The sequence below is a fragment of the Stenotrophomonas sp. STK16_22 genome, from assembly GCF_051984505.1.
GTDB lineage: Bacteria > Pseudomonadota > Gammaproteobacteria > Xanthomonadales > Xanthomonadaceae > Stenotrophomonas > Stenotrophomonas maltophilia_A.
Map to the genome: position 1 here is coordinate 4372161 of NZ_CP196972.1, position 111057 is coordinate 4483217.

The 111057-nt window shown below is 65.4% G+C and carries 104 protein-coding genes, 2 tRNA genes and 3 pseudogenes (2 of these 109 running past the window's edge); 53 read left to right on the forward strand and 56 right to left on the reverse strand.

Annotated features, from left to right (window positions below; genetic code table 11):
* Both ACSYAO_RS20190 and ACSYAO_RS20195 read right to left on the reverse strand, forming a co-directional pair.
* Nucleotides 1-443 carry the 5' portion of a bactofilin family protein gene (locus ACSYAO_RS20190; protein WP_006398829.1) on the reverse strand. Its footprint begins 22 nt before the window's first position, so only the first 443 of its 465 coding nucleotides appear in the window; it begins with the start codon at nucleotides 441-443; its stop codon lies beyond the left edge, outside the window.
* Between the two features lie 4 nt (nucleotides 444-447).
* Nucleotides 448-1191 (reverse strand): DUF6776 family protein, encoded by a 744-nt coding sequence (locus tag ACSYAO_RS20195; RefSeq protein WP_019336613.1) that lies wholly within the window; start codon nucleotides 1189-1191, stop codon nucleotides 448-450.
* Nucleotides 1192-1370: 179 nt separating this feature from the next.
* On the opposite strand from ACSYAO_RS20195, the gene ACSYAO_RS20200 reads away from it, so the two are divergent.
* Genes ACSYAO_RS20200 through ACSYAO_RS20210 form a run of 3 tightly spaced genes read left to right on the forward strand, consistent with a single transcriptional unit; the run spans nucleotide 1371 to nucleotide 6119 of the window.
* Nucleotides 1371-1988: a DUF4126 domain-containing protein gene (locus ACSYAO_RS20200; RefSeq protein ID WP_149908980.1), complete on the forward strand. Its 618-nt coding sequence runs from the start codon at nucleotides 1371-1373 to the stop codon at nucleotides 1986-1988.
* 44 nt (nucleotides 1989-2032) lie between these two features.
* Entirely contained in the window at nucleotides 2033-3919 is a 1887-nt protein-coding gene (locus ACSYAO_RS20205; RefSeq protein ID WP_149908979.1) for an EAL domain-containing protein, read from the forward strand.
* 1 nt (nucleotide 3920) lies between these two features.
* On the forward strand, nucleotides 3921-6119 hold the full coding sequence (locus ACSYAO_RS20210) for an ATP-binding protein (protein ID WP_149908978.1): 2199 nt from the start codon (nucleotides 3921-3923) through the stop codon (nucleotides 6117-6119).
* 58 nt (nucleotides 6120-6177) lie between these two features.
* Here ACSYAO_RS20210 and bfr read toward each other — a convergent pair whose 3' ends face one another.
* The 3 genes from bfr to ACSYAO_RS20225 form a co-directional block, all read right to left on the reverse strand.
* Nucleotides 6178-6648 carry a bacterioferritin gene (gene bfr, locus ACSYAO_RS20215; protein WP_005419804.1) on the reverse strand — a complete coding sequence of 157 codons (471 nt, stop codon included), beginning with the start codon at nucleotides 6646-6648 and terminating at the stop codon, nucleotides 6178-6180.
* A 143-nt stretch (nucleotides 6649-6791) separates the two neighbouring features.
* Nucleotides 6792-7001: a (2Fe-2S)-binding protein gene (locus ACSYAO_RS20220; RefSeq protein WP_005411309.1), complete on the reverse strand. Its 210-nt coding sequence runs from the start codon at nucleotides 6999-7001 to the stop codon at nucleotides 6792-6794.
* Between the two features lie 108 nt (nucleotides 7002-7109).
* Nucleotides 7110-7730, reverse strand: a complete 621-nt coding sequence (locus tag ACSYAO_RS20225; protein WP_032127170.1) for an RNA pyrophosphohydrolase — start codon at nucleotides 7728-7730, stop codon at nucleotides 7110-7112.
* 120 nt (nucleotides 7731-7850) lie between these two features.
* On the opposite strand from ACSYAO_RS20225, the gene ACSYAO_RS20230 reads away from it, so the two are divergent.
* Both ACSYAO_RS20230 and ACSYAO_RS20235 read left to right on the forward strand, forming a co-directional pair.
* Nucleotides 7851-7927: transfer RNA gene (locus ACSYAO_RS20230), tRNA-Met, on the forward strand.
* Between the two features lie 55 nt (nucleotides 7928-7982).
* Nucleotides 7983-8057, forward strand: a tRNA-Gln gene (locus ACSYAO_RS20235).
* Between the two features lie 280 nt (nucleotides 8058-8337).
* Here ACSYAO_RS20235 and rpsI read toward each other — a convergent pair.
* Both rpsI and rplM read right to left on the reverse strand, forming a co-directional pair.
* Nucleotides 8338-8730 (reverse strand): 30S ribosomal protein S9, encoded by a 393-nt coding sequence (gene rpsI / locus ACSYAO_RS20240; protein WP_005411311.1) that lies wholly within the window; start codon nucleotides 8728-8730, stop codon nucleotides 8338-8340.
* Between the two features lie 2 nt (nucleotides 8731-8732).
* Complete coding sequence (gene rplM / locus ACSYAO_RS20245) at nucleotides 8733-9161, reverse strand: 50S ribosomal protein L13 (RefSeq protein WP_005414692.1); 429 nt, start codon at nucleotides 9159-9161, stop codon at nucleotides 8733-8735.
* Between the two features lie 197 nt (nucleotides 9162-9358).
* Between rplM and coq7 the strand changes: the two genes are divergently transcribed.
* Nucleotides 9359-10003 carry a 2-polyprenyl-3-methyl-6-methoxy-1,4-benzoquinone monooxygenase gene (gene coq7 / locus ACSYAO_RS20250; RefSeq protein WP_049401665.1) on the forward strand — a complete coding sequence of 215 codons (645 nt, stop codon included), beginning with the start codon at nucleotides 9359-9361 and terminating at the stop codon, nucleotides 10001-10003.
* Between the two features lie 87 nt (nucleotides 10004-10090).
* Here coq7 and ACSYAO_RS20255 read toward each other — a convergent pair whose 3' ends face one another.
* The gene (locus tag ACSYAO_RS20255) at nucleotides 10091-10411 is read right to left on the reverse strand and encodes a DMT family transporter (protein ID WP_005411314.1); all 321 of its coding nucleotides are present in this window, start codon (nucleotides 10409-10411) and stop codon (nucleotides 10091-10093) included.
* 168 nt (nucleotides 10412-10579) lie between these two features.
* Nucleotides 10580-11374, reverse strand: a complete 795-nt coding sequence (gene speD, locus ACSYAO_RS20260; RefSeq protein WP_006473908.1) for an adenosylmethionine decarboxylase — start codon at nucleotides 11372-11374, stop codon at nucleotides 10580-10582.
* Between the two features lie 149 nt (nucleotides 11375-11523).
* Here speD and crp point away from each other — a divergent pair, with 149 nt between their 5' ends.
* Nucleotides 11524-12213, forward strand: coding sequence for a cAMP-activated global transcriptional regulator CRP (crp, locus tag ACSYAO_RS20265; protein ID WP_010482649.1), 690 nt, complete (start codon nucleotides 11524-11526; stop codon nucleotides 12211-12213).
* A 62-nt stretch (nucleotides 12214-12275) separates the two neighbouring features.
* Nucleotides 12276-13037, forward strand: coding sequence for a sulfite exporter TauE/SafE family protein (locus ACSYAO_RS20270; protein WP_014038735.1), 762 nt, complete (start codon nucleotides 12276-12278; stop codon nucleotides 13035-13037).
* 106 nt (nucleotides 13038-13143) lie between these two features.
* On the opposite strand, the gene ACSYAO_RS20275 is transcribed toward ACSYAO_RS20270, so the two are convergent.
* The 7 genes from ACSYAO_RS20275 to ACSYAO_RS20305 all read right to left on the reverse strand — a co-directional run bounded on the left by ACSYAO_RS20275 (nucleotide 13144) and on the right by ACSYAO_RS20305 (nucleotide 21219).
* A complete protein-coding gene (locus tag ACSYAO_RS20275; RefSeq protein ID WP_032127168.1) occupies nucleotides 13144-13860 on the reverse strand; it encodes a haloacid dehalogenase-like hydrolase in 717 nt (238 codons plus the stop codon).
* Entirely contained in the window at nucleotides 13857-14651 is a 795-nt protein-coding gene (gene trpC / locus ACSYAO_RS20280) for an indole-3-glycerol phosphate synthase TrpC (RefSeq protein ID WP_049401666.1), read from the reverse strand. Before trpC ends, ACSYAO_RS20275 begins: the two co-directional genes overlap by 4 nt.
* Before the next feature lie 71 nt (nucleotides 14652-14722).
* Nucleotides 14723-15754 carry an anthranilate phosphoribosyltransferase gene (trpD, locus tag ACSYAO_RS20285; RefSeq protein ID WP_049461248.1) on the reverse strand — a complete coding sequence of 344 codons (1032 nt, stop codon included), beginning with the start codon at nucleotides 15752-15754 and terminating at the stop codon, nucleotides 14723-14725.
* Nucleotides 15755-15770: 16 nt separating this feature from the next.
* Nucleotides 15771-16358, reverse strand: a complete 588-nt coding sequence (locus ACSYAO_RS20290) for an anthranilate synthase component II (RefSeq protein ID WP_049424046.1) — start codon at nucleotides 16356-16358, stop codon at nucleotides 15771-15773.
* Between the two features lie 2 nt (nucleotides 16359-16360).
* On the reverse strand, nucleotides 16361-17140 hold the full coding sequence (locus ACSYAO_RS20295) for an SIMPL domain-containing protein (RefSeq protein ID WP_049461246.1): 780 nt from the start codon (nucleotides 17138-17140) through the stop codon (nucleotides 16361-16363).
* A gap of 67 nt (nucleotides 17141-17207) precedes the next feature.
* The gene (gene trpE, locus ACSYAO_RS20300; RefSeq protein ID WP_049424043.1) at nucleotides 17208-18683 is read right to left on the reverse strand and encodes an anthranilate synthase component I; all 1476 of its coding nucleotides are present in this window, start codon (nucleotides 18681-18683) and stop codon (nucleotides 17208-17210) included.
* A gap of 178 nt (nucleotides 18684-18861) precedes the next feature.
* Complete coding sequence (locus ACSYAO_RS20305; RefSeq protein ID WP_149908977.1) at nucleotides 18862-21219, reverse strand: XVIPCD domain-containing protein; 2358 nt, start codon at nucleotides 21217-21219, stop codon at nucleotides 18862-18864.
* A 105-nt stretch (nucleotides 21220-21324) separates the two neighbouring features.
* Here ACSYAO_RS20305 and ACSYAO_RS20310 point away from each other — a divergent pair, with 105 nt between their 5' ends.
* On the forward strand, nucleotides 21325-22188 hold the full coding sequence (locus ACSYAO_RS20310; RefSeq protein WP_223224700.1) for an ankyrin repeat domain-containing protein: 864 nt from the start codon (nucleotides 21325-21327) through the stop codon (nucleotides 22186-22188).
* Between the two features lie 15 nt (nucleotides 22189-22203).
* Here ACSYAO_RS20310 and yegS read toward each other — a convergent pair whose 3' ends face one another.
* The 4 genes from yegS to ACSYAO_RS20330 all read right to left on the reverse strand — a co-directional run bounded on the left by yegS (nucleotide 22204) and on the right by ACSYAO_RS20330 (nucleotide 25038).
* Nucleotides 22204-23139: a lipid kinase YegS gene (gene yegS, locus ACSYAO_RS20315; protein ID WP_032127162.1), complete on the reverse strand. Its 936-nt coding sequence runs from the start codon at nucleotides 23137-23139 to the stop codon at nucleotides 22204-22206.
* Nucleotides 23140-23461: 322 nt separating this feature from the next.
* Complete coding sequence (locus tag ACSYAO_RS20320; RefSeq protein ID WP_049461236.1) at nucleotides 23462-23944, reverse strand: GNAT family N-acetyltransferase; 483 nt, start codon at nucleotides 23942-23944, stop codon at nucleotides 23462-23464.
* A 59-nt stretch (nucleotides 23945-24003) separates the two neighbouring features.
* Nucleotides 24004-24678: a ribulose-phosphate 3-epimerase gene (gene rpe, locus ACSYAO_RS20325; protein ID WP_032127160.1), complete on the reverse strand. Its 675-nt coding sequence runs from the start codon at nucleotides 24676-24678 to the stop codon at nucleotides 24004-24006.
* A gap of 30 nt (nucleotides 24679-24708) precedes the next feature.
* Nucleotides 24709-25038, reverse strand: coding sequence for a J domain-containing protein (locus ACSYAO_RS20330; RefSeq protein WP_005411327.1), 330 nt, complete (start codon nucleotides 25036-25038; stop codon nucleotides 24709-24711).
* 141 nt (nucleotides 25039-25179) lie between these two features.
* Between ACSYAO_RS20330 and ACSYAO_RS20335 the strand changes: the two genes are divergently transcribed.
* From ACSYAO_RS20335 to ACSYAO_RS20370, 8 genes are all read left to right on the forward strand, one after another.
* On the forward strand, nucleotides 25180-26106 hold the full coding sequence (locus ACSYAO_RS20335) for a phosphoribosylaminoimidazolesuccinocarboxamide synthase (protein WP_188348082.1): 927 nt from the start codon (nucleotides 25180-25182) through the stop codon (nucleotides 26104-26106).
* 523 nt (nucleotides 26107-26629) lie between these two features.
* Nucleotides 26630-27115, forward strand: coding sequence for an Mpo1 family 2-hydroxy fatty acid dioxygenase (locus ACSYAO_RS20340; protein WP_032127158.1), 486 nt, complete (start codon nucleotides 26630-26632; stop codon nucleotides 27113-27115).
* Nucleotides 27116-27448: 333 nt separating this feature from the next.
* Entirely contained in the window at nucleotides 27449-30280 is a 2832-nt protein-coding gene (locus ACSYAO_RS20345) for a monovalent cation/H+ antiporter subunit A (RefSeq protein WP_149908974.1), read from the forward strand.
* Nucleotides 30280-30672, forward strand: coding sequence for a Na+/H+ antiporter subunit C (locus tag ACSYAO_RS20350; RefSeq protein ID WP_049401674.1), 393 nt, complete (start codon nucleotides 30280-30282; stop codon nucleotides 30670-30672). The genes ACSYAO_RS20345 and ACSYAO_RS20350 overlap by 1 nt, the downstream gene beginning before the upstream one ends.
* Nucleotides 30669-32204 (forward strand): monovalent cation/H+ antiporter subunit D, encoded by a 1536-nt coding sequence (locus ACSYAO_RS20355; RefSeq protein ID WP_049461234.1) that lies wholly within the window; start codon nucleotides 30669-30671, stop codon nucleotides 32202-32204. Before ACSYAO_RS20350 ends, ACSYAO_RS20355 begins: the two co-directional genes overlap by 4 nt.
* The gene (locus tag ACSYAO_RS20360; protein WP_049401676.1) at nucleotides 32201-32707 is read left to right on the forward strand and encodes a Na+/H+ antiporter subunit E; all 507 of its coding nucleotides are present in this window, start codon (nucleotides 32201-32203) and stop codon (nucleotides 32705-32707) included. The genes ACSYAO_RS20355 and ACSYAO_RS20360 overlap by 4 nt, the downstream gene beginning before the upstream one ends.
* Nucleotides 32704-32988, forward strand: a complete 285-nt coding sequence (locus ACSYAO_RS20365; RefSeq protein WP_005411334.1) for a K+/H+ antiporter subunit F — start codon at nucleotides 32704-32706, stop codon at nucleotides 32986-32988. Before ACSYAO_RS20360 ends, ACSYAO_RS20365 begins: the two co-directional genes overlap by 4 nt.
* Nucleotides 32985-33374 (forward strand): Na+/H+ antiporter subunit G, encoded by a 390-nt coding sequence (locus tag ACSYAO_RS20370; RefSeq protein WP_049401677.1) that lies wholly within the window; start codon nucleotides 32985-32987, stop codon nucleotides 33372-33374. Before ACSYAO_RS20365 ends, ACSYAO_RS20370 begins: the two co-directional genes overlap by 4 nt.
* A 449-nt stretch (nucleotides 33375-33823) precedes the next feature.
* Here the strand turns inward: ACSYAO_RS20370 and ACSYAO_RS20375 are convergent, their stop codons facing one another.
* Nucleotides 33824-34789, reverse strand: a complete 966-nt coding sequence (locus ACSYAO_RS20375) for a sodium:calcium antiporter (protein ID WP_049461231.1) — start codon at nucleotides 34787-34789, stop codon at nucleotides 33824-33826.
* Between the two features lie 73 nt (nucleotides 34790-34862).
* Entirely contained in the window at nucleotides 34863-35519 is a 657-nt protein-coding gene (locus ACSYAO_RS20380) for a hypothetical protein (RefSeq protein WP_049461229.1), read from the reverse strand.
* Nucleotides 35520-35644: 125 nt separating this feature from the next.
* On the opposite strand from ACSYAO_RS20380, the gene ACSYAO_RS20385 reads away from it, so the two are divergent.
* Nucleotides 35645-36178 carry a hypothetical protein gene (locus ACSYAO_RS20385; protein ID WP_049461227.1) on the forward strand — a complete coding sequence of 178 codons (534 nt, stop codon included), beginning with the start codon at nucleotides 35645-35647 and terminating at the stop codon, nucleotides 36176-36178.
* An 81-nt stretch (nucleotides 36179-36259) separates the two neighbouring features.
* Here the strand turns inward: ACSYAO_RS20385 and hmgA are convergent, their stop codons facing one another.
* Both hmgA and hppD read right to left on the reverse strand, forming a co-directional pair.
* The gene (gene hmgA, locus ACSYAO_RS20390) at nucleotides 36260-37567 is read right to left on the reverse strand and encodes a homogentisate 1,2-dioxygenase (RefSeq protein WP_149908973.1); all 1308 of its coding nucleotides are present in this window, start codon (nucleotides 37565-37567) and stop codon (nucleotides 36260-36262) included.
* Nucleotides 37568-37652: 85 nt separating this feature from the next.
* The gene (hppD, locus tag ACSYAO_RS20395; RefSeq protein ID WP_005411340.1) at nucleotides 37653-38765 is read right to left on the reverse strand and encodes a 4-hydroxyphenylpyruvate dioxygenase; all 1113 of its coding nucleotides are present in this window, start codon (nucleotides 38763-38765) and stop codon (nucleotides 37653-37655) included.
* Nucleotides 38766-38831: 66 nt separating this feature from the next.
* Here hppD and ACSYAO_RS20400 point away from each other — a divergent pair, with 66 nt between their 5' ends.
* A complete protein-coding gene (locus ACSYAO_RS20400) occupies nucleotides 38832-39389 on the forward strand; it encodes a MarR family winged helix-turn-helix transcriptional regulator (RefSeq protein WP_080047716.1) in 558 nt (185 codons plus the stop codon).
* Between the two features lie 82 nt (nucleotides 39390-39471).
* Here the strand turns inward: ACSYAO_RS20400 and ACSYAO_RS20405 are convergent, their stop codons facing one another.
* The 4 genes from ACSYAO_RS20405 to ACSYAO_RS20420 all read right to left on the reverse strand — a co-directional run bounded on the left by ACSYAO_RS20405 (nucleotide 39472) and on the right by ACSYAO_RS20420 (nucleotide 44019).
* The gene (locus tag ACSYAO_RS20405) at nucleotides 39472-40611 is read right to left on the reverse strand and encodes a hypothetical protein (RefSeq protein WP_149908972.1); all 1140 of its coding nucleotides are present in this window, start codon (nucleotides 40609-40611) and stop codon (nucleotides 39472-39474) included.
* Nucleotides 40612-40837: 226 nt separating this feature from the next.
* Nucleotides 40838-41443, reverse strand: a complete 606-nt coding sequence (locus ACSYAO_RS20410) for a thioredoxin family protein (protein ID WP_149908971.1) — start codon at nucleotides 41441-41443, stop codon at nucleotides 40838-40840.
* Nucleotides 41444-41462: 19 nt separating this feature from the next.
* Complete coding sequence (locus tag ACSYAO_RS20415; RefSeq protein ID WP_149908970.1) at nucleotides 41463-42962, reverse strand: peptide MFS transporter; 1500 nt, start codon at nucleotides 42960-42962, stop codon at nucleotides 41463-41465.
* A 181-nt stretch (nucleotides 42963-43143) separates the two neighbouring features.
* Entirely contained in the window at nucleotides 43144-44019 is an 876-nt protein-coding gene (locus ACSYAO_RS20420) for a tryptophan 2,3-dioxygenase (RefSeq protein WP_149908969.1), read from the reverse strand.
* A 335-nt stretch (nucleotides 44020-44354) separates the two neighbouring features.
* Here ACSYAO_RS20420 and pdhA point away from each other — a divergent pair, with 335 nt between their 5' ends.
* From pdhA to ACSYAO_RS20440, 4 genes are read left to right on the forward strand one after another with little or no spacing between them, the layout of a single operon-like run.
* Nucleotides 44355-45437: a pyruvate dehydrogenase (acetyl-transferring) E1 component subunit alpha gene (gene pdhA / locus ACSYAO_RS20425; RefSeq protein WP_149908968.1), complete on the forward strand. Its 1083-nt coding sequence runs from the start codon at nucleotides 44355-44357 to the stop codon at nucleotides 45435-45437.
* The gene (locus tag ACSYAO_RS20430; protein WP_149908967.1) at nucleotides 45430-46497 is read left to right on the forward strand and encodes an alpha-ketoacid dehydrogenase subunit beta; all 1068 of its coding nucleotides are present in this window, start codon (nucleotides 45430-45432) and stop codon (nucleotides 46495-46497) included. The genes pdhA and ACSYAO_RS20430 overlap by 8 nt, the downstream gene beginning before the upstream one ends.
* A 1-nt stretch (nucleotide 46498) precedes the next feature.
* A complete protein-coding gene (locus tag ACSYAO_RS20435; protein ID WP_005411349.1) occupies nucleotides 46499-46852 on the forward strand; it encodes an SH3 domain-containing protein in 354 nt (117 codons plus the stop codon).
* Nucleotides 46849-48237 (forward strand): dihydrolipoamide acetyltransferase family protein, encoded by a 1389-nt coding sequence (locus tag ACSYAO_RS20440; RefSeq protein ID WP_049401687.1) that lies wholly within the window; start codon nucleotides 46849-46851, stop codon nucleotides 48235-48237. Before ACSYAO_RS20435 ends, ACSYAO_RS20440 begins: the two co-directional genes overlap by 4 nt.
* 160 nt (nucleotides 48238-48397) lie before the next feature.
* Here ACSYAO_RS20440 and ACSYAO_RS20445 read toward each other — a convergent pair whose 3' ends face one another.
* From ACSYAO_RS20445 to ACSYAO_RS20455, 3 genes are all read right to left on the reverse strand, one after another.
* On the reverse strand, nucleotides 48398-48784 hold the full coding sequence (locus ACSYAO_RS20445; protein WP_049461214.1) for a VOC family protein: 387 nt from the start codon (nucleotides 48782-48784) through the stop codon (nucleotides 48398-48400).
* A gap of 365 nt (nucleotides 48785-49149) precedes the next feature.
* A complete protein-coding gene (locus ACSYAO_RS20450; RefSeq protein WP_049460856.1) occupies nucleotides 49150-49857 on the reverse strand; it encodes a helix-turn-helix transcriptional regulator in 708 nt (235 codons plus the stop codon).
* Nucleotides 49857-50492, reverse strand: a complete 636-nt coding sequence (locus tag ACSYAO_RS20455; RefSeq protein ID WP_049401697.1) for an NAD-dependent epimerase/dehydratase family protein — start codon at nucleotides 50490-50492, stop codon at nucleotides 49857-49859. Before ACSYAO_RS20455 ends, ACSYAO_RS20450 begins: the two co-directional genes overlap by 1 nt.
* Nucleotides 50493-50597: 105 nt before the next feature.
* Here ACSYAO_RS20455 and ACSYAO_RS20460 point away from each other — a divergent pair, with 105 nt between their 5' ends.
* The gene (locus tag ACSYAO_RS20460) at nucleotides 50598-52136 is read left to right on the forward strand and encodes a GGDEF domain-containing protein (protein WP_049401690.1); all 1539 of its coding nucleotides are present in this window, start codon (nucleotides 50598-50600) and stop codon (nucleotides 52134-52136) included.
* 770 nt (nucleotides 52137-52906) lie between these two features.
* Here the strand turns inward: ACSYAO_RS20460 and ACSYAO_RS20465 are convergent.
* Nucleotides 52907-53833, reverse strand: a complete 927-nt coding sequence (locus tag ACSYAO_RS20465) for a DUF808 domain-containing protein (RefSeq protein ID WP_149908966.1) — start codon at nucleotides 53831-53833, stop codon at nucleotides 52907-52909.
* Between the two features lie 208 nt (nucleotides 53834-54041).
* Between ACSYAO_RS20465 and ACSYAO_RS20470 the strand changes: the two are divergent.
* Together ACSYAO_RS20470 and ACSYAO_RS20475 are read left to right on the forward strand one after the other, a co-directional pair.
* Nucleotides 54042-55688, forward strand: a pseudogene (locus tag ACSYAO_RS20470) (ABC1 kinase family protein); the annotation flags it as partial.
* Between the two features lie 244 nt (nucleotides 55689-55932).
* Nucleotides 55933-58038, forward strand: a complete 2106-nt coding sequence (locus tag ACSYAO_RS20475; protein ID WP_049463102.1) for a phosphoglycerol transferase I — start codon at nucleotides 55933-55935, stop codon at nucleotides 58036-58038.
* Nucleotides 58039-58582: 544 nt separating this feature from the next.
* Here ACSYAO_RS20475 and ACSYAO_RS20480 read toward each other — a convergent pair.
* The gene (locus tag ACSYAO_RS20480; RefSeq protein ID WP_149908963.1) at nucleotides 58583-60952 is read right to left on the reverse strand and encodes a DUF3772 domain-containing protein; all 2370 of its coding nucleotides are present in this window, start codon (nucleotides 60950-60952) and stop codon (nucleotides 58583-58585) included.
* Nucleotides 60953-61099: 147 nt separating this feature from the next.
* Complete coding sequence (locus ACSYAO_RS20485; protein ID WP_006399378.1) at nucleotides 61100-61348, reverse strand: hypothetical protein; 249 nt, start codon at nucleotides 61346-61348, stop codon at nucleotides 61100-61102.
* 182 nt (nucleotides 61349-61530) lie between these two features.
* On the opposite strand from ACSYAO_RS20485, the gene ACSYAO_RS20490 reads away from it, so the two are divergent.
* The 3 genes from ACSYAO_RS20490 to ACSYAO_RS20500 all read left to right on the forward strand — a co-directional run bounded on the left by ACSYAO_RS20490 (nucleotide 61531) and on the right by ACSYAO_RS20500 (nucleotide 63856).
* Nucleotides 61531-62025, forward strand: coding sequence for a lipocalin family protein (locus tag ACSYAO_RS20490; RefSeq protein WP_012512342.1), 495 nt, complete (start codon nucleotides 61531-61533; stop codon nucleotides 62023-62025).
* A 13-nt stretch (nucleotides 62026-62038) separates the two neighbouring features.
* A complete protein-coding gene (locus ACSYAO_RS20495; RefSeq protein ID WP_149908962.1) occupies nucleotides 62039-63247 on the forward strand; it encodes an NAD(P)/FAD-dependent oxidoreductase in 1209 nt (402 codons plus the stop codon).
* A gap of 126 nt (nucleotides 63248-63373) precedes the next feature.
* Complete coding sequence (locus tag ACSYAO_RS20500; protein WP_049400799.1) at nucleotides 63374-63856, forward strand: hypothetical protein; 483 nt, start codon at nucleotides 63374-63376, stop codon at nucleotides 63854-63856.
* Between the two features lie 123 nt (nucleotides 63857-63979).
* Here the strand turns inward: ACSYAO_RS20500 and ACSYAO_RS20505 are convergent, their stop codons facing one another.
* Nucleotides 63980-64414, reverse strand: coding sequence for a PepSY domain-containing protein (locus ACSYAO_RS20505; RefSeq protein WP_049461647.1), 435 nt, complete (start codon nucleotides 64412-64414; stop codon nucleotides 63980-63982).
* A 151-nt stretch (nucleotides 64415-64565) separates the two neighbouring features.
* Between ACSYAO_RS20505 and ACSYAO_RS20510 the strand changes: the two genes are divergently transcribed.
* Genes ACSYAO_RS20510 through ACSYAO_RS20520 form a run of 3 tightly spaced genes read left to right on the forward strand, consistent with a single transcriptional unit; the run spans nucleotide 64566 to nucleotide 66831 of the window.
* Nucleotides 64566-64856 (forward strand): PepSY domain-containing protein, encoded by a 291-nt coding sequence (locus ACSYAO_RS20510; protein ID WP_005411366.1) that lies wholly within the window; start codon nucleotides 64566-64568, stop codon nucleotides 64854-64856.
* A complete protein-coding gene (locus ACSYAO_RS20515) occupies nucleotides 64856-65515 on the forward strand; it encodes a response regulator transcription factor (protein WP_049461646.1) in 660 nt (219 codons plus the stop codon). The genes ACSYAO_RS20510 and ACSYAO_RS20515 overlap by 1 nt, the downstream gene beginning before the upstream one ends.
* Nucleotides 65512-66831: a sensor histidine kinase gene (locus tag ACSYAO_RS20520; protein WP_049461651.1), complete on the forward strand. Its 1320-nt coding sequence runs from the start codon at nucleotides 65512-65514 to the stop codon at nucleotides 66829-66831. Before ACSYAO_RS20515 ends, ACSYAO_RS20520 begins: the two co-directional genes overlap by 4 nt.
* 402 nt (nucleotides 66832-67233) lie before the next feature.
* Here the strand turns inward: ACSYAO_RS20520 and ACSYAO_RS20525 are convergent, their stop codons facing one another.
* Together ACSYAO_RS20525 and speA are read right to left on the reverse strand one after the other, a co-directional pair.
* On the reverse strand, nucleotides 67234-67554 hold the full coding sequence (locus ACSYAO_RS20525) for a DUF6122 family protein (protein ID WP_005411369.1): 321 nt from the start codon (nucleotides 67552-67554) through the stop codon (nucleotides 67234-67236).
* 43 nt (nucleotides 67555-67597) lie between these two features.
* Entirely contained in the window at nucleotides 67598-69487 is a 1890-nt protein-coding gene (gene speA, locus ACSYAO_RS20530; RefSeq protein ID WP_012512349.1) for an arginine decarboxylase, read from the reverse strand.
* Nucleotides 69488-69677: 190 nt separating this feature from the next.
* On the opposite strand from speA, the gene speE reads away from it, so the two are divergent.
* Entirely contained in the window at nucleotides 69678-70529 is an 852-nt protein-coding gene (gene speE, locus ACSYAO_RS20535; RefSeq protein ID WP_032127130.1) for a polyamine aminopropyltransferase, read from the forward strand.
* Nucleotides 70530-70647: 118 nt separating this feature from the next.
* On the opposite strand, the gene ACSYAO_RS20540 is transcribed toward speE, so the two are convergent.
* The gene (locus ACSYAO_RS20540; protein ID WP_029550749.1) at nucleotides 70648-71553 is read right to left on the reverse strand and encodes an aspartyl/asparaginyl beta-hydroxylase domain-containing protein; all 906 of its coding nucleotides are present in this window, start codon (nucleotides 71551-71553) and stop codon (nucleotides 70648-70650) included.
* Nucleotides 71554-71989: 436 nt separating this feature from the next.
* On the opposite strand from ACSYAO_RS20540, the gene ACSYAO_RS20545 reads away from it, so the two are divergent.
* The gene (locus tag ACSYAO_RS20545) at nucleotides 71990-72649 is read left to right on the forward strand and encodes an RIO1 family regulatory kinase/ATPase domain-containing protein (protein WP_049400803.1); all 660 of its coding nucleotides are present in this window, start codon (nucleotides 71990-71992) and stop codon (nucleotides 72647-72649) included.
* A 140-nt stretch (nucleotides 72650-72789) separates the two neighbouring features.
* On the opposite strand, the gene ACSYAO_RS20550 is transcribed toward ACSYAO_RS20545, so the two are convergent.
* A complete protein-coding gene (locus ACSYAO_RS20550; RefSeq protein WP_005411374.1) occupies nucleotides 72790-73128 on the reverse strand; it encodes a P-II family nitrogen regulator in 339 nt (112 codons plus the stop codon).
* Between the two features lie 156 nt (nucleotides 73129-73284).
* Between ACSYAO_RS20550 and ubiK the strand changes: the two genes are divergently transcribed.
* Entirely contained in the window at nucleotides 73285-73536 is a 252-nt protein-coding gene (ubiK, locus tag ACSYAO_RS20555; protein ID WP_005419983.1) for a ubiquinone biosynthesis accessory factor UbiK, read from the forward strand.
* Between the two features lie 125 nt (nucleotides 73537-73661).
* Entirely contained in the window at nucleotides 73662-74096 is a 435-nt protein-coding gene (arr, locus tag ACSYAO_RS20560) for an NAD(+)--rifampin ADP-ribosyltransferase (protein WP_049462535.1), read from the forward strand.
* On the opposite strand, the gene ACSYAO_RS20565 is transcribed toward arr, so the two are convergent.
* The 4 genes from ACSYAO_RS20565 to ACSYAO_RS20580 form a co-directional block, all read right to left on the reverse strand.
* A complete protein-coding gene (locus tag ACSYAO_RS20565) occupies nucleotides 74089-74535 on the reverse strand; it encodes a DUF4279 domain-containing protein (RefSeq protein ID WP_049462536.1) in 447 nt (148 codons plus the stop codon). The two genes, arr and ACSYAO_RS20565, sit on opposite strands and share 8 nt — an antisense overlap.
* Nucleotides 74536-74868: 333 nt before the next feature.
* Complete coding sequence (locus tag ACSYAO_RS20570) at nucleotides 74869-75846, reverse strand: hypothetical protein (RefSeq protein ID WP_049462537.1); 978 nt, start codon at nucleotides 75844-75846, stop codon at nucleotides 74869-74871.
* Between the two features lie 229 nt (nucleotides 75847-76075).
* Entirely contained in the window at nucleotides 76076-76399 is a 324-nt protein-coding gene (locus ACSYAO_RS20575; RefSeq protein ID WP_149908961.1) for a hypothetical protein, read from the reverse strand.
* A 70-nt stretch (nucleotides 76400-76469) separates the two neighbouring features.
* Nucleotides 76470-76787, reverse strand: a complete 318-nt coding sequence (locus ACSYAO_RS20580) for a DUF1889 family protein (RefSeq protein WP_157805912.1) — start codon at nucleotides 76785-76787, stop codon at nucleotides 76470-76472.
* A gap of 564 nt (nucleotides 76788-77351) precedes the next feature.
* Between ACSYAO_RS20580 and ACSYAO_RS20585 the strand changes: the two genes are divergently transcribed.
* Nucleotides 77352-78506: a hypothetical protein gene (locus ACSYAO_RS20585; RefSeq protein ID WP_049462540.1), complete on the forward strand. Its 1155-nt coding sequence runs from the start codon at nucleotides 77352-77354 to the stop codon at nucleotides 78504-78506.
* A gap of 97 nt (nucleotides 78507-78603) precedes the next feature.
* Here the strand turns inward: ACSYAO_RS20585 and ACSYAO_RS20590 are convergent, their stop codons facing one another.
* Nucleotides 78604-79206 carry a DUF998 domain-containing protein gene (locus ACSYAO_RS20590; RefSeq protein WP_049462541.1) on the reverse strand — a complete coding sequence of 201 codons (603 nt, stop codon included), beginning with the start codon at nucleotides 79204-79206 and terminating at the stop codon, nucleotides 78604-78606.
* Nucleotides 79207-79854: 648 nt separating this feature from the next.
* Between ACSYAO_RS20590 and ACSYAO_RS20595 the strand changes: the two genes are divergently transcribed.
* Nucleotides 79855-80211 carry a hypothetical protein gene (locus ACSYAO_RS20595; RefSeq protein WP_049462542.1) on the forward strand — a complete coding sequence of 119 codons (357 nt, stop codon included), beginning with the start codon at nucleotides 79855-79857 and terminating at the stop codon, nucleotides 80209-80211.
* A gap of 47 nt (nucleotides 80212-80258) precedes the next feature.
* Nucleotides 80259-80759: a hypothetical protein gene (locus tag ACSYAO_RS20600; protein ID WP_049462543.1), complete on the forward strand. Its 501-nt coding sequence runs from the start codon at nucleotides 80259-80261 to the stop codon at nucleotides 80757-80759.
* A gap of 558 nt (nucleotides 80760-81317) precedes the next feature.
* On the opposite strand, the gene ACSYAO_RS20605 is transcribed toward ACSYAO_RS20600, so the two are convergent.
* A complete protein-coding gene (locus ACSYAO_RS20605; RefSeq protein ID WP_157805913.1) occupies nucleotides 81318-82679 on the reverse strand; it encodes a TonB family protein in 1362 nt (453 codons plus the stop codon).
* Between the two features lie 479 nt (nucleotides 82680-83158).
* On the opposite strand from ACSYAO_RS20605, the pseudogene ACSYAO_RS20610 reads away from it, so the two are divergent.
* The 6 genes and pseudogenes from ACSYAO_RS20610 to ACSYAO_RS20635 form a co-directional block, all read left to right on the forward strand.
* A pseudogene (locus ACSYAO_RS20610) lies at nucleotides 83159-84187 on the forward strand (YifB family Mg chelatase-like AAA ATPase); the annotation flags it as partial.
* A 480-nt stretch (nucleotides 84188-84667) separates the two neighbouring features.
* Nucleotides 84668-85759, forward strand: a complete 1092-nt coding sequence (locus ACSYAO_RS20615; protein ID WP_197655820.1) for a tyrosine-type recombinase/integrase — start codon at nucleotides 84668-84670, stop codon at nucleotides 85757-85759.
* Nucleotides 85760-85839: 80 nt separating this feature from the next.
* Nucleotides 85840-87459 (forward strand): hypothetical protein, encoded by a 1620-nt coding sequence (locus tag ACSYAO_RS20620; RefSeq protein WP_223224699.1) that lies wholly within the window; start codon nucleotides 85840-85842, stop codon nucleotides 87457-87459.
* Entirely contained in the window at nucleotides 87456-89333 is a 1878-nt protein-coding gene (locus tag ACSYAO_RS20625; protein WP_149908955.1) for an integrase, read from the forward strand. The genes ACSYAO_RS20620 and ACSYAO_RS20625 overlap by 4 nt, the downstream gene beginning before the upstream one ends.
* Entirely contained in the window at nucleotides 89330-89740 is a 411-nt protein-coding gene (locus ACSYAO_RS20630) for a TetR family transcriptional regulator (RefSeq protein ID WP_149908954.1), read from the forward strand. The genes ACSYAO_RS20625 and ACSYAO_RS20630 overlap by 4 nt, the downstream gene beginning before the upstream one ends.
* A gap of 93 nt (nucleotides 89741-89833) precedes the next feature.
* A pseudogene (locus tag ACSYAO_RS20635) lies at nucleotides 89834-90307 on the forward strand (ATP-binding protein); the annotation flags it as partial.
* Between the two features lie 124 nt (nucleotides 90308-90431).
* On the opposite strand, the gene ACSYAO_RS20640 reads toward ACSYAO_RS20635, so the two are convergent.
* The 3 genes from ACSYAO_RS20640 to yidA all read right to left on the reverse strand — a co-directional run bounded on the left by ACSYAO_RS20640 (nucleotide 90432) and on the right by yidA (nucleotide 94588).
* Complete coding sequence (locus ACSYAO_RS20640; protein ID WP_049462567.1) at nucleotides 90432-90818, reverse strand: hypothetical protein; 387 nt, start codon at nucleotides 90816-90818, stop codon at nucleotides 90432-90434.
* Between the two features lie 119 nt (nucleotides 90819-90937).
* Complete coding sequence (locus ACSYAO_RS20645) at nucleotides 90938-93256, reverse strand: TonB-dependent receptor (protein WP_049462568.1); 2319 nt, start codon at nucleotides 93254-93256, stop codon at nucleotides 90938-90940.
* A gap of 498 nt (nucleotides 93257-93754) precedes the next feature.
* Entirely contained in the window at nucleotides 93755-94588 is an 834-nt protein-coding gene (gene yidA / locus ACSYAO_RS20650) for a sugar-phosphatase (protein WP_049462569.1), read from the reverse strand.
* Nucleotides 94589-94737: 149 nt separating this feature from the next.
* On the opposite strand from yidA, the gene ACSYAO_RS20655 reads away from it, so the two are divergent.
* Both ACSYAO_RS20655 and ACSYAO_RS20660 read left to right on the forward strand, forming a co-directional pair.
* On the forward strand, nucleotides 94738-95400 hold the full coding sequence (locus ACSYAO_RS20655; RefSeq protein ID WP_049462570.1) for an exopolysaccharide biosynthesis protein: 663 nt from the start codon (nucleotides 94738-94740) through the stop codon (nucleotides 95398-95400).
* Nucleotides 95401-95734: 334 nt separating this feature from the next.
* Entirely contained in the window at nucleotides 95735-96673 is a 939-nt protein-coding gene (locus ACSYAO_RS20660) for an IS110 family transposase (protein ID WP_440565794.1), read from the forward strand.
* 71 nt (nucleotides 96674-96744) lie between these two features.
* On the opposite strand, the gene ACSYAO_RS20665 is transcribed toward ACSYAO_RS20660, so the two are convergent.
* Both ACSYAO_RS20665 and ACSYAO_RS20670 read right to left on the reverse strand, forming a co-directional pair.
* Complete coding sequence (locus ACSYAO_RS20665; RefSeq protein ID WP_149908930.1) at nucleotides 96745-98055, reverse strand: PQQ-dependent sugar dehydrogenase; 1311 nt, start codon at nucleotides 98053-98055, stop codon at nucleotides 96745-96747.
* Nucleotides 98048-98488: a DUF2231 domain-containing protein gene (locus ACSYAO_RS20670; RefSeq protein WP_049461715.1), complete on the reverse strand. Its 441-nt coding sequence runs from the start codon at nucleotides 98486-98488 to the stop codon at nucleotides 98048-98050. Before ACSYAO_RS20670 ends, ACSYAO_RS20665 begins: the two co-directional genes overlap by 8 nt.
* A gap of 310 nt (nucleotides 98489-98798) precedes the next feature.
* Here ACSYAO_RS20670 and ACSYAO_RS20675 point away from each other — a divergent pair, with 310 nt between their 5' ends.
* Together ACSYAO_RS20675 and ACSYAO_RS20680 are read left to right on the forward strand one after the other, a co-directional pair.
* Nucleotides 98799-100565: a S8 family serine peptidase gene (locus ACSYAO_RS20675; RefSeq protein ID WP_049400824.1), complete on the forward strand. Its 1767-nt coding sequence runs from the start codon at nucleotides 98799-98801 to the stop codon at nucleotides 100563-100565.
* Nucleotides 100565-101158 carry a S8 family serine peptidase gene (locus tag ACSYAO_RS20680; protein ID WP_006399785.1) on the forward strand — a complete coding sequence of 198 codons (594 nt, stop codon included), beginning with the start codon at nucleotides 100565-100567 and terminating at the stop codon, nucleotides 101156-101158. The genes ACSYAO_RS20675 and ACSYAO_RS20680 overlap by 1 nt, the downstream gene beginning before the upstream one ends.
* Before the next feature lie 181 nt (nucleotides 101159-101339).
* Here ACSYAO_RS20680 and ACSYAO_RS20685 read toward each other — a convergent pair whose 3' ends face one another.
* The 5 genes from ACSYAO_RS20685 to cyoA all read right to left on the reverse strand — a co-directional run bounded on the left by ACSYAO_RS20685 (nucleotide 101340) and on the right by cyoA (nucleotide 106007).
* A complete protein-coding gene (locus tag ACSYAO_RS20685; RefSeq protein WP_049461714.1) occupies nucleotides 101340-102011 on the reverse strand; it encodes an SCO family protein in 672 nt (223 codons plus the stop codon).
* A 142-nt stretch (nucleotides 102012-102153) separates the two neighbouring features.
* Nucleotides 102154-102486 carry a cytochrome o ubiquinol oxidase subunit IV gene (gene cyoD, locus ACSYAO_RS20690; RefSeq protein WP_006399830.1) on the reverse strand — a complete coding sequence of 111 codons (333 nt, stop codon included), beginning with the start codon at nucleotides 102484-102486 and terminating at the stop codon, nucleotides 102154-102156.
* 1 nt (nucleotide 102487) lies between these two features.
* A complete protein-coding gene (cyoC, locus tag ACSYAO_RS20695) occupies nucleotides 102488-103123 on the reverse strand; it encodes a cytochrome o ubiquinol oxidase subunit III (protein ID WP_440566239.1) in 636 nt (211 codons plus the stop codon).
* Nucleotides 103120-105096: a cytochrome o ubiquinol oxidase subunit I gene (gene cyoB / locus ACSYAO_RS20700; RefSeq protein ID WP_006474876.1), complete on the reverse strand. Its 1977-nt coding sequence runs from the start codon at nucleotides 105094-105096 to the stop codon at nucleotides 103120-103122. Before cyoB ends, cyoC begins: the two co-directional genes overlap by 4 nt.
* A gap of 5 nt (nucleotides 105097-105101) precedes the next feature.
* Entirely contained in the window at nucleotides 105102-106007 is a 906-nt protein-coding gene (gene cyoA, locus ACSYAO_RS20705; RefSeq protein ID WP_032127101.1) for a ubiquinol oxidase subunit II, read from the reverse strand.
* 183 nt (nucleotides 106008-106190) lie between these two features.
* On the opposite strand from cyoA, the gene ACSYAO_RS20710 reads away from it, so the two are divergent.
* The 4 genes from ACSYAO_RS20710 to ACSYAO_RS20725 are packed head-to-tail and all read left to right on the forward strand — an operon-like array spanning nucleotide 106191 to nucleotide 110063.
* Nucleotides 106191-107606 (forward strand): aminotransferase-like domain-containing protein, encoded by a 1416-nt coding sequence (locus ACSYAO_RS20710; protein WP_149908931.1) that lies wholly within the window; start codon nucleotides 106191-106193, stop codon nucleotides 107604-107606.
* A 55-nt stretch (nucleotides 107607-107661) separates the two neighbouring features.
* The gene (locus tag ACSYAO_RS20715) at nucleotides 107662-107940 is read left to right on the forward strand and encodes a hypothetical protein (protein ID WP_019336318.1); all 279 of its coding nucleotides are present in this window, start codon (nucleotides 107662-107664) and stop codon (nucleotides 107938-107940) included.
* Nucleotides 107940-108539 (forward strand): DUF6436 domain-containing protein, encoded by a 600-nt coding sequence (locus tag ACSYAO_RS20720; RefSeq protein ID WP_012481503.1) that lies wholly within the window; start codon nucleotides 107940-107942, stop codon nucleotides 108537-108539. Before ACSYAO_RS20715 ends, ACSYAO_RS20720 begins: the two co-directional genes overlap by 1 nt.
* A gap of 9 nt (nucleotides 108540-108548) precedes the next feature.
* Nucleotides 108549-110063: an aminotransferase-like domain-containing protein gene (locus tag ACSYAO_RS20725; RefSeq protein ID WP_049461711.1), complete on the forward strand. Its 1515-nt coding sequence runs from the start codon at nucleotides 108549-108551 to the stop codon at nucleotides 110061-110063.
* A gap of 87 nt (nucleotides 110064-110150) precedes the next feature.
* Here the strand turns inward: ACSYAO_RS20725 and ACSYAO_RS20730 are convergent, their stop codons facing one another.
* Nucleotides 110151-111057, reverse strand: partial view of an aminotransferase class V-fold PLP-dependent enzyme gene (locus ACSYAO_RS20730; RefSeq protein ID WP_049461710.1) — the 3' portion only. It continues 395 nt past the right edge of the window; the window shows 907 of its 1302 coding nt (coding positions 396-1302); its start codon lies beyond the right edge, outside the window — the gene reads right to left on this strand; it ends in the stop codon at nucleotides 110151-110153.

Genomic DNA, 111057 nt, shown 5'->3' on the forward strand with positions numbered 1-111057 from the left:
TTGCGGCGTGCGGCGGTGTCACCCTTGCCGCCATTGGCCTCATCACCTTCCGGGGCCGGCAGGGCCGCCATCGGGGCGCTGGCATGGATCAGGCGGCCGTTCAGCTGGGCACCCGCATTCATCTCCACCACCTGGTAATGGACGTTGCCATTGACCCGCGCGCTCGGGGTCAGTTCGACCTTCTCGGTGGCATGCACGTCGCCGTCCAGGCGGCCACTGATGACCACCACCTGGGCACGGATCTCACCTTCGATCACGCCATGCTCGGCGACCGTCAGGGTCGCGCCGCTGGCGCCTTCGGCGGCGATCACCTTGCCGTGGATGCGGCCTTCTACATACAGGCCACCACTGAATTCCACATCACCGCGGATCACCACCTGGTTGCCGATCAGGGCATCCACCACCAGCTGGCCTTCACGGTTGGATTTGCTGCTTCCGAACATCTGCCTACTCCCCTTTGGCGGCCGGCGCACCGGCCTGTTTCCAGTCGAATACCTGGGTGGTACCCCCCGTACCACTCCCCAATGTCACCCGCACGCGTTGCGGGGTGAAGTCAGCCGGCAGCATCACGCTGCCGGTGAGCTGCTGGAAGTACCGGAACGAGTAATCCTGTCCCGGTACCTTGCTGCGCTGGTGCAGATCATCCCAGCTGATCGTGGCCAGCTTGCCGTTCTTGACGCCTTCCACGGTGAAACGCATCTGCCCCTGGCTGATGGCGCCGCGGTTGAGGTTCTGTGTCAGCACGGCGGTGTACTGCCAGGTGCCGGCCGCTTCCGGGCTGAACTCGATCGAATGGGTGTTCAGGCCCTTGCGCTGGCTGGTCGAACCCACCAGGCGCTCATAGAAGGCAACGTCGGCACGCAGGCCGGCGATTTCCTCATCGCGTTCGGCCAGCGAGGACTGCACCTCGGTGTTGGCGGCGCGGCTGATGCGGTCGGAGGCTTCCAGCGTGGCCTGCTTCTGGCGCAGTTCGGTCAGCTGCGCCTGCAACGTCTCGGCGCGCTTCTCGGCGGCCTGCAGGCGCTGGCCCTGTGCATCGCGCGGCGTGGCCATCCAGCAGCCACCCAGCACGGCCAGCACCAGGCTGAGCAGCCAGATGCCGCCGATCACCAGCAGGCGGCGACGGTCGGCCGGCGGTTGCGGCGCGCCGGGCAGGCGCACCTGCACGCGCATGGGAGGACGGTTGGTCATGGGTGGATTCCGGGGCATCGCGAGGGCGACACCGGTACGGCCCCTGTGGCAAACGACGGGCTAGTGTATGACAGGACGGGTGGGTTTCCTGCGCAGTGGCGAGCCACCGTCTGTGGCGTTCAGGCATGCCATCGTCGATAGTGTGGTCCCCTGCACAGTTCCGTCGCCGGAGCATCGCCATGACCGAAGCCCACCTGTTCGTGATCGGCATCCTGCTGGCCTGGCTGGCCGGCATCCGCGTCTACCTCACCGTGTTCGGTGTCGGCCTGGCCGGCCTGCTCGGCTGGGTCGACCTGCCGCCGGCCCTGCAGGCCACGGAATCGTGGTGGGTGCTGGGCACCTCGGCAGCGCTGGCGGTGACCGAATTCTTCGCCGACAAGATTCCCGGCGTCGACTCGGCGTGGGATCTGGTGCAGACCCTGGCACGCGTACCCGCAGGGGCCTTCCTTGCCGCAGCCACGCTGTCGCCGGATGGGCAGCTGGGCACCGGCGCACTTGCTGCCGGTGCCGGTGTCGCGCTGGCCAGCCATGGCCTGAAGGCCGGCACCCGCGCCCTGCTCAATACATCGCCCGAGCCTGCCAGCAACTGGGTGGCCTCCGCCGCCGAGGACACCGTGGTGGTCGGTGGCCTGGCCATGGCCCTGGCACACCCGTGGATCGCGCTGATCGTGGTGCTGGCCTGCAGCCTGGCCGGCGCGCTGCTGGTGTGGCTGGTCTGGCGCACCTTGTGGAAGGGCGTGCGCTGGCTGGCACGCAGTGCGTCGCCCGACAGTCCACGCCAGCCCGGTACCGGTTGATCGCCGGGCTTGTCGCATAATGGACGCGAACACCAGGAGCACCGATGGCCGCAAACGAATCCCCCGCGGGCGCCCGCCCGGGACGCGCTGAAACCCCTCCGGCCGATCATTGGCAACGCTGGACCGCTGAACCGGCGAGCGCGGTCGCCGCAGCGCCGGCCGCGGTTCCGCCGCTGGCCGCCTCCGACGCACCCGCATCGATCGGCAGCGCACCGCCGCCGTTGCCGGCCCCGGCCGTGCTGGCCGAGGCTGGCAACAACGACCAGGCGCCGCCGCCCTCCGATTCGCCCTACCGCGTGCTGATCGTCGAGGACGACCGCGCGCAGGCCCTGTTCGCACAGAGCGTGCTGCATGGCGCCGGCATGCAGGCGATCGTGCACAGCGATGCCGACGGCGCGCTGCAGGCGATCAAGGAGCATCGGCCCGACCTGATCCTGATGGACCTGCACCTGCCCGGCCTGGACGGCATGCGCCTGACCGCGCTGATCCGCCAGCAGCCTGGCCTGCAGTTGCTGCCGATCGTGTTCCTGAGCGGCGATCCGGACCCGGAACGCCAGTTCGAGGTGCTCGACAGCGGCGCCGACGATTATCTGAGCAAGCCGATCCGCCCCCGCCACCTGATCGCCGCCGTGGCCAACCGCATCCGCCGCGCACGTGCGCAGGCAGCGACCCTGCCTGGTGCTACCGGCGCACCGGCCACCAGCAATCCGGAAACCGGCCTGCCGACACGTCACCACGTGCTGCAGCAACTCAACGCCACCCTCACCCATCGCGACCGGGGCGGCGTGTTCTTCATTGAAGTGGCCAGCGCGCTGGGCCTGCGCGAACGCTATGGCTACGCCGCCTTCGAGCGCCTGATGGTGCAGGCCGGGCAGCGCCTGGCCGAGGCCGGCCATCCGCACCTGCTGGCACGCCTGAACGACAACAGCTTCCTGCTGCTGGCCCGCAATACCGATGAAGACAGCCTGGAAAGCATCGCCGCGACCCTGCGTGAGCAGCTCTCGGCACGCGCCTTCGTGATCCGTGATGATGAATCGGTGCATCTGCGCGGCGTGGTGGGTTACGCGCCGCTGTCGCCGGGCTTCGACGATGCCAACGCTGCACTGGAAGCGGTCGAGCGCACCACCCTGCAGGCACGCCTGCTCAGCGCCGGCGTGGCGGGCCACGTGCATCGCCAGGCCGTCACCGAACAGGAACACCTGGCACTGCTGGAAGGCCAGCTGGAGCTGGCCTATCAGCCGATCGTCGCCGTCGCCGGTGGCAACACCGCGCAGTACCAGCTGCTGCTGCGCCTGCGCCAGGCCGACGGCACGGTGCTGGCGGCCGGCCAGGTGATTCCCGCCGCCGAAGCGGCAGGCCGCATCGCCGACCTCGACCAGCAGGTGATGGACCATGCGCTGGGCCTGCTGGACCTGTACCGGCACGCAACGCAACCGCTGAACCTGTTCGTTTCGCAGTCGCTGCGCACCCTGCAGCGCGATGCCTTTGGCGACTGGCTGCTGGAATCGCTGCAGCAGCGTGACCTGCCCGGCAGTGCGCTGGTGATCGACGTGCGCCTGCCCGACGCGCTGATCCACACCGTGCCGCTGCAGCAGTTCTGCCAGCGCATGGCCGGCGCCGGCGTGCGCTTCTGCCTGAGCCAGTTCGAACCCAGTGGCGAAGCCGATGCACTGCTGACCTACCTGCCGCTGTCGTTCGTGCGCATGGCCGCGCGGTTCTCCAGCAGCCATTCCAACCCGGCCACGCGCGAGGAACTGCGCAAGGCGATCGAACAGGCGCATGCCGCCGGGCTGCAGATCATCGGCCAGCAGATCGAGGACCCGCAGGCCGCGGCAGCGATGTGGGTCGGCGGCGTCGATTACATCCAGGGCAACATGGTGCAGTCGGCCGGCAGTGACCTGAACTTCGACTTCCACAACGCGGTGCTCTGAGGTGCCGCTGTGGGGCGTGCTGCTGGTTGCCCTTGCTGCGGCCGTCGCACTGCTGCTGTTGGGCCTGCGCCTGCGCGCGCGCAGCCGGGCACTGGCCCAGCTGCAGCGCGAGCACAGCGCGCTGGCCGCCGAGCGCGACCAGCTGCGCCATACCACCGAACGCCAGGGCCAGCTGGAACAGCAGCTGCTGCAGGCCAAGCAGGCCGCCGAAGCGGCCGTGCTGGCCAAGGGCGAGTTCCTGGCCACGATGAGCCACGAGATCCGCACGCCGCTCAACGGCATCCTGCCGATGCTGGAGCTGATCGCGCGCGGGCCGCTGGGTGAAGACCAGCGGCAGATGCTGGCCACCGCTTCGGCCAGTTCACAGCAGCTGCTGCGCATCGTCGACGACATCCTCGACTACTCCCGGCTGGAAGCGCAGGCGCTGGAACTGGAGATCACCAGCTTCAACCTGCGCGACCTGCTCGATGGCGTGGTGCAGCTGATGCAGCGCGCCGCCGATGCCAAGGGCCTGTCCCTGGCCCTGCAGCTTGACCCATCGGTGCGCCTGCCGGTGCGCGGCGACCCGGTACGCCTGCGCCAGGTGCTGAGCAACCTGCTGGCCAATGCCATCAAGTTCACCGCCCGCGGCCAGGTGCAGCTGCGCGTGCAGCGCCTGGGCGAAGGTGCGGCCCAGCACCAGCTGCGCTTCGAGATCATCGACACCGGCATCGGCATCGATGAGGCACTGCAGGCACGCCTGTTCCAGTCCTTCAGCCAGGCCGACGCATCCACCACCCGCATCTATGGCGGCACCGGCCTGGGCCTGGCCATCTGCAAGCGCATCATCGACCTGATGCACGGGCACATCGGCGTGCAGTCCACGCCGGGCCAGGGCGCAACGTTCTGGTTCGAGATCCCGCTGCTGAAAGTACCCGGCGACCTGCCTGCGATGGCGCGCGCCCCCGCAGCGCTACTGTTGTTCAGCGCCGATGCAACGCTGCAGGCACGCATCGAGCGCATCGCCGCCCACCATGGGCTGCAGGTGCAGGTGCTGGCACAGCTGGATGCCGTGGTCGAGCGCCTGCGCGCTCCCGCGCGGCCCGGACAACCAGCACCGGCATGGCTGATTGTCGATTCCCGCACCCGCCGCAACGGCGAGGTCACGCTGCAGCAGGCGCTGGCCGAGCGCGGCGACGATGATGCACTGCAGGTGCTGTGGCTGCAGGAAGACACGCCTGCACAACGCCCGCGCCAACGCCAGCTGCTCCCGCATTTCGATGATGCAGCCCTGCATGCACTACTAGCGGCGCCTGCCACGCCTGCCCGCCCTGCCGCCCTGCTGGCCAATGCCGAAGAAGGCTTGCCCGCACCGACGCTGCCGCCACTGCACCTGCGCGTGCTGCTGGTGGAAGACAACACGGTCAACCGGATGGTGGCCGAGCATCTGCTGCGCGTGTTCCAGTGCGAGGTGCGCAACGCCGCCGACGGCGAGCAGGCACTGGCCGCCCTGCGCGAGGGCGGCGTGGACGTGGTGCTGATGGATTGCCAGATGCCGGTGCTGGACGGCTACGCCGCCACGCGCCGCTGGCGTGCGGAAGAAACGGAAACAGGGCGCTCGCGGTTGCCGATCATCGCGATGACGGCCAACGCCATGGCCGGTGACCGCGAACGCTGCCTGCAGGCCGGCATGGACGATTACCTGTCCAAGCCGATCGCACGCGCCACCTTGCATGCGCTGTTGAGGCGCTGGGGGCAGCGATCACGCGATGTCGTAGCGTCGAGCTTGCTCGACGGCGATGCATCCGGGGCCAGTGGGATCCCGCCAGCCGAGCATGGCCCGGCTCTACAAGAGACGAAAAGCCAAGCGGTGACGCAACCGGTGCTGGACCGTGATGTGCTGGACGAACTGCACGCGGTGATCGGCGATACCGCCCTCCAGATCGTCTCGGTGTTCCTGGAGGATGCGCCGGCGATGGTGCAGCAGCTGCAGCAGGCCGCGCAGAGCAGCGACGAGCCGCGACTGCAGGCAATCGCCCACAGCCTTAAATCATCGAGTGCGAACGTGGGGGCGTTGTCGCTGTCGGCAATCGCGCAGCGGATCGAGCACGAAGCCCGTAGTGGCAGCCTGCAGCGCCCCGCAGTGGCGGTGGCGCTGCTGGTTGCCGAATTCGCCCGGGCGCGCGTGGCGCTGACGGGCTACCTGGCACAGCATCGGTAGCGTCGAGCTTGCTCGACCATCGCCATGCTGATCACAGTCGAGCAAGCTCGACGCTACGTCACTCTTCCAGCTTGCTGAGCAGGTACTTCGGCTCGCCGATACGCTCGATCAGGTCGAGCTGGGTTTCCAGCCAGTCGATGTGCTCTTCTTCCGAGTCGAGGATCTTCACGAACAGCTGGCGGCTGACGTAGTCGCCCACCGAATCGGAGTAGGCCACGGCCTCGCGCAGGGTCACTACGCCGTCGCGCTCCAGCGACAGGTCGCACTGCAGGATCTCGGTCGGGTTCTCGCCGATGCGCAGCTTGCCCAGCGCCTGGAAATTCGGCAGGCCTTCGAGGAACAGGATGCGGTCGGCAAGCATGTCGGCATGCTTCATCTCGTCGATCGATTCCTTGTACTCGTGTTCGGCCAGCTCCTTGATGCCCCAGTTCTTCAGCATCTTGGCGTGCAGGAAGTACTGGTTGATCGCGGTCAGCTCGTTGTAGAGGACCTTGTTGAGGAATTCGATGACCTTGGTGTCGCCCTTCATGGGGGTGCTCCTGCACGCTGAAAACGCAGGCACTTTAACGCCTTGCGCGCGGCCGTGAAGGAACGCGAATCGTGCGCATTGGCCTGTGCGGCCGCACGTGAAGGATGCGAAAGCGCGGCGTCAACGCGCCGCGAAAGAGACGATCAGGCGACCTGGGCCAGACCGAGGACCGGCAGCGGCAGATCGTGGGTGGCACGCGCCTTGGCCAGCAGATCGCCGGCCATGTCCAGGCAGGAACCGCAGGTGGCACCACAACCGGTACGCATGGTCAGTTCGGCCACCGTGCTGACGCCATGGCTGGCGGCTTCGCGGATCTGGTGGTCGGTGACTCCGTTGCAGATGCAGACGTACACAGGCGTGAACCGGGCTGACAGGCCAAGAGTGGCCTGTTGGCTATTCCAATGGAAACGAGAATGGTTGTCAATCAGAGACCTGAACCATTCTCGATACGGTTCAGCCGGTCACGTAGCCGGACCATCGCCGGTGGCCTTCTTCGGCCAGTAGCCGCGGGTCCGTGGGCGCTTGCGTGGGCGGTCATGCCCGGCGGTATGGCCCGGCATCCAGGCCTCCGCAGCGCTCTTGGGCATGGCGGTCACGCCCTGCCCGGCCACCCCGCGCGCCAACGGCGCCAGATGTCGCAAGGCGCGCGCATAGACGCCACGCTTGAACATCACCACGTGCTCCACCGGGTACCAGAAGTCCACCCAGCGCCAGTGGTCAAACTCGGGGGAGTCGGTGTGGTCCAGCTTCACGTGGGATTCGTCGCCGGTCAGGCGCAGCAGGAACCAGACCTGCTTCTGGCCGATGCAGACCTGCCGCTCGTTGCGGCGGATCGCCCGCGCCGGCAGCTTGTAGCGCAGCCAGCCGGGCGTTGCCCCGAGCACTTCCACGTGCTCAGGCAGCAGGCCGGTCTCTTCCTGCAGTTCACGATACATGGCCTCGACAGGCGTCTCGTCGGTATTCATGCCACCCTGCGGGAACTGCCAGCCGTCCCGGCGCACACGTCGTGCCCAGAACACCTGGCCGTCCTGCCGCATCAGCACAATGCCGACGTTCGGTCGATAGCCGTCCGGATCGATCACGATGCGGACTCCTAAAAAATCTACTGGTCGGGACTATCCCATGCCGCCTGTCGGCCCACAAGCACGATACAAAAGTGTTGACAGGGGCGATACACATCCGCAGAATAGCGGGCTCACCAAGGCTATGTAGCTCAGCCGGTTAGAGCACAGCACTCATAATGCTGGGGTCGGTGGTTCGAGTCCACCCATAGCCACCACACTGAAAATCAAGTTGTTTTTCAGCGTGAAAAGTGAGAAAATAGTTGCACGTTTTGCCCCGTCGCCAAGCGGTAAGGCACCTGACTCTGACTCAGGCATTCGGTGGTTCGAATCCATCCGGGGCAGCCAAATTAAAAGCAAAAGGCCAGATCGAAAGATCTGGCCTTTTGCTTTTAATTTGGTCGCGCATTCCACCTTATCCCCGCGCCTGTCGGCGCACCCCCTTGAACAACAAGGGGGCCCTTCTCCAGACAGAGACCGGGGTCAGGCATGCGGACCACGGGTAGTGCCGGCCGCTGGCCGGCAACCAGGAAATCCACGACCCCAGAACGACAAAAGCCCGGCCGAAGCCGGGCTTTTGCTTGTCCAACCAGCGGGCTCCCGAAGGAGCCCAACCAGGCGCGGTAGATCAGCGCTTGGAGAACTGGGTGGCGCGGCGGGCCTTGTGCAGACCGACCTTCTTACGCTCGACTTCACGGGCGTCACGGGTCATGAAGCCAGCCTTGCGCAGCTCGGACTTCAGGGTTTCGTCGTACTCGACCAGAGCACGGGCGATGCCCAGACGGATCGCACCGGCCTGGCCGGTGGTGCCGCCGCCAGCGGCGGTGACCAGGATGTCGAAGCTTTCGGTGTTCTTGGTCAGCTCGAGCGGCTGGCGCACGATCATGCGCGCGGTCTCACGACCGAAGAACTCGTCCAGCGGACGGCCATTGACGGTGATGTTGCCCGAACCCTTGCGCAGGAACACGCGAGCGGTGGAGGACTTGCGGCGGCCAGTGCCGTAGTTTTGAGTGATAGCCATGATTAGATATCCAGAACCTGCGGCTGCTGTGCGGCGTGCGGATGCTCAGTGCCGGCGTAGACCTTGAGCTTGCGGTACATCTGGCGACCCAGCGGGCCCTTCGGCAGCATGCCCTTCACGGCGATCTCGATCACGCGCTCCGGGTGGCGCTCCAGCGCCTGTGCCAGGGATTCGGTCTTCAGGTTGCCGATGTAACCGGTGAAACGGTGATACATCTTGTCCTGCAGCTTCTTGCCGGTGACGGCAATCTTTTCTGCATTGATGACGACCAGGTAGTCGCCGGTATCAACGTGCGGGGTGTAGACCGGCTTGTGCTTGCCACGCAGACGGCGGGCCAGCTCGGTGGCGAGACGGCCCAGGGTCTTGCCCTCGGCGTCGACGAGGTACCAGTCGCGCTGGACGGTCTCGTTCTTGGCAGTGAAAGTGCTCATGAAGAACTCTAGGTTAGGTCGGGCTCATTGCGGCGAAAGGCTCGCCGGAACTCTGCCACGCGTTGTGAAAAGGTGAAGCGTAAGAGGCGGGATTGTACGCAGGTCAGCCCCCCGTTGCAAGCCGGCCCTTGACCGGGTTGGCAGGGGGACGGGGTCGGGCGAGAATCGCGGGGTCTTCCGCCCCACCGTGTACCGCCATGACCGTGCTCCGCCAGATCACCCCGCTGGACCACCTGCTGACCGAGGCGCAGCGCGCCCTGGACACGGTGTTCGGCAACCCGCCGGCGGCCCGCCCCTATCCGGCTGCGGACACCGACGAGCCGGGCATGGACAGCACCGAACGCCGCCACGCGGCCGGCCTGATGCGGATCAACCACGTCGGCGAGGTCTGCGCACAGGGCCTTTACTTCGGCCAGGCGGCCGTGGCCCGCGACCCGGCCACGCGTGAACACCTGCTGGAAGCGGCCCAGGAAGAAACCGACCACCTGGCCTGGTGCGCCACCCGCCTGGGCGAACTGGACAGCCGTCCGAGCCTGTTCAACCCGCTCTGGTACGCCGGCAGCTACACCATCGGCACCCTGGCCGGGCTGCGCGGCGACGGCTGGAACCTGGGCTTCGTGGTCGAGACCGAGCGCCAGGTGGAAGCCCATCTGGACGAGCACCTGGTCGACCTGCCGGCCGGCGACCTGCGCAGCCGCGCGGTCATCGCCGTGATGAAGGAAGACGAGGCCCGCCATGCGGACCACGCCGAACAGGCCGGCGCACGCCGCCTGCCGTTCCCGATCCCGGGCGCGATGGCGCTGGCTTCCAAGGTCATGAAGACCATCGCCTACCGGCTGTGACCGCCAGGTAGTGCCGGCCGCTGGCCGGCAACCACGCAGACGCCGCAGAAGATCCGGAGGTTGCCGGCCAGCGGCCGGCACTACCAGTTAATTGGGCGAGACCAGCTTCAGGCCGATCACACCGGCCACGATCAGGCCCACGCAGGCCAGGCGGGCCGGCGATGCGCTGTCGTTGAACAGGTAGATGCCCAGCACCGCCACGCCCATGGCGCCGATACCGGTCCAGATCGCGTAGGCGGTACCGACCGGGATGCTCTTCATCGCCTGGCTCATCAGGTACAGGCTGATCAGCGCGGACACGACCGTGGCAGCGGTGGGAAGGGGTTTGCTGAAGCCTTCGGAGTACTTCATTCCGAGGGCGAAACCGATCTCGAACAGGCCGGCCAGCAGCAGGTAGATCCAGGGCATGGGTGGGGGCTCCTTACCTTTTTTGAGAAAAACGAAACGGCCCGGTGTTTTCACACCGGGCCGTGGGTCGGTACATCACCGTGGAACTGTAACGCGTGCGGGGCACTGGTTCCACGGGGCGGGTCGTCCCGCCTGGGCGGCGATGCCTGCGGGCATCGCACATGGGGCTTACTCGGACAGGTTCCGGCCGTGGAACAGCTCTTCGATCTCGCGCTTGAGCAGCGCTTCGATCTTCATGCGTTCCTTGAACGACAGGTTCTTGGCCTTTTCCTCGAACAGGTACTGGTCCAGGTCGAAGTCCTTCAGGTGCATCTTCGTGTGGAAGATGTTTTCCTGGTAGACGTTGACGTCGAACATCTCGTAACGCGACTTGATGTTCTTGGCCAGGAAGTTCTGGATCGAGTTGATCTTGTGATCGATGTAGTGCTTCTTGCCCTTCACATCGCGGGTGAAGCCACGGACGCGGTAGTCCATGATCACGATGTCCGACTCGAGGCTTTCGATCAGGTAGTTCAACGCCTTCAACGGCGAAATGACGCCGCAGGTGGCCACGTCGATGTCGGCGCGGAAGGTGGCGATACCTTCCTGCGGGTGCGTTTCCGGATAGGTGTGCACGGTGATGTGCGACTTGTCCATGTGCGCGACCACGGCATCGGAGATCAGCTCCTTGCCGGCCTGCTTCTTGTCGATCACCGGTTCTTCGGAGATCAGGATGGTCACCGAGGCACCCTGCGGATCGTAGTCCTGGCGGGCCACGTTCAGGATGTTGGCGCCGATGATCTCGGCGACATCGGTCAAGATTTGAGTCAGCCTGTCGGCGTTGTACTCTTCATCGATGTATTCAATGTAACGCTGACGCTCCTCTTCGGTGCGCGCGTAACACACGTCATAGATGTTGAAGCTCAGCGCCTTGGTGAGGTTGTTGAAACCCTGCAGCCTCAGGCGAGGCAACGGCTTGACCACGGCGGTCGATTCCTGTGTAAGAAGGGAAAGGGGGAATTATGGGGCAAACTGTCCCCGGGGGGAACGTGAAGAGCGCTCACATCTGGCACACTGTTTGCCCTTAACAATTGCGCTGGTTAAGCTCCGCTATCGACCCCGTGAATCCGTTCATGCGCAGAGGGAGCGCTCCTATCGTGTCAACCGTGCGCCTAGCTAGCAGTCCACTGGCCCTGGATATCGCCACAATCGATCGTTTCCTGGCGCACAGCCACAGGCGGCGATACCCCACCCGTACCGACGTCTTCCGACCCGGTGACCCGGCGGGAACCCTGTATTACGTCATCAGCGGCTCGGTTTCGATCATGGCCGAGGAAGATGACGATCGCGAGCTGGTGCTGGGCTACTTCGGTGCCGGCGAGTTCGTCGGCGAGATGGGCCTGTTCGTTGAATCGGACCGCCGCGAGGTGATCCTGAGGACCCGTACCGCCTGCGAGCTGGCCGAAATCAGCTACGAGCGCCTGCACCAGCTGTTCCTCGGCCCGCTGTCGGCCGATGCCCCGCGCCTGCTCTACGCGCTGGGCCAGCAGATCTCCAAGCGCCTGCTCGACACCAGCCGCAAGGCCAGCCGCCTGGCATTCCTGGACGTTACCGACCGGATCGTGCGCACCCTGCACGACCTGGCGCAGGAGCCGGAGGCGATGAGCCATCCGCAGGGCAGCCAGCTGCGCGTCTCGCGCCAGGAACTGGCCCGCCTGGTCGGCTGCTCGCGCGAAATGGCCGGCCGCGTGCTGAAGAAGCTGCAGACCGATGGCCTGTTGCACGCCCGCGGCAAGACCGTGGTGCTGTACGGCACCCGTTGATCGTTGAGCACCCGGTGGGTGCGGACCTTGGTCCGCACTCTTTCACGCGCTAGGCTCGGTGCATGGAACTGAGCAGCGCATTCTGGTGGTTCATCCTCATCGGCCTGGGCGCCCAGCTGGTGGACGGCGCGCTGGGCATGGCGTTCGGCCTCGTGTCGTCGTCGGTGATGCTGGCCATGGGCATTCCGCCCGCGCAGGCCAGTGCAGCCATCCACACCGCCGAGGTGTTCACTACTGGCGCCTCCGGCGTGTCGCATCTGGTCGCCGGCAATGTCGATAAGCGCCTGTTCCTGCGCCTGGCGCTGCCCGGCGCCGTAGGCGGCGCCGTGGGTGCCTACGGCCTGACCCAGCTGCCCGGCGAGGTGATCCGCCCGCTCATCTACCTGTACCTGCTGGTGCTGGCCATCATCATCCTGGCACGTGCCGCCGGCCGCCTGATGCCCAAGGGCGAGGTCAAGCGGGTGCCCGTGCTGGGCTTCGTGGCCGGCTTCCTGGATGCCAGCGGCGGGGGCGGCTGGGGGCCGGTGGCCACCTCCACCCTGCTGGCCCGCGGCGGCCAGGCACGCACCACCATCGGCACGGTGAACGCGGCCGAGTTTGTGGTCACCCTGACAGTTTCAGCAACGTTCCTGCTGTCGATGGGGCTGCATCACCTGCAGATCGTGGCCGGCCTGCTGATCGGCGGCATGATGGCCGCGCCGGTGGCCGCACTGCTGGTGAAGCGCCTGAAGGAGCGCTGGGTGCTGGTGGCCGTGGGCGTGTTGGTGCTGGGCATCAGCCTGTTCCAGATCGGGCATGCGCTGACCGGGTATCTGGCGCGCTGACTGCTCACCGGGCGCAGGACCATTTGCCGGCCAGCGGCCGGCACTACCGGGACGGAGAAGGGTAGTGCCGGCCGCTGGCCGGCAGATCCGTCACCGTGCGGCGAGGTCAGGCCTTGTCACCGCCGCGGTCCACGCAGCCCCAGTTGAGGATGCGGGTGCCGGCCGGCAGCACGCGGCGGAAGAAGTCCACCCTGCCCGGCTTCGGGTTCACCACCACCGGCGCCTTGGCGGCCAGCAACAACGGCAGGTCGGCGGTGCTGTCTGAGTAGGCGATATCGATGTCGCCGTAGCCGCGCTCGCGCAGCATGCGCATCTTCTCTTCGTTGTGGCAGTGGCGGGTCGGGCCGACGCCACCCAGCCGTGGGCCGACCTCGGTGCCGATCACCGGTACGTCCTGGTGGGCGACGAAGGCCAGGATCGCGCGTGCCAGCTCTGGTGGCGCGCCCGTGGCAACCACCACGCGGTCACCCTTGGCCCGGTGCGCGGCGAACACCTCCAGCGCCTGTGGCAGCAGCTTGGCGCGCATCTGCGCCTCGTTGCGCAGCACATAGGCGTCGATGACCTTGTTGAAATCGCGCGCACGGTGCAGGCCGAAGCTGCCGATCCACACATAGACCGAAATGCCGGTACGGCGGGTCGGCAGCAGCGCCACCATCGGCCCGGCGATCGGCGTGACCAGCAGCGCCGCCAGCATGCGCAGCGGGTTGCGCTTGATCAGCGAAGCGAACAGGTGAGTACCCGAATCGCCGTCGTAGAGGGTGTGGTCGAAATCGAAGACCACCAGCGGCGCATCGTCGCGCGGCGTCGGATAGTGCGTTTTCATGCCGCGAAGAATAACTGACGCAGGCCCTCGCCCGGCTCTTCCACGCGCATGAAGGCTTCACCCACCAGGAACGAGTGGATGCCGGCATCGCGCATCAGCGCCACGTCCTGCGGACCGAGGATGCCGCTCTCGGTGACCAGCAGGCGATCGCGCGGCACCGCCTTCTGCATGTCCAGCGTGGTCTGCAGCGACACCTCGAAGGTGCGCAGGTTGCGGTTGTTGATGCCGATCATCGGTGCCGGTACCTGCAGCGCACGCTCCAGCTCGTCGATGTCGTGCACTTCCACCAGTACGTCCATGCCCAGCGACATCGCCAGTTCGGACAGCGTGGCCAACTGCGTGTCGTCCAGCGCAGCGACGATCAGCAGGATGCAGTCGGCACCCAGTACGCGCGCCTCGTACACCTGGTAGGCGTCGATCACGAAGTCCTTGCGCAGCACCGGCAGCGTGCAGGCCTCACGGGCCTGCTGCAGGTAGGCATCAGCACCCTGGAAGAAGTCCACATCGGTCAGCACCGACAGGCAGCTGGCGCCGCCGAACTCATAGCTGACGGCGATGTCGGCCGGGCGGAAATCCGGGCGGATCACACCCTTGGAGGGGCTGGCCTTCTTCACCTCGGCGATCACCGCCGGATCGCCGTTGGCCACTGCCGCCTGCAGCGCGCGCACGAAGCCACGTACCGGCGGGGCGCTGGCCACGGCGGCCTGCAGGTCCTCGAGGGGACGCTGGGCACGGCGCTGGGCCACTTCTTCGGCCTTGCGGGCCAGGATCGTCTGCAGGATGTCGCTCATCGTCTTCGATTCGGTGCGGGGGCGGTGAGGACGGCCATTATCGGCCATCAGGGTCAGGCTGAACCGCGCGCTCAGGCAACCAGCGCGCGGGTGGTCTCCACATACTGCTGCAGGCGCTGGCGGGCGCTGCCGTTGGCGATGGCGGCACGGGCACGGGCCAGGCCGTCGCCGATGTCGCTGGCCACGCCGGCCACGTACAGCGCGGCGCCGGCGTTCAGGGCCACGATGTCCAGCGCCGGGCCGGGGGTGTTGTCCAGCACCGCACGCAGCATGGCAATGGACTGCTCCGGGCCGTCCACGCGCAGGTTGCGGCTGGCCGACATCGCGATGCCGAAGTCCTCCGGGTGAATCTCGTACTCGCGCACCTTGCCGTCGCGCAGCTCGCCGACCAGGGTGCCGGCGCCCAGCGAGATCTCGTCCATGTTGTCGCGGCCCCAGACCACCATGGCGCGCTCGGTGCCCAGCTCGCGCAGCACCCGCGCCTGGATACCCACTAAATCCGGGTGAAACACGCCCATCAGCACCGACGGTGCGCTGGCCGGGTTGGTCAGCGGGCCAAGGATGTTGAAGATGGTACGCACGCCCATCTCGCGGCGGACCGGCGCGACCACCTTCATCGACGGGTGATGGATCGGCGCGAACATGAAACCGATGCCGGTCTGTTCGATCGCAGCGGCGACCTGCGCCGGCTGCAGCTCGATGGCCGCACCCAGTGCTTCGACTGCATCGGCGCTGCCGGACTTGGACGACACGCTGCGGTTGCCATGCTTGGCCACGCGCGCACCGGCCGCAGCGGCGACGAACATCGCGCAGGTGGAGATGTTGAAGGTGTGCGAGCCATCGCCGCCGGTGCCGACGATGTCGACCAGGTGGGTGGTATCGGCCACCGGCACCGCCAGCGCGAATTCGCGCATCACCGTGGCCGCAGCGGCGATCTCGTCGATGGTTTCCTTCTTCACGCGCAGGCCGGTGAGGATGGCGGCAGTCATCATCGGCGACACGTCGCCGCGCATGATCTGCCGCATCAGGTCGACCATTTCGTCGAAGAAGATTTCGCGGTGCTCGATGGTGCGTTGCAGGGCTTCCTGGGGGGAGAAGCTCATGGGAATGCTCCTGGGATCAGGCGGCCGGACGCTGCAGGAAATTGCGCAGCAGGGCATGGCCGTGTTCGGTGAGGATGGATTCGGGATGGAACTGAACGCCTTCCACCGGGAACTGGCGGTGGCGCAGGCCCATGATCTCTTCGATCGAGCCGTCGTCGTTCTCGGTCCAGGCGGTCACTTCCAGCACATCGGGCAGGCTGTTCTTGTCCACCACCAGCGAGTGGTAGCGGGTGGCCTGGTAACGGTCCGGCAGGCCGGCGAACACGCCCTTGCCTTGATGGCGGATGGGCGAGGTCTTGCCATGCATGATGTTGCCGGCGCGGATGACCGTACCGCCGTAGACCTGGCCGATGCCCTGGTGGCCCAGGCACACGCCGAGGATCGGCGTGGTCGGGCCCAGGCGCTGGATGAGTTCCAGCGACACGCCCGCTTCGTTGGGCGTGCACGGGCCGGGCGAGATGACGATGCGCTCAGGCTTCTGCGCGGCGATCTCGTCCACGCTCATCGCATCGTTGCGCACCACCTTGACCTCGGCGCCCAGCGTCTGCAGGTACTGCACGAGGTTGTAGGTGAAGCTGTCGTAGTTGTCGATCATCCACAACATGGTCAGGTTCCGTCGCTTATCAGGAAAATGGCGTATACGTTTTCGGTGTAGGTGATGGGGCCGGCTTCGATGGATTCGCGCAGGCGTGAGCCAGTGGTCTCGATCATGTCCATCTGCGCCGCAGGTGACGGCGGCGATGGCGGTGTCACCATGTCGTCGCTTCTGGGCCAATTGCCCGCCTGCACGCCATAGGCGAAGTTCGGCGCCACATCGGAGATGCTGTACAGCCCGCGCAGCTTCGTGCCGTAGGCATTGGCAAGGCCCTGCGCGGATTGGCGCGTCGACGCGGCGGCCTCACCCTTGAGTTCGCGCCGCAGCGCCACTTCGCCCGAGTAGGTCGGGGCCACGCTGCTGACCTGCAGGTTCTCGTTGGCCTTCAGTGCACCCAGCACGTCCTGCATCGCCTTCACGCTGGCGAAGCTGGCACGCAGCTGGCGCGACACGCGGGTGCCGACGAAGACCTGCCGGTTCTGCTCATAGCGCGTGGCCGGGCCGATCCGCAGATTGTCCGCACGCACGCTGCCCTCCACCGCCTTGTGCTGCTTGAACAGCGCCAGCACGCGCGCGACGTTGTCCTGCACGCGGCGGCGCGCGGCGTCGGCATCCATGTCGGTCTCTTCGATGTTCAACTGCAGGCCGAACCGGTCCGGCATCACCTCGCGGCGCGCCTCGCCCTTCACCAGCAGGTGCGGCTGCGAGGGAATGGTATTGGCCTGCGCCCACGCAGACGGGGCCATCGTGGCCAGCAGTGACGACCACAGCAATGCGCTCAGCAGCTTCATGCGGTACTCCTTGTCTTGAACGGGAACGGCGGAACGACCACGGCGCAGCGACCGTGGTGAGGCAGGCTTACAGGCCCTTGGCGGCCTGGGCGACGGCGCGGAACAGCGCGCGGCCCTTGTTCATCGTCTCGTCCCATTCCTTGTCCGGGTCCGAGTCGTAGACGATGCCGGCGCCGGCCTGCACATACAGGCGGCCGTCCTTGATCACGGCGGTGCGGATCGCGATCGCGGTATCGGCATCGCCGTGCCAGCCGATGTAGCCGATGCTGCCGGCGTAGACATTACGCTTGATCGGTTCCAGCTCGCGGATCACTTCCAGCGCGCGGATCTTCGGCGCACCGCTGACCGTACCGGCCGGGAAGGTGGCTCGCAGCACGTCGGCATAGCTCAGGCCCGGCTGCAGCTGCCCGGTCACTTCGCTGACGATGTGCATGACGTGGCTGTAGCGTTCGATCACGAACTGCTCGCCCACTTCCACGGTGCCGGCCTTGGACACGCGACCGGCATCGTTGCGGCCGAGGTCGATCAGCATCAGGTGCTCGGCGCGTTCCTTGGGATCTGCCAGCAGCTCGGCTTCCAGTGCCAGATCCTGCTCGACGGTGGCGCCGCGCGGCCGGGTGCCAGCGATCGGGCGCACCGTCACTTCGCCATCCTGCAAACGCACCAGGATTTCCGGCGAGGAACCGACCACCTGCAGGTCGCCGACATCAAGGAAATACATGTAGGGCGACGGGTTCAGTGCACGCAGCGCACGGTACACATCCACCGGGCGCGCTTTGAACGGCACGCTCAGGCGCTGGCTCAGCACCACCTGGAAGATGTCGCCGGCACGGATGTATTCCTTGCTGCGCTGGACCGCATCGACGAAGCCTTCGCGGGTGAAACCGGAGACGAAATCGGACTCGTCCAGCACATCGCTGTTGAGCGGTGCGGGATAACCGGCCCCCGGTGCGCGCAGCTTGGCGGTCAATGCATCCAGGCGTGCCTGGGCCTGCTCGAACGCACCCTCGACACGCGGGTCGGCATGCACGATCAGGTACAGCCGGCCCTTGAGGTTGTCGAACACCGCCAGCTCGTTGGAGTCCAGCAGCAGGATGTCCGGCGTGCCCAGCTCGTCGCGGCCTGCCGGCGGAGCCAGGCGCGGTTCGATGTAGCCGATGCACTCGAAACCGAACCAGCCGACCAGGCCGCCGGTGAAGCCCGGCAGGCCTTCCAGCTTGGGCACCGAGTGGGCGCTGCGCAGCGCCTCGACTTCGGCGAACGGGTCGGCCACCTCGCGGGTGTCCACCACCTGGCCGTCTTCGCGCACGGTCAGCGTGTGGCCATGGAAGGCATACACGCGGCGCGCCGGCAGGCCGATGATCGAGTAACGACCAAAGCGCTCGCCGCCTTCGACGGATTCAAACAGGTAGGTATTGGGGCCGTCGGCGAGCTTCAGATAGACCGAAAGCGGCGTGTCCAGGTCGGACAGCACTTCACGGACGACGGGAATATGGGTGTGGCCTTCAGCGGCCTGCAGCTGAAACTGAGCGTGCGAGTTCAAGACGACTTTCCTTCCGGGACACAGCGTTATGGGGGCGGACGACGGCAACGGGCCACCATCGCCACCAACGGCGTGCGGAAGAAAGGGTATGCGGGGTCGTCAGGCTGGACACCCCTTGACTGTATCGCAGCCGGGGCGGGAGGGGAACCCCGTCGCGGCGTCGCGGTTCATTCGGCCATTAGCCCATCCGCCGGGCGTTCTCCTGGGCCTCCAGCCCCTGTTGCTGGGCCAGTCCGGCTGCCGTCGCCTGTTCGCGACCGGTGTTCAGGGCGTCAACCTGCGCCGTACTCACGGCCAGCGGCTGGGCCATGCCGGCCGCCACGTCCACATGCGCATGTCGGCGGTGGGCCGCCTGCAGATCCGGGGTGTCGACCGCGAATGCCCGCGTGCGGTCGTCACTGAGCAGCACATGGGAGATGGCCTGCAACCCTTCGCGCTTGGCCTGCGCAGCCAACGCCCCGGCCAGCTGATCGCTATGCAGGTTCGGGATGCGGCCATGTGCCACATCGAGGCCGTGCACGCCGGTCTGCGCGCCCTTGAACAGATGGAAATCGATGTGCCCCGGATCGTTCAGCGCGGGCATCTTCGCGCCCCCCTCCTGCAGCTGCGCATGCGGCCACCCAAGCAGCTTGCGCGCGGCCGCCTCCTGGCTCGCGATTGCCGCGTCGAGACTGGGGTTCATCGTCTCGCTCATGCCATGCCGGTCCACCGACTCCCCCATGGTGGCACTGCCGCGCCCGATCACCCACGACGTCTTGGCCAGGTTGACCAGGTTCTGCGGCAGTGCCGGCGTGGGCAGGTGCGTGGCAATGCCCTTGTTGGCCATCGCGCCCAGCCCGACGGTGCCGGCCAGCACGGCCGGCGCCTGCGAGGTCAGCCCGGTGATCTGATGGCTGCTCCAGTTCATGCCCATGTGGAAAGTCGCGCCGTACACGGCATAGCCGTTGCGCAGCCCATTGGCCACGCCATGCACGCCCTGCTGCAGCTGGCCGCCCAGATGATGGCCGCCGGCACGGATGCGGCCGGCATCCGCCGTCGCTTCACGGGTGGCTTCACGGGCCTTGGTTTCGTGTTGATTGCGCGCCGCATCACCGTGTTCACGCATCTGTCTGGCCATGTCGTCGGCACCGAGCGCACCCAGCACGCTGGCCCCGATGTTCCAGCCGTAACTGCCCTTGGCCTGCACGCGGTGGCTGACCGATTCGACCAGACCCTGCAGCTCGCGACCCTTGGCAATGACCGTCGCACCGCCTTCGATGCCCACCCGCATGCTCTTGCCACCGTAGTCGACCACGGTGCCGATCGCATTTCCCTGCAGGGTCGACGCACGCTCGACGGCCACGCCGGACAAGCTCATGCCCCGGCCCGCCAGCGCGCTGACCTGCTCGACATGTTCACCGGCAACCCGTCCGGCACGCATGCCGCGCGCACCTGCGATCAACACCTCGGCCAGCGGGCCACCGTATTCGGCAAGCTGGCTTGGCGCTTCTCGATGGCGGCGGTCCACCACCTTTCCGTTCACTTCGGTCTTCGCGTCCAGCAACAGTTCCATCCTGCCCGCGGCCACCGGAACATTGCGCAATGCCTCTGCCCCGGATTTCGACGCCAGCTGGTCAACCAGCTGGGCCGTGGCCGTCTGCGCACCCGCCGGCATCATCTCCTGCAGCTTGCGGGTAACCATCTGCTGCACGCCGGGCTGACGCAGCAGCTGGCTGGTCTCGCTGGCCAACAGGCCAAAGCCCTGCCGGTGATGCTCGTTGAGCCGCTTCAATCCGTTCTGCACATCGTTGAGCACTTCACCCGACGTCTGGTAGGTGTGCACCGTGTCGCGCGTGTTGAACACCGGCAATCCGTGGGATTTCGCGTAGCGATCGGCGGTGGCCGGATGCAGCCCCGCCGAATTGAAGGTGGTCGCACGTACACCGGTAACCGCCGAAGCGGCAGAGGCCATGCCGCCACCAAGCGAATGACCGGCGAGTTCAAAGTGGGTACCAGAGGTCTTCAAGCGACTCGCCAGTGCCATGGCCCGATCGTAGTAGTCGCTCTGCATGCCCACGCCCTGGCGTCCATTGTTGAGGAAATCCTCGCCTCCGGACTCACGCCGCCCGCCTTTCGCCCGGGGATCGATGATTTCGCCCGTTGATCCCTTGAACACCAGCACCGGCTTGGCGTCATCACCGAACACCCTTTTGTCCGGAATGTAGATCTCTGCGCGGAAGCCCGAGTCGTTCGGCCGCATCAGCTTCTTCAGGTCGGCCGCTCCCAGGCTGATGCCCGCCGCTTTGAGCGTGTCCGGGTCGGTCACGGCACTGGCTCGCGTCCACCCGACCGGCGGCTCACCTTTGCCCTTTGCCGAGGCATACACATCACCAGCAAGCGAACCCAGCTCGCGGGCGTGATAGGTCTCGCGCAAGCGCGCCGCCTCGGTGGCATGTCCACCTCCCTGCAGTTGCTCGACCAGGTGCTGCTGCGCCTGGACGCTCTTGGCGCGGGCCTGCAACAGGCGTTCCTGCTGCTCGGGATCGTGACCGCTCATGGCAGACTCCATTGCTCATCAGTGAAGACACGGTCATCCAGGACCTGCTGGAATGACCACGGCCAACGCTATCATCCCCCGAACGCGTCCATGTCAAGGGATCACATGCACCGTCACCCTCACAGTTCCTTTACGCCATTTTCCTGCCTGGCGCTGATGCTGCTGATGCTGCTGAGCGCCTGCGCGCGCACGTCTTCACATGGCGCGGAGCGCTATTTCGAGGGCAAGGCACTTGAACTGGCCATCGCCGCCGAACAGGGGGATGCAGCGACGATCACGCGCCTGATCAAGACCGAAGGCGTGAACCCCGACAAGGAGTTCTCGGAGCAGGATGGCATTCCGCTCATCGCGTGGCCGTTGCGCGCACAGAACCTGGAAGGCCTGCGCGCGATGCTCGACAACGGCGCCGACCCGAATGCACGGCGTATTGAAACGCTGGACGGCGAGACGTTCCGCCACAACAACGCCATGGTCTATGCCGCGAAGATGGACGATCCGCGCTACCTGGCCCTGCTGCTGGATCATGGCGGCGACCCGGACACGCGCACCTCCAACACCGAAACGCTGCTGTTCCAGGCTTTCATTTCCGGCAACCTGTGGAAGAACATCCAGCTGCTGGTGGAGCGAGGCGCGCACGTCAACGAATCCAACATCGGCCAGGCCGATACCGTTCTCAGCTGGTACACCGGCCGTGGCGGCTTCGAGCAGGCTTACTGGCTGCTTGAGCATGGTGCGGACCCCACGATTGCATCGCCGTCATCGGCGCAACCGGGCGCGCCCGATCGGATGGCCATGGTCGAAGCCATCTACTGGGAAATCACCACACCGGACCTGCTGCCCTGGCAGAAGAAGTGCCAGCAGTGGCTGATCGATCACGGCATTGCCCGGCCGCCGCTGCCGCAGTACATCCGCGAGAAGCGTGAAGCATTCGGGTTCCCGGCGAAGGAGCAGGACATCCCCCCGTTGTAGGACTTCCGGTCCGGCTCAGCGCGGCTCGGACAACAGGGCACAGCCCACGGGCAGGTGCATCCGCACCCTGCCCGGCACGCACGCGATGCGGAACTGGCGCGCCTGTACCGGTTCGCCGTCCAGGTTGAGCGTCAACGGACGCTCGGATTCCACCTGCAGCCACGGCAGGCGCGCGCGCGTCGCCAGTTGTTCCAGCGCGGCCTGGGTGCCGGACTTCAGCATCTGGCCAAGCGTGGCGGTGACTTCACCTTCCAGCTCCGGAAGCACCGTCACGTCCAGCTGCCCATCATCGATCAGCGCCTGCGGGCACAATTGCTGGCCACCACCGGCCTGGCGGCCATTGCCGATGCCGAGCGCGATGAAGTCGCCTTCCCACGCGAAATCCGGGCCCGACAGGCGCGCATGGATCGGCTCGATCCGCCCCAGCTTGGCAATGCCGGTGATCACGTAGGCCAGCCCGCCCAGCATCTTCTTCAGGCCGGCATCGGTCTCCACCGTCACCTGCGTGCCGAAGCCACCGCTGGCGAGGTTGGCGCACCACCATTGCGTGCCATCGGCGTCCACGCGCAGCAGATCGATGGCATGCGGCGTGGCCTGCCCGATCAAGGCCAAGGCCGCCTTCGGCTCGGTCGGGATGCCGGCCGCAGTCGCGAAGTCGTTGGCGGTCCCCATCGGGATCAGCGCCAGCGAGGGCAACGCATCTGCCGGCTCCTCACGATGCGCCAGTGTCTCGGCCACCGCGCTGAGCGTGCCGTCGCCACCGGCGGCCACGATCACGTCCACGCCATGATCGATCGCCTCGGCCACGTAGCGTTCGGCGTCACCGTCTTCCCAGGTCACCCGCACTTCCAGCTGCACGCCCTGCCCACGCCAATGACCGACCGCGTCGCGCAGCTCGTCATTGCCTGCGGATTTTCCGTTGAGGATCAGGCGCCAGCGCGGGGTGGTCATGCGGTGCTTCCAGGACGGGGGTGGCACAGGCTAGCAATGCGCCGTTTGTCCGCAGTGAATGTCACGCAGGTGTCATTCAGCTGCTGGAGAATGGAAGGCCATAGCAGGGACGACGGATGGAGGCAGGATCAGCCTCCCACGCATGCAGCGAGGCCACGCCAGTGATTGGCGTGGCTTTTTTTTGGTGCGTAGGGAGTGCGAACCAAGGTTCGCACCCACCGGGTTGCGGTTCGCGCACACCAGGCTGCGGTTCGCACCCACCAGGCTGCGGTTCGCGCACACCGGGTGGGTAGATCCACGCCATGCGCGGATGCACTTCGCCTCAACCGTTGGCGAAATCGTGCAATGCCTGGCCCTGCAGCCGGTACACGGTCCACTCGTCCTGCGGCGTGGCGCCAGCGGCGGTGTAGAACTCGATGGCCGGGGTATTCCAGTCCAGCACCGACCATTCGAAACGACCGCAACCTTCGGCCACGGCCTGGCGTGCGATGTACTTCAGCAGCGCCTTGCCGGCACCGGCGCCGCGCTTTTCCTGGCTGACATACAGGTCTTCCAGGTAGATGCCCTTGCGGCCGAGCCAGGTGGAATAGTTGTAGAAATACACCGCATAACCGATCGCTTCACCGTCGGCTTCGCAGATCAGCGCGCGGGCCGTTGCGTCGGCGCCGAACAGGCTTTCGGCGATGCCGATCTCATCGGTCTGCACCGAATGCTCGGCCTTCTCGTAGATGGCCAGTTCGCGGATGAAATGCAGGATCAGGCCGGCATCGGCCACAGTGGCCGGACGGATGTTCAACAGAGCCATGGGCGGAAAAGGGAGACGGAGGGAATCAGGCGAGCTTAATCCCCTCCGTCCCTTTTTTGTCAGCGTGCCGCAGCGACGTTCGCGCGCATCTGCGCGATCACGTCCTGGTAGCTGGTCTTGGCGTTGAAGATGGCCGAACCGGCGACGAAGGTGTCGGCACCGGCCGCAGCGATCTCGCCGATGTTGTCGGCCTTCACGCCGCCGTCGATCTCCAGGCGGATGTCCTTGCCGCTGGCATCGATCATCTTGCGCACCACGCGCAGCTTGTCCAGCGCCGAGGGAATGAAGGCCTGGCCGCCAAAGCCCGGGTTGACCGACATCAGCAGCACCAGATCCAGGTCGTCCAGTACCCAGTCGAGGATGTCCACCGGGGTGGCCGGATTGAGCACGATGCCCGGCTTGCAGCCCAGCGAGCGGATCAGCTGGATGGTGCGGTGCACGTGGCGGCTCGCTTCCGGGTGGAAGCTGATGTAGGTGGCACCGGCTTCGGCGAAGTCCGGGATGATGCGGTCCACCGGCTCGACCATAAGGTGCACGTCGATCGGCGCGGTCACGCCGTGCTTGCGCAGCGCCTGGCAGACCATCGGGCCGATGGTCAGGTTCGGCACGTAGTGGTTGTCCATCACGTCGAAGTGGACCCAGTCCGCGCCGGCGGCGAGGACGTTGTCGACTTCCTCGCCGAGGCGGGCGAAGTTGGCGGACAGGATGGAGGGGGCGATGAGGCAGTTGGACATGGCCGGGCCTTGCAACGGTAGGAAAGAGGGTCAGCGCTTGCGCAGGGTCTTGATGCGGTCGTAGGCGGCGTTGATCCGCCGCGACTTCTGCTCGGCCTGCTGCTGCAGCTCGGGGGCGGCGCCGCCGAGCTTGTCGGGGTGGTACTGGGAAATCAGCTTGCGGTAGGCGCGCTCGACCTCGGCATCGGTGGCCTCGGAGGTCAGCCCCAGCTCCCGGTACGGGTTCTCCTTGTTCAGGCGGAACCAGTCCGAATCGAAGGCATGGCCGATCAACAGGCCGACCACCGCGCCAAACAGCGGATTGGGCCGGAACAGCAGGGCGCCGGCGATGAATCCGAGCAGTTTTCCGTACCAGCGCATGGCGCTCCGGGGTCGGCCGACGAAATGGACGCTCATTTTACGTCACAGCGGGCCCGGACGGCTTTACACTAGGCCGCCCGCTGGTCAGCGGGCCCGCCGGGTCCGCTGGGCAGCCGTATCGACAACGCCCCAGGAGTGCCCGTGCCAACCACGCTGTTGCAATCCGATCTCCCCGGCCTGCCCTTGCGCCATCGCGGCAAGGTGCGTGATGTGTTCGATATCCCGCGCGAGCGGCTGCCAGCAGGGACCCCGCCGGGCGACTACCTGCTGATGGTGGCCACCGATCGCCTGTCGGCGTTCGACGTGGTCCTGCCCGACCCGATTCCGGGCAAGGGCGAGATGCTCTGCCAGGTCTCCAACTTCTGGTTCGCCAAGACCGCGCACCTGATGCCCAACCACCTGACCGGCATCGACGTGGCCAGCGTGCTGCCCGAAGGCGTGGACCCGGCCCTGTACGCCAAGCGCGCGGTGGTCACCCGCAAGCTGAAGCCGGTGCCGGTGGAAGCGATCGCCCGCGGCTACCTGATCGGCAGCGGCTGGAAGGACTACCAGCGCACCGGCAAGGTCAGCGGCATCGACCTGCCCGACGGCCTGCGCCAGGCCGAGCAGCTGCCCGAGCCGATCTTCACCCCCTCGACCAAGGCCGCCGTGGGCGACCATGACGAGAACATCGATTTCGATGCGATGGTGAAGCAGGTCGGTGCCGAGATGGCCGAGCGCGTGCGCGATGCCACCTTGCGCATCTACAAGTTCGCCGCCGAGTACGCCCGCGAGCGCGGCATCATCCTGGCCGATACCAAGTTCGAGTTCGGTACCGACGCCGATGGTCGCCTGTACATCATGGACGAGATGCTGACGCCGGATTCCTCGCGTTACTGGCCGGCCGACGAGTACGAAGTGGGCACCAGCCCGCCGAGTTACGACAAGCAGTTCGTGCGCGATTACCTGGAGACGCTGGACTGGGGCAAGACCGCCCCGGGCCCGAGCATCCCGGCCGAGATCATCGAGCGCACCCGCGCCAAGTACGCCGAGGCGCTGCAGCGCCTGGCCGGGATCAGCGTCGACTGATCCGCCTGCGCCCCCGGCCGGAAAGGCGGGGGCGTTCTGAATGCGGTAGTGCCGGCCGCTGGCCGGCAACCTCGCGAACCTGCAGCCAGGCATGGCCTGGCTCTACTGCCGGTTGCCTGGGGTAGTGCCGGCCGCTGGCCGGCAGCCTCGCGAACCTGCAGCCAGGCATGGCCTGGCTCTACTGCCGGTTGCCTGGGGTAGTGCCGGCCGCTGGCCGGCAACCTCGCGAACCTGCAGCCAGGCATGGCCTGGCTCTACTGACGGTTGCCTGGGGTAGTGCCGGCCGCTGGCCGGCAACCTCGCGAACCTGCAGCCAGGCATGGCCTGGCTCTACTGACGGTTGCCTGGGGTAGTGCCGGCCGCTGGCCGGCAACCTCGCGAACCTGCAGCCAGGCATGGCCTGGCTCTACTGACGGTTGCCTGAGGTAGTGCCGGCCGCTGGCCGGCAGCCTCGCGAACTCGGCTATGCTCTGGATTGCCGGCCAGCGGCCGGCACCACCGTTGTCCGAGGAAGCAACGCAGCATGCAGACATCCACCGAGCTTGCGCGGCCGATCGACCGCTATTTCGCCAGCTACTCCGACGACCACCGCAATCTGATCAACCAGCGCATCCACGTGGTGGCGGTGCCGGCGATCCTGTGGTCGGTGGTGGCCCTGCTGTGGTGCCTGCCGCCGCTGATCACCTGGTTCCAGTACGGCATCTGGTCGGCGTTCGCGATGTTCAGCGCCTGGTGCTTCTACAACAAGCTGTCGCGCCCGCTGGGCATCGGCATGCTCATCCAGTTCTTCGTATTCGGCTGCCTGTGCAGGCTGCTGGAGGCCGAGATCGGCCTGCACAACCTGTTCTGGCTGGCGGTGGGTGTATTCGTGGTGGCCTGGATCGCGCAGTTCATCGGTCACAAGTTCGAGGGCCGCAAGCCCAGCTTCCTGACCGACCTGACCTACCTGCTGATCGGCCCGGCCTGGGTGATGGCCAAGTTCTACCGCAAGCTCGACTGGCGCTACTGACCTGCCCGTGGCCGACGCTGCCCCTCGTTTCCTGAACGGGCAGATTCCGTCACCCGCACTCCACGACGGCCCTGCCAGCCTGCACCGGTGATCCGTTCCCCATCGCCCGCCCGTCGACGGCAGCCCCTGTGCGACAGGGCCTGCGGTCTCCCTGCGTCGGCGTAGGGTGTCCCCCGAGAGCAACCGGGGAGGGACCGCAGCAACGTGATGCTGCGCTGCAGAAAAAATGAATCAGCGGACGTTACATGCAATTGATCGCTGTTCGATGGGTTTCGGCGACATTTCGCAGCCTGTTATCCTCCCTGACCTGCTCGTGAATCATGGATTCCCTGCATGCTCCCCAGCCTGCCCCTGCTGCTGGCCCTGCCGTTCCTGATGGCAGCGGCTGTTGCGGCCTTCCCCCGTAGTTCGCGCTCGACTGCTGCCTGGCTGGCGGCGCTGGCGCCGTTGGGCGGACTGGCCATCCTCGGCTGGCTGACTCCGTCGGTGCTCGACGGCCAGGTCGTGCAGACGATGGTCCCTTGGCTGCCGCAGATCGGTCTGGACTTCACCCTGCGCCTGGACGGGCTGGCCTGGATGTTCGCCGGGCTGGTGCTCGGCATCGGCGCGCTGGTGGTGCTGTATGCGCGCTACTACCTGAGCCAGCAGGACAACGCCCACCGCTTCTACTGCTACCTGCTGCTGTTCATGGGCGCCATGCTGGGCATGGTGCTGTCGGGCAACCTGCTGTTGCTGATGATTTTCTGGGAAATGACCAGCATCAGCTCGTTCCTGCTGATCGGCTTCTGGTCGCACCGCCAGGACGCCCGCGAAGGCGCACGCATGGCGCTGGTGATCACCGGCGGCGGTGGCCTGGCCCTGCTCGGTGGCGTGCTGCTGATCGGCCGCATCGTCGGCAGCTTCGACCTGGATGTGGTGCTGGCCGCCGGCGAGCAGATCCGCGCCAGCGCGCTGTACCCGTACGCACTGTTCCTGGTGCTGGCCGGCATCTTCACCAAGAGCGCGCAGTTCCCGTTCCACTTCTGGCTGCCGCACGCGATGGCGGCGCCGACCCCGGTCTCTGCCTACCTGCACTCGGCCACCATGGTGAAGGCCGGTGTGTTCCTGCTGGCGCGGCTGCACCCGGCACTGGCCGGCAGCGACCTGTTCTTCTACACGGTCAGCGGCATCGGCGCGCTGACCCTGCTGATCGGTGCCTGGAATGCGATCTTCCAGCACGATCTGAAAGGCCTGCTGGCGTACTCGACCATTTCCCACCTGGGCCTGATCACCCTGCTGTTCGGCCTGTCCACGCCGATGGCGGTGGTGGCCGGCGTGTTCCACATCCTCAACCACGCCACCTTCAAGGCCTCGCTGTTCATGGCCGCCGGCATCATCGACCACGAAACCGGCACCCGTGACATGCGCAAGCTGGGTGGCCTGCGCAAACTGATGCCATTCACCAGCGCGCTGGCGATCATCGCCTCGCTGGCGATGGCCGGCATCCCGTTGCTCAACGGCTTCCTGTCCAAGGAAATGCTGTTCGCCGAAGCGCTGACCGCCGGTGGCGGCCCGGGCGCGATGCGCACGGCCGTATCGATCGCGGCGCTGCTGGCCGGTGTGTTCGGCGTGGCCTACAGCCTGCGCTTCGTGCACGACACCTTCTTCGGCCCCGGCCCGCACGACCTCGACCGCGTGCCGCATGAGCCGCCGCGCTGGATGAAGGTGCCGGTGGAACTGCTGGTGGTGATCTGCGTGGCGGTGGGCATCGCCCCGGCACTGACCGTGGCGCCAGTGCTGCATGCCGCTGCGGCCTCGATCCTCGGCAACGCCATGCCCGAGTACAGCCTGGCCGTATGGCACGGCTTCAACCTGCCGCTGGCGATGAGCGCGATCGGCGTGGTCGGTGGCGTGGCGCTGTACTTCGGCCTGCGCAAGCTGATCAACCTGCACGGGGTGGAAACCCGCACCACCGGCCGCAACGTGTTCCATGCGCAGCTGGATGCCCTTTCCGCGCTGGCCATGCGCCTGACCAACGGCATCGCCAATGGCAGCCTGCAGCGCATGCTGCTGGGCCTGGTGCTGGTGGCGATCGCGGTCGCCGCCGCGCCGTTCGTGGCCAACCCGGCCTCGCCGAACTGGACCGCGCCGCAGCCGATCCCGCTGCTGGGCTGGGTGCTGTGGCTGGTGATGATGGCCTGCGCCGTTGCCACCCTCCGTGTCTACAAGCAGCGCCTGCTGGCGGTGCTGCTGGTCGGCGGCGTCGGCCTGATGGTGGCGCTGACCTTCGTGTTCCTGTCCGCACCGGACCTGGCGCTGACCCAGCTGCTGGTGGAGATGGTGACCCTGGTGCTGATGCTGCTGGGCATGAACTACCTGCCCGCGCAGTCCGGGCCGGAGCGGCCGCGCTGGCGCAAGCGCCGCGATGCGGTGATCGCGATCATCGCCGGCGCCGGCCTGGGTGCACTGGCCTATTCGGCGATGACGCTGCCGCCGAACACCATGGCCGGCGAGCTGCTCGCCCGTGCCCTGCCCGAGGCCTACGGCCAGAATGTGGTCAACGTGATCCTGGTCGACTTCCGCGGCTTCGATACCTTCGGCGAGATCACCGTGTTCGGCATCGCCGCACTGGTGGTGCATGCGCTGCTGCGTCGCACGCGGATGGCGCCGGAGCAGATCATGCCCGGCCCGCCGATCAAGCTGCCGGTGCCGGCCGACCTGGCGCAGATCATGTTCCCGCTGACGCTTACCGTATCGATCTTCCTGTTCCTGCGCGGCCACAATGCCCCGGGCGGTGGCTTCATCGCCGGCCTGGTGCTGGCGGTACCGCTGCTGATCCAGTACGTGATCCAGGGCACTGCATCGGTGGAATCGCGCTTCGGCTTCGACTACATCCGCTGCATCGGCATGGGCCTGTTGATCGCCCTGCTCAGCGGCAGCGCGTCGATGCTGTTCGGCGTGCCGTTCCTGACCAGCGGCCACCTCGACCTGCACCTGCCGCTGATCGGCGACGTGCCGCTGGCCAGCGCGATCGGCTTCGACATCGGCGTCTATCTGGTGGTGTTCGGTGGCGCCATGCTGATGCTGTCGATGATGGGCACGATCAAGCCGTCGCGTACCCGCACTGCCCGCAAGGGTGAGATCGACCTGCAACGCCGTTCGGCACGCACCGGGGAGATGCACTGATGGAACTGGCCCTGGCTACCGCGATCGGCGTACTGACCGCCATCGGCATCTACCTGCTGCTGCGTGCGCGCAGCTTCGATGTGATCCTCGGCATGACCTTCCTGTCCTACGCCACCAACCTGCTGATCTTCGCCGGTGGCCGCGTGGTGCTGGGCAAGGCACCGGTGCTGCAGGAAGGCGTGGACAGTCACCTGGGCAACTACACCGATCCGCTGCCACAGGCGCTGGTGCTGACAGCGATCGTGATCGCCTTCGCGATGACCGCGGTCAGCATCGTGCTGGCCATGCGCAGCCGCAGCGACAACCACAGCGACCACGTGGACGCCCACGAGCCGGATGACGACCTGCAGGATGAGCGCATGCCGCCGCGCCAGGGCGAGGACCGCGCATGAACCACCTGGTGATCCTGCCCATCCTGATTCCGCTGCTGGGTGCTGCACTGTCGCTGTTCGTCGAACACCGCCGCTATGGCCCCAAGGTGCAGCGCGCGGTGGCCTGGACTGCGCTGTCGGCGCTGGCGCTGGCGGTGGGCCTGCTGTTTGCCACCACCCCCACTGGTGAGATCAACGTCTACCTGCTCGGCGACTGGCCGTCGCGTCTGGGCATCGCGCTGGTGGCCGACCGGCTGTCGGCGTGGATGCTGCTGACCACCCTGCTGCTGGCCATTCCCTGCCTGCTGCATGCCTGCTCGGGCTGGGACCGTCGTGCACCACACTTCCATGCACTGTTCCAGTTCCAGCTGGTCGGCCTGAATGGCGCATTCCTGACCGGCGACATCTTCAACCTGTTCGTGTTCTTCGAGGTGATGCTGATCGCCTCCTACGGCCTGCTGCTCAGTGGCGGCCGCGGCCTGCGCATGCGCATCGGCCTGCACTACGTGGTGTTCAACGTCACCGCCTCGACCCTGTTCCTGATCGCACTGGGCCTGCTGTACGCCTCGCTGGGCTCGCTGAACATGGCCGAGCTGTCGCAGCGCATTGCCGAGGTGCCGCCGGCGCAGCTGACCCTGGTAAAGGCCACGATGGGCCTGTTGCTGCTGGTGTTCTGCGCCAAGGCTGCACTGATGCCGCTGTACCTGTGGCTGCCGGAAGCCTATTCGCGCGCACCGGCCGCCGTGGCCGCCCTGTTCGCGATCATGACCAAGGTCGGCCTGTACTCGGTGCTGCGCATCCAGATGCTGTGGTTCGGCGACGATGCCGGTGCGATGGCCGGCTATGGCCGCGACTGGCTGCTGTGGGCCGGCGTGGCAACGCTGGTGCTTGGCGGCCTCGGTGCGCTGGCCGCGACCCGCCTGCGCGTGCTGATCTCGTATCTGGTGATCGTCTCGGCAGCCACGCTGTTCATCGCCTTCTCGGTAGGCACGCCGCAGGTGCTGTCCGCCGGCCTGTACTACCTGCCGCACAGCAGCTTCGTCGCCGCCGCACTGTTCCTGATTGCCGACCTGATCCGCCGCCGCCGCGGTGGCGCCAGCGACCGCAAGGAAGTGGTCGCGCCGATGCCGGGCAAGGAAACGCCGGCGGTGCTGTTCCTGATCGGCGCGGTGTCCGTGGCCGGCCTGCCGCCGCTGTCCGGCTTCCTGGCCAAGGCTGCACTGCTGGCCGGAATGCCGGCGCAGTACACCGCGCCGGTGTGGACGGCGGTGCTGGTGAGCAGCCTGCTGGTGATCATGGGCCTGACCCGTGGCGGCATCCGCCTGTTCTGGCGCGTGCCGCCGGTCGAGGCCGATGCACCGAAGCCGCGCAAGGCACGCCTGCGCCGGGTCGAGCTGTACGCGGCCTGCATCCTGCTGGCCTACGGCATCGGCATGACCCTGGCCGCTGCACCGCTGATGCGCTACACCGACGCCACCGCCGCACAGCTGCTGCAACCCAGCGAGTACGTGCAGCAGTTGCGTGCGACCACGCCGGAGATCCGCCAGCCATGACCGCCCAGCGCTCCCTGTTCCGTCGCGTCATTCCCTCGCCGATGCTCAGCATCATGGTGGTGGCGTTCTGGCTGCTGATGTCCGACAGCTTCACCCTCGGCCAGTTCGTGCTGGGGCTGGTGCTTGGCGTGGTGGTGCCGCTGTTCGCCGCGCGCCTGGACCGCGAGTTCGCCCGCATCGGTACCCTGCGACCGCTGCCCAAGCTGCTGTGCGTGACCCTGTGGGACATCCTGATGTCCAACATCCGCGTTGCCGTGCAGGTGCTGGGCCCGGAGAAGAACATCCATCCGGGCTTCATCTGGCTGCCGCTGGACATCGCCAACATCCACGGCATCGCCGCGCTGACCAGCATGATCACGCTGACCCCGGGCACGGTCTCGGCCGCGCTCAGTGACGACCGCAAGTTCCTGCTGGTGCACGTGCTGCACCTGGAGGACCCGCAGGACCTGATCGATACGATCAAGCGCCGTTACGAGGCGCCGTTGATGGAGATCTTCCCATGACCGGTTTTGAAGTCATCCAGACCACCCTGGTGGTGTGCATGCACGTGGTCGGCCTGGCCATGCTGCTGGCCACCTGGCGCCTGCTGCGCGGGCCGACCGTGCCCGACCGCATCCTCGCGCTGGACACGTTGTCGGTGACCGCGATTGCCGAGCTGATGCTGTTCGGCATGTACCTCAACTCGCCGATCTACTTCGAGGCGGCGCTGATCATCGCCATGCTCGGCTTCGGCAGCACCGTGGTGCTGAGCAAGTTCGTGCTGCGCCGGGACATCGTCGAATGATCACCGCGATCCAGATCGGCCTGTCGATCCTGCTGCTGTTCGGCTGCTTCTTCATCCTGGTCGGTGCACTGGGCCTGGTGAAGCTGTCCACGTTCTTCAAGCGGCTGCACGCACCGACCAAGGCCAGCACGCTGGGCGTGGGCTGCGTGCTGGTGTGCTCGGTGTGCTACCACATCTTTCTCGGCCAGGACCCGCAGCCGCGCGAGCTGCTGATCACCGTGTTCCTGTTCATCACCGCACCGATCAGCGCGCACATGATGGCCAAGGCCGCGCTGTCGCTGCTGATGGAAACCCGCCCCAGCCTGCCCGGCAACGAGCCGGCTGCTGAAGAGCAGCTGCCGCCGCCGGAACCGGTGCGGGAAGAAGAAACCACGCAGAACCGGTGAATCCGGTAGCGGCCGACCTTGGTCAGCGCTTTGTTTCCCTGAGTGCCAACCAAGGTTGGCACCCACCGGGTGATCGGTGGTGGGTGCCGACCGTTGGTCGGCACGGAACCAACCACATCCACGCATGGCGTGGATCTACCGACTGCAATGCCCGGTAGAGGCCGACCTTGGTCGGCGCTTTGTTTCCCTGAGTGCCAACCAAGGTTGGCAGCTACCGCATCATCGGCGAGGTGACCGGTAGGTGCCGACCTTGGTCGGCACGGAACCAACCGCATCCACGCATGGCGTGGATCTACCGACCGCAATGCCCGGTAGAGGCCGACCTTGGTCGGCGCTCTGTTTCCCCGAGTGCCAACCAAGGTTGGCAGCTACCGCATCATCGGTGGGTGGACCGGTGGGTGCCGACCTTGGTCGGCACGGAACCAACCGCATCCACGCAGAGCGTGGATCTACAACGCCGGTGCGCCCACCAGCAGCAGCTCCAGCACGAACCAGCCCGCGAACGCGACCAGCAGGATCGCGCCTTCGCCGCGGCTGATCTTCAGGTCGCCGCGCAGCATGGGGTACAGCACCAGTGCGAAGGCCAGCAGCGCCGGCAATTCCAGGCGCACGAACGAGGCCGGCAGGGCCAGCGGCTGCAGTACGGCCATCGCACCAATCACCAGCAACAGGTTGACCACGCTGGAACCCAGCACGTGGCCCAGCACCATGTCGCCATGACCACGGCGTGCGGCAGCAATCGCGGTTGCCACCTCCGGCAGCGCGGTACCGATCGCGACCGGCAGCAGACCGACCAGTAGCGGTGTCCAACCCAGTGCAGTACCGAAGTCCGCTGCGGCCCCCACCACCAGGCGTGCGCCCCAGTACAGGGCCAGCGCGGCGATCAGCACCCGCAGTACATTCAACGGCAGGCTGGTGCGGCTCAGTGCGGACTCGGCGATGGCTGCCTGCACCTCCGCACTCTCGCTGCGACCACGGCGCAGCAGCAGCACCTGCACCACGATGAAGCCGGCCAGCAGCACGCCGCCCTCCCAGCGCGCCAGGCCACCATCAAGACCGAACAGGATCAGCAGCACGCCGGCCACCAGCAGCGACCACCACAGCACCGTCTGCAGGCGCGCGCGCAGCAGCAGTGGCGCAGCCATGGCCGCCACGGCCAGGGTCAGGCCCAGGTTGACGATGCTGCTGCCCACCGCGTTGCCCAGCGCCAGCTCCGGCTGACCGACCGCCAGCGCGCGCGCGTTGACCGCCAGTTCCGGCAGCGAAGTGGTCACGCCGAGCAGCAACAGGCCAGCCGTGAACGGACTGGCCCCGAAGCGTTGCGCCAGGCCGGACACGGCCTTGACGATGGAGTCCCCGCCCAGCGCCAGCAGCAGCAGGCCGAGCAGGAACCAGGCAATGGCAATGGCGATCATCGAGCACTCCCCCAGCGGTCGTGGCGCGATTCTACGCTGGCCCCGCGCGCATGGCTGGGCCGTGGATCAAGGATCAGCCACAACCTTCCACATAATCGACCTGCGGGGTCTGCCCGACCCGCCACGCGCCGACCCGACCGTCCGCACCGAGCGCGAAGTCGATCACCGCCCCACCCTCCTGCGCCGGACGCACGCGCAGGTGCTGGGCCTTCTCGTCGTACTTGTCGGGGACGACATCACCACGCTCGGGATACAGCACCTGCAACTCGCCCAGGGTCATGCCGACCTTGCCGCCGCCCGGTGCGATGACCGCAGCACTGTGCACGTCATAGCGCACCAGCTTGCGGCCTTCGATCATCAGGCGCGGATCTTCGGCATTCTGCGGTCGCAGGAAATAGCAGCCATCGTTGCTGTCGTCGGCCGGCAGCGGCTTGCCGCTGGCGTCGGTGCCCAGCCCCTGCAGGGGCTCCCCGAAACCGCTGCGGACTTCGGCGATGCCGGCGCCCAGCTTCGCGCCGGCGAAGCCCTCCAGGTGCGCGGGACTCTCCTCGCGGCGGTCATTGGCTGGACGGGCTGCCAGATCAGGATCCGTCGACTGCGCGGGCCCGGTAGCCGAGGCGGTTTCGGCCGGGGTATCGCTGCCGCTGCCGGCCGCCCCCTGCCTGTCGGAGCCAGCACTGCAGGCGGTGAGCGAAAGGAGCAACAGACCAGCAAGCGGAAGGTGCTTCATCGGTGCGGTTCCCTGGCACGAAGGTGGCTGCACGCTAGCCCATCCTGTGTGCAGGCGCTGCATTGTCATCGCGGTTTCATCGCCTTCGTTCAGGCTCGGCGAGCACCGACCTGGCCGTCCCTTCCATGCAACCGCGCAAGACCGATCTCGCCCGAACCGCGCTGCAGGCCCACCGCGCGCCGCTGGACATGCGCCAGCGCCGGCTGCTGATCCTGTGCGACGGCCAGCGCACCATTGCCGACCTGACCGGCCTGCTCGGCCAGGACGCACCTGCGATGGTCATCCAGCTTGTGCAGGCGGGGTACCTGAGCACTGGCGTCCCAGCACCGTCGCCCGCAACCGCGGTAGCGCCGGTGCCCACACCGCCGGCAGCCGCACCTGCAGCAATTGCTGCACCCGCGGTCGAACGCCGCCGCTCGCTGGTGGCCGCGCGCATCTATGTGCTGGGCATCCTGGAGATGCAGCGCCACCCGCAGGCGGCTGCACTGTTCCGCGACCTGCAGCAGGCGCGTGCGGAAGACGAGGTGCTGCAGCGGCTGCAGTCGGCGATGCAGATGCTGCCCGGGCTGACCTCGGACGGCTATTGCCAGCGCGTACGCCAGCGCCTGTTGGAAGCCCTGCCGCTGGAGCATTGCGACGCGTTCGCGGAGGTGGCGTAAGCGCAGGTTCCGGCGGAGAACATCCACGCATGGCGTGGATGCGATCAGGATCCGTGCCGACCAAGGTCGGCACCCACCAAGCTAGCGGGACGACCGGAAGTTGTTGCGCAGGCCGTTCCAGCACTGCTGGTAATCGCCCTGGCGGTGGCCGGCGGCCAGCGCCTGTGCGGTCGGGCGGATCACTGCGCGGGTCTCGAACATGAAGGCCATCGTGTCCTTGATCACATCGGCCTTGGACAGGTCCGCATTGGAGGCCTTGTCGAAGGTCGGCGCATCCGGACCGTGACCGCTCATGCAGTTGTGCAGCGACGCGCCGCCGGGCACGAAGCCTTCGGCCTTGGCATCGTAGGCGCCATGCACCAGGCCCATGAACTCGCTGGCGATGTTGCGATGGAACCACGGCGGACGGAACGTGTTCTGCGCCACCAGCCAGCGTGGCGGGAAGATCGCGAAGTCCATGTTGCTGGTGCCGGGCGTGTCGCTGGGCGAATGCAGCACCAGGAAGATCGACGGATCCGGGTGGTCGTAACTGATCGAACCGATGGTGTTGAAGCGGCGCAGGTCGTAGCGGTACGGCGCGTAATTGCCATGCCAGGCCACCACGTCCAGCGGCGAATGGTCGATCGGCGCACGCCACAGGCGGCCCTCGAACTTGGCGATCAGTTCGAAATCACCATCGACATCCTCGAACGCCGCGTGCGGGGTTTCGAAGTCGCGCGGGTTGGCCAGGCCGTTGGACCCGATCGGACCGAGGTCCGGCAGTTTCAGCAGCGCACCGTAGTTTTCGCAGATATAGCCGCGGCTCGGGCCATCGGGCAGTTCGACGCGGAAGCGCACGCCGCGCGGGATCACCGCGATCTGCTGCGGCTCGATCTCGATCACGCCCAGCTCGGTCAGCAGGCGCAGGCCGCCCAGCTGCGGCACGATCAGCAGCTCGCCGTCGGCGTCGTAGAAGTAGCGGCCGACCATGTCGCGGTTGGCAGCGTATAGGTGGATGCCCACGCCGGCATGCGCATCGGGCGAGCCGTTGCCACCCATCGTGTACAGGCCTTCGACAAAATCGGTCGGCAGCTCCGGCAGCGGCAACGGGCTCCAGCGCAGCTGGTTCGGTGAAGCCGGCTGTGCGCCGAAATCACACTGCAGCTGCGACTGCGCGAACGGGCTGAACTCGCCATGGGTCACCGCCGGGCGGATCCGGTACAGCCAGCTGCGGCGGTTGCTGCCACGCGGCGCGGTGAAGGCGGTGCCGGTCAACTGTTCGGCGTACAGGCCGTGGGCCACCTTCTGCGGTGAGTTCTGCCCGACCGGCAGCGCGCCGACAACGGCCTCGGTGGCGAATTCGTTGCCGAAGCCGGACTGGTAGCCGCGGGCGGTGATGGCGGGGGACATGGGAACTCCAGAGATTGCCGGCCAGCGGCCGGCACGACCATTCGGACAGGCAATGCCGGCGGGACGCCGACATTGCCTGCAGACCTTACAGCACGCCGCGGCGGATCTGGTCGCGCTCGATGCTCTCGAACAGTGCGGTGAAGTTGCCTTCGCCGAAGCCTTCGTTGCCCTTGCGCTGGATGATCTCGAAGAAGATCGGGCCGATGCAGTTCTGGGTGAAGATCTGCAGCAGCTTGCGCTGGTGGGTTTCCGGATCGGCATCGATCAGGATCTTGTTCTTCGCCAGGCGCGGCACGTCTTCACCGTGGTTCGGCACGCGCTGGTCGATCACGTCGAAGTAGGTCTCCGGCGTATCGAGGAAGTCCACGCCCTGCGCGCGCATCGCTTCGACGGTCTCGTAGATGTTCTCGGTGAAGCAGGCGATGTGCTGGATGCCCTCGCCCTTGTACGCGTCCAGGTACTCGTTGATCTGGCTCTTCGGGTCGGACGATTCGTTCAGCGGGATGCGCACGATGCCATCCGGCGCGGTCATCGCCTTGGACACCAGGCCGGTCTTCAGGCCCTTGATGTCGAAGTAGCGGATCTCGCGGAAGTTGAACAGGCGCTCGTAGTAGTCCGACCACTGCTGCATGTTGCCGAAGTACAGGTTGTGGGTCAGGTGGTCGATGAAGGTCAGGCCGAAGCCCACCGGGTGCAGGTCGGCACCGGCGATCGGCTCGTAGTCGCCGTCATAGATGCTGCCGGCGCTGCCGTAGCGATCGACCAGGTACAGCATGCAGTCGCCGATGCCCTTGATGACCGGCGCGCTGACCGCCTTGCTGTCCGGCTTGAAGGCGATGGCTTCGGCGCCGTTGCCCAGCGCGGTCTGGTAGACCTCCTGGCCCGGCTTCTTGAAGCGGATGGCGAAGCCGCAGGCGCACGGACCGTGCTTCTCGGCGAAGTCGGCGGCGAACGAATCGGGGTCCTCATTGACCAGGAAGTTGACGTCGCCCTGGCGATAGACGGTAATCGGACGCTGTTTGTGCTTGAGCACGGCGCTGAAGCCCATCTTCCGGAAGTACTCGTGCAGCTCCTGGCCACGGCCGGCCGGGGCGGCAAATTCGACGAACTCGAAGCCGTCGATGCCCATCGGGTTCTCGAAGGTGGTGACCTGCATGCCGGGGTTGGGATGCGAGGCGGTCGGGACTGCGGTATTCATGGCGTGGCTCCGAATCGGTACCGCATCGGTACAAACCAGGTGCGGGCAGGTAGGGACCCGGCGAGAATGCAGGGTCTGGACCCACCCCTTATAGTTACACTTGAAACCACCAGCAAGGTGCACCGCAACATGAGTCCCGCCGATCCCGTTTCGACCCGCCTGCGTTCCTCGCACGTCCTGCTCGACCTGGAACAGTTCCTGCCGTACCGGCTGAGCGTGCTGTCCAACCGGGTCAGCGGCAACATCGCCAAGCTATACGGCGATCGTTACGGTCTGGCGATTCCCGAATGGCGGGTGATCACCATCCTGGCGCTGTACCCGGGCTCCTCGGCCAGCGAGGTCTCCGACCGCACGGCGATGGACAAGGTGGCGGTCAGCCGCGCCGTGGCCCGCCTGCTGGAGCGCGGCTTCATCAAGCGCGAGACCCACGGCGACGACCGCCGCCGCTCGGTGCTGGCGCTGTCGGCGGCCGGCTTCGAGGTCTACGAGACCATCGCGCCGATGGTGATCGAGATCACCCGCAAACTGATGTCGGTGCTGAGCGAAGAGGAAGAGCAGGTGCTGGAAAAACTGATCCTCCGCCTGGCCGGCGAAGGCCTGGAGCGGATGGGCGAAGGGGTCTGAAAGAAAAAAGGGGACGGAGGGGATTAAGTCGTATCACGCACATATGTGCCGATTGCGGCTTAATCCCCTCCGTCCCCTTTTTTCAGCTCAGATGCTTGCGCCGCGCATGGATCCACGGCACCGCCAGCGCAGCGATGGCACCGCCGGCGAAGCCCAGCGATGCGGCAACCGTGGCCGCTTCAACCGCGCCCGGCAGCGCCAGCGCGGCAGCCACCAGCAGCAGCGACGGCAGGCCGACGAAGGTGCCCAGGAAGAAGTGCCAACGCGGTGACCAGGTGTTGAGCTGCAGCAGGCTGACCGGCTGCCAGGCGTCAGACGCGGTGTCTTCGGCGATTTTCGCCACGACCTTGCCCAGGTCCACCTCCGGCAGCGCACGCCCCTGCCGTGTAGTCGCCAGCAGTTCGGCCACCGCCTCCACCGGCGGGAAACTGGACGGCCACGCAACCGGCGCCGGCACGCCATAGGCGGTCAGCAGCGGCACGCTCAGCCACGGCGCCACCAGTGGGCGCATGCGGCGACGGCCATGCATGCACCAGATCTGCGGCTGGCCGTGCGCGGTGACGCTGTACAGCGCCAGTTCGTTGGCCGGTGGATAGCCGAGCATGGTCACCCGCGCGGCCAGGCTGTCCTGGCCCATCGCGCGCAGGAAGCCAGGACGGCTGCGCCCTTCCTGCATCCACGCCAGACCGAGTGCACCCACCAGATAGGCCTCGGCCACGTCCTTGCTGCCGGCGGTAGCGCGTTCGTCGCTGGCCAGGTACCAGGCCAGCGATTTCGGTTCGGAGACATCGTCCAGGCCCCAGCGGCTGTCGTCCCCCAGCACATGGCGCACCGGCAGGCGCGCGGGTGCGGTTTCGCCGCGTTCGCCCGGCTGCAGGAACGGCAGCACGCCCTGGATGAACGTGGACAGTTCGATCGCACGCACGCCATGGCCCTGCCATTCCGGCGGCAGCAGCCCGGCCAGCTGGCCGTCGGCGGCCAATGCATCGAGCCGTGATTTCTGCTCGACCAGTTTCTGCACCGCCCCCTTCAGCACCACGTTGTCGGGCAGCGCGATCTGCGGCAGGCGGTGACGCGGCGGTGCCAGTTCAACGGTGTCCTCGCCGGTACCGGCGTCATCCAGCAACGCCTCCTGCGGCGGCAGGGTCACGCCCTCGCCTGCCCCAGCCTCGGCCAGGTCGCTGGCAGGTTCGGGCAGTCGTTCGGCGTGGTCGCTGTGCATGGGCGTTCCGGAAGGTTGCATCGACGGGATGTCGACTGAGGTCCTTGCCGGTAACGGCGTACGTGCGATGAAGTTGAGACGCCGTTTCAGAGAGTGTGACGGCGCGCGCAATCGACCCACGTCACGCGTGGATGTGCCTCAGTGCCGACCAACGGTCGGCACCCACCGGGGGTGGCGGTCAGCGGTCGGCATCCACCGAAGCGGCCGGCCAGCGGCCGGCACTACCCTATTCCGGTTTGTCAGGTGCCCATTGTTTCAGGAAGGCGCTCACCCGTGCCGGCTGGAAGGCTTCGCCCTTGCGCAGCTCGCCGGTCGCCTGCGACACCAGCAGTCCGCCATCGGCATCGAGTACCAGCAGGTACGGGTAGTCGCGTTCCATCATCGGGAACTGGGCGAAGAAAGCGGTGTTGGGCTGTTCGTCGCTGGCGTTGACCTTCACCCACACGTAGTGGGCATCGCGGAAGCGGCGCAGGTCGCCGTTGCCTTCCACCACCTCGTCCAGCGCCCGGCAGCGCTCACAGGCGGCGTTGCCGACCTCGAGCAGGATGCGCTTCTTGCCGCGCTGGGCTTCCACCTTGGCAGTGGCCAGATCGTCGGCGGGGTTGCGGGCCGGGTCGAACTGCGCGCCGAGCCCTGCGATGGCGGCGATGTCCGCCGCCACCGGGGTGTTGCCCGAGGCCACCGGTTCGCTGGGGTCAGCGACCGGTGGCTCGGTGGGTCGGGTATCCAGAGGCTGCGTAGGCTCGGCGGCGGCAGGCGGTTGCGGTTGGGAACAGGCGCCGATCAGCGCCACACAGACCACCACCACTGCACCACCGAGCTTGCTGCGCATGCCTACTACCCTCTCATCATCATTTGACGCCGTGCATCAGCTTGTTGATCAGCGGGGCGACCAGGAACAGCACCACGCCGGAGCCGATCAGGGCCCAGAACCCGAAGGTATACCCCTTCAGGGCCGACTCGACCGTCATGCCGCCTTCACCACTGACCACGCCAGCGAAGATGCCCGACAGGTTGTTGCCGATGCCGGTGGACAGGAACCAGCCACCCATGCCGAAGCCGACCAGGCGCACCGGTGCCAGCTTGGTCACCATCGACAGGCCGATCGGCGACAGGCACAGCTCACCCACGGACTGGATGACGTAGACCATGAACAGGGTCCAGAACGGGATCTTGCCGTCCACGACCATCTGCGACAGGGCGAACATCAGCAGCGCGAAGGCGGCGCCGTTGAACAGCAGGCCCAGGCCAAACTTGCGCGGGATGGACGGATTGGCGCGGCCCATGGCCACCCAGATCCAGGCGATCACCGGGGCCAGCGTGATGATCGCCACCGAGTTGACCGACTGGAACCACGCGGTCGGGAAGGTCCAGTCACCGAACTGGCGGTTGACGATGTTCTCGGCCAGGAAGGTGAACGAGCTGCCGGCCTGTTCGAAGAACATCCAGAACATCACGTTGAAGGCGAAGATGATCAGCATGGCGATCACGCGGTCGCGCTGCACCTTGCCTTCGCGGATGCCCTCGACCAGCAGCAGGACGGCCAGCGCGGTGAACATCGCACCCAGGATCCAGGCCAGCGCGGTGGCGCCGGTGGCCAGCAGGAAGTAGGCGACCGGGATGGCGACCACGGCACCGGCCAGCACCATGATGATGCGGCCGAAGCCTTCAGCGCCGGCCGGCGGTGCACCGATGCCCTTCAGGCCGGCACGACCGATGTAAAACCACACCAGCGAGATCAGCATGCCCACGCCCGAGGCGATGAACACGACCTTGTAGGACGGCATCGCGTCGGTACCGAAGACCTTGCGGGCCAGGTACTCGGTCAGCACCGGGGCGATCATCGCGCCGATGTTGATGCCCATGTAGAAGATGGTGAAGCCCGAATCGCGGCGCTCATCCTTCAGGCCGTACAGCTTGCCGACCATGGTCGAGATGTTGGGCTTGAACAGGCCGTTGCCGACGATGATCGTGGCCAGGCCGAGCTTGAAGATGTGCTCCTGCGGCAGCGAGATCATGAACAGGCCGGCGGCCATGATGATCGCGCCGGTCAGGATCGATCGCTGGTAACCCAGTACCCGGTCGGCCACGTAGCCACCGAAGATCGCTGCGGCATACACCAGGGCCAGGTAGGCGCCGTAGATGCGGCTGGCGTCGCCTTCACCGGCAGCGCTGCCGTTGTAGAACTGGGCGACGATGTACAGCACCAAGGCCCAGCGGATGCCATAGAACGCAAAGCGCTCCCAGAACTCGGTCATGAACAGCATCCACAACGGGCGCGGGTGGCCCAGCGTGGTCTTGAAGTCCGGCAGCGCCGGCTCTGGGGTGTTCGCAGTGGCGTTTACGCTCATGCGGGTTTCCTGGTTCGGTGGATGACGAGCACGTCCGCTGTGCAGTTGGAGCAACGCGCGAGGATCACCGACTTCTGGCGTTCACGTCAAATACACGCCGTTTGAGGCAGGTGCCAGCCTGCTCGCTGAACTTGCATCTGAAACGATCCAGCCGCCGGCCGGGATCCAAGCTGAATACGGATCAGGCCTGTTCGGCCGGGGGCGCGGCCTGCAGGCTGGTGCGCACCTGGAACAGCTCGGGGAAGAAGGTCAGCTCCAGTGCCTTGGCCAGGAAGCCCACGCCGGACGAGCCGCCGGTGCCGCGCTTGAAGCCGATCACCCGCATCACCGTGCGCATGTGTCGGAAGCGCCACAGCTGGAAGGCGGTCTCCAGGTCCACCAGGTCCTCGCACAGCGAGTATTCGCGCCAGTAGCGGTCGGTGTCCTGGTAGATGCGTTCGAAGACCGGCTGCAGTGCGTCGTCGGCCACGTGCGGCTGGGTCCAGTCATGGGCCTCGTACACCGCCGGCACGGCATGGCCGAAGCGGGCCAGGTACTTCAGGAATTCCTCGTACAGGCTGGGCGCCTCCAGCACGGTGCGCAGCTGCGCCTGCCCGGCCGGGTCGTGCTCGAACACCTGCAGCATCTGCGCGTTCTTGTTGCCCAGCAGGAACTCGATGTAGCGGTACTGCAGCGACTGGAAGCCCGACGACGGGCCCAGCACGTCGCGGAAGCCCATGTATTCGGACGGGGTCAGGGTTTCCAGCACCGACCACTGCTCGGTCAGCTGGCGCAGCACCTGCTTGCTGCGCGCCAGCACCTTGCGGCACTGCCAGACTTCATCGCGCTGCAGGAAGCCGATTGCGGCACGCAGCTCATGGCCCAGCAGCTTCAGCCACAGCTCCGAGGTCTGGTGCTGGATGATGAAGAGCATCTCGTCGTGGTGCGGCGGGTTGGACAGCGGCTGCTGCGCGCTGAGCAGCTGGTCCAGCCGCAGGTAGCCGCCGTAGGTGAGGCGTCCCTGCAGGTCGGTGTGGATGCCGGCTTCGAGATCGCGTTGGTTGTTGTCGACGGACATGGGCGGGACCAGATCGGGGGCGGCAAGGGTAGCGCGTTGCCGCCGCGCTGGCAGCCGCCGGGTCCATACCGGGGCGTGCGGTTGGCCGTGGAGCATCGGCCGATGCCGGGGCTGCGCGTGGAACCGTCCAGGCCGTTGTACTGGCGGTCAGCCTGAGGCGTATTCTGATGCTTTGCAGCAACGACTGAATACGTTGTTGTTATTGGCCCCCCACCCGCCGGCAGGGGTAAAACGGGGAATCGCCGTGTTGCGGCGCAGGAAGGCTATTCCGTACGCGTTCCTTAACATGGCGATTCATATCATTTGTAACTTCTCTGTCGAAGGTGCAGTACGCAATGACGGTTGCCGCTGAATTCAAGATCGAATACCTGCAGTACCTGGATACGGACGGCACGCTCGTCCGCGATGACCTGCCCGCGTCGCTGCGCGACCCCAAGGTCCTGGTACCGCTGTTCAAGCAGATGCTGTTCGTACGCACGTTCGACAGCAAATCCATCGCGCTGCAGCGCACCGGCAAGCTCGGCACCTATGCCGCCTGCCTGGGCCACGAAGCCGCGCACGTGGGTATCGGCGCTGCGATGCAGAAGGACGACGTGTTCGCACCTTCGTACCGCGAGTATGGCGCGATGTTCATGCGTGGCGTGCGCCCGCACGACGTGCTGATGTACTGGGGCGGCGACGAACGCGGCAACGATTACGGCGGCAACGCGGCCAAGGACTTCCCGTTCTGCGTGCCGATCTCCACCCAGTGCCTGCACGCCGCAGGCGCTGCGCTGAAGTTCAAGCTCAACAAGGAACCGCAGATCGCGGTGGCCGTGTGTGGCGACGGCGGCAGCTCCAAGACCGACTTCTACGCGGCACTGAATTCGGCGGGCGCCTACAAGCTGCCGCTGATCCTGTGCATCGTCAACAACGGCTGGGCCATCTCGGTTCCGCGTTCGGCCCAGACCGGTGCCGAAACGCTGGCGCAGAAGGGCCTGGCCGGCGGCCTGCACTGCCTGCAGGTGGACGGCAACGATCTGATCGCAGTGCTGGCGGCGATGGAGCAGGCGCGCGAACGTGCGCTGGCCGGCAACGGTGGCACCGTGCTGGAACTGATGACCTACCGCCTGTCCGACCACACCACCGCCGATGACGCGCGCCGCTACCGCGACGACGCCGAAGTGAAGGATGCCTGGCAGCGCGAGCCGATGCTGCGCCTGCGCAAGTACCTGATCAACGCCGGTGTGTGGAGCGAAGAAGAGGAAACTGCTTGGGTCGCCGAATGCGGCACGCGCGTGGACGAGGAAGTGAACCTGTACCTCAACACCCCGGTGCAGCCGGTCGAGGCGATGTTCGACTTCCTGTATGCCGATCCGCCGCCGGACCTGCTGGCCCAGCGTGCCCAGGCGATCGCCCTGGAGAAGCGCCATGGATGAGATCAAGAACGGCGCGCCCGGCGCGCACACCCACGCCGCCGACAGCGCTGCCATCGCGCGCGGAGATGACAGCATGACCACCACCCCGATCACCCTCATCGAAGCCATCACCCAGGCGCTGGCCTGGGAGCTGGAGCACGACGCGTCGGTGCTGGTGCTGGGCGAGGACGTGGGCGTCAACGGCGGCGTGTTCCGCGCCACCGCCGGCCTGCAGCAGCGCTTCGGCTCCGAACGCATCCTCGACACCCCGCTGGATGAAACCACCATCGCCGGCCTGACCATCGGTCTGGCCGCACAGGGCATGAAGCCGGTGGCCGAGGCCCAGTTCGACGGTTTCATGTACCCGATGGTCGACCATATCGTCTGCCACGCCGCCCGCCTGCGTTACCGCACCCGTGGCCGCCTGCACTGCCCGATGGTGCTGCGCGTGCCGTGGGGTGGTGGCATCCGCGCACCGGAACACCACAGCGAAGCCAACGAGGCGATCTTCACCAACGTGCCGGGCCTGCGCGTGGTGCTGCCGTCGTCGCCGCAGCGTGCCTACGGCCTGCTGCTGGCCGCGATCCGCGAGCCGGATCCGGTGATCTACATGGAGCCCAAGCGCATCTACCGCCAGTACAAGGAAGTGGTCGTCAACGACGGCGAAGCCTTGCCGCTGGACGTCTGCTTCGTGCTGCGCGACGGCACCGACGTGACCCTGGTGACCTGGGGCGCGCAGGTGAAGGAAGCGCTGGAAGCGGCCGACAAGCTGGCCGGTGAAGGCATCAGTGCCGAAGTCATCGACGTGGCCACGCTGCGTCCGCTGGACTTCGCCACCATCGCCGAATCGGTGGCCAAGACCGGCCGCTGCGTGATCGTGCAGGAGGCCCCGAAGACTGCGGGCTTCGGCGCCGAAATCGCTGCGCGCCTGGCCGAGGAATCGATCTACGACCTGCTGGCCCCGGTCGAGCGCGTCACTGGCTACGACACCCACATTCCGCTGTTCCGCCTGGAAATGAAGTACCTACCGAGCGTTGAGCGGATCGTGGCTGCGGCCAAGCGCGCGGTGGCGGCCGGCTGACATGCGGGCCCGCCTTCTGGGGGCTTACCGCAGCCAGTATCCCAACCCGCTCCGGTTCCACACCGGCCAGATCGTCGAAGTAGGTGTCCGTGACGAGGAATGGCCGGCGTTTGCCTGGGTACGCACCAACGATGGGCGCGCTGGATGGGCGCCCATCGCCTGGTTGCAGCTGCTGGACGAGGGTCGCGCCGAAGCGCTGTGCGACTACGACGCCCGCGAGCTGGATGTGGAAAGCGGCGAGATGGTGAAGCTTCATCACGAACACGGCGGGTGGTGGTGGTCCGAGCGCGCCAATGGCGCGACGGGTTGGCTGCCGGCCCGCGAACTGGAACTGCTGGAAGAGAACTGCAAATGAGCCAGACCAAGAACTTCAACCTGCCCGACCTGGGCGAAGGCCTGCCGGACGCGACCATCGTCGAGTGGTTCGTCAAGGAAGGCGATGTGATCAAGCTGGACGAGCCGCTGGTCTCGATGGAGACCGCCAAGGCCGTCGTCGAAGTGCCCTCGCCGTTCTCCGGCAAGGTGCTGAAGCTGTCCGGCGCAGCCGGCGACATCATCCCGACCGGCTCGGTGCTGGCCAGCTTCGAACTGGACCCGAACCTGCCGCAGCGCGCCGATGGCCAGGACACCGGCCACAGCCATGGTCATGCCGCACCGGCTGCCGCGCCGACCCCGCCGCCGCTGCCGGCCGCTGCCGCACCGGTGGCCGCCGAAGCCGCCAAGCCCGCCGCCGCCGAGCGTGATGACGCCGGTACCGTGGTCGGCGCGATGCAGAGCTCCAATGCCGTGCACGCCGAACAGGCGCTGGCCGTCGGTGGCGTCAAGGCCGTGCCGGCCGTGCGTGCCACCGCGCGCAAGCTGGGCGTGGACCTGTCCCGCGTGCGCGCCACCGGCGCCGATGGCGCGGTGACCATGGCCGACGTCAAGCAGGCAGCTGCGGATGGCAGCGCAAAGATCGGTGCCGCTCCGGCGCAGGCCGCTGCTGCCGCCTACACCGCGCCGGCCCCGGCGCAGGTGTCTGCCCCGGTGCAGAGCGAAGCCCGCACCCCGCTGTCTGCTGCCGGCAAGCCGATGCGTACCCAGCCGCCGGGCGTGGTCGCCAAGGGCCAGCCGGAACCGCTGAAGGGCGTTCGCCGCAACATGGCGCGCGTGATGGCCGATGCGCACAGCAAGGTCGTGCCGACCACGCTGAACGACGATGCCGACATCCACGCCTGGCTGCCGGGCAACGACGTCACCGCGCGCCTGGTGCGTTCGATCGTGGTCGCTGCGCAGAAGGTGCCGGCGATGAACGCCTGGTTCGACGGTGAAGCGCTGACCCGCACCCTGCACGCGCAGGTGGACATCGGCATCGCCGTGGACACTGACGACGGCCTGTTCGTGCCGGCGCTGCGCAACGCCGACATGCTCGACGCACGCGGCATCCGTGAAGGCGTCAACCGCCTGCGCGAGCAGGTCGAATCGCGTTCGATCGCCGCCTCGGAACTGAGCGGCTACACCATCTCGCTGTCCAACTTCGGCATGTTCGCCGGCCGCTACGCGACCCCGGTCGTGGTGCCGCCATGCGTGGCCATCGTCGGTGCCGGCCGTGCCCGCCACCAGATGACCCCGGTGATGGGCGGCGTGGAAGCGCACAAGGTGATCCCGCTGTCGGTCACCTTCGACCACCGCGCGGCCACCGGCGGCGAAGCGGCCCGCTTCCTGCGCGCGATGATGGACGATCTGGCGCTGGCCAGCTGATCAATCACCTGACTGGTGGGTGCCAACCTTGGTTGGCACGTGGAACTGACTGGTGGGTGCCAACCTTGGTTGGCACATGAAGTGGAGAAACGCCGGGCACTGCCCGGCGTTTTTTTGTGCCCGCATCCATGCATGGCGTGGATCTACACAATGCGGGCGATCAATCGCGCGCGACCATGCCTTCGGCGCGGCTGTACACACGCAGGCGGTGGCCATCCGGATCGGCGCCGACGAAGGTATGGCCGAATTCCAAGGTCACCGGTGCCTGCAGGATCTGCACGCCGAGCGCTTGCCACGCATCGTGCATCTGCTGCACGGCCTCCGGGTCGGCGACCAGCATCGCCAGTTCGGCGGCACCGGCCTGCGCGGACACCGGCGGCTGCACGTCATCGCGTTGCCACAGGCCCAGTGCGGCGCCATCGCCGAGCAGGAACAGGGCGAAACCGGGCGACTGCTCGACCGGTGGCTTGCCGAGAATGCCGCTGTAGAACGTGGCGCTGGTGGCGACGTCGCGCACGTACTGCAGCAGGGTGCTGGGCGTGAACATGGGGAAGCTCCGTTGTTGGGAGCGATCATGGTGGTACGGCCCTGCTGACAGATTCTGTCAGTAGCGTCGAGCGTGCTCGACTGCTGTTGCCGTTGCTCTGGTAGATGTCGAGCTTGCTCGACTGCTGTTGCCTCTGCCCTGGTAGATGTCGAGCTTGCTCGACTGCTGTTGCCCTTGCCCTGGTAGATGTCGAGCTTGCTCGACTGCTGTTGCCCTTGCCCTGGTAGATGTCGAGCTTGCTCGACTGCTGTTCGCGAAGATCAAAGGCGGTCGAGCAAGCTCGACCTCTACCAGGAGCGAAGAGCGAAGGCCGCCGTCCCCAGGAGCCGGAAGCGATGCACGGAAGCAGTCGAGCACGCTCGACCCTACGAACGGTCCAGCCAGTCCGGTGCGATGCCCTGTGCCTTCTGCCAGCGCCGCAGCAGGGTGGCGCGCGGCACGAGGTAGCGATCCTCCAGCACGCGCACCTGGCGGATGCGGTCCAGCCGGAAATGGCGGAAGTCCTCGCGGCCTTCGCACCACGCCGCCAGCATCGGCACTTCATCGAAGTAGCCCAGTGCGAACGGCCAGACAATGCGCTCGCTGCGCTGGCCCTGTGCATCCTGGTAGCCGAACTTCAGGCGCCGCTGTGAACCCACAGCCTCACGCACGGCCTGCAGGCGTGCCGCCGGCATCTTGGCCGCAGCGCGCGAAGGGCCCACGCGCAGGCCACTGTCACGCAGCGCTTCGCGGCGCGCGGCAGGCAGCACATGCGCGATACGCGCCAGAGCGTCACGTGCGGCCTCGGCCAACGCGGGTTCGGTGCGGGCCGCAACCCAGCGCAGGCCCAGCACCAATGCATCGATCTCTGCGGGTGGCAGGGTCATCGGCGGCAGGGTATCGCTAGGTGCCAGCTGGTAGCCGACGCCAGCCTCACCACGCAGGTCGGCGCCTTGCTCGCGCAGGGTCTCGATATCGCGGTACAGCGTTCGCAAGCTGATGCCCAGCGCTTCGGCCAGCACCTGCCCGGCCACCGGCCGTCGATAGCGGCGCAGCAGCTGTTGAAGCTGGGTCAGGCGCAGCGCGCGCGACATCAGCCGACCAGTGCGCTGGATGCCACCACGTGTTCACCCGGTTGTGGGGCCAGCGCGGCTTCGACCAGTGCCTTGGCGATCTCGCTGGCCGGATTGATCCGCCACGCCCGTGGCAGCAGCGGCCCCAATGCCCCCAACACCGTCAGCGCCAGGCGCTCGCCACGTCGCACCTCGGTGCGCTCGCCGCCGATCAGCCCGGGGCGGACCAGGGTCAACGAGTTGAACCCCAGCGCACGCAGGTCATGCTCCAGCTCGCCCTTCACCCGGCTGTAGAAGATCGACGACTGCGGGTTGGCGCCGGCTGCGGAATTCAGCACATAGGTCTGCGCACCCTGCGCCTGCGCCAGGCGGGCGAACGCCAGCGGGTAGTCATGGTCGATACGGTGGAAGGCCTCGCGGCTGCCGGCTTGGGCAATGGTGCTGCCGAGCGCGCAGATGACCGCGTCCACGCGCGTCCATTCGGCTGCGTCGGGCAGTGCATCGAAGGCCAGCACCGGGTTCTCCAGCTTGGCGTGGGCCACAGCCAACGGGCGGCGGGTCGGCGCGATCACGGCGCTGCAGCGCGGGTCGTCCAGCAGCCTGGACAGGGTCAGCCCACCGACCAGCCCGGTCGCCCCCAGCAACATCACGCGCATCACCACCTCCACTGCGGCATCCTGTCGCCCATCCTAGCCGTTCAAGCCGTCGGCGGCCGCGCCGATATGCTGGAACCAGTCCCTGCCAGCCCCAGGATTTGCTCCATGACGGACCAGCCCGACCACCGCCCTGCCCCCGGTACCGCCCTTGGGCCGCCGGCACGCGTGCGCGCGGTGGTGGACGATGGGCTGGGCGACCGCGTGGTGCTGCAGGGTGGCGGTGGCGTGGCGCTGCAGCAGCTGTTCGCCGGGGCCGACGCACCGGAGCCGCTGCTGGCCGCATTCGCCAATGGCATGGCCACCCTGCCCGGCGAACTGGGCGACATGGGCGACCGCCTGCAGTCGGCGCAGGCCAGCGCCGATTGGCCGCGCTATGGGCGCGCGATGCGGCAGCTGATCGACAAGTACATCCGCACCATCGAACAGCATTCGCCGGATGGGCAGCCGGAAAGCCTGCGCCTGTCCGAGCAGCTGCGCCTGCTGCTGGGCGGCGCGGTGGTGGCCCTGCTGCAGCACGATCCGGACCTGCGCGAGCAGGCGCAGACGCTGGCCATGCAGCTGCGCCAGTGGCAACCGGGCACGGCACTGGAACCGATCGAACAGGGCGTGCGCGAACTCGGCCACCAGGTCGGCGTGCGTGCCGAGAGCTGGCAGGAGCAGCAGGCGCTGCTGCTTGAGCTGTTCGCGCTGCTGCTGGAGAACGTGAGCGAGCTGCTGGATGACCGCAGCTGGCTGCAGGGCCAGATCGCCGCAGTACGCCAGCTGCTGGACGGACCGCTGGAAGCCGAAGCGGTGGAGCGTACCCGTGCCGAACTGCGCGAAGTGATCTACAAGCAGGGCCTGCTGCGCCAGGGCATCGACGATTCGAAGGCGGCGATGCGCGGGTTGATGGGCGAGTTCATCGAGCGCATGGACGGCATGGCCACCAGCACCGGTGAATACCACGACCGCATCGGCAGCTACGCGCTGCAGCTGCGCGAGGCACGCAGCATCGCCGACCTCAACCAGCTGCTGCAGGACGTGATGCGCGACACCGGCAAGGTGCAGCAGCAGGCCGCGCAGGCGCGCGATCACCTGGCCAATGCGCGGCAGGAAGTGGAACGTGCAGAGCAACGCATTGCCGAGCTGGAGCAGGAACTGCGCGCCGCCGGTGACCTGGCGCGCATCGATCCACTGACCCAGGCACTGAACCGCCGCGGCCTGGACGAACTGCTGCAACGTGAACTGGCCCGCGCCGCGCGCAACAACTCGCCGCTGGGCGTGGCGGTGATCGACCTGGATGATTTCCACCAGACCAACGATGCACATGGCCATGCCGGTGGCGATGCGCTGCTGCAGCACCTGGTGTCCGTGTGCAAGCTGCTGCTGCGCGCCACCGATGGCATCGCGCGGCTGGGTGGCGACGAGTTCGTGCTGGTGCTGCCGGAGACCCAGGGTGCCGACAGCATGGCCACCGTGCAGCGCCTGCAGCGTTCACTGGCGCACCGCGTGCTGACCGTGCAGGACCAGCGCGTGCCGGTGCACTTCAGTGCCGGGCTGGCGCAATGGCAGCCCGGCGATGACACCGAAGCGCTGCTGCGGCGCGCGGATGACGCGCTGTATGCAGCCAAGCGGCAGGGCAAGAACCGAGTGCAGGCGGGTTGATCGCCCGGCCCACCGCAAACCGCTTCGGTAGGTGCCAACCTTGGTTGGCACGAGCAGAAACAAAGCGCCGACCAAGGTCGGCCTCTACCAACGCCAAGAACATCGCTTCGGTAGGTGCCAACCTTGGTTGGCACGCGCGGAAACAAAGCGCCGACCAAGGTCGGCCTCTACCAACACCAAGGACAGCGCTTTGGTAGGTGCCAACCTTGGTTGGCACACGCGGAAACAATGCGCCGACCAAGGTCGGCCTCTACCAACGCAAAGGACAGCGCTTCGGTAGGTGGCAACCTTGGTTGGCACACGCGGAAACAATGCGCCGACCAAGGTCGGCCTCTACCAACACCAAGGACAGCGCTTTGGTAGGTGCCAACCTTGGTTGGCACGCGCGGAAACAAAGCGCCGACCAAGGTCGGCCTCTACCAACGCCAAGGACAGCGCTTTGGTAGGTGCCAACCTTGGTTGGCACACGCCGGGGCAAAGCGCCGACCAAGGTCGGCCTCTACCAACGCAAAGGACAGCGCTTCGGTAGGTGCCAACCTTGGTTGGCTCACGCCGGAACAAAGCGCCGACCAAGGTCGGCCTCTACCAACCCAGAGGACAGCGCTTCGGTAGGTGCCAACCTTGGTTGGCTCACGCCGGAACAAAGCGCCGACCAAAGTCGGCCTCTACCAACGCCAAGGACAGCGCTTCGGTAGGTGCCAACCTTGGTTGGCACACGCGGAAACAATGCGCCGACCAAGGTCGGCCTCCACCGGGCAATGGGCCGCCGCTTACTTACCGCGCAGCTTCTGGAACCCGGTCACCGCCGCCAGCACGATGGCACCGGCGATGATGCCCACCACCATGTTGGCCGCAGCACTGATCAGCCAGCCCCACTGCCCTTCGCCGCCCAGCGCCTGCACCGCGTGGTGCAGTGCCGGCACGTTGTGCACCAGGATGCCGCCACCGACCAGGAACATGGCGATGGTGCCGGCCACCGACAGGAACTTCATCAGCCACGGCGCCGAGGCCACCAGGCCGCGACCGAAGGCGGCCACAGCCCCACCCTTGCGCGACAGGTACAGCCCAACGTCATCGAGCTTGACGATGCCCGCCACCAGTCCGTAGACGAACACGGTCATGGCCAGCGCAACCACGCTCAGCGTCAGGATCTGGTTGGTGAACGGTGCGGTGGCGACCACGCCCAGGGTCAGCACGATGATCTCGGCCGAGAGGATGAAGTCGGTGCGAATCGCGCCTTTTACCTTGTCCTTCTCCCACGCCACCATGTCCACCTGGGTATCGGCCAGCGCCTTGCGCCGCTCGGCCTGATGCTCGGCATCGTCGTCAGCCGAATGCAGGAAGCGATGCGCCAGCTTCTCCACGCCCTCGAAGCAGAGGAAGGCACCGCCGATCATCATCAATGGCACGATCAGCGGCACGTTCCAGCCACGGCTGTGCAGCCACGCCTCCAGTGCACTGATCGCCAGCGCCGCCGGTACCAGGATCACCTTGTTCACCAGCGAGCCCTTGGCCACCGCCCACACCACCGGCAGTTCACGGTTGGCGTTGACCCCGGTCACCTGCTGCGCGTTCAGCGCCAGGTCGTCGCCCAGCACGCCGGCGGTCTTCTTTGCCGCGACCTTGGTCAGGACCGAGACATCGTCGAGCAGGGTGGTGATATCGTCGAGCAGGGCGAACAGGCTGGCACCGGCCATGGGGCGTCCAAGAAAGGGAATGAGCGGATTCTGACCGATACCGGGGCAGCTGCGGAAGCGGTCGGATTCACCGCGTGCCTACCGCCCCCCGGCGACACTGCGTAATCCGGACATTGCCGGCCAGCGGCCGGCACTACCTGTATCCGTCGCATGGGAGTGTCGCTTGAGCAATCCGCCCACCGCCAATGGCAATCCCCCGCTGGTCAAAGGCATGAACCGGCGCAGCCAGATCCTGCGCCTGCTGATGCGCTACCGCCATTCGGGCGTGTTCTCGGGCATGAACCTGGACGCCGCCAGCAACCAGGCCGACGTGCCCGCCGATGGCAACCCGGAACAGTTCGTCAGCGACCTGGAAGCGCTGGGACCGACCTTCGTCAAACTAGGCCAGATGCTGTCCACCCGCCCGGACATGGTGCCGGTGGAGTTCGCCACGGCGCTGGAGCGCATGCAGGAAAAGGTGGCCGAGATTCCGGTCGAGCGCATCCATGCCATCGTCGAACAGGAGCTGGGCGCGCCGGTGAACAAGCTGTTCGCCGCGTTCGATCCCGAGCCATTGGGCTGTGCCTCGATCGCGCAGGTGCATCGCGCGGTGCTGCACGATGGGCGCCAGGTGGCGGTGAAGGTGCAGAAGCCCGAGGTGGCCGCGCAGCTGCGTTCGGACCTGGAGGCGTTGCGCAGCTTCGCGCTGGCCGCGGACCATCTGACCCAGGTGGGCCGTCGCGTGCGCCTGCGCGACTGGCTCAACGAGTTCGCCAAGACCCTGATGCAGGAGCTGGACTATCACGCCGAGGCCGAGAACCTGGCCCGTTTCGGCCGGCACCTGAAGCCGTTCCGCCGCCTGTGGATTCCGCAGCCGCTGTGGGACTACAGCAGCCAGCGCGTGCTGACCATGGAACTGGCCACCGGCGTGCGCGTGGATGCGATTCCCGATGTGCGCCGCACCGAGCAATCGATGGATCCTCTGGCGGCGGCGCTGATCCGCGGCTACCTGGACCAGATCTTCGTGCATGGCGAGATCCATGCCGACCCGCACCCGGGCAACCTGCGGGTGATGCCAGATGGACGGCTGGCGATCTTCGACCTGGGCATGGTCGCGCACATGCCGCCGCGTCTGCGCGAGCGCCTGCTGAAGATCCTGTTCGCCGCGGTCGATGGTCGTGGCGAAGAAGTGGCCGACGACCTGATCAGCATCAGCACGCGGCTGGAGGCCTTCGACGAAGAGCGTTACCTGCGCGAGACCGGACAGCTGATCGCGCGCTACGCCGCCATCGGTAGCTTCTCCGAAGGCCGCGTGGTGCTGGACATGGTGCGCATCGCCACCGCCTGCGGCCTGCGCACGCCGCCGGAACTGAGCCTGCTGGGCAAGGCGCTGCTCAATCTGGAAACCGTGTGCCGGCTGCTGGCACCCGAGCTGGAAACCCGCCGCATCGTTGAGCGCCAGCTGCAGCACGTAATGCGTGCGCGTCTGAAGAAATCGCTGTCTGCCGCCAACCTCGCCAGCGAGGCGATGGAGCTGCAGCAGCTGCTGCGCGATGGGCCGCGCAAGCTGTCGGACATCATGGCGCTGCTGGCCGAGAACCGCCTGCAGATGAAGGTGACCGGCCTGGAAGAATCGCGGTTGATGGAGAACCTGCAGAAGATCGCCAACCGCGTGGCTGCCGGCATCATCAGTGCCGCATTGATCATGGCTGCGGCGATGATGATGAAGATCGACACCGGCTGGCACCTGTTCGGCTACCCGCTCATTGCGCTGATTCTGCTGTTCATCGGCGTGGTTCTCGGCCTTGGCATCGTGACCAGTGCATTGCTGTTCGACCGTCGTGCGCGGGCACGCGAAGAACGCGGGCATCGCTAGCGCATCAGCGAAAACCGCCGTATTCATGCGGTTTTTAATGCAATCCAACGAAGCCCTTCACGCTCGTTTTACCTTCTGAGCGCGATTGCGCGCGTGTTGTTTCAACAAACATTTCAGTCAGGTTCGTGCATGCACTATCGGGTCATCGGCCTGTCATGTGCATGTGCTTGTGGCAGCGTCGGTCGGATGGACACGCGTCGGTACGACGTCCATCACCACCACCCCGTCACTGCCGAAGCTGCCTATGCTCTGGATACTGCTGCTGTCGTTGTTGCTGCTGTGCTGGTTGTTCCTCGCGTCCGACAAGTGGGTGTGGTGGAAGGCTGGTGCGTTCTCGCTGCTGCTGCTCATGCTCAGCGCGTGGTGGCTGATCGACAAGCTGTCCGGTGATGGGCTCAATGCCGCCACCCTGTACCACCTCGGCGCCGACATGGAAGGCGCCGGTGTCTCCGACTTCAAGGGCTATATCGCCGGCTTCATCGTGCTGGCGCTGGTCTCGCTGCTGCCGCTGTTCGCCACGCGGGTGAAGCGCTGGCGCCGGCCCGGCCATGGTGGCGCATTGTTCGCCGGTTTCGCGGCCGTGTGGGTGGCCACGATCATGATCAGTCCGCTGGCCCGCGACGGCCAGCGCCTCTACCAGCAGCTGCGGCCGGTCGACTTCGCCCGCATCGCACCCGAATACCAGGTGCCGACGCAGCCGCTGCAGCGCCCGCGCAACATCGTCTGGATCTACGGCGAGAGCCTGGAACGTACCTACCTGGACGAGGCCGTGTTTCCCGGCCTGATGCCCAACCTCAACCGCCTGGCGTCCGAGTCACTGGACGTGCGCAACCTGGCCTCGGCCGAGGGCAGCGGCTGGACCATCGCCGGCCTGGTGTCGTCGATGTGCGGCGTGCCGCTGACCACTTCGCAGGGCGATGAGAACAGCATGGACCGAATGGGCAGCTTCCTGCCCAAGGCGGTGTGCCTGGGCGACTACCTGAAGCAGCAGGGCTACACCAACCACTATCTGGGTGGCGCCAACGGCCAGTTCGCCGGCAAGGGCCAGTTCCTGGCCAGCCACGGCTTCGACGAAGTGCACGACCTGGCGTGGTTCAAGCAGCAGAAGAAGATCGGCCGCATCCACTACTCGGCCTGGGGCGTGCACGATGACGTGCTGCTGGATACCGCCTACCAGCGCTTCGAGCAGCTCTCGCGCGCCGGTTCGCCGTTCATGCTGACCACGCTGACCATGGACACCCACCACCCTGCCGGTCATCTGCCGGTGTCGTGCAAGGGCGAGCGCTACCAGAGCCAGTACGGCAACATCAACATGCTCAACGCGCTCAAGTGCAGCGACCGGCTGATCTCGCAGCTGGTGCAGCGCATCCAGGCCAGCCCGTACGGCAAGGACACGCTGATCGTGATCGCCTCCGACCACCTGGCGATGCCCAACGATCTGACCCATATCCTGACCCGGCAGAAGCGCGAGAACCTGCTGCTGTTCCTGGGTAATGGCATTGCCCCGCAGCAGCTCAGCGCCGAGGCCGGCACCACCCTGGATTCGGGTGCGACCCTGCTCAGCCTGCTGGACCCGAACCTGAAGACGATGGGCTTCGGGCGTTCACTGATCGACTCCCAGCGCGCGCCCAGCGCCAGCGTGGCCACCCAGCGTGATGGCGGCCGAGATTACCCGCAGTACCTCGCCTTCGCCCGCTCGCTGTGGCTGGGTGAGCCGACCCGTGAGCTGAAGATCGATGGCGATGACCAGGTGGTAGTGGGCCTGCAGCACGTGCAGCCGCCGGTGCTGCTGGAGTACGACAAGGACTGGGGCCTGAAGTCCGTGTATCTGGAAAACACCTCGCGCCAGTTTGATGATGCCGACCCGGACAACACCCTGGCCTATGTCGACCGCTGCACCGCGTTCGAGGACGGCTCGGCCGATGGCGACTGGTGCGCCCTGCTGGTCAACCGTGACAACGGCATCAAGCTGTACCGCGACAACGACCTGCGTGGCGGCATTGCCGTGGACGCACCGCTGGATGCGTTCCAGGGCCCGCGCCCGAGCGTGCGCCAGGCGCACATGATCACCCAGAAGGGTCGTCGTACCCGTGCCGGCCAGTACATGCTGCAGCTGGTGGCGAGCACGCGCCCGGATCGCGGCTTCTGGATCGAGGCGGTGTCCTCGCAGCGCAAGGTGGTACTGGCGCAGCAGTGGGTGCAGCCCGATGCCAACGGCAAGATCAACGTGTCGTTCGGGCTGGACCACGAAGTGGATGATCTGGAGATCCGCGCGTGGTTGAACCACGCCGAGAAGCTGGCGGTGGACACGTTCGCACTGGTGCCCTCGCGCGGCCGACCGCGGGGGTAGGGTTCTTTGCAGGGCTGCGCCCTGCACCCGTGGTAGTGCCGGCCGCTGGCCGGCAACCTCAGAAGCAACAGCAACAGAGTGCATTCCGTGGTTTGGCGGGGCGGTGCCGGAGTGCGGGGACGCCGCAAGTACGTCCCTGTAGGCTTGGCAGCCGCATCCATGCGGCTGACACCCCGCACTCCGCCACCGCCCCACCTTTGACAGATTCCTGTGGCTGTCGGTAGGTGTCGACCTTGGTCGACACTTCTGTCAGATATCGAAATCAATCTGGGGTCAGATCCGTTTTCCTCCGGAAAACGGATCTGACCCCATCGGCATGCCCAACAGACCGCAGCAAACTGTCGAAGGCGGGGTGGGTCCGGTTGCGGGGGCGTGAGCCGCATGGATGCGGCGACCGAGCTTACATGGACGTACTTGCAGCGTCCCCCGCAACCGGACCCACCCCGCCAAACCACGGAATGCCCGCTGTTGCCGTTGCTTCTGAGGTTGCCGGCCAGCGGCCGGCACTACCACGGGTGCAGGGCGCAGCCCTGCAGAACACCCCCTACTCCTGCGGATCGCGGGTGATGTGGATGTCGGTCGGGGTCGACAGCGGGATGTTCCGCTCGGCCAGGATGTGCAGCAGGCTGAAGTACAGATCGCTGCGGGTCGCATACACCTGCCGCGGGCTGGCCACGTACGCGAAGCTGTTGATGGTGATCTGACCACCGGCAATGCTGTCGATGTAGACCGTCGGGGCCGGCTGCTTCAGCACGTTGGTGTGCGCGGTGTACGCATCCAGCAGCGCCTGACGCAGGCTGCCGACATCGGTGCTTGGCGGCACCGCGAACTGGATCTGGATGCGGCCCTGGTTGTTGCCCATCGTCATGTTGCGCACGGTCTTGGTGACCAGCTCGGAGTTGGGCACGATCAGGGTGGACTTGTCGCCCACCTGGATCTCGGTCGAGCGCAGGCTGATGCGGCGGATGTCGCCCTCTTGGTCGCCCAGCTTCACCCAGTCGCCGATCTTCACCGGACGCTCAGCCAGCAGGATCAGGCCGGAGACGAAGTTCTGTGTGATCACCTGCAGGCCGAAACCAATACCCACTGACAACGCACTGACGAGCAGCGCCAGCTTGGTCAGCTCCAGCCCCATCGCCGTCAACGCCCAGATCACGGCGAGGATGATGCCGACGTAGCGGGCGACGGTACTGACCGAGTTGCGCGCCCCCAGGTCCAGTTCGGTCTTGGGCAGGTAGGTATCGGTCAGCCAGCGCTGCACCAGCTGGGTGATCGCCAGGCCGGCCAGCAGCACCACAACCGCCAGCACAATCTGCATCGGCTTCAGGGTGGTTCCACCCAACGGAATGCCCGTGGTGAGCAGCGAAGAGAAGCGTTCCACCACCGCACCGATGTTGCCGAACGGCGCTACCAGGGCAAGCAGCGTGAGCAGCACGACCACGGTACGCAGAACCGCCGACAGCAGCACGCCGGCCTGCTCCAGCCGCGACACGCTCAGGCCGGTACTGAGCAGGATGGTCTGACCCACCTTGCTGTCGGCGTTGAGCATCCACGTGCTCAAGTCATCGACGAACTTGAACAGCAACGTCGCCGCCAGCACCACGATGCTGCCGCCGATCAGCTGCTGGTTCACGAATTTGGCGAAGTTCAGGTAGCCCATCAACGTCGCGACGATGGCGGCCACCACCGCGACATTGCCCGCCGCGCGCGCCAGCACCAGCCAGCTGCTGCGGCGCACCGGTGTGGCCGCGCCCACGCCATCGGCCTGCGCCTCCAGCTTGGCTTCGGCCTCGGCGGTCTGCCGGCGATGCAGGCGCGCCAGGGTCACCAGCATGGCCATGATCAGGCCCAGGTAAGTCAGCGCAATCAGGCCATCCAGCGCCACCGTGGTGACGTCGCTGGTACGCGTGGCCTGATCGAGGGCCACCAGCACCGTGCTCAGCCAGGCAAGCGCCGCCGCGCCCCACGCGTACTTGCGCAGCTTGAGCGCGGCGGTGTCATCCAGATTCAGCAACCGCCACGACGGCCGCTTGGGAACCAGCATGCAGGCGCTGAGTGCCGCAATGAACGCAGCGCGGAACGTTGCGGTCTCCAGCCCGTCGGCCACCACCTGCAGGCGCGGCGCAATCGCATTGATGGCATCCAGCGCCGCCATCAGCACCACCACGGCATAGCCGGGCAGCAGCGTGCCCACCAGCAGCAGCCACATGGCCAGGCCGGAACGGCGCAGGCGACCGTCCGGCGCGCGCTCGGACTCCGCAAAGCGCCGCCCCAGCCTGCGCAGCCACAGCCGCAGCGGGAACATCATCACCAGCGCGGCCACCAGGCCCAGCAACGGCGTGCCCCAGCCATTGGCCCGGACGCCAGCGACAAACGTATCGCGCCCCTGCTCGGCCAACGGCGCGACGCGTGCGATATCGATCGGCAGGCGTTCGGCCACCTTGCTCCACAGTGCTGGAGACAACGGCGAGGCGACCTTCTTCCCCATGTCTTCGGCGCGTTGCGCAGTGCGCTGCTGGTCGATGTCGGCTGCCAGCTGCTGGGCACGCACGGCACTGGTCTTGGCCTGCGCTAAGGACGCGGCCAGGCCGTCGCGCTGCTTGTTGATGGTGCGCCGTTGTGCCGCCAGTTCAGGCGGCTCGGTGGTGCCTTCGGCAGGTGTGCCCAGCTGCGCCAGTTGTTCGTCGAGGCGAACCAGCTGTGGCTGCAGCTCCTTTTCCAGTGCCTCAGCATCCCGCCGCGCCTGCGAGGCATTCTCGGACAGCATCGCCAGCGTCTCGATGGCGGCCGCATCACCACGCTTGCGGTCGACTTCCTTCAGCTTCGCATCGATATCTGCCAGCTGCTGCTTCGGCGTGGGCTCATCATCCTGTGCCAGCACCGGCGCGGACAGCAGGAGGGCAGTGCACAGCATCAGGACCCACCAGGGCCCCCGTGCACGGATCGATCGCAGGAAAGAAGACAAGCCAGCCACACCGGTTCGCGCGGACCACCGCGCCTGCGCGCGACTATACGGCAGAGCCGGTCAAGGGCGGATGGACGGCCCTGGCAGCGTCGAGCATCAGTACTTCAGGCGCAGCTCTTCCACCGTCGGCTGCTGCAGCGCGTACCAGTCCTGGAACTCTTCCTCGGTGATCTCATCGGGCGCATACACCGCCACCGGGTGCCAGTCGTGGTCGGTCGGCAGCGGCTGGCGCGGGCCGGCGCGCAGGCTGTAGGCCACGCCTTCGTAGTCGACCAGGTCATCGACCTGCGGCCACTGTTCGCGTGCGAACGCGGATTCACTCTTCAACAGGATCACCTGGTACATCGGCACCTCCACCTCGGTTGGATCAGGAAAACACGGCGCTGGCAGCAGGATACCGCCACGCCGGTGACAACGGGCGCTCCGCCGGGGCGACGGAACGTTCTGGACACGGCCATCGCCCCGGCTTCACCCGCCCATGGCAAGGCCATCGGCATCGTGGAGGCCCACCCCTGCCACGACTGCTGATGACCGAGCACCCGCCGCTGAAAACCGTCGCCGACCTCAAGCTGCCCCGCTACCTGGGCACCTGGTACGAGATCGCACGCCTGCCGATGCGCCATGAACCGGAAGGCTGCACCGACGTGTCGGCGCACTACACCCTGCTCGACAACGGCAACGTCGGCGTCACCAACCGCTGCCGTATGGACGGCGAGGTCGAGGAAGCCACCGGCGAGGCCTGCGCCGTCGACAACGACAGCGCGCGCCTGGAGGTGAGCTTCCTGCCCAAGGGCCTGCGCTGGCTGCCGTTCGCCAAGGGCGACTACTGGGTGATCCAGGTCGCGCCGGACTACAGCGTGGCACTGGTCGGCAGCCCCGATCGCAAGTACCTGTGGCTGCTGGCCCGCGAGCCGCGCCTGGACGCGACCGTGCAGGACCATTATCTGGCGGCCGCCCGCCTGCAGGGCTTCGATCTGTCCGAACTGATCCAGACCCCGCATACCGGCCGTCCCACCGCCTGAGCAGCACACGGCCATGGACCTGAAGAGCGGTTACCCCTGGTGGGCGGTACGCAATGGATTGATCCAGGCGTTTCCGCCATTGGAAAAGGATCTGCGCTGCGACGTGCTGGTGGTCGGCGGCGGCATCACCGGTGCGCTGATTGCCGACGAACTGTCCCGTCATGGCCACGACGTGGCGGTGATCGAGCAGCGCGACATCGGCTGGGGCAGCACCGCCGCCAGCACCGCGCTGCTGCAGTACGAGATCGATACCCACCTGCTGGAGCTGACCGAGCGCTACGGGCAGGACGCCGCCGCGCTTGCCTATCGGGCGTGTGCCGAGGCGATTCCGGCCCTGGGCGACGTGGCTCGCGGCCTGAAAGACGTTGATTTCCAGCGCATGGACAGCCTGTACCTGGCCAGCCGCCATCGCGACGTGCCGCGCCTGATGGCCGAAGGTGAGGCACGGCGCGGAATCGGCCTGGATGCCCGCTGGCTGGGCCCGGAGGCACTGCGGGAGCGCTTCGACGTGGACGCCGGCGGTGCCCTGCTCACGCGCCAGGCGGCGCGGGTCGATCCCTATCGCCTGACCTATGCGCTGCTGCAACGCGTGCGCCGGCGCGGCGGCAATGTGCATGACCGTACGGTACTGCACACGCTCACGCCCAGCGCGCGCGGGGTAACCGCCCTCACCGAGGACGGCGCCACGATCCACGCCCGCCACGTGGTGCTGGCAATGGGCTATGCCAACCAACGCTGGCTGCATCAGCGCGTCGCACGCAACCGCAGCAGCTATGCCTTCATCACCGACCCGATCGATGCGGACGTGCTGGGCCGGCTGCGCAACACGATGGTGTGGGAGAGCGCACGCCCGTACCTCTACCTGCGCGCCACCGGCGACCGCCGCCTGCTGGTGGGCGGGCTGGACGACGCCATCGACATCCCCGCCCGCCGCGATAGGCGCGTAGAGCGCAAGGCCGACAAGCTGATGAAACAGCTCCAGCACTGGTTCCCGCGGCTGGATCCGGTGCCCGCCTTCTCCTGGGCCGGCACCTTCGCCGAAACCGCCGACGGCCTGCCTTTCTTCGGCCCGCACGATCAGTGGGGGCCACGGGTGCATTTCGCCATGGCCTACGGCGGCAACGGCATCACTTATTCGATGATCGGCGCCCAGCTGCTGCGGGCCCGGATCGAGCGGCGCAGGCATGCGCTGGAAGGGCTGTTCGGGTTCGGGCGGCTGTGACCTGCAGCCAGGCATGGCCTGGCTCTACCCCAATCCGGCGCCGACAGGCATCATTCAAGCAACCCCTGCTAGCGTCGGCCTGTACCGCCGCGTGTTGCGTGGCCACCTGTCCGCTGGAGCGCCGTCATGATCCGCCCCCTGACCCTGCTGCTGTGCCTGGCCCTGCCGGGAACCGTGCTGGCCCAGTCCGCCGCTGGCGCCACCGCGCCGCAGGCCGCCGGCCTGGACCTGACGCTGCCGCAGGCGCCGATGCGCTACCTCAACGACCCGGCCCTGCAGCAGGACCCGCCAGGCACGTACTACGGTGACAAGAGCGGCCCGCGCGTGCACGACGACGCGAAGATCGCCGACGTCACCGACGACAAGGTCAAAGTGTCCGGCAGCTTCACCACCGGCATCGGCTATTCCAAGAACGGTGGCAACAGCCACTACAACGCCGCCACGCTGAACCTCAGCAAGAACTACACCACCGATGAAGGCAAGACCCACGGGGTCAACGTCAACATCCACGTGAGCGAAGGCAAGGGCCCGGGCTTCTACGGCCCGTACGGCGGCTACTACGGCCGCGGCCCGGGCTACTGGGATTACCCGCCGCCGTTTGGCTGGTAAGCGCCGCGTCGGGCCTGGGCCGACCAGGGTCGGCCGCTACCGATGCGTACGTTTGGTAGGTGTCGACCTTGGTCGACACGCTTTCTCCCCGTGTGCCGGCCAGCGGCCGGCACTACCAGCAGGTCAATCCAGCCAGCCATCGCGCTCGCTGTGCAGGATGCGGCCGTCATAGCCGCTCAGGCGCACCTCCACCTTCTGGTTGCGGGCATTGCGGGCTTCCAGCGACCAGGTCGCACCATCGCGTTCCAGCGAATGGATTTCGCGCAGGCCATGCGCCTGTGCACGTGCCAGTACCTGCTCGGTGGTCAGCAGCGTGCGGCCGCTGTGCTCATCGAAGATCTCGCCGGTCTTCGGGTCCACGTAGACCTCGCTGAAGCGGCCATCAGCGCGGCTCACGTCGGCTTCCCACAGGCCGTCATCGCGTTCGATCTCGTGGATCTGGGTGTAGCCGGCCTTGCGCAGGGTCTGTTCGACCTGGGCCATGCCCAGCGGTGCAGCCTGTGCGGCCGGTGCGATGGCCAGCAGAGCAACAGTGGCGAGGGTGAGCGACTTCAACATGGGGGTTCTCCTGTTCGTGTTCGTGGCCGGACCATCCCGGCAACGCCACAATGCACCCCGTGGTTAACAGCTCCTTAGCCGGCACTGTTAGCCAGCTGTTAGTCAGCCCCGGCACACTCACGCCTGTTCCTACAGCCCGCCCTGCGCCCCGATGCTCTCCACCCTGCCCCTGCTGCTGGCCCTGGCCAGCGCCCCGACCGCCGCCGCGCCAGCACAGGACCCGGCGCAGCAGGTCGCGCGCCGCGCCGTGCAGCAGGGCCGCTACGTGCCGCTGGAAAGCGTGGTGCGCGATGCGCTCAAGCGCTTTCCGGGCCAGCTGCTGGAAGTGGAGCTGGACGACGGCGTCTACGAAGTGGAGATCCTGCGCGGCGACGGCGTGGTGGTGGAGCTGGACTATGATGCGCGCAGCGGAAAGCTGCTGAAGACGGAGCTCGACGACTGATGCGCATCCTGTTGGCCGAAGACGATGCCGCGCTGGCACAGCGCCTGGTGCCCCTGCTGGAGCAGGCCGGCTACGTGGTGCACGTGGTCGCCGACGGCCGCCAGGCCGAGGAGATCGGCCAGATCGAAGATCTGCAGGCCGCCATCGTCGATCTGGGCCTGCCCGGGCTGGACGGACTGAGCGTGATCGAACGCTGGCGCGGCAACGGCCGCAGCTTTCCGGTGCTGGTGCTGACCGCACGCGGGCGCTGGCACGACAAGCTGGCTGGGTTCGATGCCGGTGCCGATGACTATCTCACCAAGCCGTTCCAGGCCGACGAACTGGTGCTGCGCCTGCGCGCACTGATCCGTCGCAGCCACGGCCACGCCAGCCCGCGCCTGCACTGCGGCCCGCTGCAGCTGGACGTCAACGCCGGCCGCTTTGAACTGGATGGGCAGGCGCTGTCGCTGAGCCCGCAGGAGTTCCGCCTGCTCAGTTACCTCATCCACCACAGCGGCCAGGTGATCGGCCGCGACCGCCTGGGCGAACAGGTGTTCGATGGCGGCCACGATCCGGACTCGAACGCACTGGACGTGCTGCTCGGGCGGGTGCGCCGCAAGCTCGGCATCGATCTGATCCAGACCGTACGCGGCCAGGGTTGGCGGCTGGCCGCGCCGTGAGCCGGCAACCCTCGCTGCGACGACGCCTGCTGCTGGCTGGCGGTGTCGGCCTGCTGCTGGTCTCGCTGCTGGCCAGTGCACTGCTGGGCGAGCTGTTCAAGCGCAGCGCGCGCGATCGCTTCGACCATGAACTGCAGCAGGACATGCTGACCCTGCTGGCGCAGGCCGAAGTGGATGCGGACGGACAGCTGCGCCTGCGCCAGGAACCGAATGACGCACGCTTCCAGCGCGTGTTCTCAGGTGCTTACTGGCAGATCGCCGGTGCCGATGGCCGTGTGCTGCTGCAATCGCGCTCGCTGTGGGATGAAACGCTGCCTGCCACGGCCATGGGAGCGGCCACCCGCAATCTGGCTGGACCGCTGCAGCAATCCCTGCGTGCACGCGTGCAGCAGGTGCGCCTGCCACGCGCCAACGAACCGTTCGTGGCCGTGGTTGCCACCGATCGCAGCGCGCTGGATGCAGACGTTGCCGCGTTCCGCCAGCGTACTGCCATCGCGCTGGGTGTGTTGGTCGCGGCGTGGCTGGCGGTGCTGGCCAGCCAGGTGCACTTCGGATTGCGTCCATTGCATCGCCTCGGTGCACAGCTGGAACGGGTGCGGCGCGGCGACGCGCAGCGCATCGATACACAGGGGCTGGGTGCGGAGGTCGCACCGCTGGGCGAGGAGCTCAACGCGCTGCTGGAGCATCAGCAACGCATGGTCGCGCGCGCGCGCACCAGTGCACAGGATCTGGCGCATGCGCTGAAAACCCCGCTGAGCGTGCTGGCCACTGAGGCCGACGGCGACGGCGCGGACTGGCGCGCCACCGTACGCGAGCAGAGTGCGCGTATGCAGGCCAGTGTCGACCGTTACCTGGCTGCAGGACTGGCTGCCGACCATCGCCAGCGCACCGACGTGGCGGCCGTCGCACAGGCGATGTGCCGGCTGATGGCACGCGTGCATGGCGAACGTGGCATCACGTTCACGGCGGCTGGTATCGATCCGGCGCTGCAGTTCGCCGGTGCCGGTGCGGACCTGGAGGAAATGCTGGGCAATCTGCTGGACAACGCCGGACGTTGGGCACGGCAGCAGGTCCACGTCAGCGCGGAACCCGACGACGGCCAGTTGCGCATCGAAGTACGTGACGACGGCCCTGGCCTGGCTGCGGACGCCCTGGAACGGGTCACCCAGCGCGGCGTGCGGCTGGATGAGCGCGAGGGCAGCAGTGGGTTGGGGTTGGCGATTGTCGGGGATATCGCCGCCAGTTATGGCGGACGCGTGGCGCTGGAAAATGCGCAGCCCGGCCTGCGTGCGACGTTGTGGTTGCCGGTGGCGTGAGGCGGCCAACCTGACGGCGGGTAGTGCCGGCCGCTGGCCGGCAACCACGTGATCAACGGGAACACCGTTCGCCGTGCATCCGGTAGGTGTCGACCTTGGTCGACACGCATCAAAAGCGCCGACCAAGGTCGGCATCTACCAAAGCAGTGCATCGGTTCCGTCGGCCATCGTGCACCCGGTAGGTGTCGACCTTGGCCAACCCAACGGCGGGTAGTGCCGGCCGCTGGCCGGCAACCACGTGATCACCGGGAACGCCGTTCGCCGTGGACCCGGTAGGTGTCGACCTTGGTCGACACGCATCAAAAGCGCCGACCAAGGTCAGCATCTACCAAAGCAGTGCATCAGTTCCCTCGGCCATCGCGCCCCCGGTAGGTGTCGACCTTGGTCGACACGCACCCAGCATCAACGGTGATGCATCCACCAGCAATCAATCGCGTCCAGCACGATGTGGATGATCAAACCGATGCCGAACAACCGCGTCTTCTTCGGCACGCACAGCCCCGCATAGACCGCGATGGCCGGTGCAGTGTGCAGCGGATGGAACCCGATGCTGCAGCGGTTCGGCGCGTAGATCGGATCGGCCAGCAGATGATCCAGATCGATGATCCAGCCCAGCAGCATCAGCAGCCACGCCGAGGCGAAGCGCTTGCGCCAGAACAGCCATGCCAGCAGGGCTGGCACGGCGGCATGCAGGAACAAGTGGAAGATCGCGCGCGCGCTCATCGGGGCCGGTAGCGCCGGGCCAGGCCCGGCGTTCCCGTTGACCTCACACCAGCGGTTCGTCGGACAGGTAGGTATAACCGGTCAGGCCGGCTTCCAGCGCCTCCGACAGCTCCTGCGCACGTTCCGGCGACAGCTGCGCCTCGGCCACGCGCTGCGCATAGGTCGCACGCAGTTCGTCCAGGCGGTAACCCACGTAATCCAGCATCACGTCGGTGGTGTCGCCGCGGCGCTGCTGGGTGATGGCATAGCCATCGGCATCGGCCAGCACTTCCACCGCGTCGGTATCGCCGAACAGGTTGTGGATGTCGCCCAGGATTTCCTGGTAGGCGCCGACCATGAAGAAGCCGATGCGGTAGCTCTCGCCCGGCTTCATCTTGTGCAGCGGCAGCGAGCTGTCCAGGCTCTCGTTCTCGACATAGGTTTCCACCATGCCGTCCGAGTCGCAGGTCATGTCGGCGATGATGCCGCGACGGTCCGGGGTTTCGTCCAGGCGCTCGATCGGCACGATCGGGAACACCTGGTCGATCGCCCACACGTCCGGGATCGATTCGAACACGCTGAAGTTGACGAAGTACTTGTCGACCAGGCGCTCGTTCAGTTCGTCCAGCACCGGGCGATGGCTCTTCTCGTCGTAGCTCAGGCGCGCACGCACGCCATGGGCGATGGCGTAGAACAGATCGTCGATGCGCGCACGCTGCGGCAGGTCGATCTGGCCCAGCGCGTAGCTGGCCAGGCCTTCGGCGTGGAAGTGCTGTGCTTCCTGGAACAGCTCCACCGCCGGGCGCACGTCCAGCTCGTCGTGGATCTCGCGCAGGTGGCGGATCGCGGCCGGCTCGTCGTCGTGCTGGTCCGGCACGCGGCCTTCCTGTGCCTCTTCCACTTCCGAGACGTTGGCGATCAGCACCGCGTGGTGCGCGGTCATCGCGCGGCCGCACTCGGTGACGATGCGCGGCGGGGTCAGGCCGAACTCTTCGCAGGCATTGGCCAGCGGCTGCACGATGTTGCTGGCGTAGGAATGCAGGCCGTAGTTGATCGAGCAGAAGCTGCGCGAACGGGTGCCTTCATAGTCCACGCCCAGGCCACCGCCCACATCGACGTGAGTGATCTTCGCGCCCAGGCGCGACAGCTCCACGAAGTAGCGGGTGGCTTCGCGCATGCCGTTGGCGATGTCGCGCACGTTGGAGATCTGCGAACCCATGTGGAAGTGCAGCAGGTTCAGGCAGTCGGCGTACTCGGTGTCACGCAGCGACTTCCACAGGTCCAGCAGCTGGCGCGGCGACAGGCCGAACTTGGCCTTGTCGCCACCGCTGTTCTGCCACTTGCCGGCGCCCAGCGAGGCCAGGCGCATGCGCACGCCCAGGCCCGGCTTCACGTCCAGCGCCTTGGACTCTTCCAGCACCAGCTTCAGTTCGGAAGGCTTCTCGATGACGATGAAGGTCTGCAGGCCCAGCTTGCGGCCGATCAGGGCCAGGCGGATGTACTCGCGGTCCTTGTAACCGTTGCAGACGATCAGGCCACCCGGGCGCGACAGCGCCAGCACGGCCATCAGCTCGGGCTTGCTGCCCGCTTCCAGGCCGAAGCCTTCGCCGTGGTGGCTGGCCAGGGTGCCGGCCACGCCGCGGGTCTGGTTGACCTTGATCGGGTACACGGCGGTGTAGCCGCCGCTGTATTCCCAGTCCTGCTGGGCCTGGCCGAAGGCCGCCTGCAGCTTGCCCAGGCGCTGGCCGAGGATGTCCGGGAAGCGCACCAGCAACGGCAGCTTGGCGCCGGCCGCACGCGCCGCGTCGACCACCTTGGGCAGCGACACCACCGGGCCGTCCGCCCCGGTCGGTCTCACCACCATGTGCCCGGCCTGATCCACGTCGAAGTAACCGTCCGCCCAATGCGGGATCGAGTAGGTCTTGCGGGCTTGGTCGAGGGACCAATCGGTCATTTCAGTCGGCCTTGTTGGCAATAAAAGGGGGGGCATGATAACGCCTATATGCCCACAGGTTCGTTATCATGCGCGCCCGCGCCCGTGACAGGTTCCAACCTGAACGGGCCGATCCGTCCGGATGTGGCATCTGTGCCACGCGGCCCCGCCCGCCAGCCCGGCTTCACCCCTCCGAACAGGACTGTTTTCAATGACTGACAGCAACAACTGGTACATCGAACACTTCGAGCGCACCGGCTCGGCCATCGGCTACCGCATCACCGGCAAGCTGGACGAGGTGCAGTCGCCGTTCCAGAAGATCGAGATCTTCCAGACCACCGACTGGGGCAACCTGATGACCATCGACGGGGCCATCATGCTGACCAGCAAGGACAACTTCTTCTACCACGAGATGATCAGCCACCCGGTGCTGTTCACCCACGCCGCGCCCAAGCGCGTGGTGATCATCGGTGGCGGCGACTGCGGCACCCTGCGCGAAGTGCTCAAGCACACCGGCGTGGAGAGCGTGACCCAGTGCGATATCGACGAGCAGGTCACGGTGATGGCGCGCAAGCACTTCCCGGAACTGTGCGACTCCAACGACGACGCCCGCGCCGAGCTGCTGTTCGACGACGGCGTGGCCTACATGGCCAACTGCCCGGCCGGCAGCGTGGACGTGGTGATCGTGGACTCGACCGACCCGGTCGGCCCCGGCGAAGGTCTGTTCAACAAGGCCTTCTACGAGAGCTGCTTCAAGGCCCTGAAGGACGACGGCATCCTGGTGCAGCAGTCCGAGTCGCCGCTGATGCAGCTGGACCTGATCAACGAAATGCGCACCGAGATGGGCAAGGCCGGCTTCGGTTCGTTCAAGACCCTGCCGTTCCCGCAGCCGTGCTACCCCACCGGCTGGTGGAGCGTGACCATGGCGCGCAAGGGCGACAGCAGCTTCGACTTCCGCCAGGCCGACTCGGCCGCCAAGACCTTCAACACCCTGTACTACACCGCCGCACTGCACACCGGCGTGCTGGTGACCCCGCCGTTCGTGCAGGCGGCACTGAAGTAAGGCGTGCCGACCAACGGTCGGCACCCATCCATGCAAAAGAAAAACCCGCGCTGGCGACAGCGCGGGTTTTTTCATGTTCCGGTAGTGCCGGCCGCTGGCCGGCAACCGCATGTAACGATCAAAGCGCCCAGATACCGGCGATCACCGCCACCACCAGGCCCCACTTGATGACCTGGTAAGCCACCACGCTGCGCTCGCGCAGTGCCTTGGCCTTCAGGCGCACCTTGTAGACGCTGCCAAAGGCCTTGTTGACGCCACCGGTCGGGTCACCCGGCAGGTTCGGCGAGGCACCACCGGCCAGCAGCGTGGCCGCCACCGCGCGGTTGAACAGGCCCGGCAGGCCGAAGCGCAGCGGGCGGGCGATGTCGCAGAACAGGATCACGCGGTCATCCGGCGTCTCGTTGTGCGCGTGGTGGATGTAGGTCTCGTCGAACATCATCCACTCGCCGTCGCGCCAGCTCTTCTTGATGCCGTCCACTTCGATGTAGCAGCCGTCGTTGTTGGGCGTGGCCAGGCCCAGGTGCAGGCGCAGCGAACCGGCGAACGGGTCGCGGTGCGGGCGCAGTTCGCTGCCCGAAGGCAGCTGCGCGAACATCGCCGCGCGCACATCCGGCAGCGACTCCAGCAGCGCGGTGGTCTTGGGGCACATCGCCTTCGCCGACGGATGCGACGGGCCATACCACTTCAGGTAGAAGCGCTTCCAGCCACGGCGGAAGAACGAGTTGAAGCCGGCGTCGTTGAACGTGCTGGACGCAGCGATCTTCTGTGCATCGCGCAGCGCCAGCGCCTCGTCGCGGATCATCTGCCAGTTCTGGCGCAGCGGCTCCAGCTGCGGGAACTCCTTGGCCGGGTCCAGGAACGGCGTGGTCGGCACCTTCGAGAACATGTACATGACCACGTTGATCGGGGCCATGAAACTGGAGTGGTCCAGCAGCTGGCGCGACCAACGCGCGCGGACCTTGCCACGGAAGTGGATGTACAGCACGCAGGCGACGAACAGCGCTGCAATGACGATTTTGATGATCAAAACACTTTCCTCCAGCCGCAGCCGGAACGGGAATCAGGGCGATGCACGGCCGGACGGCCAGCACCGGTGGGGACCGCGGCAGGGGACGGGGACGTGCCAGGAAGGGGCGGCCGCCGATGTCGCGAATTAACAGCTTATGGTCGGCAGGCCGTGCGTCGGGGTCAAGCTGGACGTGCGTGACGTTCAGCGGGCCGCGGATGAACGAAATAGAGCGAAACGCAACCTATTGATTCTGAAAGAATCACCGACAAAGTGAGACAGAATTGTCCGATTGGGCGCGACGAACTGTTCCAGCCACGACCCCGACATTTCTCCGACAAATCGTGGAATAGCGAACTGGCGAGTACTAAAATTAACGAAAACTTAGTAACTCCCTGTAACACCGGTTCGCTTGACGCTTTGCGCCACCCACCGGGTCGTCCGAGACCCCGACATGTATCTTCCTGCTCTCCCCCCCTCCTCCTGCGGCGATGACGCCGCCACCCCGCTGCTGCTCAAGCGCGGCGAACGCTTCCTGGCCCCCGACGTCTACCGTACCTGCCTGGACGGGCGCGAGGCGGTCATCAAGGACTATTCCCGCTACCGCGGAACTCCCGTTTCACTGATCGCGCGGCTGATGGTGCGCCGTGAGGCCCGCATGCTGCAGCGCCTCGGCGGCTGGAAGCATGCCCCCGCGCTGCTTGGCACACTGGGTGGCCTGGCGTTGGGCATGGAGTTCATCCCTGGCCAGACCCTGAGCACCGCGCAGGCGGTCGGCAACGACGTGTTCGAGCAGCTGCAGCACGCGCTCAGCCGCCTGCACGCCGCCGGCATCACCCACAACGACCTGCATGGCACCAACGTGGTGGTCAGCAGCGGCGTACCGGTGCTGCTGGACTTCACCTCGGCCTGGCGGGCCCCGCGTTGGCTCCGCCGCAACCCGCTGAGCCGCCAGATGCGCCGCAGCGACATGAAGAACCTGCTGAAGATCCGCCAGCGCGTGACCGGCCAGGCGCCGAGTGCCGCGCAGGCCGCACTGGTGGCCGACCCTGGTTGGGTGGCGGCTGTGCGGCAGGGCTGGAAGCGGTTCTACAAGTGGGCCAAGCGCCGGTAGGGGTCGAGCTTGCTCGACCGCTTTACCGCTCTTTGTAGAGTCGAGCTTGCTCGACTGAAGCGCAGAGCAGTCGAGCAAGCTCGACTCTACAAAGAGCAAGCCGAGCATCGGCTCGGCTCTACAACATCCCGCCGAACGGCTTACAACGCGTCCGCGTCCAGTTCACCGGTACGAATACGCACCACACTGCCCAGGTCGTACACGAACACCTTGCCGTCACCAATCTTCCCGGTCCCGGCGGCCTTCACGATCGCCTCAACCACGGCCTCCACCTGGTCATCGGTCACCGCCACTTCCAGCTTCACCTTCGGCAGGAAATCGACCACATACTCCGCGCCGCGGTACAGCTCGGTATGGCCCTTCTGGCGACCAAAGCCCTTCACTTCCGTCACCGTGATCCCGGTAACCCCACGCTCGGCCAGCGCTTCGCGCACGTCGTCGAGCTTGAACGGCTTGATCACCGCCATGACCATCTTCATCGTCTATCTCCTGTCTTCCGGCGTGGAGGATAGCGCCTGAACGCGGCCCGTGCGAAGCCGCTGCCGCCTGTCCGGGCGATGGGTGCCAGCAGTATCCTTGTGCCCGATCGGCCTGCCCGCGCCGGATGCACGGGCCCTACCCCCACGGAGCACCCCATGATCGACCTGAACCAAATCGATGACCTCGCCCGTCGCCTCAGCGACCTGGTGCCGCCGGGCCTGCGCGAATCGCGCGAGGAACTGCAGGCCACCTTCAAGAGCGCGCTGCAGGCCGGCTTGGCCAAGCTCGACCTGGTCACCCGCGAGGAGTTCGAAGTGCAGCGCGCCGTGCTGCTGAAGACCCGCCAGAAGCTGGACGCGCTGGAAACCGCCGTGCGCGAGCTGGAAGGGCGCGGCGCCGCAGAATGAAAAAAGGAGGCGCACCGCGCCCCCGTTTACAGATTATTTCCCGGATGGGGCCTTGCAGCAAGGCCCACCGGGCGCCCTAGACTCGCCGGCCTGTCGATCCGGCAGGACACGCAGGGGCAGTGCCGATGGCGCAGGACACCGAATGGACACCCGTTTCGCATGACACCTGCGATCAGGTCGCCGGGCCGTTCTATCACGGCACCCGCGCTGACCTGGCGGTGGGCGAACTGCTGAGCGCGGGCTTTCGGTCCAACTATCGCGACAGCGTGGTGATGAACCACATCTACTTCACCACGATTGCCAAGGGCGCCGGGCTGGCTGCGGAGATGGCCCGCGGTGAGGGGCGACCGCGCGTGTATGTGGTGGCGCCGACCGGGCCGTTTGAAGACGACCCGAACGTGACCAACAAGAAGTTTCCCGGGAACCCGACGCGGTCGTATCGGAGTGCGCAGCCGTTGCGGGTGGTTGGGGAGATTGTGGAGTGGGAGCTCTACGATGCGGAGTTTGTTCGGCAGTTGAAGGCGTTTGTTGCTTCGGGGAGTGGGGAGATCATCAATTGATGACCTGCTGGCGTTGGGCGTTGCGCGCTTCTTCATTGGCATCATACATGTCCAGCCCGAGCTCGATGCCGCGCTGCCCCAGGGCAAGCAGCGCGCGGGGCGAAAGCGAGAAACCATCGTTGCTGCTGCCCATGAAGAGGCCGCAGAACAGGTCAGGCCGGAAGCGTGCCAATGACTGCCACACAGCGAGATCGCCGGTGAGTTGATCGAGGATCTCGAAGATCTGCACTTCCAGATCTTCAGGCTCACGCGGAGCCGCACTGAGTCGCCAGCTTCCGAACCTGGCGATACGCACGGTGCCTAAGTGGCTGCCTTTGAGCTCCCGGCCCTTGTGATGCGATGCGGTTGGATTGGCACCCAGCAAGGTAGTGATCGCGGCTGGAGTGAGGTCATCTCCGGAGAATCGGAGGGTTACCAGGGAGTGATCGAATACGGTCATTGGATTTCAATTGAATGCGTTCTGCTCTTTCAGCTTTCGGACAGGAGCGGACGCCCCACGGCAGGCTGTCACGTCCAATGGATCTACCGATCCTTGGACTATTAGTGGCTACAAGGGCAGCGTGATGCCAATGGCGGAAAATGCCAGCGCACAGCATCGGTTGAACTGGTTTCCTGAACTGCCAAGCCAAGGGCATGTGCGGTCGGCGAGAAAGCCATAGCCTAACTCAGCACAGAACTTCACCGTGAAGTAGGTAAGACCAAGCGCCAAAAACTCGGTAGCCAAGCTGTGGGAGCTGGTCATGAAACCCGAAGGGCGCATCGTGAACCGACATCATCTTTGCGCGTGGTAATCGTCGACCGCATCTTCGAAGTCTTTAAAGTGCGCCCCATGCACGAGGAATGAGAAGACTTGCCTCAGCTGTGATCTCAGATGAACTGCGTCATCCCACATGGTCGGCGAGAACGGAGAGTCTCCGAACCGACTTCCTGGATGCAGCGTTGAGATCCTGCTCTCATAGAACTCTTCGAAGTACTTTTCCAGCTCCCCGGGCGGCTCACGGTCAAATGGCTCGTAAAAGTTACGATGGAGCCATCGGGCCGCATCATGCGCCGATGGATTGGCCACGCCTTCCGACTTCAGCTTCCGCTGGACGAGCGAGAACGATGCATCCAATGAGATAAAAGCGGCAATCACCGACTCCTCGCCGAACTCTTGGTGCCGCCCGAGCATGTCAGACTTCACTAGAGTTTGAATACCTCGCATCAGTACGAAGTTTGCGGGATCGATTCTTTTGTAGGACAGCTCGAAGCGATCCATTTCGATGTCTCTGTCCAGAAGGTGATACGGCTCGCCCAACATGCTGATAGGGACATGGGCAATTCTCGATTGCAGGCGCTTCGTCTTTACCGATAGCAGAAGCCGCTCCTTGATCAACAGGACGGTACTTGGGTCAGAAAGATCAAGCTCGTTCGCACGAAGCACCAGCTCTGGTCCGACCACGGGGTAAAGCCTTAGCCAAGCACCGTCGAAGGTCTGGCAGAAAAGCAGTGCACCCAGCAGCCTTACTTGAGCAGGCGACGCCCAAGCGAATTCGGAGAATGGAACATCTTCATCAATGGACCGCCAGCCCGAGCAACGCACTACGCTGAAGACGAGATCCGCATCGGCGTGGAAGAAGCCGTCATCACAGAAGAATGTCCCCCGGGGGTAACTTCCACCCATCGAGTGGAACATCATTACGCGCTGACGAGGTGTCTGATCATAGCCAGAGAATGAAAATCCTAGCTCCAGTTCTCCCGGAGAGAGCATCTGCCGATTCCTTTTCTCGCCAATACATTGTCGTGACCACCCACTGCACTTCTGAAAGCTCTCATCCAGTGGGAGCAAAAGCTCGGCCTTATCGTAGACCGAGTCGTCCAGAACTTCCCAAACAACGTGTAGTCCCATTTGGTGTCCGTTCTCGGCCAGGAGCGGACAATCACAAAGCCCAGGTCAATCCGCTCCACGAGTTGGGCCAGGCTTGAAAGAACTGCCAAGCTCACACCCGATACTCCAGCGTTACATAGCTACGGCCGGCAGCTTTCTCCAGCAGGACAATCAGCCGATCATTGAGCCTAAGGTAGCTTGGGAGGCTGCGACCAGCACCAATGAAGCGGATCTGGTAATACTCACCAAATCCGGCGGTACCATGATAGATCTCGGCCTCATACCGCTCCCCATGCGGGAGCGTGACTAAGACCAGCTTGTGATCGAGTTTGAGGGAGAGCAATTCATCATGGGCGAATTGACTCTTTGGGATAGTGATTGGATGGCCAGAAGCGTGCAGAAAAGATCGGTTTGCCGTGAACTCGAAGCTCGCCACATTCCCCCCCAATGAGGCTCAAGACCGAAGTAAAGCCGGGCCGTCAAACGGCCTCGGCTTGAATGAACTGTCAGGCTTTGCCCGATGCAATTTCGGCCTTGAGTCTCTCGACAGTTGGCTTCCCCCAGTCACGGGGATGTTTGATAACGACCTGGCCACCATTGCCAATTCGCTCTGCCAGCTCGGCAAGACATCTGGCATGGCGTTCTGGCCAGCCCTTGGCCAAGGCAAGAGCCTCTACAGCTGCACGGGTCAACGGTACTCCTTCCGCATGGAGTGCCTTGAACAGTTCCTTGGCACGAGCCTCATCCAGCGGGTGGGTGATACCTGTTGCAACATTGACAGTGGAGGTCAATACACCGATGGAGCGTTCTACCAGTTCAGACAATTTCTGCTCTCCAATTAGGGACCAATCATCTTGTAGGTGGACCCGTGGGTCCAGTCATACAGACTACCCTCAAAGCATCGCGTGAGGACCTTCGCCTCGATGATGCTCGATCTTAGGGCGACTGAGTGCGACCAACAAGCCAGCGTATTGCCGGACCCAGCCCCACGCTCAATGACCATTAAAACCTCGCGCGGGCAACGGTGTGGACGCCCACTTTGGGTTGCCGGCAGTAATGACTGTCTGGCACCGAGAGCCTGGCCGCCAACAGCTGGAAACCTCTAACTCGCTGGCTGGACCCCGCCTTGGTTAAGAATCGGATTTCGCTGCCCGGCCCTGTTCGAGATTCACTGACATCACAGAATGTCGGGCGCAGGACCGGCGAAAGAAGTTCTAGCATCCCCTTGTAATCCCGGTAGCAGAGGGCATACGCTAGCGGCGGCGCCCGCCCTGCTTGCACACGAGCAAAAACAGGCCGTTCCCATGATCGACTCTACTTCTGGCCAGCTGCCGGGGACTTAAACGTGTGCGCCAGCCCCGGATCGGCTTGGCCGTCGAGGATGAGTCATGACCATCAAGCAATATGCGTTTCTTGTCCATGCGCACCTTCGGGCGCAGGGCTGTGCGTCGCTTACCCGTAGCCAAGTCCACGAGCTGCTGGCGGCTGCCGCTGGCTTCTCTACCCATGCAGCCTTCCACCACCAGGCCGCATGGTGCGACGTCGCTTGGCGCGACTCCGGACTCGTGGCGGATGAAGACAGGATTATCCAACGATGTCTGCAGTTTGGGATATTACCCGAGGAGACGAAGCGCATAGCCAAGTGCTTGGCCAACTTCCTCGAAGCATCCGGCTACGCGCCGGTGTGCTTTGACGAACTGATTGCAGCGCTGGCAAGCGATCAAGGCGAGTGGATGGAGATGGACGAGATGAAGTCGCCTGTCGTCGACACATGGATCTCGACCATCCTGATCAGCCGCATGCAGGAAGACTTCGATGCGATGCGCGGGCAGCTCCCTCTGCTGCTCGAGGGGTTGGAGGCGGCCGCAGCGCGGAGCGTTGCTGCAGCCCACTTGGCAACTGCGTACGTACTCGATGCGCATGGAGGTCTGTCAGAGGAGGACGACCACCGTTTCGGTCGTGAGCTACGCCGGCGTGGCCAGTGGTCGACCCAGCCCGTGACCTTCGCGGAGATCGCCGAAGGCACAGACAGCTTCATTCAAGTAGTGGCCAAGCATCGGTACCACCTCCTTGAGGCGGCACGGAGCAAGGACAGGCGTGCGCTGTTGCTCACGGCTGAGCGCTACGGAGATCCCGGCGTGCTCGAGCTTGAGCCGTCGGATGATATGGACCCGTATGAAATGGCTGACTTGGCCGATGCGAGTGGTCGACCCGAGCTGGCCTATCAATGGCTGGCCGTGCTTGCGCGCGAGGGAGAAGTATCTGCCATGCGTACACTGATTGAAGACCGCGGCGAGACGCCGTTCCGCGCTTGGGTCTGGATACATCTCTCGCGCATGCTGGGTCGAGACCTGAGCCAAGATCGATTTGAAGCGATCGACGAATACGGTGGGCCGTACGACGACGATGTGGGCGGGCCAGCATATGTTGGGGGAGAGGATGGAATCGAATTGGTGCCCCTTGCAGCCGATGAGAACAGGCGCGCCGAAGAAGAGGCTGCCCAGCTGTTCGCCGTAATCGAAGAGCGCTATGAACTGAATTGATCAGTTTTGGTACTGGGTGGGTTCCAGCTAAGGGGGCCCGCCCAGGAACTCGCGGGGAGTGCGCTGCGCGCCGTCCGCACACCAGAATGCCTTTCCATCAAAGCGCCGGCTGCGCCTTCAGCGCGCTTGAACCCCTGCGCAGCAGATACAGCGCCACCAGGAACGGCCACAGCGAGTTGATCGACGAGAACACGCGCTGGGTCAGCCCCCGGTAGCCCTCCGGGTCCGCGCCCACCAGGTTCAACCAGAGGTAGACGATGCTCGCGATGCTAACCAGAGCGGTCACGGCGTACGCCCTTCGGTTGGCAGACCACGCGCTCATCTCGATGTGCGACATCGCAGGTGCAATGATGTTTGCGATACCGATGGTGTAGAAGCCGTGCATCGCATGGCCCATGGGCCAGAGTCCGTTGGTCAGCATGGAGATGCCAAAGATCATCCAGCAGATCGCGCCTACGGCGATCCGGCGACCGGACTCCCGCCATACCCCGATGGCAAACGCCACAAAGCCCACGCCAGAGCCGATGGCGGCGATTCTGGCACAGATGCTTGCGAGCGTGGGCGCCTGCAGCAACTCGCTGGCGTGCTGTGCAAGCGGGTTGTAGCCCGGCGCGAACACGGCGGCAACGCTGGTCCAGAACAGGAACCACGGAAGCGGGATCAGACCCGCGCAGAGAAGCAGTCGGCTGCGGCGTGACACGTACGGTGGTCCTTGTTTGGCCTGCGCCAGTGGGTGGAATCCAGACGAACGCTGCAGAACCTTCCTACTGCGGGCAGGACGATCGTGAGTGCCTACAGCAGTAGTCAGATTGCGCACGGCACTCGGTAGGTTCAATAGGCAAGAAGTCATTTAAACCATCCAGCGGGTGTCGCAGCGGTTCGGTTGCATGAGCGATCACACATGTCCGGTGGGCGAGTGCTGTCGCATTTGCCGCGCCTTACATCTCTGACGGAAGGTTCTGTCGACTCCATTCCAGAAGTGCCGTTCCGCCTAGCACACCAAGGCTCTCGCCCCTTTCCACGCTATGCGACAATGCCGAAAACGTCTCGGGTTTTGGCGGCATTGACCCCTACCCCTTGGCATTCCCAACTACGTCAGGCAACTCTGGTATCGCCACCGAAAACGGGTGGCCGGGCCTCGAAAACCCGAGCTATTAGGATGTTGTTTGCACTTGCCAGCCGGCATCGCCTTGCGTGGTGTCGGCTGGCATTCCGTCTGCCGGCTATGGCGGGCGGGGCGTGGGGGCCTTGTGCCCGCCGGTTTCTTCCTAATAGCCCGGTTTTCGAGCCACGCTCTGCCCGCCACCTTTATCGGTGGCGGCGTCCGCCTGCATGCACGGAGCCCGCCATGACTACACCGCACTCCCCTCCCCCGCGCCCGATCCAGGAAGCGCCGTCACCCGCGCCTGCGCTGGACCCCAACAGCCTCATCGTCATCCTGCACGCCATCGGCGCCGGTGCTGCGGCCGACGGCCAGCCCTGGCCCGAGCGCCACCTGTTGCGCAGCCGACAGATGGCGATGTCCGACGCCGACTGCGCGGCAACCGGCCAGCGCATCGTGCAGGAGATCCTGCTGGCGGGCGAGCGCACCCGCCAGAACGGTGAGCCCGAGCAGTACGTGGGCGACCGGGTGATGGAGGGGCTGGTGATGGCCGATATGGCACTCACGGCCTTCATCCACGAGCGGATGCGACCCAAGGACTGAGCGCCCGCATGCGGCGCGTACCGATCTGCCTGGATGCGGGGTGACGAATGAAGAAGCACGGTCTTGCTGCAGCGACGGTATGCGCCGCGATCACGGTGGCGGTGTGGATGGGGTGGATGGGGTGGCCCGAGCCCACGGGCGACCAGGTGTGGGCCTACCAGAAGCTGCGGCCGGCCGATTATCGGATGCTGCACAGCGAGGCGCTCGGTTTCGTGGCCGCGAAGGCACGCGAGGGCTTTGAACTGCACGCGCGCCATGTCGGGGCGACGTCCTTCGAGATCCGGTGCAAGGGCGTTCTGGTGATGGACGTGGAGAACGCGCCCTCGCGCGTGCTGATCCGCATGCCTGCCGATGCCCGCTGGCGGGCGCCGGATATCGAGCGTCTGCGCATCAGCTTCGAGCGTTGGCTGCTTGTCCAGCAGATCGAGGGGCGGTTGTTGGTGGAGCGTGCTGGGCCGCCGTGGGTTGAGGCGTGGTTTGGGCGCTTTGATGAGGCGGCACCTGACAGGCAGCAGTGTCTGCTCGGCAGCCGTTCGGGATCCCACTAGTGCCCTACTGTCAGAGCATTTGCCGCAACGTCAGGCGTCCATCAGCAGAAAGGCGCGCATGTGCTTGCCGCTACCTAGTAGTCGCGTCCGCGCCAGGCGTGACGCCCCATTGCTGGAGTTGATACAGCTACACGTGAGCTGCCAGCGGTGTTGTGCTGCAATGCGACGTTCTGACACGCGTCGTCAAGCACAAAAGAAAGACCCGCCAATTTGAGCATGTCGCGAACTAGCGCATCAGAGGCTTGGCGGGTGTGTTGGGGCAAGCGTAGTGATTCGGCTACTTTCCCACAAGTAGCCATGTGCTGTTCCAAGTATTCGTAGGTGTCTGCTCGCGAAGCACTATGGGATAAATCGCCTTGAATTAAATAACTCTCTCCGCGTTTGGCAAGCACTGAGAGAATCCGTTCCGGCTAAGTGGTAATGCCTCCTTGCGATGCTGCACTTAGCACCGATCGAAGTCCGTCAACCAGTAGACGCGCATCAGCAAAGGACAGCGGCGCACGCAACCGACACCTGGGAAACGCAGGACAGTTCCCCCGCCAGAGTGATCAACCTTGTCTAGTTAAGTGCAAAGGTCACAGGGACAACGATGCGTCCACCCACTGGCTTTCCGTTGGTTGTGGCGGGGTTGAACTTCCATTGGCGGGCGGCTTCCAAGGCGGCTCGATCAAGGTCCGCATTGCCTGACGAAGTCAGGACAGTTGCGTTGGTTGCATTGCCCTCCTCATCCACATCCAGCTCAACCCGGACAGTCCCCTCGATGCCGCTTCGGAACGCGTTGGGCGGGTATCTAGGCTCTCTGGCAGAACGGACAGTGATTTCCATGCTGTCGGTCCTTTCATGTGATGCAAGGTCAATGTCCTGAGTGTCAGCAATAGAGTCGCTGGAGCGGGCGCTCGCTTCTGGCGTAGCTGCGTCGCTTGCACTGGAAGGTGGCGGCTGCGCCTCATCTGTTTGAGATGTGGATCGCGTGGCCGTGCATCCCTCCATGATGCGATTGGCTACCCACCCTTGAATATCTCGGCAAGCGTTGAAGTTTCCACCTTGGCACTGCTGGCGGGTCTGCGCCTCGCCTTGGTCAATGACCGCACATTTATCCAATGGGAGCTGGGGCTGGGTGGCTTGCTTTGGTTCCATAGGAACCTCTGTCACACCCTTCTTCACCGTCAAGAGGGAGTTGACAGTCAACACACTGCCATTGCTTGCCTGGGTGACGATGGATGCGTATGGCGTGTCGGCAGGAATCTCACCTGGCCTATCACCTTCGGGTAGAACGAATTGCTTGACTGCCTTTGGCGAAATGCATATGACGTAGTACCTCTTGGCTACACCAAGTTCTGGTGCCGTGGTTGCAATGCCATCGCATCTCGTCCCATCCCGCAGCCCCTCCCGAGTAATCTGTCCTCGCGCACCACATTGTCCAGCGGTGTTGCACAGCGTCATCTCCCCATCTGCTATGCGAAACTCAATGCTATTGCTCTCAAGCGCTCTGCCGGTCGCATCATCCACCAGTAGCAGTGTCTTGGGCTTTTGAAAGAACTCTGGCCCAATCTCAGCGATGTAACCATGTGAATCCAAGCTGTAGTCATTGCTGCCGCTTCCCCTCGTGAACGAAGGAGCGTAGCGGTAGGCCAGATAACCACCTACTACGAGAACTGCCCCGACCAGAAGAACTGACGGCCAGCGACTTCGGCGACCGTTGCGTTCGGACTTTGTTTGCTTAAAACGCAGCGGCTCGCCCCGCCCCTGCAGGTTCGATGCAGGCGTGAGCGCTGGGGCCGCCTTTGAGATGTCCGGCCGCGGCGGAACGGAAGACAGATCTGGGTTACCGCAATGCGGGCAAGACGGCGCACGATCACTGACCTGCTTTCCGCATTCAATACACTTTACTAGTGCCAAGTTTTCCCCCTGTGCCTTCATGGCTCTGTGTCGTCCTGGTGGCACGGATGCCATAGGTAGCTGTGGAATTATATTCGTGTTCAGATCGTTCGTTAATGCGTTTTTCGATAGCCTGTGCAGAAATAATTTTCCTATCAGACCTCGTTGGATATCCGGGTCCGAATACAAGCGACTTGGATACCATGGACGACTGGCCATATGGGAGAGGCCTGCAGCCTTTGTCTCTGATGAGCAGAATTCCGCTATCCAAGGCGGATGAGCAATGGACGCTCGCATTACGTCGTTGACCGCGCGCTCGGGTCAGATGACGTAGCCGCTCTGAGTAGCACGGCGATTCAAGGCTCAATCATTCACTCGATCACAGAGACTCTTTTCCACAGAGGGCTAAAGCGCACTCCATCCATCTGCCGGAATCCTCCTAGCCGCGTCACCTAAAAACCCCGATAGCCCTCAAAGAGCACCTACCGCACCATCAAACGCCCCTCTGCAGGAATCCACACATGAGCCTGGCGCTGGTCCACAGCCGTGCCCGCGCCGGGGTCGATGCCCCGCTGGTACGGGTGGAAGTGCACCTCTCTGGCGGCCTGCCTGCCACCCAGATTGTCGGCCTGGCCGAGACCAGCGTGCGCGAATCACGCGAACGCGTGCGTGCCGCCCTGCTCTGCGCACGCTTCGATTTTCCGCAGCGGCGCATCACCTTGAACCTCGCGCCTGCCGACCTACCCAAGGAAGGTGGGCGTTACGACCTGGCCATCGCACTGGGCATTCTGGCGGCCAGCGGCCAGGTCGATCCGCAGTCGCTGCTGCAGTACGAGTTCCTGGGCGAGCTTGGCCTGACCGGTGAACTGCGCCCGGTGGCCGGAGCGCTGCCGGCGGCGATTGCGGCGGCCGAAGCCGGACGCATCCTGGTGGTGCCGCCGGGCAATGCCGCAGAGGCAGCTTTGGCCGAGCACGCTGATGTGCGGGTGGCCCGTACGCTACTGGAGTGCTGCGCCGGGTTGGGCAATCCGCGCCTGCTGCCGCCCGTGGAACGCGTGGACGCGACGCCATTGCCGCTGCCGGATCTGGCCGATGTGCGCGGGCAGGCGCATGCGCGGCGTGCATTGGAGGTCGCCGCTGCGGGTGGGCACCATCTATTGCTGATCGGTAGCCCTGGCTGCGGCAAGACGCTGTTGGCTTCGCGCCTGCCCAGCCTGCTGCCAGACACCGAGGAAGCCGAGGCGCTGCAGCTGGCGGCGATTGCCTCGGTCAGTGGTGAGGGGTTGGATCCGCGGCGTTGGCGGCAACGGCCGTTCCGTTCTCCCCACCACAGTGCGAGTGCGGCGGCGCTGGTGGGTGGCGGCAATCCCCCCTGCCCCGGCGAGATCTCGTTGGCCCATCACGGCGTGCTGTTCCTGGACGAGCTTCCGGAGTGGAACCGAAGTGCGCTGGAAACGCTGCGCGAGCCGCTGGAATCCGGCCACATCCGCATCGCCCGCGCGGCACGCAGCGTGCAGTATCCCGCGCGGTTCCAGCTGGTGGCCGCGATGATCTGGGTCTGTTCGATCGTTAGAAGTTCAGTACACTGAGATCATTGGGTTAGAACTATCAACGATGTGCAGGGTGTCCGCTGCCGGATCCCTGACTAGCAGCCGAAATGGTGTGGTCTTGATTGATCTTGGGTCTGCTCAGGCACAGCACGGGGAACGGCAGTGGAGCTTGGTGCGTTAGGTGAAACCTATGGCAACACTTGAGGTTCTGCTCGAGGGCCGCGCACCAATTTCCACGATCGTACTTGCGCATCCCGAAGTGCCGGCCTTCACTCATCCGCCTCGCCGGGAAGGTGGCCACGCCGATCGCGGGGCATGCCTAAGTGAAAAGTCAGACCAAGAATAAGCAAATCATCTACCTGATGGCGCCTCAGCAAACACTGAGCGCACTCGGAGCCAACCGGGAACTCGCTTGTGCACCTAATATGGGCCACCTCCGACTTCACGATTCGCGGGCAGCCTTACCCAGGCTTCCCCATCGTGCTCTATGACTCGATGGAGTCAGCCGTGGAGGTAAATCAATTCCTCCGACACTATCTTCTACGCGGAGTGATTGGTTCACGAGGGTCCTGGCCAAGCACAGGTCGAGCGCTCTATGACTACTTTGGCTTCCTCGAGGCTCATGACCTGCATTGGGCTGATGTAGACCGTGGCGAGGAGAAATCGCTCGTTGCCGCTTACCGGGACTATTGCCTGGAGCAAGTGAAGCTTGCCCGACGTACGGTTCGACAGCGGCTGCACTACGTTTGCGACTTCTACGAGTACTCCCAGAAGCAGACCTGGATTGACCGACTTCCGTTTGGTATCGAAGATCGCACTGTCCGTCGCGAGAACGCAGGCTTCTTGGCGCACACCGATAAGTCTGGGAACACAATTAAGGTTCGCGATGTGATGCCTCGAAACCACAGGCAGTTGCCCAAATTCCTGACCCGAGAACAGGCTCACGCACTACTCGCATGCACTGAGAATCCGCATCACAGGATGATGACCCGGCTGGGACTCCAGACCGGCTTGCGTCGTGAGGAGATCGCTACGTTCCCGCTAGCCTATGTCTTCAACCCAGACGCCAGGCACGGTAGTGCGAGGAACGTCATGGTGGCCCTCGATCCCTCCGACGGAGAGGGCATGATGACCAAGGGCGACAAGCCCCGAGATATTTGGATTTCGAGGCGTCTTATGAGCGATCTCTATCGCTACAGCGTCCTTGTCCGCGGCGAACTAGCGTCCCTGAGCGATAAGGCCCATCCCACACTCTTCCTGACGCAGGATGGTAGACCTTATGCGAATCATGGAAAGCACATCGAAGTCATCGTACGGAAGAACGGGCTGAAGGCAGGGTTCCGAACGCATCCGCACATGTTGCGGCACACCTACGCCACTCATATGCTTTTAGCTCTTCAGAGGGACAGAGCAGCACAAACGGTAGAGCCGCTCGTGTTTGTTCAGCGCCAGCTTGGGCATGTCTCCATCGAGACAACCATGATCTACCTTCACCTTGTCAACTCCCTGGTCGATGATGCCGTCCTTGCTTACGACGAAGAGCTGAATGACCTGGTTGATACGCTCTCATGACAGGAAAGCGCAAGGTCCACACCAGGACTGATCTTCATCAGCCTCGGATAGCACAGCACCACGAAGGTGGTCTCCTGAAATTGGGCGATGATGACAGGAAGCCGCCTGCGGCGACGCTGGTGAACTTCGGTTTTAATGCCGTCGGTGCGCGGACCTACGACTTCGCCAGACACTACGCGGTGGGAATAGACGAAATCACCAGCGCCTGTCAGCGTCAAATAGAGCGCTTCCTGTGCAAGCAGGACGCAGAGTTAGAGGTAAGCACGATCGCAGGCTATGCACGCTCTGGGCTAGACACCTTTCTTCCCTACCTGGCTCTGCGCGCAGCCGCTCTCCGGCGCGCCTTGACCCTAGCCGACATAGATCGCGACGTGATAGATGGCTACCTCCGACATCTTGCGGATTCAGGTGCCACCCGCTCAGCGCAGAAGATGCGATACGACAAAACGAAGGCGGTGATCCAAGCGCTTGGTCGCCGCCGGCTTATCCATTTATTCGATGCAGGGACTGAGCGAACCTTTCCGGCGAACCCCTTTCCGAACAGTGCTAGGCAGGTCAAGGGCGAGACGCCACTACTGCGAAAAGAGCGCCAAGCGTTCGCCGCGGCAGTTAAGACGGCAGTGATGCCGATCTTCCGGGAGGACGTAAGTGTTACTAGTGAACTGCTGTCATACGCACTTCTGATCATTGCACTCCACACTGGACGCAACACCACTCCTCTTCTTGAAATGGGTGCTGATTGCCTACGCCCGCACCCCAAGGAGAACACAGAGTTCCTCGTCCTCTGGAAGAGAAGGGGCTACAACTCCAGCAAAGTAGCACTTCGTGCAGATGGACAAGACGATCGCACGATTGAGTCAATGCCGGGCGTCAAGGTGCCTATCGTTCGCCTGATCCGGCGAGTGATAGAACTTTCCAAGCTCCTGCAGGCCGAAGCAGAAGCACATCATTCCGGTAGGATCTGGCTCTATCGCAGCCGCCAGAGAGGAAGAAGTGGGTATGTCACTGCGCTGAACGACTCCACGGTCTCCAACGCGATTCAGACCCTCGTCGCTGATGCGGGGCTAGTCGGCGCGGATGGAAAGCCACTGAGGATAAACGTCTCCCGCCTGCGGAAGACGTTCGCCAATCGCATCTTCGAGTTGCTTGATGGTGACCTAGGCAGCACTGCTGTCGCACTTGGCAGCACACCGAGGGTAGCCGGACGCAACTACATGAGGCCGGGAGAACGGTCCAGTCGCAACTGGCAGTTCATGGGCGAGGTGCTTACCCAAGAACTTCTCAGCCGAACGATCGGGGCGACTGAGCGGACGCCAACCGGCCGCTGCACCGACCCAAGCAATACCAAGTATTCCTCCACGACAGCCGACGGCGCCGTGTGCTTTTCCTTTCTCGACTGCCTGCGCTGCCGCAACTATGTGGTGACTGGTGAGGATCTCTATCGACTCTTCAGCTTCTACTGGCGAGTTCTCCGTGAGCGGGATCGAATGGATGCCCGCATTTGGGAGAGACACTATGCCCACATTCCTCGACTTATAGAGCGTGATGTCATCGCGACGGGGTTACAGAGGAAGGTCTTCAAGCCGGCGGACGTCGATGCAGCTCGTGAGCGTGCTCGCCACGACCCTCACGCCTTCTGGAGGTTTGATTCTATTGCGTCACTTGACGATTTCCGCCAGCCATTGGAAGAGACTGCATGAACGCAACAGCGTTGCACCAGGTGGACTCAGATGTTCCATCTCAGACCTTCAGTTCCGTTTCACTGAACGCGCATGAGCGAGATCGCCTTGTCATTAGCTCGGCCAAGGTCAATGGCACCTTGGTCACCAGAAGCTTGTATGGGGATGGCACCTGGTTGCTGAATGGTGCCCCGCCCAACGTGGCGAAGGGCCATGCAAGGATTGACTTCTCAAGGGTGCCCGAGGAGTTTCGTGCCGCAGCCAAGGAGCTGATGTACCTGTACCATTTTCGTGGTCGAGAGGGGTCCGGTAAGGCCGCGGCCACCACGCTTGTGGGAGTGTTCGATCAGTCCGTGCAGTTCTTCCGCTATCTTGTGTCGATCAAGGTAGAGGCGCTCTGCGATGTCAGTCCAATGGTATGCGCTACGTATGTCGCCGCCTGCAAGGCAGAGCGTATAGTTCGCAAGGGTGAGGGCAAGCCTCTGTCTGCGGAGGCCCTGGGAGGGCGGTTCTCTGCCGTCGAAGTTCTGTACGAGATGAGCTTGCTTACGAACGACCCGATGCCCTCGCACCCGTGGCCAGAAAGCTCGGCCAAGCATCTCGCAGGGCTCACCGGTTCGAGTAAGCGAAGCAAAACACCACTAATTCCTGACGATGTCTTCAGTGCATTGTTTCATGAGGCATGGTCGCTTGTTCAGAGAGGTTCTGCCCTACTTGACCTACGTGACACTCTTGAGGGATTTCCGGATACCTCAGTAGCCTTATCCAGCTCTGGTGCCAATCGAGCCAAGAACCGTCAGCTCAAATCGCTAGGCTGGGATAGAGGCGTTCGAAGCTTCGGAGTAGAGCTGAATAGGCTTCGCACGGCTTGCTACATTGTGGTCGCCAGCCTCTCTGGGTGTCGGAACCATGAGTTGGCGCATCTCCGGTCCTCGGCCTGCTACAGCACGCGAGGCGAAGAAGGTGAGGTCTATTGGTGGATGCGGGGGCGGAGCGATAAGACCGCAGTCGGCGACACCGAATGGATGATACCAACGGCTGCGGTGCAGGCACTAGCGGTCATGGACCGGTGGGCGATACCGCTACAGGAAGAGTTGGTGTTGGAAATCCAACGGATGACTGAGGCGAATCCACTTGATCCCGAAATTGCCGAGGCACAACGACATGTCGGCGCGGTGTTCATCGGCGCTGACAAAGATCGGTCGGGCCGGGTACGGATACTGACCGACAGCGCGTGGAACATCGCTCTCACGTCTTTCGCACGGGGTATCGGTCTGAACTGGGTTCTTAGTACGCATCAGTTCCGTCGGAAGTTTGCCAACTACGCTGCACGCAGCCGTTTCGGTGACCTGCGGTATTTGCGCGAGCATTTCAAGCACTGGTCGCAGGACATGACCAATGATGCGTATGCACTCAATGAGTCGCAGGAGATTGAGTTGTATGGGGAGATCCTGGAAGAGCTAGCTGCGATCAAGCAAGGGGTTGCCGACCAATGGTTGAGTCCTGCTGAACCACTAGCCGGCGGCTATGGGGGCAGACTCACCTTCTGGCGGAGCCAGAACGAGAACATCGTTCTTTTCAAGGATCGGGCAACAATGGTCCGGTCAGTGGCGGAGAGCCATGCAATCCGTAGCAACGGGCACGCATGGTGTACTGCAGACGACAATCGGTGTATTGGAAACACTTTCGAGAAGACGCGCTGCAGTGGTTGCGACAATGCGGTCATTGGCAGCGTTCATGCTCATCTCTACCAGCGTCTCTATAGCGATCTCAAGGATGTCGCCAAGTGCGAAGACATTGGACAAGGTGGGCGATTGCGTGTACTTCGCGACCTTGAGCGCTGTCGCAACGTATTGCTTTCCCTGGGACACGATCCGGATGCTCACGCCCAATGACTACGAAACGAAAGCCCGGCGATGCCAGGCGCAAGGATCTTGAGCTTGCAGTCTCGCGAATTCAAAGGGGGCGAGCACGAACAGAAGCTAAGAAGCTCAGCATAACCTCCGTGGCGCATGAGGCTGGCGTCACCCCCGCTTTGATCCACAACCATTATCCAGACATCGCCGAAGCGATCCGCGAGGCCCAAGGCCGGTCGAGCCGGGCGCAGCGGAATGTGAAGCATGAGCAGTTGCTGGCCGAACGTGAGAGGAACCGGGCCCTCCGGGCAGAAAATCAGGCGCTTCGATCCCAGTTGGCTCGGTTGGCGTCCATCAATGAGGTCCTGCAGACGGAGAACCGCGTCCTTGAAGCCAAGCAGCGCGATTCGAAGGTCGTGGATATCAGGCCCAAGGGCGCTACATAGCCGCTCCAGCGCGTCCGGAAACAGTTAGTTGCGGCAACCCATTGAAACAGCAGCGTAAAATCACTCATAACTGTTAGGACCCACCCGGAACACATGAACCCCTGCCCGTGTGGCTGGGCCGGCGACCGCAGCAATCGCTGCCTGTGCAGCGACGAACGTATCAACCGCTATCGCGCGCGCGTGTCCGGTCCGTTGCTGGACCGTATCGACCTGCATATCAGTGTGGCGCGTATGGACGCAGTGGAGTTGCGGGAGAGCACGCCACTGGGTGAGCCCAGTGCTGCGGTACGTGCACGGGTGGAAGCCGCCCATGCCCGGCAGCAGGCGCGTGGCGCGCTCAATGCGCACCTTCCGCCGGCGGCGCTGCGGGCGTGCACGAAGCTGAGCGAGGCCGATCAGGATCTTTTGGAGCAGGCCATTGAGCGTCTGCAGCTTTCCGCACGGGCGATGCACCGGATTCTGCGGGTGGCGCGCACGATTGCGGATCTGGCGGGTTGCGAGGTGATCCAGACGGCGCATCTGGCTGAAGCGATCGGGTATCGGCAGTTGGATCGGGGAAAGCCTTAGAAATGCCGGTCGGGTTGGCTCTTGGTGGAGTCGACCGTTGGTCGACTCGTGCGCGAAGCGCGGCCTTCTGTGAGGTAGATGCGAAGAGCGGTCGACTAACAGTCGACCCCACCAAGGGCAGGCATCAGGCTGCGGAATGCAACCGTCCCCGCTTCGCCAGCAACGCCACCCGACGGCTGACCAGCGCGTGCAGCTCCGCCAGCTCCAACGCCCGGTCAGCCGTCATGTTCCCGCCGAACAACACCCGCGACAACGCCGCCTCGTCGCTGTCGTGCGGGTGCTGCCACCGGTCCCGGTACACCTTCTGGCACACCAGCCAGGCCAGCCGCAGCCCCCCACCGGGCAACGGGCGGACCACACGCTCGTAGACGTGCCAGAACTGGTACTCGGACTGCAGGTCGATCACAGGCGCCACGGACAGCGCCTGCCGGGGCCGTCCATGACTCCGTATGTCGAACAACGGTGATCGCGGGTTGTACTGAGCCATGCCGACAGCATGACCCAGCAACATTGTGGGAACCTTGCGTCGCCGCCAGAAAATCCCTGTTGATTGCGCAAGGCGGGTTTGTGGGCGGATCTGGGCACCTGCCTGGGGACCGCCAGGTGCATCCACGCATGGCGTGGATCTACTTAGAACGCCATCGAGGTACTGAACATCAGCTGCCGGGGCGCGCTGCGCTGCAGGGTCTGGTAATCCCCCGAGAACGACGAGCCGGCGATGGTGGCGGTACCGATGTTGTGGCGGTTGAACAGGTTGCTCACGTCCAGCCGCAGCTCCAGGCCCGGCACCGCGCTGTCCGTACCGAAGCGGTAGGCGGCATAGGTGTTGACCTGCCAGAAGGTCGGCACGCGGATGTCGTTCTCGTAGGTGAAAGGCTGGCGCAGGTAGGAGGTACTGGTGGCACCGAAGCGCCAGTCACCGAAATGCGCCGACAGGTCGCTGACCAACGAGATCTGCGGATAGCCCGGCTGGGCGTTGCCCTTGATCGGGTACACCGTGTCGCCCACCACGAAATCGCTGTCGTAGTACGAACGGGCCACGGCCACGCCCTGGTAGAACTGCAGGTGGTCGGTCAGGTCGGCGGTGATGCCGAGGTCGGCGCCGATCACGTGCATCTTCGGCATCAACCGCACGGTGTTGATCTGCGCGAACTGGGTGCCGATGGCGGCCGACAGCAGGCGGTTGCGGATGTCGTTGTAGAACACGTCACCGGTGATCGTCAGCCGGTCGAAGCGATGCGACGCGCCGACGGTCAGATTCCAGTTCTTCTCCGGGCGCAGCGTGCCGGCCACGCGGTCGAACTCTTCCTGGTCGGTGATGGTCCACGCGGAGGCGGTGTAGCCGATGTTGCCGCGCTGGGCCACGCGGTAGCCGTTCATGGTGTTGGCCAGGTCGATGAAGGCATCGGTGGATTCGGTCGGGCTCCAGAACAGCGAGACATGCGGCAGGAAGTTGCTCTTCGCGCGCAGCGTGCCGTTCACCGGCCGGTCCTTGGCATCGCCGAGGCCGCCGCCGCTGGTGCGGAAGTCCACGGCCTTGAAGCCGACACCCAGCTTCAGCGTGTCGTTCAACACGATGTCGTCCTGCAGGTAGAACTGGCGCGAGCGGGTCACCCAGCTCGATGCGTTGTCGGTCTTGAACGCGGGGCCGTACACATCGAACGGGCCGGTGGCCTTCAGCGGCGGGCCCTCACCCAGCAGCGGCTGCTGGTACCACTCGGTCTTGGCTGCGGCCTTGCTCTTCTCCTGCCAGAAACCGGCGGTGAAGGTGTGCGCGCCGGTCTCGAACTGCAGGTTGAGCATGCCGCCCAGCCGATTCACGCGCGGCGTCTGCACCTGTTCGGAGAACGGTGCGCCGTTGGGCGACGGCACGGTCGGGTCGGTCAGCGTGGCCTGGGTGTGGCTGTTGGCGTTGTACAGCTGCACGTTGCCACTCAGGGCCGGGGTAATCTGGAAGCGATGGTTGATCGAGGACACGCGGTCGCGGGTGATCTGGCCGGTGTCATACGGAATCAGCTCGGACAGCTCACCGCAGGTGTAGGCGCCGCAGGACTTGTCCGCATTCTCCGGCGAGGCCACGTACCACGCCCAGGCATAATCGGGATAGAAGATGTCGGCCTTCCAGCCCAGCTTGCGGATCATGTCGAACGAAATGTTGTTGTAACCCCAGACCTTGGCCTTGCTGTCGGACAGGAACACGGTGAAGTCGCCCCAGGCAACGTCCTGCTGCAGCTTCAGGTCGACGCGCAGGAAGTTCTGGGTGCCCTCGCCCTGGTACTTGTCGGCGGACACGCGCTGCAGGTCGACCAGCACCTTCGGGCCGTGCTCACCGAGTTGGCCGCTCTGCCCGGACACGGTGGTGACCAGCGTGTTGTTGCTGCCCACGCCCTGTTTCACGCGCAGGCTGGGCGTGTCCTGCAGCTCGCGCAGGCGGTATTCCAGGCTGCCGCCGTTGACGCTACTGGAGAACACGCTGACCGGTGCGCCGCCGGGGCTGACCGTGATCGCGCCGATGCCATCGGGCACGCCCACGTTCACCACGCTGGTGCCGGTGAGCGAGAGGAAACCGTTGTCGTTCAGTGGCACGCCTTCGAAGGTGATGCCCATTTCGTTCATGCGGAAGCCGCGCACGAACAGGCTGGTGGCCGAGATATCCAGGCCCAGCCCATCGGTGGCGGTGTAGCTGGCGCCCGGTACCTGCTTGAGCATTGCCAGGCCGTTGTTGCCGGTGACCATCGCGTCGAGGTCTTCAGCCTTGATGACGTAGCGGTTGGGGCCGACCACCTGAGTAGGCGCAACGGCCGCGCCGCGCGGCGTGGCGATGACCTGCAGCGCGTTCAAGGTGGTGGGGGTGTCATGCGCGGCATCGTGCGTTTCTGCGGCGTACGCAGGTGCGGTGATGGCCGTGATGATGGCCAGAGCGAGGCGCGTCGTGGGTGGGGTGTTCATGGGCTGATCCAGGGTGCAGGGAGAGAGCGGCGCAGGCGCACGCCCAGCGCGTTGCAGCACCGGTGTCGGCGCCCTGGCTGGCGATGCGATTGCGTTGAGGGAGTGACGGCGCGGTGCGCGCCGGTCAGCAGACGAAGGCGATCATCTGCCGTGGGATTCGATGGGGTGATTTCGACGTGCGAAATTCTTGCATCGCAGTGCCGCATTCGCCATTGCGCGGTGGTACAGCGCGGATGGCGATGGGGATGGGTGGGTTATACGTGGGTATAGCCTGGGTCGGCGCTTACCGCCTGCGTGTGCCAACCAAGGTTGGCACCTACCGAGGCGGACGGGACCTGGTAGAGGCCGACCTTGGTCGGCGCATACGGTGCGCGTGTGCCAACCAAGGTTGGCACCTACCAGGGCCCACGAGACATGGTAGAGGCCGACCTTGGTCGGCGCATACGGTGTGCGTGCGCCAACCAAGGTTGGCACCTACCAGGGCATAGGGACGCGCGGTTACTGCAGGACGAAACGCTCAATGGCGCGCGCCACGCCTTCGTCTGCATTGCTGGTGGTCTCGAACCGCGCCACCGCCTTCACCGCGTCGATGGCATTGCCCATCGCCACGCTGGTACCGGCGTACTGCAGCATGGTCAGGTCGTTCTCCTGGTCACCGATGGCCATCACGTTGGCGCGGTCGATGCCCAAGTGCTCGGCCAGCTTCTGCAGGCTTGGCCCCTTGCCGGCGCGGTGGTCGAATACTTCCAGGAAGAACGGTGCGCTCTTCAGCACCGCGAAGCGCTCGGTCAGTTCGCTGGGCAGGCGCGCGATGGCGGCATCCAGCACGTCAGGCTCGTCGATCATCATCAGCTTGATGAACGACATGGACGGGTCCATGTCGGCCACGCGGCGATAGGACAGCGGCATCCGCGAGAGATGCGAGTCGGCCACGGTGTAGTAGCTGATGTCCTGGTTGGGCGTATACATGCGCTGGCTGTCCAGCGCCTGGAAGTGCACACCCAGGTCTCGGGCCACCTGCTCGCAGAACAGGAAGTCGTCGAAGCTGAGCGGATACTCGACCACGGTTTCGCGCGTGCCGATACGCTGCACCAGGCCGCCATTGCAGGCGATGCAGTAGTCGTCGTCGCCTGTGATGCCCAGCTCGTGCAGGAACGGTGCCAGGCCCGGAACCGGGCGGCCACTGGTCAGCACGATGTGCACGCCCAGCGCGCGCGCCTGTGCGATCGCCTGCTTGGCCCGCGCGGTGAGGGTGTGGCTGGGGTCCAGCAGGGTGCCATCCATGTCGATGGCGACCAGTTCGATGGTCGATTGCCTGCGGCCCATGTCCATTGCGTTCAACTCGTGCGGGGCACGCCAGTTTACCCCCTCATGCCCGGTTCACCTCTTTGCCCACGTTGGCCGGGATACTGCGGGAGCCTGTGCGTCCCCCACCGCAGGACGGCCCGCTGACCGCCCTTCCCTGGAGAACCTTGCGACGCATGACTTACCGTGCCCCCGAAACCAACGACAGCGCGCCCCTGGCCGAGCAGATCGAGCAGATGATCGACGAATTGCCCGGTGAGCAGGTCAGTATCGGCACCCTGCTCAGCGCGCTGGGCGATGAAGGCCTGCTGCTGATCGTGATCCTGCTCTCGGCCATCTTCATCATTCCGGTGTCGATTCCGGGGCTGAGTACGGTGTTTGGTGCCTCGATCCTGCTGATCGGCCTGAGCCGCGTACGCAACCGCCCGCTGTGGGTGCCGCAGAAGCTGGCGCGCCGCGAGATCGCCACCGACAAGCTGAAGGCCAACCTGGGCCGTGCGCTGAAGTGGGTGCACCGCATGGAGCGCCTGTCGCGGCCGATGCGGCTGGCGGTGATGGTGCGCTCGAAGAAGATGATGCGCCTGAACAACCTGATGCTGGTGTTCGCGACCCTGCTGCTGATGGCGCCGGCCGGGCCGATTCCGTTCAGCAATACCTTGCCGGCGCTGGCGCTGATGTCCTTTGCGATCGGCTTCATCCAGCGCGATGGTGCGGCGGTGGCGGCTGGTTATGGTTTCGTGGTGGCTACGGTGGTGTATTTCGGCGTGCTGCTGGGTGGCGTGGGGTTTGCTGCCGAATCGGTGTTCAGCGGGTTCCGCAGCAGTACCGCGGAACTGTAGAGCCGAGCCCAGGCTCGGCGGCTTATGGCTTTTTGTAGAGTCGAGCCATGCTCGACTGCTGCTGGCAGAAGCAGTCGAGCATGGCTTGTATGTTCCTCCCGGCTCCTACGCGGTATGTAGGAGCCAGGGTGGAGGGACCGTCAAGCATGCATCTGCGGATACTAGCCGACAGACGAGTCGAGCGATCCCCATCCCGCACACGAACGTCGATAAAGGATCGTACGGCCCCCAAAGGGGATCGTCGATGTAGGCAAGCTAACGTCGGTGCGGTACCACCCCAGCCCCTTAAAGATAGCTGGGAGCCGTACAAATGTCTGATTCTCTCGATATTGGCGTGGACGTGGACTCCAAGGAGTTCGTACCGGCAGTGGCCGACCGCAAGGCCGGCGACAGGATCGCCAACACCCGGGCCGGCATAGCCCAGTGGCTCAACACCTTGCCCCAGCGATGCCGGATTGGCATGGAGGCGACGGGGCGGTACTACGAGTTGTTGGCTCGGATGGCTGGCCAGGCAGGCCACGTTGTCTATGTGATCAATCCACGTCTGATCAAGCACTACGGCCGGGCGACGGGCTCGCGTGGCAAGACGGACGCCATGGACGCCGAAGCGATCGCCCGGTACGTGAAGAAGGAGAACGATCGCCTGCGTGAATACGTACCGCGTACCGACGAGCAGCAGCAGATGCACGATTTGCTGCGCAAGCGGCAGACGCTGGTAAAGACACGCGCGCGCCTGGAGCAATCCTTCGGGGTAAGCAAAAGTGCCCCCGGGGAGCTGTCAGATCTGTTCTGCGCTCTGGCTGGGACGCTGTCCGAGCTGGAAAGCGAACTGCAGCGCTTGGGTCGCGATGGAGAGCATGGCACGCTCTACAAGCGCCTGTTGACCATCCCTGGTGTCGGCCCTGCCGTCGCCGCTCACCTGATCTACTACATGACGCGCTGGCCATTGGCCAACGCCAACGCGTGGATCGCCTGCACGGGCCTGGATCCCCGGCCCAACGAGTCTGGCGGCAGAACGGGACGGCGTCGGCTGTCCAAACAGGGCGCGCCAGTGCTGCGCCAGATGCTCTACATGGCCGCCATGGGGCTCAAGCGGTGTCGTCGGGGGCAACCGCTCTACGACGAGCTGTCAAAACGCGGTCACCCCAGCACCGCCGTCTTCAACATCCTGGCCAGAAAGCTGGCCAGGATCGCCTGGGGTGTCTTCAAAAGCGGCCGGGACTTCGATCCGGCCATGCTGAAGGTGGGTCAAGCCTGCTTCCAGCAGGCTTGACCACGAACATAGGATCTCGACTCTACAAAGGCCGGATCCACAGCAGTCGAGCGTGGCTCGACGCTACAGAGTTACTTGGCAGACACCCGCCACACCACGTCGCCCACGTCGTCGGCGACCAGCAGTGCGCCTTCGGCGTCCATCGCCATGCCTACCGGTGCGCCCATCAAGGTCTTCTCGTCCTTCGAGGCGAAACCGCTGACCACGGTCTGCGGCCGCCCGGTCGGCTTGCCGTCCTTGAACGGTACGTAGACCACTTCGTAGCCGCTCAGCGGCGAGCGGTCCCAGCTGCCGTGCTCGCCGATGAAGGCGCCGCCGTGGTACTGCGCCGGCAGTGCCTGGCCGGTGTAGAACAGCAGGCCCAGCGGTGCCACGTGCGAGCCGATGGCGTAGTCGGGCACGATCGCCTTGGCCACCAGGTCCGGCCGCTGCGGCTGCACGCGCTCGTCCACGTGCTGGCCGTAGTAGCTGTAGGGCCACCCGTAGAAGCCATCCTCCTTCACCGAGGTGAGGTAGTCCGGCACCAGGTCGGCACCGATCTCGTCGCGCTCGTTTGCCACCGCCCACAGCTTCCCGGTGCTCGGCTCCCAGTCCAGCCCGGTCGGGTTGCGGATGCCCGACGCAAAGATGCGGCTGCCACGGGTGGCCACGTCCACTTCCAGCACCACCGCACGGCGGTACTCGACGGCCAGGCCGTTCTCGGTGATGTTGCTGTTGGAACCCACGCCCACATACAGCTTGCTGCCATCACGGCTGGCCAGCAGTTCCTTGGTCCAGTGGTGGTTGATGGTGCTGGGCAGGTCGGTGAACTCGCGGCCCTTGTCGGACATGCGGGTTTCACCGGGCACGTAGTGGTACTGCACGATGTTGCCGGTGTTGGCCACGTACAGCGTGTCGCCGATCAGCTGGATGCCGAACGGCGAATGCAGGCCTTCGATGTAGACATGCTGGGTCCAGGTGTTCGTGCCCGGCGTGCGGCGCAGCAGGGTGACCCGGTTGCCGCCCTTGCCGGCCTTGCCCGAGCGCGCCTTGACCTTGCCGGCGATCCACTGCTTGGGCGTGGTGACCGGTTCTTCACCGGGGCCGTTGCCTTCCACCACCAGCACATCGCCATTCGGCAGGGTCAGCAGCCGCCGTGGATGCAGCAGGTTGGCGGCGATGCGTTCGATCTTCAGGCCGTCGGCCACGGTGGGCGACTGCCCCTCGGCCCAGCCGACGCCCGTGGGCACCTGCATCGGCGGCATCAGGAAGTTCTTCGGTGCCGGCAACGGCGGTTGTGCACCGGACTGGTCAGCGGGATGGTATTCGGCCTTGCCGGCACAGGCCGACAGCATCACGGCCAGCGCCAGGGCGCCCACGGTGGGCAGGATGTGCTTAGCCATGACGACCTCCCTGCAGCACCGGCGGCTGCAGTGACAGCAGGATCAGGCCCAGGGCGATCAGGGCCACGGTGAGCGCCGACAGGATCGTGCCCGGCACGGCAACGGCATACGCATCGCGGCTGTGCACGAAGGCATTCCAGATCGCCAGCAGCACCGCGACCAGGTTGAGGAAGAAGTCGATGCGGTCGATGCGGGTGGCGGTACCGTTGCGGCGCCAGACCGCGAACAGGTTGATCAGGCGCGGAATGATGGCGATCAGCAGGCCGAAGGTGATCAGCCAGGCGGCGGACTTGCCCCACATCACCTCGGCGCTGTTGAGGTAGATCGCGTCGAAGATCAGCGCGCCGACGAAGAAGCCGAAGGGTATCGGGTTCAACAGGCTGAACAGCGTGGTGCCGAGGCCGCCATGGGCCTGGGCCAGAGGGTTGACCATCATCGTGCTCCGATGCGGAAGGGTGCACGGGCTGTAGTAGCACAGCCGGATGTGAGGGCGCGCGATGATGCCGGGTGGATCCACGCCATGTGTGGATGCGGATACCAACCCAGGTTGGCGCCTACCAGATGCGGGCCGCTGCAGTCGTCATTACCCCACGGCATAAGTGTTTGTGACGCAATCGGCACATCTGCAGATTGGGAGTGTGAAGAGGTAGGGGGTTGTTCGTTGTGTCGCGTTTGGCTCGTTGCGATGGGGCAGTTCCGCCCCGCCGTCCTGCCATGCCGATTCACAACAGAAGGATTCGTGTATGAAGCGACACACGCAACGCTCCGCGCCACCGCGCTCCGCGCGCCTGGCCCTTGCCACTGCCCTGGTGCTGGGCAGCCTGGCCGTCACCGCCCAGGCCCAGCAGGCCGATCCGCTGGCCGGGCGTCAGTGGCATCTGCTCAACACCGGACAGGCCGTACTGGGCGATACCCTGCCGGTGGCTGGCAACGATCTGAACGTGGATGGCCTGTTCCGCAATGGCATCCGTGGCCAGGGCGTCACCATCGCCATCGTCGATGACGGCCTGCAGATCGCACACCCGGACCTGGCCGCCAACGTTGCGGCGGTCGCCGGCAAGAACTTCGCCAACCAGAGCAACAACCCTTCACCTTCCAATCCGGACCGCGACAATCACGGCACCATGGTCGGCGGCATCGCCGGTGCAGTAGGTGCCAACAATCTGGGCGTGCGCGGCGTGGCCTCGGCGGCCACCCTGAAGGGCTTCAATTTCCTGGCGTCCAATGCCCAGGGCAATTCGAATTCCAACATCGAGTACTCGTGGTGGGACGGCGCCGAAGTGGCCGACGTGGGGGTCTTCAACAACAGCTGGGGCTCCAGCCCGGGCAACCCCAACCTGCCGCTGGCCTACAGCCAGAACGACATCGCCGCCTATGAGCAGGCCATGTCCGGCACCCGTGGCGGCCGCGGTGGCATCTACGTGAAGGCCGCAGGCAACAACCACAACAACGGCGCACGCTCGGATGGCACCGACATCTGCTCGGCAGACACCAAGAACCGCAACACGGGTTGCATTCCGGCCGGTCGCGACCCGCGTAACAACCTGTTCAACGTGATCACCGTTGCCGCCGTGCGCGCCGATGGCGTGCGCTCGTCCTACTCGTCCACCGGCTCGGCGCTGTGGGTGTCCGGCTTCGGCGGTGAGAATGGTTGGCAGCGGCAGGTCGTGCCGGGGCAGCTGGCGATCCGCTACGATCCGGCCATCCTCACCACCGATGTCACCGGCTGCGCGCAGGGCAGCAACAAGAACACGAGCCTGCGCAACACTTTGGACGGCGACCAGTCTGCCATCGACAGCACCTGCAACTACACAGGCAAGATGAACGGCACTTCGGCGGCCACGCCGATGGTGTCGGGCGTGGCGGCGCTGCTGCTGGAGACCAACCCGAACCTGTCCTACCGCGATGTGAAGTACATCCTGGCCACCACCGCCACCCGCACCGATCCGAACCGGGCAGCGGTGACCCACTCCGACGGCCGCGTGCTGGTGCCGGGCTGGACGGTGAATGCCGCCGGCCGTGCCTACAGCAACTGGTACGGTTTCGGTGTGGTCAATGCAGCACGCGCGGTACAGGTCGCAGAGGACTTCCAGCCGCTGGGTGCACTGGTGGATAGTGGCTGGCGCAACACGACGCGTACCGTGGCCATCGGCAATACCTCGGCGGCCGCGGCGCGCCTGACCTTCCAGCTGGCCAACGGTGCACGCAACATCGAGAGCGTGCAGCTCGGCTTCCGCGTCAACCACAGCAACACCCGCCAGCTGCAGTTCGTGCTGATCTCGCCCAGTGGCACCCGCAGCGTGGTGCAGCCGGCATTCACTGCCATCGGCTCTGGCCTCAACGGCGTCCAGCGCAACTTCACCAACTGGGACCTGCTGTCCAGCAATGCCTTCCTGGATGAGAACGCCACGGGCACCTGGACACTGGAAGTAACCGACCTGGGGCAGGCCGCGAACGCAGCATCGCGTGGCAACCTCGAATTCTTCAAGATCCGCGTTCTGGGGCACTGATGATGAAGACGACCATTCTGTTGAGCACCCTCGCCCTTGCGGCGATGACCACCACCGCCTGGGCACAGAGTTCGGGCCAGACACCTCCGGCGAAGACCTTGTCGACCGTAGACACGCAGCAGTTGAAGGCAGAGGCCACCGGCCGTTCGTTCAATGTGGGCGGCTCGCGCTTCCAGCTGGCGCCGTCGGCAACCGTGCAGCAGGCCAGCGGCGGCCAGTTCCGGATCACCACCGGGGCTGATGCCAGCGCGGCGGCCGTCGGCACCCGCAGCAAGCGGTCCACGGATGCGTCTACCGGTGTGGCCGCACGTGCGGATGCCGGTGCCAGCAAGTTTGCGGCCGCTGTCTCCAACGATGGCGCGCCGGTCGTGGCGACCTCGCGGGTCAAGGTGTTCTTCACCGATGCGGCTTCGGCGCAGCGTGCGGCCACCGCCACCGGCGGCACCGTGGTGAAGGTATCCAAGGCCTCGGGCCGCGCGATTGTGGAGTATCCGTCGGTGAACGCGGCACTGGATGCGACCACCAAGCTGCTGTCGACCGCCGGCATCAAGGCAGCCGAGCCGGACGTGGTGCAGTGGGAAGAAACCAAGTAAGGCGTTGAGTGGTGCCCCTGGCCGGTTGGCTCTCCTGGCCGGTCGGGGGATTGGTGTGTGGGGGTGTGCCGACCAACGGTCGGCACCCACCAGATTCATTCACCGCGTGTCGACCAAGGTCGACACCTACCGGGGCAGCGGGCGCGACGAACAGGCGGCATCAGCCGGGCATGGCCCAGGATTACCCGGCGGCGAGCGTGTCGCTTTGCTTGAGGTGGCAGCTGGCCAGCGGGCCGTTGCCGGCGGCCGGATGGCCAGGCTCGAGCAGCAGGCGCTGCACGTCCGAGAACAGCTTGTCCACCGGCATGCCATAGGGCGCGAACAGGCGCAGACGGCCCTGGCGATCAAACACGTAGCCGCCGGCGATGTGGCTCATGGTGTAGGTGTCCGGCACCGGGCCGGGTTCCTTTTCGTAGAACGCCTTGAAGTCGCTGGCCATCGCGGCCAGTTGCGCTTCGTTGCCGACCAGTGCGATCGCCTTGGGGTCGAACGCTTCCACATAGGTGCGGGCGACTTCGGGCGTGTCGCGTGCGGGATCGACACTGACGAACACTACCTGCAGCTGGTCGGCATCCTTGCCCATCAGGTGCTTGACCTGGCTGAGCTCGACCATGGTGGTCGGGCACACGTCCGGGCAGCTGGTGAAGCCGAAGAACAGATAGGTCACCTGTCCCTGCAGGTCCTTCGGGCCACGCACGGTGCCGTGGCTGTCGGGCATCGACCACTGCTGGCCGAGTTCTTCGCAGGCGATGTCCTTGGAATAGAAGTCCATGCGCGACTGCGCACTGCAGCCGGCCAGCAGGCCGACGGCCAGGCCTGCCAGCAGCGGCAGGCGGAAACGGGGAGAGAACAACGAACGGGCAACAGCAGCAGGACGCTTCACGGGTACCACCAACGCAGACGCGGGCGGGGTCTCGGTCAGGCCTGCCCTTGGGGGAAAGAGGACGGAGGTGCCGGGGTGATCGCGCGGTCCATGCCGATCACCCCGGCCACGGTCAGTTGATCATCATGTGGTAGTGCATGCTCCAGATGATCCAGACCGACAGTGCGACGACGATGAACAGGATCACCAGGGTGAACACGAAGCTGGCCAGGTTCCAGCCGCCTTCGGACTTGCGGTCCATGTGCAGGAAATAGACCAGCTGCACCAGGATCTGCGCCACCGCGAAGCCGACCAGCAGGAACAGCGTGAGCGGCCGCGACAGCACCGGGTTCATCACCAGCGCGAACGGCACCACGGTCAGCAGCGCGCACAGCACGAAGCCGATCAGGTAGGACTTGGTGGAGCCGTGCGCATTGCCGGCGCGCGAGGTTTCGACGTGGGCCATGTCAGAAGGCTCCGATCAGGTAGACGAAGGTGAAGACGCAGATCCACACCAGGTCCAGGAAGTGCCAGAACAGGCTCAGGCACGACACGCGGGTGATGTTGGTCGGGGTCAGGCCGCGGCGGTAGACCTGGTGCATGACCACCGCCATCCAGATCAGGCCGCTGGCCACGTGCAGGCCGTGGGTGGCGACCAGCGCGAAGAACGCCGACAGGTAGGCACTGGTGCTGGGGCCCGCGCCTTCGTGGATCAGGTGCGAGAACTCGTAGATCTCCATGCCGATGAACGAGGCACCGAGCACGAAGGTCACGCCCAGCCAGCGCAGCACTGCCGAGGTGTCGTGACGATGCATCGCCAGCACGGCCTGGCCGTAGGTGATGCTGGAAACCAGCAGCAGGAAGGTCTCGGCCATCACGAACGGCAGCGAGAACAGCTCCTTGCCGGTGGGGCCGCCGGCGTAGGCGGTGCTGAGCACCGCGTACGAGGCGAACAACGAACCGAACAGCACCAGGTCGGACATGAGGTAGACCCACATGCCGAACACCTTCATGCCGCCCCGTTCGTGGCCGTGGTCGTGTTCGTGGTGGTCCTCGTGCGCCTGCGTGTCGCTGGCCAGCTCGGGGCGGGTCAACAGGTTCATGCGCGTACCTCCTTCAGCTTGGCAAGGTTGGCCGCTTCGGTGCGCGCCACCTCTTCGGAACTGACGTAGTAGTCCACGTCCTCGTCATAGGACCGCACGATCAGGGTCACGATCATCGCGATGAAGCTGGCCGCGGCCATCCACCAGATGTGCCAGACCAGGGCGAAGCACAACACCAGGATCCAGATGTTGAGGATCAGCGGCACGCCGGTGTTCTTCGGCATGTGGATCGGTGCGTACTTCTTCGGCGGCGGCGGCAGGCCGCGCTTCTTCGCTTCGTGGAAGGCATCCAGCTCATCGGCCTTGGGCACCACGGCGAAGTTGTAGAACGGCGGCGGCGACGGCGTGGCCCATTCCAGCGTGCGTGCGTTCCACGGGTCGCCGGTCAGGTCCAGGTTGCGCTTGCGGTCGCGCACGCTCACGTAGATCTGCACCAGCATCAGGATGATGCCCGCGAACACGAACAGTGCACCGATGAAGGCGGCGATCAGGTACGGCGTCCACGCCGGGTTGTCGTACTGGTTCATGCGGCGGGTCATGCCCATGAAGCCGAGCATGTACAGCGGCATGAAGGCCAGGTAGAAACCGATCACCCAGCAGGCGAACGACCACTTGCCCAGGCGCTCGTTGAGGGTGAAGCCGAACACCTTCGGGAACCAGTAGGCGAAGCCGGCCAGGTAGCCGAACAGCGCGCCGCCGATGATGGTGTTGTGGAAGTGCGCGACCAGGAACAGGCTGTTGTGCAGCAGGAAGTCCGCGCCCGGAATGGCCAGCAGCACGCCGGTCATGCCACCGATGGTGAAGGTGACCAGGAAGGCGATGGTCCACAGCATCGGCACGCTGAACTCAACGCGACCGCCGTACATGGTGAACAGCCAGGTGAAGATCTTCACGCCGGTGGGAATGGCGATGATCATCGTCATGATGCCGAAGAAGGCATTGACGCTGGCACCGGAGCCCATGGTGAAGAAGTGGTGCAGCCAGACGATGAACGACAGGATGCCGATCGCCAGGGTGGCGCCCACCATCGACTTGTAGCCGAACAGCTTCTTGCGCGCGAACGTGGCGGTCACTTCAGAGAAGATGCCGAACGCCGGCAGCACCAGGATGTACACCTCCGGGTGGCCCCAGGCCCACACCAGGTTCACGTACATCATCGGGTTGCCACCCAACGTGTTGGTGTAGAAGTTGAAGTCCAGGTAGCGGTCCAGGGTGAGCGCACCCAGCGCCACGGTCAGGATCGGGAAGGCGGCGATGATGATCACGCTGGTGACCAGCACGGTCCAGGTGAACACCGGCATCTTCATCAGGGTCATGCCCGGCGCACGCATGCGCAGGATGGTGATGAACAGGTTGACGCCGGTCAGCAAGGTGCCGATGCCCGAAGCCTGCAACGCCCAGATGTAGTAATCAACACCGACCCCTGGACTGAACTCGATGCCCGACAGCGGCGGATAGGCTACCCAGCCGGTCATGGCGAATTCGCCAACGCCCAGCGAGATCATCATCAGCGCAGCGCCGACCACGAAGATCCAGAAGCTGAAGGCGTTGAGGAACGGGAACGCCATGTCGCGCGCGCCGATCTGCAGCGGCACGATGATGTTCATCAGGCCGACCACGAACGGGGTGGCCACGAAGAAGATCATGATCACGCCGTGCGCGGTGAAGATCTGGTCGTAGTGCTCAGGTGGCAGGAAGCCGTCACTGCCCGGGCCAGCCGCCGCCAGCTGCGCGCGCATCATCAGCGCATCGGCAAAGCCGCGCACCAGCATGACCAGCGCTACCACCACGTACATGATGCCGATCTTCTTGTGGTCCACGGTGGTGAACCAGTCACGCCACAGCGGGCCCCACAGCTTGAAGTACGTCACCGCGCCGAGCAGCGCGAGGCCACCCAGCACCATGGCCGCCAATGTGACCACGACGATCGGCTCGTGCAGCGGCACGGCCTCCCACGTCAATTTACCCAACATGTTCGTTACTCCTGGGAAACCTGGGCACCGCCGGCAGCGCCCGCCGGGGTCGCAGCAGCGGTGTTCTCACCAACGCCGATGAACTGGTCGATGACCTTCTTGAACAGCAGTGGTTCAACACTGGAGAAGTGCTGCACCGGTGCGTTCTTCGACGGTGCGGCCAGCGCCTTGAACTGCGTGAAGCTGAGCGCGTCCGGCGCGCTGCGCACCTCGGTCACCCAGCGCTCGAACTCTTCGTTGCTGCTGGCGGTGGCGATGAACTTCATGTTCGAGAAGCCATGCCCGCTGTAGTTGCCGGACATGCCACGGAACTGGCCGGGCTCGTTGGCGATCAGGTGCAGCTGCGTGCGCATGCCGGCCATCGCGTAGATCTGCCCACCCAGCTGCGGGATGAAGAAGGTATTCATCGTCGAGTTGGAGGTGATGTTGAACGCCAGCGGACGGTCGACCGGGAAGTTGAGCTGGTTGACCGTGGCGATGCCGAGGTCCGGATACACGAACACCCACTTCCAGTCGGTGGCGATCACGTCCACGTGCAGCGGCTCACCGGCCACGTCCAGCGGCTTGTAGGGGTCCAGCTCGTGGGTGGACTTCCACACGATCACCGCCAGCACCGCGATGATGATCAGCGGCACGCCCCAGACCACGATCTCCACCTTGGTGGAGTGCGACCAGTCAGGCATGTATTTGGCTTTGGTATTGCCGGCGCGGTAGCGCCAGGCGAACACGAAGGTCAGCACGATGGCCGGTATCACCACGATCAGCATCAGGCCGATGCAGATCAGGATCAGGTCGCGCTGGGCGAGCCCGACCATGCCCTTCGAATCCAGCAGCACCCAGTCACAGCCCGACAGGCCGACGCAGGCCAGGGCGACCAGCGCCAGGCGGATGCGGTTCCAGCAGATATTCATTGGAGGTCAACCCTGTTGAAGAAGCGCGCTTGACCGGCTCGCCTGCGCGCAGCGCCCGGGCGTGGAGCGGCTACACTGTGGGTACGAGGTCGCCTACAAGTAGGCGAACCACTCCAATCAAGCCCATACAAGATACATCATTGTATGGACTTGTGCATCTGTACGTATGGAAAAAACTGACCGATGACGCCCCCTGCCGCCGGCCGCCGCCTGAAACACCCCAATCGCACCTGGGTTCGCCCCTTCCGCGAGGGCGCCGGCCCGCTGTACCTGCAGATTGCCCAGCAGGTGCGCGAGGCGGTGGATGACGGCGTGCTGCGCCCGGGCGACCGCCTGCCGCCGCAGCGCGACCTGGCCCAGCAGGTGGGCGTGGACCTGACCACGGTCACCCGTGCCTTCGCCGAGCTGCGCCAGGCCGGCCTGCTCGACGCCCAAGGCGCTGGCGGTACCTTCATCGCGCTGTCGGCCGGCAACCGCAGCACCTCGGTGGACCTGAGCATGAACATCCCGCCGCTGCTGGGCAGCGCGCCGTTCGCACAGGGCATGGAGGCCGGTTTCCAGCACGTGGGCCAGCAGCTGGGCCAGGGCGAACTGATGAGCTACCACGTCGGCGCCGGCACCCGCGAGGACCGCGCCGCCGCTGTGCAGTGGCTGTCACCGATGCTGGGGACGGTCGGTGCCGACCAGGTGGTGATCTGCCCCGGTGCGCAGACCGCACTGTGCGCGCTGATCCTGGCCCGCACCCAGCCGGGCGAGCTGATTGCCGCCGAGCAGCTGACCTACCCGGGCCTGCTGGCCGCCGCGCGCGTGCTGCAGCGGGGCGTGGTGCCGGTGGCGATGGACGCCGAAGGCATGCTCCCCGACGCACTGGAGGAGGCCTGCCAGCTACGCCGCCCGCGCCTGCTGTACCTGGTGCCGACCATCCAGAACCCGACCACGGCGACGATGTCGGCACAACGCAGGCAGGCCCTGCTGGCGGTCGCGAAGCGCCACGATCTGACCGTGATCGAAGACGATCCCTACTGGTTGCTGGCCGGAGACGCCGCGCCGCCGCTGGCCGCCCACCGCGATGCGGGCTGCGCGGTCTATTACATCTCCACCCTGTCCAAGTGCCTGGCGCCGGGCCTGCGCACCGCCTACCTGGTGGTGCCGGCCGGCGAGCCGATGGAACCGGTGCTGGATGCGCTGCGCGCAATCGCGCTGATGCCGACCCAATCGATGGTGGCGGTGGCCTCGCAGTGGATCCGCAGCGGCCAGGCCCAGGACATGGTGCAGCGCTTCCAGCAGGAACTGCGCGAGCGCCAGGCCATTGCCGCCCGTTGCCTGCCGGCCCGTGCCCAGGCGCATCCGGCCGGCCTGCATGTGTGGCTGCCGCTGCCGCCGCGGCTCGACCAGTACCGGTTGATCCAGGCCGCACAGGAGCAGGGGCTGGGCATTGCCAGCTCCGATGCCTTCAGCGTGGAAGAACCGCCACCGGGCAACGCGATCCGCCTGTCGTTGGGCGGCGCGGTCGACCAGGGCGCGCTGGCCGGGGCGCTGGCCAAGCTGAACGAGATCCTGTCCGAGGCCCCCGAGGCACGCCACAACGCCATCGTCTGAACGGGGCGCATGGCGCTTTATCCATACAAGATGATATTTTGTATGCAATGTATGGATGAAGGGACGTGCATCGATGCGCGCCGAGAAACTGAAATTCCACCTGGTGATGGCCGGGTGCGGTGGCTTTGTGGTGTTGATGCTGGCCGCGCTGGCCTGGGTCTGCCTGCAGCCGCAGACCGTGGATGTGCAGGCCGCCGAACGCCACGCCATCGAGCAGTGCTTGCAGCGCAGCGAGGATCCGTCGCGTAGCGAGATCCAGCGCCGCGCGCAGGCCGATTCCTGCCGCGAGATGCGCAAGCAGTACGTGCACAAGTTCGGCCGGGAAGATTCCTGATGGGCGCAGCCGCGCCTCGTCGCCGCTGGCTGCTGCCGACGATGATCGCCCTCGCCTGCCTGTTCATGGCCGGCGTCGCGGCTGCGTTGTGGCAGTACTTCGGCTACAGCGCGCAGTCCACCTTCACCGAACAGGCCATCGTCTTCGACGATTCGCAGCTGCGCCTGCCGGCCGATCTGGCCGGTGATACCGGCCGCATCCGCGTGGTGCATTTCTGGGACCCGGCCTGCGGCGTGTGCAACCGCGAAACCGGTGCGCACCTGAGCTACCTGATCAGCATGTACCGCCGCGCCGGCATCGACTTCTATGCCATCCGCCGCCCGGGTACGCAGGGCGAGCTGCCCGAGCCACTGCGCAACAAGGTGATCAACCTGCCGACCATCGACGGCATCGAACACATTCCGGCCAGCCCCGCCGTAGCCATCTGGGATCGCCAGGGCCACCTCGCCTACGCAGGACCGTACAGCATCGGCATGGTGTGCAACTCGGCCAACAGCTTCGTCGAACCGCTGCTGGACAGACTGGTGCGCGGCGAGACCGTGCGCCCGAAAGGACTGCTTGCCGTGGGCTGCTACTGCCCCTGGCAGGCCAAGCGCTGAGGACGCGCAATGACATCACTGACGCTGGCCGGCGTGGCCGCCGCAAACAACAACGGCGGTCACCTGTCCGAACCGACCGATGGTTATGGACAGGCTCCCGCCGTTGGAAGCAACGATACGCCCCGACATGCTCCGTACATGCCGCGACCGGATGTCGCAGCCCGCGAATGGGTGCAGGACGTACTCGCGCACAGCGGGCCGATCTACCTGCGCATCGTCAACTCGCTGGAACGCACGGTGCGCCGCGGTGGTCTCGCACCGGGACAACGCCTGCCTTCGCAACGCGCGTTGGCGCAGCAGCTCGGTATCGACCTGACCACGGTCACCCGCGCCTTCGATGAAGCACGCAAGCGTGGCCTGATCGAAGCGCGTGGACCACAGGGCAGTTTCATCGCACCGCCCAAGGCCGGCTTCGACCAGGTGGTGGACCTGAGCATGAACGTGCCGCCGGTGCCCGATGCCGATGCGCTGGCCGAGACGCTGCGCCGCGGTGCCGCCGCCGTACTCGCACGCAGCAACGCACCGAACCTGATGACCTATCACCTGGGCGGTGGCAACCCCACCGACCGCCACGCAGCGGCGCGCTGGCTGCAGCCGATGCTGGGAAAGGTGGACGATGCCTGCCTGCTGCTGACCGAAGGTGCACAGGTGGCGCTGGCGTCGATCCTGGTCAGCCAGGGACGCGACGACGACGCGATCCTCTGCGACGCGCTGGTCTATCCGGGCCTGCTGCAGGCCGCTGCCGCACTGGGCCGGCGCCTGCTGCCGGTGGACAGCGACGAACACGGCATGTGCCCCGATGCACTGGCGCGGCTGGCACGCGAAAGCGGTGCGCGGTTGGTCTATCTCAATCCCACCTGCCAGAACCCGACCGCACTGACCCTGCCGCTGCATCGGCGCGAAGCGATGGCGCGCGTGCTGGAAAGCGAAGGCCTGCTGGCGATCGAAGACGATCCGTACTGGCACCTCGCCGAGGAGGCGCCGATACCGCTGGCAACGCTGGCACCGCGTCATGTGTTCTACGTGGCGACACTGTCGAAGGTGATCAGCCCCGGCCTGCGCACCGCCTTCGTGCGTTGTCCGAGCGCGGCGCATGCCGAGGCGATGACGGCCGCACTGCGAGCAACGCGGTTGATGGGCCATCCGCTGGTCTCGGCGCTGGCCAGCCAACTGCTGCTGGATGGTTCGGCGCAGTCACTGCTGGCGCAGGTGCGCACCGAGGCGCGCGAGCGCATGCGCATGGCGCGCTACCTGCTGGCGCCATCGCTGCTGCAGCGGGCAGAGGGCCTGCATGCGTGGTGCCGGATACCCGCGCCGTGGACCGACGCCACGCTGGTGCGTACCGCACAGCTGCAGGGGCTGGCGATTGCGCCGTCATCGGCGTTCTGCCTGCCGGGGGTACAGCATCAGAACGGGGTGCGGTTGTCGCTGGGGCTGGCGGCGGATCGCCGGCAGCTGGAAAGTGCGCTGCGGCGGATTGATCGGTTGTTGTTGTCGGATGCGTTGCCGGCGATCGAGCGGTAGGCCTGGTAGTGCCGGCCGCTGGCCGGCGGAAGATTCCCCGGCACGGACGGAATGTGCCAACCAAGGTTGGCACCCACCAAAGCAGAGTCAGGCCAGGGCGGAGAGCGCCTGCACCAGCGCGTCCATCTGCTCCGGCCGGGTGAACACCGACGGCGTCACCCGCACGCAGGCGCCGGAGTCCAAACCGTCACGATGCGTGGTGAACACGCGATGCTCATCCAGCAGGCGCTTCTGCAGCGCGATGTTGTCGGCCACGCTGGTACGCCCGCGCAGGCGGAAGCTGGCCAATGCACTCGCCAACGCCGGATCCGGTGAGGACAGCACTTCGATATGTGCCATCTGCCGCGCCGGTACCGTCCAGCGCTCGCGCAGGTAACGCAGGCGCGCCTGCTTGTTGGCTACGCCGATACGCTGGTGCAGGGAAATCGCTTCCGGCAGCGCCAGGTAGGCGGCGAAGTTGACCGTACCGGTATGCACGCGGCTGCCCACGCGGCCGTCGTCGGTCTCCCCCATGTACGGGTCAAGATCGGCCACACGGCCCTTGCGCACGTACATCGCGCCGACGCCGACCGGCGCACCGATCCACTTGTGCAGATTGATGCCGACGAAATCAGCCTTGAGCTGCGGCACCGCGTAGTCGATCTGGCCGAACCCATGCGCCGCATCGACGATCACGTCGATACCACGTGCACGCGCACGTTCGGCGATCTCGGCCACCGGCAGCACCAGCCCATGACGATGGCTGACCTGGGTCAGCAGCACCAGCTTCAGACGCGGCAACCGCGCGAATGCGTCCTCATACGCCTGCAGGATCTGCGCGTGGTCCGGCACCGCCGGCAGCGCGATACGCTCGACCTGCACGCCGCGACGCTGCTGCAACCAGCGCATCGCGCCGATCATGCTGTCGTAGTCGATGTCGGCATACAGCACCTGGTCGCCGGGCTGCAGGCGGTTGTAGCCGCCAATCAGGGCCAGCATCGCCTCGGTGGCACCA

What these genes read in the sequence shown, in the direction of transcription:
- ACSYAO_RS20295 (WP_049461246.1), bottom strand. Translation starts at nt 17,140, where the DNA reads ATGAAGCTGCTGAGCGCATTGCTGTGGTCGTCACTGCTGGCCACGATG.
- ACSYAO_RS20460 (WP_049401690.1), top strand. Translation starts at nt 50,598, where the DNA reads ATGACGGACCAGCCCGACCACCGCCCTGCCCCCGGTACCGCCCTTGGG.
- ACSYAO_RS20255 (WP_005411314.1), bottom strand. Translation starts at nt 10,411, where the DNA reads ATGCCCTGGATCTACCTGCTGCTGGCCGGCCTGTTCGAGATCGGTTTC.
- ACSYAO_RS20485 (WP_006399378.1), bottom strand. Translation starts at nt 61,348, where the DNA reads ATGTACCAGGTGATCCTGTTGAAGAGTGAATCCGCGTTCGCACGCGAA.
- yegS (WP_032127162.1), bottom strand. Translation starts at nt 23,139, where the DNA reads ATGACCACCCCGCGCTGGCGCCTGATCCTCAACGGAAAATCCGCAGGC.
- ACSYAO_RS20345 (WP_149908974.1), top strand. Translation starts at nt 27,449, where the DNA reads ATGCTCCCCAGCCTGCCCCTGCTGCTGGCCCTGCCGTTCCTGATGGCA.
- arr (WP_049462535.1), top strand. Translation starts at nt 73,662, where the DNA reads ATGGCGCAGGACACCGAATGGACACCCGTTTCGCATGACACCTGCGAT.
- ACSYAO_RS20680 (WP_006399785.1), top strand. Translation starts at nt 100,565, where the DNA reads ATGATGAAGACGACCATTCTGTTGAGCACCCTCGCCCTTGCGGCGATG.
- ACSYAO_RS20350 (WP_049401674.1), top strand. Translation starts at nt 30,280, where the DNA reads ATGGAACTGGCCCTGGCTACCGCGATCGGCGTACTGACCGCCATCGGC.
- trpC (WP_049401666.1), bottom strand. Translation starts at nt 14,651, where the DNA reads ATGAGCGACATCCTGCAGACGATCCTGGCCCGCAAGGCCGAAGAAGTG.
- rpsI (WP_005411311.1), bottom strand. Translation starts at nt 8,730, where the DNA reads ATGGCTATCACTCAAAACTACGGCACTGGCCGCCGCAAGTCCTCCACC.
- cyoC (WP_440566239.1), bottom strand. Translation starts at nt 103,123, where the DNA reads ATGAACCTGTTGACCCGCCCCGAGCTGGCCAGCGACACGCAGGCGCAC.
- ACSYAO_RS20600 (WP_049462543.1), top strand. Translation starts at nt 80,259, where the DNA reads ATGAAGAAGCACGGTCTTGCTGCAGCGACGGTATGCGCCGCGATCACG.
- cyoD (WP_006399830.1), bottom strand. Translation starts at nt 102,486, where the DNA reads ATGGCCCACGTCGAAACCTCGCGCGCCGGCAATGCGCACGGCTCCACC.
- ACSYAO_RS20340 (WP_032127158.1), top strand. Translation starts at nt 26,630, where the DNA reads ATGCAGACATCCACCGAGCTTGCGCGGCCGATCGACCGCTATTTCGCC.
- ACSYAO_RS20475 (WP_049463102.1), top strand. Translation starts at nt 55,933, where the DNA reads ATGCTCTGGATACTGCTGCTGTCGTTGTTGCTGCTGTGCTGGTTGTTC.
- hmgA (WP_149908973.1), bottom strand. Translation starts at nt 37,567, where the DNA reads ATGTCCCCCGCCATCACCGCCCGCGGCTACCAGTCCGGCTTCGGCAAC.
- ACSYAO_RS20405 (WP_149908972.1), bottom strand. Translation starts at nt 40,611, where the DNA reads ATGCACAGCGACCACGCCGAACGACTGCCCGAACCTGCCAGCGACCTG.
- cyoA (WP_032127101.1), bottom strand. Translation starts at nt 106,007, where the DNA reads ATGAATATCTGCTGGAACCGCATCCGCCTGGCGCTGGTCGCCCTGGCC.
- ACSYAO_RS20510 (WP_005411366.1), top strand. Translation starts at nt 64,566, where the DNA reads ATGCTCTCCACCCTGCCCCTGCTGCTGGCCCTGGCCAGCGCCCCGACC.
- ubiK (WP_005419983.1), top strand. Translation starts at nt 73,285, where the DNA reads ATGATCGACCTGAACCAAATCGATGACCTCGCCCGTCGCCTCAGCGAC.
- coq7 (WP_049401665.1), top strand. Translation starts at nt 9,359, where the DNA reads ATGACCGTGCTCCGCCAGATCACCCCGCTGGACCACCTGCTGACCGAG.
- ACSYAO_RS20465 (WP_149908966.1), bottom strand. Translation starts at nt 53,833, where the DNA reads ATGGCCGGTGCCAGCCTGTTCGCCCTGCTCGACGATATCACCACCCTG.
- rpe (WP_032127160.1), bottom strand. Translation starts at nt 24,678, where the DNA reads ATGTCCAACTGCCTCATCGCCCCCTCCATCCTGTCCGCCAACTTCGCC.
- ACSYAO_RS20515 (WP_049461646.1), top strand. Translation starts at nt 64,856, where the DNA reads ATGCGCATCCTGTTGGCCGAAGACGATGCCGCGCTGGCACAGCGCCTG.
- ACSYAO_RS20565 (WP_049462536.1), bottom strand. Translation starts at nt 74,535, where the DNA reads ATGACCGTATTCGATCACTCCCTGGTAACCCTCCGATTCTCCGGAGAT.
- ACSYAO_RS20625 (WP_149908955.1), top strand. Translation starts at nt 87,456, where the DNA reads ATGAACGCAACAGCGTTGCACCAGGTGGACTCAGATGTTCCATCTCAG.
- ACSYAO_RS20505 (WP_049461647.1), bottom strand. Translation starts at nt 64,414, where the DNA reads ATGTTGAAGTCGCTCACCCTCGCCACTGTTGCTCTGCTGGCCATCGCA.
- ACSYAO_RS20370 (WP_049401677.1), top strand. Translation starts at nt 32,985, where the DNA reads ATGATCACCGCGATCCAGATCGGCCTGTCGATCCTGCTGCTGTTCGGC.
- ACSYAO_RS20355 (WP_049461234.1), top strand. Translation starts at nt 30,669, where the DNA reads ATGAACCACCTGGTGATCCTGCCCATCCTGATTCCGCTGCTGGGTGCT.
- ACSYAO_RS20490 (WP_012512342.1), top strand. Translation starts at nt 61,531, where the DNA reads ATGACCGAGCACCCGCCGCTGAAAACCGTCGCCGACCTCAAGCTGCCC.
- ACSYAO_RS20375 (WP_049461231.1), bottom strand. Translation starts at nt 34,789, where the DNA reads ATGATCGCCATTGCCATTGCCTGGTTCCTGCTCGGCCTGCTGCTGCTG.
- ACSYAO_RS20670 (WP_049461715.1), bottom strand. Translation starts at nt 98,488, where the DNA reads ATGGTCAACCCTCTGGCCCAGGCCCATGGCGGCCTCGGCACCACGCTG.
- ACSYAO_RS20205 (WP_149908979.1), top strand. Translation starts at nt 2,033, where the DNA reads ATGGCCGCAAACGAATCCCCCGCGGGCGCCCGCCCGGGACGCGCTGAA.
- ACSYAO_RS20630 (WP_149908954.1), top strand. Translation starts at nt 89,330, where the DNA reads ATGACTACGAAACGAAAGCCCGGCGATGCCAGGCGCAAGGATCTTGAG.
- ACSYAO_RS20525 (WP_005411369.1), bottom strand. Translation starts at nt 67,554, where the DNA reads ATGAGCGCGCGCGCGATCTTCCACTTGTTCCTGCATGCCGCCGTGCCA.
- ACSYAO_RS20420 (WP_149908969.1), bottom strand. Translation starts at nt 44,019, where the DNA reads ATGTCCGTCGACAACAACCAACGCGATCTCGAAGCCGGCATCCACACC.
- ACSYAO_RS20480 (WP_149908963.1), bottom strand. Translation starts at nt 60,952, where the DNA reads ATGCTGTGCACTGCCCTCCTGCTGTCCGCGCCGGTGCTGGCACAGGAT.
- ACSYAO_RS20430 (WP_149908967.1), top strand. Translation starts at nt 45,430, where the DNA reads ATGGATGAGATCAAGAACGGCGCGCCCGGCGCGCACACCCACGCCGCC.
- ACSYAO_RS20665 (WP_149908930.1), bottom strand. Translation starts at nt 98,055, where the DNA reads ATGGCTAAGCACATCCTGCCCACCGTGGGCGCCCTGGCGCTGGCCGTG.
- ACSYAO_RS20330 (WP_005411327.1), bottom strand. Translation starts at nt 25,038, where the DNA reads ATGCGCTGGTACGGAAAACTGCTCGGATTCATCGCCGGCGCCCTGCTG.
- ACSYAO_RS20500 (WP_049400799.1), top strand. Translation starts at nt 63,374, where the DNA reads ATGATCCGCCCCCTGACCCTGCTGCTGTGCCTGGCCCTGCCGGGAACC.
- ACSYAO_RS20570 (WP_049462537.1), bottom strand. Translation starts at nt 75,846, where the DNA reads ATGCTCTCTCCGGGAGAACTGGAGCTAGGATTTTCATTCTCTGGCTAT.
- ACSYAO_RS20675 (WP_049400824.1), top strand. Translation starts at nt 98,799, where the DNA reads ATGAAGCGACACACGCAACGCTCCGCGCCACCGCGCTCCGCGCGCCTG.
- ACSYAO_RS20290 (WP_049424046.1), bottom strand. Translation starts at nt 16,358, where the DNA reads ATGTTGTGGATGATCGACAACTACGACAGCTTCACCTACAACCTCGTG.
- ACSYAO_RS20655 (WP_049462570.1), top strand. Translation starts at nt 94,738, where the DNA reads ATGACTTACCGTGCCCCCGAAACCAACGACAGCGCGCCCCTGGCCGAG.
- ACSYAO_RS20365 (WP_005411334.1), top strand. Translation starts at nt 32,704, where the DNA reads ATGACCGGTTTTGAAGTCATCCAGACCACCCTGGTGGTGTGCATGCAC.
- ACSYAO_RS20360 (WP_049401676.1), top strand. Translation starts at nt 32,201, where the DNA reads ATGACCGCCCAGCGCTCCCTGTTCCGTCGCGTCATTCCCTCGCCGATG.
- ACSYAO_RS20710 (WP_149908931.1), top strand. Translation starts at nt 106,191, where the DNA reads ATGACGCCCCCTGCCGCCGGCCGCCGCCTGAAACACCCCAATCGCACC.
- ACSYAO_RS20640 (WP_049462567.1), bottom strand. Translation starts at nt 90,818, where the DNA reads ATGTTGCTGGGTCATGCTGTCGGCATGGCTCAGTACAACCCGCGATCA.
- ACSYAO_RS20200 (WP_149908980.1), top strand. Translation starts at nt 1,371, where the DNA reads ATGACCGAAGCCCACCTGTTCGTGATCGGCATCCTGCTGGCCTGGCTG.
- speA (WP_012512349.1), bottom strand. Translation starts at nt 69,487, where the DNA reads ATGACCGATTGGTCCCTCGACCAAGCCCGCAAGACCTACTCGATCCCG.
- ACSYAO_RS20715 (WP_019336318.1), top strand. Translation starts at nt 107,662, where the DNA reads ATGAAGGGACGTGCATCGATGCGCGCCGAGAAACTGAAATTCCACCTG.
- ACSYAO_RS20725 (WP_049461711.1), top strand. Translation starts at nt 108,549, where the DNA reads ATGACATCACTGACGCTGGCCGGCGTGGCCGCCGCAAACAACAACGGC.
- ACSYAO_RS20445 (WP_049461214.1), bottom strand. Translation starts at nt 48,784, where the DNA reads ATGTTCACGCCCAGCACCCTGCTGCAGTACGTGCGCGACGTCGCCACC.
- ACSYAO_RS20435 (WP_005411349.1), top strand. Translation starts at nt 46,499, where the DNA reads ATGCGGGCCCGCCTTCTGGGGGCTTACCGCAGCCAGTATCCCAACCCG.
- ACSYAO_RS20450 (WP_049460856.1), bottom strand. Translation starts at nt 49,857, where the DNA reads ATGTCGCGCGCGCTGCGCCTGACCCAGCTTCAACAGCTGCTGCGCCGC.
- ACSYAO_RS20550 (WP_005411374.1), bottom strand. Translation starts at nt 73,128, where the DNA reads ATGAAGATGGTCATGGCGGTGATCAAGCCGTTCAAGCTCGACGACGTG.
- ACSYAO_RS20270 (WP_014038735.1), top strand. Translation starts at nt 12,276, where the DNA reads ATGGAACTGAGCAGCGCATTCTGGTGGTTCATCCTCATCGGCCTGGGC.
- ACSYAO_RS20320 (WP_049461236.1), bottom strand. Translation starts at nt 23,944, where the DNA reads ATGGCTCTGTTGAACATCCGTCCGGCCACTGTGGCCGATGCCGGCCTG.
- ACSYAO_RS20545 (WP_049400803.1), top strand. Translation starts at nt 71,990, where the DNA reads ATGTATCTTCCTGCTCTCCCCCCCTCCTCCTGCGGCGATGACGCCGCC.
- yidA (WP_049462569.1), bottom strand. Translation starts at nt 94,588, where the DNA reads ATGGACATGGGCCGCAGGCAATCGACCATCGAACTGGTCGCCATCGAC.
- ACSYAO_RS20305 (WP_149908977.1), bottom strand. Translation starts at nt 21,219, where the DNA reads ATGAGCGGTCACGATCCCGAGCAGCAGGAACGCCTGTTGCAGGCCCGC.
- rplM (WP_005414692.1), bottom strand. Translation starts at nt 9,161, where the DNA reads ATGAGCACTTTCACTGCCAAGAACGAGACCGTCCAGCGCGACTGGTAC.
- speE (WP_032127130.1), top strand. Translation starts at nt 69,678, where the DNA reads ATGACTGACAGCAACAACTGGTACATCGAACACTTCGAGCGCACCGGC.
- ACSYAO_RS20645 (WP_049462568.1), bottom strand. Translation starts at nt 93,256, where the DNA reads ATGAACACCCCACCCACGACGCGCCTCGCTCTGGCCATCATCACGGCC.
- bfr (WP_005419804.1), bottom strand. Translation starts at nt 6,648, where the DNA reads ATGAAGGGCGACACCAAGGTCATCGAATTCCTCAACAAGGTCCTCTAC.
- ACSYAO_RS20400 (WP_080047716.1), top strand. Translation starts at nt 38,832, where the DNA reads ATGCAGGGTCTGGACCCACCCCTTATAGTTACACTTGAAACCACCAGC.
- ACSYAO_RS20410 (WP_149908971.1), bottom strand. Translation starts at nt 41,443, where the DNA reads ATGCGCAGCAAGCTCGGTGGTGCAGTGGTGGTGGTCTGTGTGGCGCTG.
- ACSYAO_RS20415 (WP_149908970.1), bottom strand. Translation starts at nt 42,962, where the DNA reads ATGAGCGTAAACGCCACTGCGAACACCCCAGAGCCGGCGCTGCCGGAC.
- ACSYAO_RS20585 (WP_049462540.1), top strand. Translation starts at nt 77,352, where the DNA reads ATGACCATCAAGCAATATGCGTTTCTTGTCCATGCGCACCTTCGGGCG.
- ACSYAO_RS20455 (WP_049401697.1), bottom strand. Translation starts at nt 50,492, where the DNA reads ATGCGCGTGATGTTGCTGGGGGCGACCGGGCTGGTCGGTGGGCTGACC.
- ACSYAO_RS20495 (WP_149908962.1), top strand. Translation starts at nt 62,039, where the DNA reads ATGGACCTGAAGAGCGGTTACCCCTGGTGGGCGGTACGCAATGGATTG.
- hppD (WP_005411340.1), bottom strand. Translation starts at nt 38,765, where the DNA reads ATGAATACCGCAGTCCCGACCGCCTCGCATCCCAACCCCGGCATGCAG.
- pdhA (WP_149908968.1), top strand. Translation starts at nt 44,355, where the DNA reads ATGACGGTTGCCGCTGAATTCAAGATCGAATACCTGCAGTACCTGGAT.
- cyoB (WP_006474876.1), bottom strand. Translation starts at nt 105,096, where the DNA reads ATGTTGGGTAAATTGACGTGGGAGGCCGTGCCGCTGCACGAGCCGATC.
- ACSYAO_RS20275 (WP_032127168.1), bottom strand. Translation starts at nt 13,860, where the DNA reads ATGAAAACGCACTATCCGACGCCGCGCGACGATGCGCCGCTGGTGGTC.
- ACSYAO_RS20605 (WP_157805913.1), bottom strand. Translation starts at nt 82,679, where the DNA reads ATGAAGGCACAGGGGGAAAACTTGGCACTAGTAAAGTGTATTGAATGC.
- ACSYAO_RS20195 (WP_019336613.1), bottom strand. Translation starts at nt 1,191, where the DNA reads ATGACCAACCGTCCTCCCATGCGCGTGCAGGTGCGCCTGCCCGGCGCG.
- trpD (WP_049461248.1), bottom strand. Translation starts at nt 15,754, where the DNA reads ATGAGCTTCTCCCCCCAGGAAGCCCTGCAACGCACCATCGAGCACCGC.
- ACSYAO_RS20720 (WP_012481503.1), top strand. Translation starts at nt 107,940, where the DNA reads ATGGGCGCAGCCGCGCCTCGTCGCCGCTGGCTGCTGCCGACGATGATC.
- ACSYAO_RS20385 (WP_049461227.1), top strand. Translation starts at nt 35,645, where the DNA reads ATGCAACCGCGCAAGACCGATCTCGCCCGAACCGCGCTGCAGGCCCAC.
- ACSYAO_RS20595 (WP_049462542.1), top strand. Translation starts at nt 79,855, where the DNA reads ATGACTACACCGCACTCCCCTCCCCCGCGCCCGATCCAGGAAGCGCCG.
- ACSYAO_RS20440 (WP_049401687.1), top strand. Translation starts at nt 46,849, where the DNA reads ATGAGCCAGACCAAGAACTTCAACCTGCCCGACCTGGGCGAAGGCCTG.
- crp (WP_010482649.1), top strand. Translation starts at nt 11,524, where the DNA reads ATGCGCAGAGGGAGCGCTCCTATCGTGTCAACCGTGCGCCTAGCTAGC.
- ACSYAO_RS20310 (WP_223224700.1), top strand. Translation starts at nt 21,325, where the DNA reads ATGCACCGTCACCCTCACAGTTCCTTTACGCCATTTTCCTGCCTGGCG.
- ACSYAO_RS20380 (WP_049461229.1), bottom strand. Translation starts at nt 35,519, where the DNA reads ATGAAGCACCTTCCGCTTGCTGGTCTGTTGCTCCTTTCGCTCACCGCC.